Raw genomic sequence first — 82,151 nt, 5'->3', positions numbered from 1 at the left:
TGTGAAAGTAGGTCATCGCCAGGCTCTTATTGTGCAAAACCCCTCGACAGCATTCGCTGCGAGGGGTTTTTGCTTTGACGCGGGCGTCATACCATTACTCCAGACTTCCCATACCGCCCATGTCCGCTGACTGCGTCTGGTATCTCTATCTGCTCGAATGCACCGGTGATTCCATCTACACCGGGATCACCACCGATGTGGCACGCCGTTTTGCCGAACACCAATCCGGAAAAGGCGCGAAATATACGCGCTCGCGCAAGCCGATCCGTGTGCTCGGCCAGATGCGCTTTGCTACCAAATCGGAAGCGTTGAAGGCGGAAATTGAAATCAAGCGAATGAGTTCGACCCAGAAGCGGTCATTTTGCGCGCAGTTGCCAGGCCCGGAATCCGAAGCGTAGGCCAAGGCGATAGAAAAGGCCCGCAGCGCAAGCGCGCTGCGGGCCTTTTTTACGCAGGCTTGACGCCTCAGACCACAGTCAGCGTGACATCGATATTGCCGCGCGTGGCATTGGAGTACGGGCACACCTGATGGGCCTGCTCGACCAGCTTCTCAGCGGCCTCGCGCTCGAAGCCCGGCAGCGAGATTTTCAACTCGACCTGAATGCCAAAACCCTGCGGGATCGGACCAATGCCGACCGCGCCTTCGATGGAGGCATCGGCAGGCACGTTGATCTTCTGCTGGCTGGCGACATAGCGCATTGCACCCAGGAAGCAGGCCGAATAGCCGGCAGCAAACAGCTGTTCCGGGTTGAGCCCATTGCCGGCACCGCCCATTTCCTTGGGCACGGCGAGCTTGGCATCGAGTTGGCCGTCGGCCGTAGTGGCACGGCCATCGCGGCCACCGGTGGCGGTGGCATGGGCGGTATATACGACTTTTTCGAGTTTCATCTAAGACTCCGGTTTGGTTGCCCGCAGGGGCGTCATCAACGCTTGCCGTGAGCCGGCAAGCTGGAATCGGTCCGCGCTTGTTCCAGCGTCGACCGCAGTGCATGCAAGCGCCGCGTCAGCGCCTCGATCTCTTCGACCGGGCATTGCGTGGCACATAACATTTGTTCAGGAATGCCGGTGGCGCGCTGACGCAGTGCACGTCCGCTGTCGGTCAGGCTGACCAGGACCCTGCGTTCGTCAGCCGCGTCCCGGGTCCGGATCACCAGCCCGCTGGCGGCCAGCCGCTTCAGCAGCGGCGTCAGCGTGCCCGAGTCCAACGCCAGCCGGTCGCCGAGTTCCGACACCGACAACGATTCCGTTTCCCATAAGACCAGCATGACGAGATATTGCGGATAAGTAAGTCCAAGCTCACTTAACAGTGGCTTGTACAGCTTGGTCATCGCCAACGAGCTTGAATACAGCGCGAAGCATAGTTGGTGATCAAGCAAAAGCCAGTCGGTGGCGGGTTCGTTCTCGGCGTCCATGTCGATATATTAGACGCAATTAGATTGTGTGCAAGATAAATTTTGCATCGCCGGAAAGGAGCGCGCATACGTCCGCGGGAGGCACCCTGCCTTAAGTCTGTTTTAAGTCTTGCCCACTAGCATGGCGGTGTTGCGTCGCATCGTGCCGACGCCAGAAGCTAAAGGAAAGGAACCTATGATGCGCCAGACCATTGCTCGCACTGCCGTTGGTATCGCGGCCCTGGCCGCGCTCGGCGGCGGCTATGCCTATCTGCAGCGAGAAGTCATCACGCCCGGCTATGCGGCCCCCGCTCCCGTGGTGGCGGCAGCCCAGCCGGCGGCTGCGGTGGCCACGCCGATGGACTTCTCCGGCATCGTCGCCCAGTACGGACCGGCGGTGGTCAATATCAGCGTGACCGCGCGCGCGCAGCGCACCGCGGTGCAGATGCCGCCGGGCATCGATCCGGACGACCCGCTGTTCCAGTTCTTCAAGCGCTTCGGCCCGCAGTTCCAGGGACCGCAAGGAGGCCAGCAGCAGCTCGTGCGCGGGCTGGGCTCCGGCTTTATCGTCAGCCCCGACGGCCTGATCCTGACCAATGCCCACGTTGTCGACGGCGCGCAGGAAGTGACCGTCAAGCTGACCGACCGCCGCGAGTTCAAGGCCAAGGTGCTCGGCACCGATCCGCAGACCGACGTGGCAGTGATCCGCATCGATGCCAAGGATCTGCCGACTGTCCGCCTGGGCGACCCGTCGCAGGTGCGCGTGGGCGAGCCGGTGCTGGCGATCGGCTCGCCTTACGGCTTTGAGAACACCGTGACCGCGGGTATCGTCAGCGCGAAGTCGCGCTCGCTGCCGGACGACACCTATGTGCCGTTCATCCAGACCGACGTGGCCGTCAATCCCGGCAACTCGGGCGGCCCGCTGTTCAACCAGCGCGGCGAGGTGGTCGGCATTAACGCGCAGATCTACAGCCAGACCGGCGGCTACCAGGGCCTCTCGTTCGCGATCCCGATCGACGTGGCTACCAAGGTGCAGCAGCAACTGGTGGCGCACGGCAAGGTCACGCGCGGGCGCCTTGGCATCAGCGTGCAGGAGGTCAACCAGGCGCTGGCGCAGTCGTTCGGCCTGCCCAAGCCGGCGGGGGCGCTGGTCAATTCGGTCGAGCCCGACAGCCCGGCCGCGCGCGCAGGGCTGAAGCCGGGCGACGTCATCGTGCAGCTGGACAACGACGTGATCGATCATTCGGGCGACCTGCCGGAGCACGTGGCCGATATCAAGCCGGGTACGCAGAGCTCGCTGAAGATCATCCGCAAGGGCCAGCCGATGACGTTGGCGGTGACCGTGGGTACCGCCCGCGACCAGGCGGTGGCGCAGAAGGCGGGCGGCAAGGAGGCCAATGGCCGGCTTGGCCTGGCTGTGCGCCCGCTGACGCCGGCGGAAAAGCGCGAAAGCGGCATCGACGGCGGCCTGGTGGTCGAGGACGTGACCGGTCCCGCCGCGCGCGTTGGCATCCAGCCCGGCGACGTGATCCTGTCGCTCAACGGCACGCCGATTGCGTCGGTCGATCAACTGCGCACGCTGGTGGGCAAGTCGGGCAAGCAGGTGGCGTTGCTGGTGCAGCGCGATGATGCACGCATCTTTATTCCACTCGATCTGGGTTGATCCGAGCGGGCACCCCGACGTGCCCGCAAGCCGTTAACCAGCAAGGCTTTGATGCCTCGGCGGGCCGTATACCTGCACGTATACCGACACGTATACGATTGGGTATACGGCCCGCTAAGCCTTACCAGAGGCGGGATTCAGCGCAACGAACTGCTTACAGAAAGCGCGCCAGCAGGTATCATCTCGACTGCGATGCACGAAGCATGCGGCGGCAGCCCCCGCCGGCCCTGGTTCTGCTGAATCGACAAAGAGGAAGTCTATGCAGTTGGATTTCACCCGTGCCCAGATGCCGGGTACCGATCGAGCGCGGCGGCTGACGTCCACGACGTCTGCCACCGGCTCCGCGCCGAAGCCCCGGCGGCGCAAGAAAGAAGTTGCTCCGCACTGGGAGCGCGGCTACCGTTCGCACTTCTACCGCAACGAGCGTGGCGACAAGCTGGGCGAAGTGCGCCTGTCCGAGCGCGGCGAGCTTCCCGTGGTCTACCACTGGGCCGCCGGCAACTACTCCGGCGCGGAAGGCTCGCTGGCCCACGCCCGCGCGCGCGTGGAAGAGACCATCGGTTTCGGCATGCGCCAGCTGTCGCTGTTCTGAGCAGGATCTTCGCCGGTGCCGCGACCGCCGGCACTGCGACCCGTCCGCGCCGCCCCCTTTTGCGCGCGGTGCCTTCGCTTCTCCCTGATTTTCCCAGCAGTACCTGCAGTCCTCGCCAGCCTCGCGTCGCGATGCATTGGGCGCCTACGTCAGCCGCCGCTGCAACAGCATGTACGCCGCCGCGCCGAGGGCCAGGCCGGCAATCAGCCGATAGATATCCTCGCTAGCAATCAGCGTGGCCTGCTGCGTGATCAGCGCACTGAGCTGCGCCAGCGCACCCTGGTGGGCCTGCGCCGCATCGAAGCCGCGCGCGGCCAGCGCCGCCTGCATCCCGGCCATCCAGTGTTCCGCCTCCGCGGGGCGCTGGCCGACCGCGTGCAGCAGGCTGTCGTGCACGGCGAACTGGCGGTTCTGCAGCAGCACCGCACCCAGGGCCGAAGCAAACGAGCTGGCGATCTGGCGCATCAGGTTCTTGCTGCGGTAGCCGTGGGCGAATGCATCCGGGCTTAGCGCGCGGAACGTCAGCCCGGCAATGGGTATGATCACCAGCACGCCGAACAGGCCCTTGCCGATGAGCCCCCACGCCAGCGCCGGCGGCCCGGCGTCGGGCGGCATCTGCGCGAACCACCATGCCGTGGCGGCCATCAGCACCAGGCCGGCCACCATCAGCGGCTTCTTGCGGGTTAGGCGCGGCGCCAGTTGCAGGTAGACGAAGATGCCGGCCAGGCTGACCAGCGCGGCGAAGGTATTGAGCCAGCCCGTGGTGGCCAGCGGGATCTTCAGGGCCTGCTCGGCATAGATCGGGAACAGGTAGCCACTCAAGTTGCTGATCATGTAGTACACGAAGTACATCGCCAGGCCGGTCAGGTACACCGGCTGGCGCAGCGCGCGCAGATGCAGCACCGGCGCGCGGTGATGCCACTGGTGCCACAGGAACACCGCCAGCAGCGCCAGCCCCACGGTGGCCACCAGGGTAAGGCGCAGTGGATGCGAAAACACGTCGAAGCGCGCCTCGGTCAGTGCCGCCTGCAACGTCACGATGGCGGCACCGAACAGCAGCAGCGGCCCGAGCGCGGGGCCGTCGGCGCCGGCGCGCGGCTCGGCATCGGGCAGCAGCAGCCACGCGCCCAGCGCCGCCAGCGCGGCGAACGGCAACACGCCGTAGAACACGTCCTGCCAGACCCCATGGTCGATCAGTTCGGCGGCGAACGCGGGGCCCAGCGCCGAGGCCGCGAAGATGCCGATCATGAAGATGCGCGTGGCGCGCGGCCGCTCGGTTGGGCCGAACAGCACATTGACCAGGATGCGGCAGCTGGTGAACAACGCACCGCCCCCGACGCCCTGGATGAAGCGCGCCACCACCATCTGCGGCAGCGCATGGCTGGTCGCGGCCACCACCGTGCCGGTCATGAACAGCAGCAGCGCGCCAGTCAGGTAATAGCGGTAGCCGAACCGACGCGACAGCCATTGCTGCTTCAGGATCATCAGCATGCTGCCCACCGCGTAGGCCGCCTGCACCAGCGCAAAGCTGCGCGGGTCGGCGTCAAGGCCGCCGACGATATGGCTGGAGGCAAACACGAACATGATGTTCTCGAGGAACTCCACGCCCGTGGCCAGCGCCAGCAGCGCCATCAGCAGCGTCTGCCGCTGCCGGTGGCTCAGCCAGCGCAGCCACCGCATGCCCGCGCGCAATCGCCACAGCGGGCGCCAGGGCGATCCCGGATTCATGGCTGCTGTGCTTCCAAGGTCTGGTGCAGCGAGGTCAGCGTGCGGGTAGCGCTGGCCAGGCCGCTTGCGCCAAGCGGCGCCCACGCTGCGCCATAGGCGGCATGCACGGCCGGGGCGGCGCGCTCGAGCAGCCGGCGGCCGGCCGGGGTCAGGGTCAGCTCCAGGCTGCGCCGGTCACTGGCCGAAGCGCGCCGGCGCAGCAGCCCGCGCGTTTCCAGGCCATCCAGCAGCCGCGTCATCTGCGTGCGCGTGGCATCGAGCGTGGCACCCAGTTCGGACGGCATGCTCGGTGCACCCTCATCGACGGCAAGCATGCTCAGCACGAGATACTGGCTCATATCCAGTTCAAAGGGCGCCAGGGCCTGGTCGATATGCCCGCGCAGCAGGCGCGCGGTGCGCAGCAGCAGCCGCGAGGCCAGGATCAGTTCGCGCGGGGCTTCCGGGTGGCTGGCGCAAAAGCGGTCGATGCGTTGCTCAAAGGACATGGCGGGCGGCGGCTTGATAGCATTTGATATAGTTTCAAATGTAATTATATCAAATGCATCTAATGCGTGCGCATCCGCCTCCTACCGATGCAATGCCGCCGAGATCCGGCGGATGCCGGCCCGCATCGATGCGAGGGCCTGGGCCTGCGTTTCGGCTGGCAGGCTGCCGTAGCGCAGGCTGACATAGGCGGCGCTGACGGCGGCGATCGCCTCGCCGGCGCACGGCAGCTGCGCGCTGGCCCGCGCCGCAAAGTCCTGCGGGCCTTCGGCCGGCGCGCGCGTGCAGCCGTGGCGCGCGAGCACGGTGCAGAAGCGGGCATAGGCCGCACTGACCGGGTCCGCCGGCACGCGCCGCCGCCACAGGGGCACCAGCGCCAGCAGGCACAGCATGCCAAGCACGGCGGCCAGCACAGGGCCGGCGCCGGCGCTGGTGCCAAGCGCCTGCAGCAGCCGCTGCTGCCGCGCATGGTCGTACTGCAGCACCCAACGCTGCCACGTGTAGACCATGCCCTCATACGCCCAGCGCAAATCCTTCAGCCACGCCGGCTGCCGCGACGGGCGCCAGTCATTGGCTTCGCTGCCGACCACTGCATCCAGCCCCTGCTCGATGCGGCTGGGCGCGACCGCGCTGGTCGGGTCCACGCGTAGCCAGCCGCGGCCTTCCAGCCAGACCTCGGCCCATGCATGCGCATCGGACTGGCGCACCACGTAGTGATTGGCCATGGGGTTGTACTCGCCGCCCTGGTAGCCCGTGACCACGCGCGCTGGCACGCCGGCGGCACGCATCAGGAAGACGAAACTGCTGGCATAGTGCTCGCAGAAACCGCGCCGGGTATCGAACACGAAGCTGTCGATCTGTTCCGCCCCGAGCGGCGGCGGGGTTAGCGTATAGGCGAAGGGCGCGGCCGCGAACAACCGCAGCGCCGCCTGCACGCGCGCGGCGGGATCGGCATGGCGCTGTGCCCATTGGGCGCCTAGTGCGCGGGCGCGCGGGTTGCCGGGGGGCAGGCTCAGGGCCAGCCGCAGCGTGGCGGGTGGCAGCGATTCCGCCGGTGGCGACAGCGTGGAATGGGCGCGATAGCGGATGCGCTGGTCCACCGGCCGGCGCGACATGAATTCGCCATCGGGCGTGATCGCGGCATCCGCGCCGGCGGACAGCGCTTGGCCGCGGTCGAGCACGAACAGCCAGCGCTGGCGGCTGGGCTCGAGCGTGATGCTGATGTCGATGCCCGCCGTGGCGCCGGCGGCGGCCGCCGGGACCAGTTGCTGCCGCCGCTGCCGCGACGGATGCCAGGTGATGCCGTCGTATTCCCACAGCACCAGCGCGCGCCAGTAGAGCGCGGCCGCAGGCAACGGCTGGCCGGCAATTTCGGCACGCAGGGCGATTTCGGGCGAACGGATCAGTTGCCCAACGCTGCCCGGGCGCATGGTGTCGCTGATGCCGGTGGTGCCGCTCTGCGCCGATTGGGGCAGCTGCCACAGCGGATGCTCCAGGCGCGGGAACAGCACGAACAGCGCCAGCGCCCACGGCAAGCCCAACAGCGCCATGCGGCCCAGCAGCGGCCAGATCGCCAGGCGGCTGCGCGCCTCGGGGTGATGCAGCAAGAGCCAGTTGCGCAGCACCCAGGCGCCGATCGCCAGGCTATACAGCGCCAGCCAGAATGGCTGGTCGGACAGGTACAGCGTCAGCAGCAGGTAGAACGACAGCTGCGTGACCAGGGTCGCGTCCGACAGCGCGCGGCATTCCAGCAGCTTGAGGATGACAAAGGCGCCCAGCAACGCCACCGCCAGCTCGCGCCCGATGCCACCCCCCTCCTGCCATACCAGCGCACATGCCACCAGCAGCACCAGCACCGCGGTGGTGCCGAGCATCCAGCGCGACGGCAGCGGCGCCCGCCGCCGCCACAGCAGCCAGCGCCACGCCAGCAACAGCACCAGCAGCAGGCTCACCGCCACCGGCAGCGTGCGCGCCTGCGGCGCCAGCACCAGCGCCAGTTGGCCCAGCAGCAGTCCGTGGTCTTCATGCCGCAGCGGCCGGGGCGCAGTTTTCATGGGTGTGCCGCGGCGCGGTTGGTGCCAGGACGTTGCGGCCACAAGGCCAGTGCCTCGAGGCAGGCGCGCCGGTGGCTGGCGCCGCGCGCCGGCGGTAGTTCCATGCCGGGCAGGCGCAGGCCGATCTCGACCTCGTCGCCGGCGGCGAGCAGCCACGCGCACAGGCGCGACAGCCGGGCCTCGGCTTCCATGCCTGCGGGCAGCGCGTGCCAGTCCAGCCAGCGCGCCGGCTGCCGCGGCGGATCGCCGGCGCGGCTCAGCCAGCGGCCGGTGCGCGCGCTGTGCTTCCAGGCGATGCGGTGCAGCGGGTCACCGCTGCGGTAGCGGCGCAGCTGGTCGATGCCGTCTTCGCTGCTCGCCGCGCTGGCGGCGGCTTGCGCGCCGTCGCCAGCGTCGGCGCGCTGCTCGGGCGGCGGCGGGGCACCGGGTTCCGGCGCGGGGTAGACCAGCGTCGACGACTCCAGGTCCGCATGGCTCCAGACATGGAACAGACCGAACGGAAAGCGACTCGCCATCGTCACGCGCGGCAGCGCCAGACGGCCCCGGCGTGGCGCCGGCACGTGCAGCGCCAGCATGCCGCTGGCATTGGCATCGAGCGTCAGCGTCGCGGCAGCGACTTCCGGCCAGGCGCGCAAACGGGCCTCGATGCCGATGCGCGCGTCGCCGCCGCGGCTGTCGACGCGCAGGTGGAACACGGCGTCCTGTCCGGCATGGACCGCCGCCACCGGCCCCGCGGCCACGGCGAGGTCAAGCAGGTTGCGGTAGGCCAGCCACAGGCACGACATGCCGATGCCGGCCAGCATGAAGGTCAGCGCAAATCCCAGGCTGATGTTGTAGTTCAGCGAGGTCATCAGCATCGCGGCCAGCACCACCGCGAAGCCGACCCCGCCGCGCGTGGGCAGGATATAGAGATGGCGCCGGTCCAGCAGCACCGTGCCGCCGGCGCCAGCCGGGCGCCGGGCCGCCGCGCGGGGCCATGCGAGTCGTGGCGCGCCGCCGAGCACGCCCTTGCGCGCCGCCATGGCCCTTAGGGGATCGCCACGCCGGCCAGCAGCGCGGCCAGTTGGCCGTCGACGGCGGCGTGGCCACCGGCGCCGGCCGGCAACAAGCGGTGCGCGGCCACGGCCATGAAGACCGCCTGCACGTCTTCGGGAAGCACCAGTTCCCGCTGTGCCAGCAGGGCCCAGGCCCGCGCACACGCCAGCAGCGCGAGCCCGGCGCGCGGCGACAGCCCCGCGGCAAAGCCGCCGTGGCTGCGCGTGGCCTGCACCAGCGCCAGCGCGTAGTCGACCAGCGCCGGGCTGGCGTAGACCTGCGCGGCCGCTTCCTGCAACGCCAGCACCTGGCTGCCATCCATTACCGGCGGCAGTTCCGCCGCGCTGGCGCCGCCCAGGTACAGCACCCGCTCGAAGGCGGGGTCGGGGTAGCCCAGCGACAGCCGCATGGTGAAGCGGTCCAGCTGGGATTCGGGCAGTGCATGGGTGCCGATCTGCTCGAGCGGGTTCTGCGTGGCAATGACGAAAAACGGCGACGGCAGCGGGTACGTGGCGCCGTCATGGGTCACCTGCCGCTCGGCCATCGCCTCGAGCAGCGCGCTCTGGGTCTTGGGCGGTGCCCGGTTGATCTCGTCGGCCAGCACCACCTGCGCGAATACGGGGCCACGGTGAAAACGGAACTCGCCGGCGTCGCGGACAAAGACCGAGACCCCGATCAGGTCGGCCGGCAACAGGTCGCTGGTGAACTGCACGCGCTGGTAGTGCAGCCCCAGCGTGCGCGCCAGCGCATGGGCCAGCGTGGTCTTCCCCACGCCCGGCACGTCTTCCAGCAGCAGGTGGCCGCGGGCCAGCATGCAGGCCAGCGCCAGCCGCACCTGCTGTGGCTTGCCAAGGACAATGCGGCCCAGCTGGGCCTGGGCCTCGGCCAGCGAAGCGACGATGCGGGGGCGTGCAGTCACGTGGGACCTCGGCGCAAGAAGGTGGGGAAAAAGTCGGCGGATGCAGGGATTATCGGGCGGAGACGAGCGCATTGTAGCGGCGCGGCCCGCTTGCGGCACCGTCTGTTTCCGTACGCAGGCGCCAACGGCCCCGCCGCACGGCGCAGGATGACGATGCGGCGCCTGCGCCAGATCGCGCCGGTTCTGGCATCATGAGCCTGTCGGGCCACCGCGGCCCTGTTCCTCTTTCCGCCTCTTTCCGCGGCCTTGCCCGCGCCTGCTGCAATGACCTCGCTGGATCCCTGCGCCGACCTGCCTGCTTCCACCCTGTCCGCCGATGCCGGCGCGCTGCCGCGCCTGGTGCAGGCCTTCCATGCCAACGGTTTCGTGGTCCTGCGCGGCTTTGCCGACGAGCCGGCGTGCGCGGCGCTGGAGGCGGTGACGCGCCAGCACCTCGCCGCGGCGGTGCCGCCGGTGGAATTCGAGGCCGACCTCGGCTATCCGGGTGCCCCGGCCACGCGCGATGCCGCCGGCGGCGGCACGGTCAGGCGCCTGCGCCAGGCCTACGGGCGCGATGCGGTGTTCCGCCGCTGGGCCAGCGACCCCAAGCTGGTGGCCGTGGTGCAGGCCTTGCTGGGCGAGCCTGCGCGCATCACGCTGGCGCATCACAACTGCGTGATGACCAAGCATCCGCACTACGGCAGCCAGACCGGCTGGCACCGCGATACGCGCTACTGGTCGTTCGCGCGGCCGGAACTGGTGACGGTGTGGCTGGCGCTGGGCGACGAGGACGAGCGCAATGGCGTACTGCGCGTTATCCCGGGTTCGCACCAGGCGAAGCTGGAGCCGGGCCAGCTGGACCCGGCCGAATTCCTGATCGAAGCGCACCCGGCCAGCCAGCCGCTGCTGGACGCCGCGCAGCCGCTGGCGCTGCACCGCGGCGACGTGCTGTGCTTCGACAGCCGGCTGTTCCATGCCGCCGGCCGCAATGCGTCCAACGCGGTCAAGCTGTCGGTGGCGTTTGCGTATTTCGGCGCCAGCAACCGGCCGCTGGACGGCACCCGCTCGGCCGAGTTCGGCAGCGTGGAGTTGCCCGCCGCGGTCTGATCCGGCGCGGCTGCGCTCAGGTGCGCAGCCCGACCAGCCCGGAAATCTTTTCGGAAGCCTCCAGCAGCGGCGGCAGGAAGCGCTCCAGCATCTCCTGCGCGCTGGTGCGGTTGGCCTGGCCACTGATGTTGATCGCGGCGATGGTGTGGCCGGCGCGGTTGCGGATCGGCGCGGCCAGCGACACCAGCCCTTCCTCCAGCTCCTGGTCGTTCAGGGCCCAGCCGCGCTGGCGGATATCGGCGACGATGCCCTTGAGTGCCGCCACGTCGGTCACGGTGCGCCCGGTGCGCGCGCGCAGCTCGGTGGCCCGCAGCACGCGGTCGAGCTCGGGCTCGCTCAGGCCGGCCAGCAGCACCCGTCCCATCGAAGAACAATACGCCGGCAGGCGGCTGCCGATCGACAGGTTGATGGTCATGATCTTGCGCGCCGGCACGCGCAGCACGTAGACGATCTCGGTACCGTCCAGCACCGAGATCGAGCAGCTTTCATGCACCTGCTGCGAGAGCGTCTCCATGATCGGCTCGGCCAGGTTCCAGAACGGCATCGAGGTCAGGTAGGCGAAGCCCAGGTCCAGGATCTTGGGCGTAAGCCGGAACAGGCGCCCGTCGGCCTGCACATAGCCCAGCCCCACCAGCGTCAGCAGGATGCGGCGCGCGCCGGCGCGGGTCAGGCCGCTGGCCTGGGCGATCTCGGTCAGGGTCTGGGCCGGATGCTGCGCGTTGAAGGCCCGGATCACCGACAGCCCGCGTGCAAAAGACTGCACATAGCTGTCGCTCGGCTTTTCGGGCGTGGCGGCGCTGTCGGCGGTCTGCGATGCTGGCGGCGGAGTCTGGCGGGAATCGGTGGAACTGGCCATCTGCGTAGCCGGCGCGGTTCGCCGGATTGGCACGGAAAGGCCGAAAGGGTAGAGGAAATGCCGGGATTGCGCCAGTGCCGGGCCGGGACCGGGCCAGGACGCGACCCATGGCCCCTGGCCTCAGCGGAAGCTGCGCTGCGCCAGCACGAACACCGCCGCCACCACGCACAGCAGGGCAAAGCCATGCAGCATGTCCATGCCGGCCAGCAGCGTGGCCTGGCGGTCGACTTCCTGCGAGATCCTGGCCAGCCCGCCCGCGGAGAGTACGTCGGGCATCTGCAGCGCGGGGTTGAAGCGGGTGACGTGCTCCACCAGGTGGGTGCGGTGCTGCGCCAGGCCGTCCTGCATGAACACGCTGGCGAGCCCGGTGCCCATCGCCGAGGCAATCTGCTTGCACACGTTCTTGAACTGGTAAGCGTGCGAGAAATCCTCGACCGGCACTTCCAGGTAGGTCATCGACGCCACCTGCACCATCAGCAGCACCGGCGTCAGCCCTTCGAGCAGCACCACCGGCACCAGTGCGTAATCCGGTGCGCCCGGCATCAGCTGGTGCGACAGCAGCATCGCCGCGCAGGCATAGACGACAAAGCCGATCGCGATCACGCGCCGCTTGCGGAACACCAGCGCCATGCCCAGCGTGATCACGATGGCGCCAATGGCCGACACCGTGCCGCTGGTCGACAGCAGCATGCAGGTGGTGCGGAAGGTCAGCCCCAGCCCGGTCTGCGTCAGCGTCGGCAGCAGGAACGACCACGCCGACGACAGCAGGTAGTACAGCGTGTAGAAGCCAAGGCCGTACAAGTACTGGCGGCCCGCCAGGCGCGAGAAGTCGATCCATGGGTCCGGATGGCGATACAGCCGCCAGCCGCTGAAGGCAAACAGCGCCACGCCGCACAGCGCGGCCAGCGGCATCTCCAGCGAGCTGAAGAAGCGCGTGTAGCGCATCTCCTGCAGCGTATGCAGGAACACCAGCGCGCCCAGCGCGGCGGCGATGGCGGCGGGCCAGTCGAGCGTCGATACCGGCGGATGCGGATCGCGCGGCGCGCGCGTGGGGTAGGTCAGCGCGACCGACAGCAGCACCGGCAGCGCAATGCCGGCCTGGAACAGGAACACCGCGCGCCAGCCGATATCGTCCAGGAAGATGCTGGTCAGCCAGGGCGTGATCGCCAGCATCGAGAACGCCCCGCCGCCAAAGCGCAGCATCAGCGGGCCGCGCTCGGCCGGCGTCGACACCAACTGGACCAGGATGCGCGAGGCCGCGAACAGGCCGCCCGCGCCCAAGCCCTGCACCGCCTTGCCGGTGATCAGCCCGGCTGGGCTGGCAAACTCGGCGCAGATCAGCGAGCCCGCGATGAACACCAGCAGCGACACCATGGTGAAGCGCTTGTACGTGATGCGGCGCGCGAGCTGGTCCAGCACCATGTTCATCAGCACCGCGGTGGCGGCGTAGGCCGAGATCGCGTACAGGTAGTCTTCCGGCGCGGCACCGACGCCGCCCTGGATATGCTGGCTGGCCACGCCCATCATCAGCGTGGAAGAAAAGTCGATGCCGGTCACCAGCCCCAGCGTCAAACCGAACAATGAAAGACGCCAGTGACCCATCTCGGGGTGACTGGCGATCTGCATGCGCGGGCGCGGGGGCGTGGCGGTAATGGGGGCGGGGGTTGCCGGCACTGCGGGGGCGAGGCCGTCCGCTCCGGCTGGGACAGGCGTTTGTTGCATCGCTCAAGCATAATGTAGGCCCACCGTGGAGAACTACAGGCTGTCAGGGAAACATTGTCCGGTGAACGAAACAATCCAATGGAATGACTGGGAGGCGTTCTGCTGCGTGGTCGAGCAAGGCACCTTCACGGCCGCCGCGGAGCAGCTCGACTGTCCCAAGTCGCGCGTCTCGGCCGCCGTGGCGCGGCTGGAAACCGCGATCGGCGCCAAGCTGCTGGAGCGCACCACGCGCCGCATGCGCCTTACCGATGCGGGCAAGGCGGTGTATCGCGATGTGGCGCCGCTGTTCGCGCGGCTGCGCGAGATCCGCCAGGAAACACTGGCGCGCGAAGAGCGCGTGCAGGGCGTGCTGCGTATCGCCACGCCCTATGAATTCGGCGCGCAGCAGCTGGGCGGCGTGATCTGCCGCACGCTGGCGGCACACCCCGCGCTGGATGTGGCGGTGGAAATCACGCAGGGCCTGGTCGATCCGATCCGCGATGGCTTTGACGTGGCCTTCGTCATCGTCGACGCCGACCTGCCTGATTCGGGCACGGTGGCGCGCCGCATCTACCACGTCGAACGCGGGCTGTTCGCTGCGCCTGCGCTGGCGGCCAGCCTGCCGGCGCAACTGCGCCCGGAAGACCTGGCCAACATGCCGACGCTGACCACGCCCGGCGACACGGTGTGGGAATTCACCCGCGACGGCCAGACCGTATCGGTGCCGATCCGCCCGCGCATGCAGACCCACAACGCCGAGTTGCGCCTGCAGGGCGCGCTGGCGGGGCTGGGCATCGCCCGGCTATCGGTGATCTATTGCGAGGCCGAGATCGCGCAAGGGCGGCTGGTGCGCGTGCTGCCCGACTATCCGCTGCCGCCGCTGCGCGTGTTCGCGCTGCTGCCGGACCGGCGCTTGCAGCCGCGCAAGGTGCGCGCCTTCATGGAAGCGATCGAATCGATGATGGTGTCGGAGTTGACGGAGGGCGAGGCGGAGACGGCGCGGGATGCCGGGCTGGATGCCACCGCAAGCGGGCTGGCGCCCGGAGAGGCCCACCCGGCGGGTTGAGGTCGCCGGCGGGCCGCCACGGCCGCGGCCGTGGCAGGGGAAATAGCCGGTCAGGCGCCGTCGGCGAACGCGTTGCGGCGGTCGGTGACGTTGGCACCGTCGGTGAACGCATCCGGCTTGCCCACGCGGGCGCCGTCGGTGTAGGGGTCCGGGCGGCCAAGGCGGGCGCCGTCCAGGTACGGATCGGCCTTGCCCGCATGGGCGCTGCTGCCGTCCAGGCGCGCGAGATCGGAAACCGGTTCAGAGGCGTGGGCCGCGGCGGCAAACGACAGGCCGGCGGCGCACAGCAGGGAAAGCGCCAGGGTGCGGCGCTGGATCATGGTCTTCATGGTGTGGAGTCCTTCTTGGCAGGGGCGTGGCGTCAGCGCCGCGTTGCCCTGTAATGTAGGACTTCGCACTGCCCGGAAAAAGCGCGGCTCCGCGAAACACTGTCCAAGGCGGCGAACAATGTGGCGATGGATCGTGCCCGCATTTCAATGCAGGCCGAACACCCCCGCACCGACCCGCGCGATGACCATCAGCAGAATCTGCGCAATCACGAACAGCACCAGCGGCGAGATATCGAAGCCGCCCAGGCGCGGCACCACGCGCTGGATCGGGCGCAGCACCGGCGCGGTCAGGTGGTCGATCGCCGGGGTGATGGGTGAATGCGGATTGACCCAGGACAGGATCGCCATCAGCAGCGTGACCCACATCACCAGGCTGATGGACCACTTCAGCACGTAGAGCACGGCGGTCAGCAGCATCACGGGCAGGAAGCCGGGCAGGTCGATGCCGCTGATCAGCGCGACCAGCGCGAGGAACACTACCGCGGTCAGCCATGCGGCCAGGATCGTGGCCCAGTCGATGCCGCCCACACCCGGGATGATGCGGCGCAGCGGCCGCACCAGCCAGTCTGTGATCTGGAACACGCCCTGCGAGACCGGGTTGCGCGTGGGCAGCCGAGTAAGCTGCATCCATACGCGCAACAGCAGCGCCATGCCGAACAGGGTAAAGACGGTATCCAGCAAGAAGAGAGCGATTTCCGAGAACATCGGTGCGTTTTCCGGTGACGGGTGAAGGTGTCTGCAACCGCACAGATTCTGCCATAGCCGGGCGCGCGCACGGCGCAAACCGGGATCTGCTGGCGGCGCCCGCGCGGCCGCGACTGGCGGTGTGCCGTGCGGCCCCTATAATTGCGAGCGCCCCGACGGGGGCGCGTGCGGAGTTTCCGCGCCTCTTCCTCCCTTCGCATTTTTTGCCGCCCATGCCCAGCAAGTCCGCCTCGTCGTCGCATCCCGCCCCGCTCAGCAAGGCCGACTTCGAGGCACTATCCGACTTCCGCTACCAGCTGCGCCGCTTCCTGCGGTTCTCCGAAGACGCGGCGCGCGAGGAGGGGCTGACAGTGCAGCAATACTTGCTGCTGCTGCATATCCGCGGCTGTGCCGACAAGGACTGGGCCTCGATCGGGGAACTGGCCGAGCGCCTGCAGGCGAAGCAACACGGCGTGGTGGCGCTGGTCAATCGCTGCGAGGCCGCCGGGCTGGTCAAGCGACGGCTCAATCCCGAGGACCGCCGCGTGGTGCAGGTCCACCTGCTGGCCAAGGGCGAACGCTACCTGAACCGGCTCGCCATGCTGCACCGGACCGAGCTCGAATCGCTGCGCGGCGCGTTCCGCGTGGCCCGCATCACGCAGTTCAACGACGACGGCGCCGAGCGCGGCTGAGCCCTGGCAGGCTGGCGCCGCAAGCCGTTACAGGCGGTTACCAATCACAAGCTCCGGTGACACCCGCTGGACCGCGGCGGCCCTAGACTCGCGCGCATTCCCCAACACGCGCAGCGCGCAGGAGTCCTGACATGTCCATCCCCTTTCGTTCGGTTGTGCTTGCGGTGCTTGGCGCCGGCGCGCTGGCCGGGTGTGCCACGCCGTATGGCTACGATAACGGCTATGGCGCGGGGTATGGCGGGGGCTACGGTGGCGCGTATGGCAACAACGGCTATGGCAACAACGGCTATGGCAGCAGCGGCACCACCATCAGCGGCTATCCCGCGCAGCAGGGATATCCGCAGTACCCGCAGCAGGGCTATCCGCAACAGAATTACCCGCAGCCAGGGTATCCCCAGCCGGACTATCCACAGTCTTCCTATCCGCAGCAGCCGTATCCGCAGCAGGCCTATCCGGACGGCAGCTATGGCAACAACAACGGCAACCCAGGCTACGGCGTGCGCTATGGCTGGGTCGAGGCGATTGAAGTGGTGCCCGGCCAGCCGCCATCGACCAGCGGTGCCGGTGCCGTGGTCGGCGGTATCGTCGGCGGGCTGCTGGGCCATCAGGTCGGCGGCGGGCGAGGCAATACCGTGGCCACCATCGGTGGCGCCGTGGCCGGCGCGGTGGCCGGCAATGAGGTCGAGAAGCGCACCGGATCGTCGGCCGCGGCCTATCGCGTGCGCGTGCGCACCAGCGACAACGCCTACCTGACGCTGACCCAGTCCAACGCCTACCAGATGCGCATCGGCGACCGCGTCCGGATCGAGAACGGCGTGGCCGTGCCGTACTGAGCGCGTCAGTCCGCGCCGAACAGCTGCGCGTAATCTTCGCGCAGCTGCCGCTTGAGCAGTTTGCCCGCCGTATTGCGCGGCAGGTCCGCGACGAACACGATGCGCTTGGGCACCTTGAACGGCGCCAGCGCCTGGCGCGCATGCGCGATCAGTTCGTCCTCGGTGGCGGTCTCGTGGCCGCGCTTGCGCACCACGCAGGCCGTCACCGCCTCGACCCACTTCGGGTGCGGCAGCGCAAAGACCGCCGCTTCGGCCACCGCGGCATGGGTGTACAGGCACTCTTCCACTTCGCGGCTCGATACCAGCACGCCGCCCGAGTTGATCACGTCCTTGATCCGGTCCACCACGTACAGGTAGCCCTCGGCATCCAGATAGCCGAGGTCGCCGGAATGGAACCAGCCGCCGGCAAAGGCTTCGGCGGTCTGCTCGGGCTTGTCCCAGTAATGCGTCAGCAGCTGCGGCGAGCGGTGCACGATCTCGCCCAGTTCGCCCGGCGGCATGTCCTGCAGGGTTTCATCGACGATGCGGGTCTCGACGTTCAATACCGGCCGTCCCGCCGATGCCGGCCGCGCGGCGTGCTCGTCGGGCCCCAGCACCGTGGCCAGCGGCCCGATCTCGCTTTGCCCGTAGCAGTTGTAGAAGCGCAGCGCCGGCAGTTTTTGCTGCAGTTCCAGCAGCACCGGCACCGGCATGATCGAGGCGCCGTAGTAAGCCTTGGTTAGCGACCCCAGCCGGCCCGGGTCGAACTCCGCATGGCGCAGCAGCGCGATCCATACCGTCGGCGGCGCAAAGAAGCTGGTGATGCGCTCGGCATGGATGGTGCGCAGGCAATAGCCGGCTTCCGGGCTGTCGGCGATCAGCGTGGTGCCGCCGCACAGCAGCAGCGGCATCAGGAACACATGCATCTGCGCGGAGTGGTACAGCGGCAATGCGGCCAGCGAATAGTCCGACGCGCGAATATCGCAGGCGGCAATGGTGCTGACGTATTCGGCCAGCAGCGCGCGATGCGTCAGCACGGCACCCTTGGGCGCGGAGGTGGTGCCGGAGGTGTACAGGATCTGCGCGGGCGTGGTCTCGGCGAGCGCATCGGACACCGGTGCCGGCGGACCGTCCGCGGCCGCGGCCAGAATGTCCCGTGGATTGGCGTGCGCAGCGCCGCCATGCAGCGTGCCGCGGACCTTGCAGGGCAGGCCATCGACGCGCTCGGCCAGCGCCGGGTCGGTAAAGATCGCGCTGGCGCCCGACTGCGTGACGATGTACTCGGCCTCGGCCCGCGTCATCGAGAAATTGACAGGCACATGGATCAGGCTGCTGCGCAGGCAGGCCAGCCACAACAGCACGTAGGCATCGGAATTCTTGCCGAAGGCGGCGACCCGGTCGCCCGGGCGCAGCCCCCACTGCGCCAGCGCGCCGGCCACGCGCGCCGTGGCGTCATCGAGCTGGCGGAAGGTCCAGGACCGTTCGCCGAAACGGATCGCGGTCTTGCCCGGGCTGCGCCGCACGGCGCGGGCCATGGCGTCGGGGATGGTGTTGCGCAGGGCGCGCTGCTGCTCTGACTGCATGGTGGTCTCCATTGTTATGGTTGGGGTCCAGCAAGTCTTGAAGCCAAGCGCCGAGGATAAGGGCTGCCGCCTGGCCATGGCAAGCCGGCAGCCCTCGGGGTGCGGACTACAGCGATGCCGACAGGAACATCAGCGCGCGCCCGTGCGCCAGGGCGGCGCTGCGCTGGTGATAGGAGCCGCGCGCCCAGCAGTTGAAGCCGTGGTCGGCCTGCGGGTAGACGAAGATCTCGCTGCCGGGTTTGCCGGCCATCGCGTCGCGTACGGACTGCACGGCCTCGGGCGGGATATGCGTGTCGAGCGCGCCGTAGTGGAACTGCACCGGTACGCGGATGTTGGCCGCTTCCTGCAGCTGGTTCTGGATGCCGCCGCCGTAGTAGGGCACGGCCGCATCCACCAGTCCGCGCGACGCGCTCAGGTACGACAGCAGCCCGCCGAAGCAGTAGCCCACCGCGGCCACCTTGCCGGCGCCGGTATGCTGGCGCAGCACCTGCACCGTGGCGGCGATATCGTCGAGCGCGGCCGCCACGTCCACCGCCTTGCGCAAGGCCATGGCACGCGCCATGTCGTCGCCCTCATAGCCGAGTTGCACGCGCGGGGCCTGGCGCCAGAATACGTCCGGCGCGAGCACGGCGTAGCCGTCGGCGGCGTACTGGTCGGCCACGGCGCGGATATGCTCGTTCACGCCGAAGATTTCCTGCAGCAGCACGATGCCCGGCGCGCCGGGCTGCACGCCCGCCGGCGGCAGGCTCAGGTAGGCATCGAAGCTGCCCGCGGCGGTGTCGACGCGGATCCACTGGCTGTCGGGAATGGCTGTCATGGGAAAGGGCTCTCCGGAAAAGGCTTTGCACGGGCCGCCGCGGCATCATGCGGCGACGTCAGCCCGCCAGTGTGCCACCGCGCGCGGGTTCGTGCAGGGGCCGCGTGCCGAGCCCTCAGTACGCGCGTGACTGCCGGTAGCGCTTGTTCCAGTTGTCGGTATAGGCCTTGACCACCGCCGCGTCGCCGCGGATCAGCATGCCGTTTTCGGCGTTGCGCTCCTGCGCTGACTTGGTGAAGTTGAACGATCCGGTGAAGACGGCCTGGTCGTCGAACACCATCACCTTGTTATGCGCGATCGCGGGCTTGCTGTCGATCACTACCGGCACGCCGGCGTGCTTGAGGAAGGTGGCGCTGGTATAGCGCTCGCTCTGCTGGCTCTTGTCCAGGATCACGCGCACGTCGACGCCGCGCCGGTGCGCCTGCGCCACGGCTTCGGCAATCGGCGCGCTGGTAAACGAATAAGCCTGGATCAGCAGGCGCTGGCGCGTGCTGCGGATGGCGTTGACCAGCAGTGCCTGGCAACTCGCGCCATCGGGAACGAAGCACAGCGTGTAGCCGCTGCCATCGGCGAAGGGTTTGGCGGGCACCGGCCTGGCGTCGGGCGGCTGGGCCGGTTGGGCGGGCTTGCCGGTGCGGGTGGGGAAGTGATTGGCGACGGCCTCGTTGAAGGTCTCGCTGATGCTGTTGGCAATGGTTTCGGACACCTGGTCGAAGCTCGATGCCGAACGGGCGTGCGCCAGCAGCGCGAAGGGACTGAACGAGGTGAAGGCCGACACGGCGGTGGCCAGGCTCAGGCCCAGCACGGCCCGGCGAATGAATCGATAAGTCACGGCGGATCTTTGCGTCGGTGAACGACAGCGTGCGCGCGCCGCGCGCCGCACCTGTCTGGCGGGAACGCAGCGTAGCAGCCGCATACGCCACTGGCAAAGGGCGATTGTGTAACAGGATCTGCGCCCGGCAAGCTTGGGGCTATCCGCGGCCGGCGCCTATGATGGAGGCAACCCCCTGCGGCTACGGCCGCCAAGGAGAGGCAATGACCAACCACACCTACAAGCTGGTCGAGATCGTCGGATCTTCGCCCGACGGCTGCGACCAGGCCATCCAGAGCGCCATCACCAAGGCTGGCGAAACCATCAAGAACATCGACTGGTTCGAAGTGGTGGAAACGCGCGGCCATATCCAGAATGGCAAGATCGCGCACTACCAGGTCACGTTGAAGGTCGGCTTCCGCGTGAGCTGAGCCCACACTGCTTTCAGGCGGCGGTAGCCGCCGGCGCGGGTTGCGCTGCCCGCGCCGCCCGTGCGGCCTGATCGGCATGCGCGTACAGACGCTGCAACGCATGCTGCGGGGCGTCGCGCAGGAACGCCAGCATCTTGTCGATGAAGGGCCCGGTGGCGGTTTGCGGCACCAGCCGGATCCATTGCTGCGCCTCGGCCTCGCGCCCCGCCAGCGCCAGCATCCGCGCATGGTTGAACTGTCCGCGGAAGTCGCCGCCTTCGGCTGCCTGGCGGTAATACGCGGCCGCGCGCGCCGGATCCTGCGCTACCTCCCACCCGTCTTCATGGAAGCTGCCGACGATGTTGAGCGACTTGGCATGGCCAAGCGCAGCGGCGCGTTCGTACCAGCCGAGCGCGGCGCGCCGGTCCGGGGCCAGGCCGCGTCCCAGCACCAGCGCCGTCGCCAGGTTGTACATGCCCCAGTCCGAGCCGCGCTCGGCCGCCAGCGTGTACCAGTGCGCGGCGGCGCGATCATCGTGCGCGGTGCCCCAGCCGTTTTCATAGCAGCGGCCCGCGAGGTTGGCCGCGCCCGCGTGGCCGGCGTGCGCCGCGTGCTTGAACCAGGCGAAAGCCTGCGCTTCGTCGCGCGTGACGCCATGGCCGGCCAGGAACCATTGGCCCAACACCATCTGCGCGTCGAGATGGCCGGCCACCGCGGCGCCGCCCAGCCACGGCAACGCCAGGTGCGGCGGGCCGGCGAGCTTGTCTCGCAGCGCGGCGGGACCGAGCTGGTCGAGTTCGACCGGCGTGGCGACGCGAAAGGGCAGGGTATCCATACAATGGGCTTCGCTTGCAAGGCAAAGCGGCACGCAGCCGGTGCCGGCCGCGTGCCGCGTGGTGCATGGTGCGCAGTGCGGCCTGGCGGCCTCGGCGCCGCCGCGCTCAGTAGCGCAGGTTCAGGTTCAGCACCGCGGTGCGTCCCGGTGCCACCGTCGCGTAGTGCGAGGTGTAGGCCTGGCTGTAGTAGGTCTTGTCGGTGAGGTTCTGCACGTTCAGCTGCAGCGCCACGTTCTTGTTGATGCGGTATGCGGCCATGGCATCGAAGCGCCAGTACGGCGGCACCCACTTGTTGGTGCCCTGGTTGCCCCAGATCTTCGACACGTAGTACGCGCCGCCGCCAAGGGTCAGGTTGGGCAGCAGCTGGTACGTCGTCCACAGGCTGAAGCTGTCGTCCGGCGTATTCGGGAACGACTGGCCGTTGCCCTGGCCGAAGGCCGCGCCGGCGCCGCCGTTGTTGCGCAGTTCACTCTTCAGGTGGGTGTAGCCGCCGAACAAGGCCCACTTGTCGGTCAGGTTGCCGGAGAAGCCCAGCTCGAAGCCGTCCACGCGCTTGTTGCCGGCCATCGCCGCGGTGCCGTCCTGCTGCACGATGCGGGCGTTGGTGGTCTCGATGCGGAAGATTGCCGCGGTCAGTGCCAGGCGGTTCTTCAGCACGTCCCACTTGGTGCCCAGTTCGAACGAGCGGTTCTTTTCCGGCGCAAGCTGGTCGCCACGGTTGCCGCTGCGGTCAGGGGCCAGGCCGTTGGGATCCGAGCCCTGCGCCAGGAACGCGCCCGCCGGCGTCGACGAGGTGCCGTACGACACGTAGAAGCTGGCGTTTTCGACCGGCTTGTACACCACGCCAAGCTGGTAGTTGAACAGGTTGTCGTCGCGCGAGTATTCGGCACGCGAGCCGTTGGCCGCGCGCGCCGCGGTAAAGCTGGAGCGGTAGCTGTCCAGGCGCACGCCGCCGTTGACGATCCACTGCTTGCTCAGCTCGACCGAGTCGAACAGGTACACCGACGCCGTATTGGTCTTGGCGTTGGTCGGGTTATTGGTGCGAGCGATGCTGCCGGCCCACGGGTCGTTGGGGTTGGGGTTGAGCAGCGTGGTGCAGTTGTAGCCGCTGGCCGCGCCGGCGCCGTTCGGGCAACTGCTGTTGCCGGTGGCGACGGTGTAGCTGTCGTTCTCGCTCTTCTCCTGCGAGAACTCGACGCCGAACACGTACTTGTGCTTGACCGCGCCGGTCAGGAACTCGCCCGACAGGTCGGTCTGGTTGGCCACCGTGCGCGCGGTGGAATAACGCGTGTTGACGCGGCGCCAGAGCAGGTCGTAGTAGATGTTGCCCTTGCTGTCGTCAGGCTGCGTGTAGATGTAGTCCTGGTTGGTGCGTGAGAAGCGGGTCTGGTTGCGGAACTTCAGCGCCGGCGAAAAATCGTGCTCGAAGCGGATCGTGCCCATGTCGGCCTGGTCCTTGCGGAAGTCGCGGTCCAGCAGGCCGTAGTAGGTGCTGCGCGGCACGTTGACCGGCGAGCCGTCGCCGGTCTGGCGCGTGCGCGGCAGGCCGTCGCGGCGCGCGGTGAAGGCGGGGTTGTTGTACGGGATGCCGACGTCGGGGATGTCGTCGGTCTGCATGTGGTAGTACGACAGCGTCAGGCGCGTGTCGGTCCCCAGGCCGAACGCCACCGACGGTGCCACGCCCCAGCGCTTCTGGTGCACGGCATCGCGGCCGGCGACGTCCTGGTCGTGGAACATCGCATTGAGGCGGAATGCGGCGTGGTCGGCGAACTGCCAGTTGCCGTCGGCCGTGCCGCGCACATACTGCGCATTGCCGACGCCGATATTGCCCTCGGCAAAATTGGCCAGCTTCGGCGCCTTGCTGGTGATATTGATGCTGCCGCCGGCCGAGCCGCGTCCGTCATAGGCGCCGGCCGGGCCCTTGGTCACCTCGACGCTCTCGACGTTGAACAGCTCGCGCGACTGCGCGCCGATATCGCGGAAACCATCGAGAAAGGTGCTGGCCTGCGCGTCATAGCCGCGGATAAAGGGGCGGTCGCCAACCGGGTTGCCGCCCTCGCCCGCGCCGAACGCAATGCCCGGCACCGTGCGCAGCACGTCGGTCAGCGTGGTCGAGCCGGTGCTCTGGATGACTTCCTGGGGAATGACCGTGATCGAGCGCGGCGTATCGCGCAGCGGTTCGGGATTCTTGAGCGACGACGAGCTTTCCGCCTTGAAACCGCTGTCGCCGGTGACCGTGACCTGAGGCAGGTCGACCGGCTTGGGCGCCGCTTGCACGGCGACCGGCGCCGCCGCTACGGCTGCACCAACGATGCTGGTCAAACGTGGAATCGCACCCGATTTCCCGTGGCTCTTTTTTGCTGTGACTGCCGAATACTGCACTTTTGCGCCTCTCTGTATTAGCGAAACGATAATGAGAAGTATTATTATTTAATTGCGGTTGACAGGTCAAGGTGAACAATTGGGTACATGGGCAGGGCGGGGTGAAGTGTTGCAAGCCGGCGGCGCCAGCAGCGCCGGCCGTCAGTCCGGGCAAAAAAAATCGGCCGGCGCTGAACTGCCGCCGGCCGTGCAGGGAACCTTGCCGTCGACGGTGTTCAGTCGAACTGGTACGAATAAACCATGTTGATGCGCGGCGACCGATGACTGGCATTGGTCGGCTTGTCGCCGACCGGCTGGGCCAAGGACAGGTCCAGCGTGTAATAGCGCCGGTCCGAGAAGCGCGCGCCGAGGGCCACCGATGACAGGCTGCGGTGCGACAGCGACACACTGTTGGAGAACACGCGCGCCACGTCGGCCGACACGTAGGGCTGGATCGTGCGCAGGTAGGTCAGGTCGGGCAGGAACAGGCGGCTGATTTCGGCCGAGGCGCCCCAGCCCTTGTCGCCGGCGACTTCGCCGGCGGGATAGCCCAGGCCAAAGAAGCGGCCGCCAAAGCTGATCTGCTCGCCGGAGGCCAGCCGGTCGCCGCTGTACTGGCCGGCCGCGGCCACGGTCAGGCCAAAGCCCGCGGGCAGGTCTTTGGACTGCGACAGCAGCAGCCGCGTGCGGAAGAAGCTCAGGTCGTTGCTGTTGTTCTGGCGGCTCGCGCCCATTGCATCGAAGCCCTTGTACAGGCCCAGCGTGGCATTGCGGCTGACGCCTTCACCGCGTTGCACGTAGCTCACCTCGGCGGTGGCCACGCGCACGTTGGTGCCGAGCGTGACGCGCGTGCCGGTGGCGGTATGGGTATAGCGCTCGAACTGGTCGGCGCCGTAGACGCCGCCGGTCAGCGTCAGCGTATGCGCGTTGGACAGCAGCAGCGGATAGCTCAGCGTGCCGCCGATGCGCTTGGTGTCGTTGACATAGCGCGGGTCGAAGCCGATCGGCGCTAGCGTCGCGTTCTGCGGCACGCCGCGGTAGTGCGAGGCATTGAGCCGCGCCACCATGCCCTCGGTGCCGATCGGCTGCGCGTAGCTGGCCGCGTAGTACTCCTCGCTGTCGCGGCCCTTGGGAAACAGCGCCGACACCGAGATCTGCTCGCCCAGCGGGGTCAGGCTGTTGGTGGTCGCCGTGGCGATGGCGCGCAGCCCCGGCGACATGTATTCGATGCCGGTGCCGAAGGTGAACGGCTTGCGCTTGACGTCGAGCACCATCTCGCAGGCGCCGTCGGTGGTGGTCGGCGGCTGCACCGTGGCCGCCACCTGCAGCCCGGGCTGTAGCGCCAGCGCGTTGACGTAGTGCTCGAAGCGGTCCTGGCGCAGCGGGCGGTCCTGCTGCAGCTTCTCGGCGATGGCGCGCAGGCGGCGCTCGGCCGGGCCGGCCTTGCCGGTCACGGTCACCTTGGCCACGTAGCCTTCGACCACGGTGACCAGCACGTCGCCGTTGGCGAAGTCCTGCGCCGGCACGAAGGCGAACGACAGCGGGTAGCCGCGCTCCTTGTACATCTGCGTCACCGCATTGGCGGCCTCCAGCAGCTGCGCCACCGTGATCTCGCGGTTGGCCAGCGGCTTGAACTGCGCGGCCACTTCTTCGAACGGCAGCGTCTTGGCGCCTTCGATGCGAAAGCGCCGCGGCGTCAGGCGCGCGTTGAGCAGATCTTGCATGGCGGGCTGCGGCCGCTCGACCTGCACGGTCACGCGGCTGTCGGGCCGGGCCGGCGCTATCTTGGGAAGCGTCTGGGTTGGATCGCCCTGGACCGGGCTGCGCGGATCGGCCTGGACCAGGCCGTGATGGAACGCGCCGACGCCGACCAGCAGCGCGGCAACGCGATGACGTGCACGCATGGCAAAACCCCTGTAAGAAACACTGCGGCTATTGACGTCGCGTGCCACGGGCGTGGGGATTGCCGCTACCCCCGGGCGCCTGCTGTCCGATACTGCCGGTCCAGCGCGTGGCCGCTACGTTGAATCGGTGGTGCGCCGCTGCCCGCGATCCAGCGATCGCCCGGGCAGCGGCCAGGACGGGATTACTTCTGGCCGAGCGCGCCGGTCAGGCCGCCGAGCAGGCCGCCGACCAGGCCACCGATCGGGCCGGTGGTGGTCGAACCCTTGGTGGTGCTGCCAGCGGTCGAAGTGGCGCCGCCGGTGACGGCGGAGACGACGTTGGTGACGGGCGCCAGCGGGCTGGTGCTGCCCGTGCCCGCCGCGGCGCCGCCAACGCTGCCCACCACGCCACCCACCACGCCCCCCACCGCACCGCTGACCGCGGTAGTGACCGGCGCCAGCGGCGTGTTGGCCGTGGCGGAGGTGAGGCCGCCGGTGACGCTGCCGACCAGGCCGGTAACAGGCGCCAGCGGCGAACCCGTGCCGCCAGCGCCCACACCTCCCGTCAGCCCCCCGGCCAGCGAAGTTACCGGTGCCAGTACCGGGCTCAGCGCGCCCAGGCCGCCGCCGCTGGCGGGCCCGTTCACCGCGCCACCTAGCGCGGCCACGGTAGTGCCGGTGGCGTTCACCACGCCGCCGACGCCCGCAACCACCGGCGTGTTGGTTTGTTGGAGCCTGGTGCCAGCGGTTGCCAGCGCGCCGCCCACGGTCGCCAGCAGGCTGCTGGTCGGGGCGCCCAGGCCCGTGGCGGCGCCCAGTGTCTGCGTGGCAGTGGTCAGCTGCGAGGTGATCGGCACGATCAGCTTGCTGGTGGTGATCGTCACCTGCTCGATCGCACCGCTCGACAACACCGAGGTCAGCGTCTCGCCGGTGTTGCTGACGGTGTTGCCCAGCGTGCCGACCACCGTGCCCAGCGGCGCGGTCAGCGGCGCCAGCGGCGCCAGCTGGCCGGTCCCGAGCCCGCTCACCGCCGTGCCCGCGCTCGATACCGCCTGGCCCAGCTCCGTCACCGCGTTGCCGGTGCTGGCAACAGTGGTGCCGACCGGGTTGGTGGAATTGGGCATGCTGCCGAGTCCGGATTGCAGGCCCGTGGCCAGCGCGCCCACGGCATCGCCGGTAGCGGCCACCACGCCGCCCAGGCCGCTTTGCGTCTGCGTCGGCACCAGTGGCAGGTTGGCGCTGCCAAGCTGGCTGCCGAGATCGCTGATGGTGCTGCCGGTATTGCCCAGCACCGTGCCGGCGTTGTTGATCACCGTGGCGGTCGGGGTCAGCGCGGTCGGCGTCTCGCCGCCGCCGGTGTTGCCGCCATTGCCGCCGGTGCCGCCAGTACCGCCACCCGTGCCGCCGGTTCCGCCAGTACCGCCGCTCGTGCCGCCGCCAGTGCCGCCATTGGTGCCCGCCGTGTCGCTGGTGCCCATGGACGTCGAGCCGCTACCGCTGGCGCAGCCGCCCAGGGCCAGCAGGGTTGCGAGGAGTGCCATTACGGCGAGTTGTTGTTTGCGCATGATCTGTTCCTTCATTCCCGTCGTTTCAATCGCTCGGCCGCGCAACGCGTTCGTCATCGGCATGCTGCGGTGATGGGAATGGCGCAATCGGTATGCCAGCCTGTTGGCGCGCTACCGCACAGACCCCGCCGAAGTCGGGTATGGCGCCGGCGAAGCCTTGCGGCATGCGGGCTGCGCGCGGATCGGGATAAGCGCCGCATGGCCTGCGCGCGGCTTTGCCTGAGGGGGATGGCGCGTTACGCGTTACGTAACGTGTGTCGTGCGCGGGGAACAAACACAGCGCGGGCGATGGGGTGCGCCGCCCGCCGGCGCGCATGGCCGGCGCCACCGCCGCGTGTTCCCGCCTGCCCGGAACACGTTACGTAGCACGTAACGTGTCTGACCCCGGCGCGGCGCTGCCCGCGTGCCTTGCGTCGCTACCTCGATTCGCCCCGCAAGCCGCGCCCCGCAAGGCATGCAGGTGGCCTGCCGGTCGGTGCGCCGGCGCACCTTGCGGCGCTGGCACGGGCCTTGCCATTCCGTCTCCCGACGCGCCGGCGATTTCGCGTTCCACCGTGTGCCATGGCTGATGGGGATGGCAAGCCGGTCGAACAAAGCGGGACAACGGGGGCGCCCGTCGGCATTCCATGCGGCTCACAAGAAAAGACGGCCCGGCAGCGCCGTGGCCAACCAGACAGGAGAAGGACTATGAAGACCAAGCATTCCGCACCGCTTTCCGTGACCTCGCTGGCCGCGGCCGGCGTCGCCGCCCTTGCCTTGCTGATGGCGGGCTGCTCGTCCAGCGGCGGCGGCAGCGGCGCCAATCCGCAGCCCAGCAGTGGCGGCCCCGATACGCCGGTCACGCCGCCGCCGCCGGCCGCCGCGCAGTCCACGCCGACCGCCAAGGTCACCGAAGGCGCGGGCAACACCGTGGTGTCAGCGGGCAATGCCGTCAGCGAGATCGGCAAGTCGATCCAGGACGCGCCGCTGCCGCTGCTGCCCACCGATGCGCGTAAGGGCGCCGGCGGCGTGGTGGTCAATGCGGGCGAAGCGGTTGGCGCGCTCGGCGCCGGCGTGCGCGACGGGCTCGGGCAGATGGGCTCGGTCGACAACCCGCTCGGCGTGACCGTTTCCAGCACCGGCAACGTCGTGCGCGAAGTGGGCGATACCGTGGTCAGCGGTGGTGCGCTGGTGCAGGGCCTGGGCACCGAGAAGCTGGCGCCGCTGGCACCGTTGACCACGCCGGTGGGCGGCCTGGTCAAGCAGGTGGGCACGGCGGTGCAGGGTGGCGGCGACAAGCTGCAAGCGGTGCTGTCCGATGGCGCCGTCGCGCAGGTCACCAACTCGCTCAGCAAGGTCATCGTGCCGCTGACCAGCAAGGTCACCGACGGCACCCAGACGCTGGGGGCCGCCACGCGCCTAGGCGAACCTGTCAATGGCCTGCTGTACAAGGTCGGCAACACGGTCGCCACCGGCGGCAGCATGCTCAGCAATACCCAGGCCCCGGTGGTGGCACCGCTTGGCGGCGTGGTGACCGAGGCCGGCAAGACCGTTGCCGCGGTCGGCGTGCTGGTCCATGGCAACGGCCAGGCCGGCGGCAACCCGCTGGGCGGCCTGTTGAACAACCTGCCGCTGGCCGGCGCCGGCAACGGCCAGGGCGGCGATGGCGCTGCGGGCGGCGGCGGTGCGTTGGGCCCGGTCGGTGCCCTGCTGGCTCCGGTCACCGGCCTGGTGGGCGGCGTCAAGAGCGGTGTCGGCACCAGCGCCGGCGGCGGCGACAGCAAGCCGCAACTGCCGATCCTCGGTGGCCTGCTCCACTGAAATGTCTCGACCCGAATAGGTGTTTTCACGGTGCGCTGTCGCTCATCACCCCGTCGCAGCGCATCTTTTTATTCCCGCTGGCCGCGCGGCTGAAATGCCCGCTTGGCCAGGCTGCGGGCCGGTTTGCGCCGGCCCGCCTGCTCTTTAACAACCTTTGCGTCCAACGCGCGCCCGGGCGTTTGAAACGGATGCTTTAACCCCTTCGGGTCATTACTATCACCCGAGGGAGGGGTATGGTTGAGACATACCATGTCTTATAAAAAAGGCGCAGCAAGCGTGAATAGTCGATAAAAGAGCGGGCCACCAGAGCACCGTGATAATCGAACGGGGGAAGCGTGATCGCGGCATCAGATCACTTCGGGAGTGTCAACAAATCATGAAACGACTCATTGCACGCTTTATTAAAGATGAGCGCGGGGCAACCGCTATTGAATATGGGCTGATTGCGGGGCTCATCGCGCTAGCCATTGTCGGTACTGTCAGTTCGCTGGGCGGCAATCTAAACGATGCCTTCAAGAAGATTTCTGACGAAGTGCTGAAATTCAGCAAGACAGCGTCGACGCCTTAATCCTCGCTGAGCACGACGTGATTGCCGCGCTGCTCTGCGCGGCGACCCTCTACACAGACTTTGCTTACCGGCGGGTTCCAAATCTCCTGCTGGCGATCGCCGTGCTGGCCCTCGGGCTGGCACTGATCGCCGGACAGGCCGCGGAACCCTCGCTGGCCGCGCGCCTGGTCGGCGCGGGGCTGGGTCTTGCCGTCACCTTGCCGGTCTACGCCCTCGGGCGCATGGCCGCGGGCGACGTCAAGTTCCTGACGGTGGCGGGGTTGTTCACCGGCCCGCAAGGGCTGGTGGTGGCATGGGTCGTCGGCAGCCTGCTCGGACTGGTGCACGCGCTGCTGGCGCTGGCACTGGCACGCCGCACGCCGGCCGCGGATCACGCTTTGCCTTCCCAGGACCAACCACTTCCCACGGCGCGGTTTTCGCTAGCGCGCGGCATCCCGTATGCAGCGTACCTGGCCGTGGGGGTGCTGGCCTGGCTGGCTGCGGGCCGATAGCCGAAAAGGCTTGAGGCCGGCAGGCCGCGCCGCCGGTCGGCGCGGCAGCACACCAAGGGACCGGGGTTTCAGATGTTGCTGCACGCAAGGGTCAACAGGAATATCAGCCGACGCCGCCACGGCGCCGGCAGTGCCGCGATCGAATTCGCCATCGTGGCGCCGGTGCTGGTCACCATCGTGATCGGCATCGTGTACTACGGCGTGATGCTGGCGCTGCAACAGGTGCTGACGCTGGCTGCTGAAGAAGGCGCGCGCGCGGCGCTGCGCTATCCCGCCGGCGTTGCCGGCACCAGCCTGGCAGCCACCCAGCAGGCCCGTGTCAATGCCGCGGCCGCGATGGCGCGCAACACCCTTCCCGCATCCATCAGTGCCTTGATTCCCGCTGCCGGCATTGCCGCGGCCGTGCCATGCGCGGCGGGCTCGGCCGACATCTGCGTGCAGGTCACGCTGACCCTGCCCACCACCCACATCATGCCCGCGGTACCGATGGTGCCGCTCCCGGCCGCGCTGTCGGGCTCGGCCATGGTCCAGCTCTCTCCTGATATCTGATGCGCATGACGAACCGCCCCATGCCCGAACCAAGGACTTCCGCATGACCAGCAAGCAGATCCGATTACTGGCCATCGTGCTGCTTGGCCTGGCCTTGCTGCTGGCCCTGCTGGCGTGGCAGGTGGGACGCCAGCCGACCCAGCCCGCGGCATCGGCGAGCGCCAGGCCGCTGCATCCGGTGGTGGTCACTACGCGCCCGGCCGAAGCCGGCACGCCGCTCGATGCCGAGGCGCTCAAGGTCGAGCTGCTGCCGATCGATCCCGCCGGTGCCTATCGCGACGTGGCGCGCGTGACCGGGCAGGTGCCGCTGGTGGCGCTGGGCGCCAACGTGCCGGTGCTGGAAAGTCAGTTGCTGTCCGGCCTGGCCGCGCAGGTGCCGGAAGGCGAGCGCGCGGTGGCGGTATCGGTCGATGAAGTCATCGGCGTCGGCAACCAGGTGCAGCCGGGCGACTATGTCGATGTGTTCCTGGTGCTGCGGCGCGACCAGCAGGAAATCCCCGACAGCCAGGCGCGCATGCTGCTGTCGCGCCTGCGCGTGCTGGCCTACGGCGTGGCCTCGGTCAACCGACCGCAGGCGGTCAAGCCGGAACAGATGATGGCGCGCCAGGAAGGCGCCAAGACCGCGGTGCTGTCGGTGCCGCTGGAATACGTCAGCCGGCTGGCGATGGCGCAGCATTCCGGGCGCCTGATGCTGGCGCTGCGCAATCCGCAGGATGAAGCCATGCCCAGCGACGGCATGTTTGCCGAGCTGCCGCCCGCGCTGGCGGCGCGCGCCGGCATGGGCGCCGAGGCACCGCGCGCCGCCACCGACAAGGCCACGGCCGGCGTGCTGCTGTCCGGGCTGGCCGCCACCGCCGGCGCGCCGGCGCCGCGCGCACCGGTGGCAGCGCCGGCACCGCGGCCGCTGCAGGTTGCGGCGCCGCCGGCGTCGGCGCAGTTCAGGGAACGCGCCGGCGTGGAAGTGATCCGCGCCGGCAAGCGCGATATCGAATAAGAACGTGGGCGCCTATCGCATGCCAATCCAGAAGACCCCCGCCCATGCCGTGACGCTGCGCCGCCGGCTGTTGCAGCTGACGCTTGCCGCCATGATCGCCACCACCGCGTGGTGCGCGCTGGCGCCCCGTGCGCAGGCGCAGGACGCCGCCACGGCGCGACAATTGCGCCTGATGGCCGGCGCGCAGAAGGAACTGCGCAGTGCGCAGCCGGTGGAGCGCGTCGCCGTGGGCAACCCCGCGGTGGCCGATGCGCTGGTGCTGCGCACCCGCGGCGCGCCAAGCGTGCTGCTGGTGGCCAAACAACCCGGCGTGACCGACGTGATGGTGTGGACGCGCGGCGGCGCCGAGCCGCAGACCTACAGCGTGCAGGTCGATGCCATCGCGCCCGACGCCGATGGCGCGAAGCTGGGCTATTCGGCCGCCGGCGCCACCATCACCGGCCAGTCGCCCGACGCCTACGCCGCCGCGCGCGCGCAGGCAGCCGCGCGCGCGGCCACCGCAAGCAAGAGCGACGGCAAGCCGGGCCTGGTGGTGGACCGCTCCACCGTGCCGCTCTCAGGCACCGTGCAGGTCGACGTCAAGGTGGTGGAGATCAGCAAGACCGTGCTCAAGGAAGTCGGCATCAACTTCTTCCGCAACAACTCGGGCTTTGCCTTCGGCACGTTCTCGCCGACGACGCTGAACAAGTTCACCTTCACGCCGGGCAGCGGCGGTGCGCCCGGCAGCTTCAGCGCCGACATCGCATCGCCGATGAGCAATGCCTTCAACCTGGTGGCCGCGTCGCTCACGCACGGTATCTTCGCCAACATCAGCCTGCTCGAGGCCAACGGCCTGGCGCGCGTGCTGGCCGAGCCCAGCCTGGTGGCGCTGTCGGGGCAGAGCGCCAGTTTCCTGGCCGGCGGCGAGATCCCGATCCCCGTGCCGCAGGCGCTGGGCACGACCACGATCCAGTTCAAGCCGTTCGGCATCGGGCTGACGGTGTCGCCCACGGTGCTGTCGGCCGACCGCATTGCGCTGAAGGTGGCGCCCGAGGCCAGCGACCTCGACCCGTCGCGCGGCATCTCGATCAACGGCGCGGTGGTGCCGGCCATCGTCACGCGGCGCGCCGACACCACGGTGGAACTGGGCGACGGCGAGAGCTTCGTGATCGGCGGGCTGGTCAGCCGCAACACCGTCAGCAACGTCAACAAGGTGCCGGTGCTGGGCGACCTGCCCGTGATCGGCGTGTTCTTCAAGAACCTGAACTTCCACCAGGAAGACCGTGAGCTGATGATCGTCGTCACGCCGCGGCTGGTGAAGCCGATGGCGAGGAATTCGCCGGCGGCGCAGGCCGTCGGCGCCGACGGCCGGACCAACGCCAGTCCTAATGTGTGGGGCTGGTATGTGCTGGGTGAATACGCGGACCCGACTTTGCCGGGTTTCTCGAAATAGCCGCCGGCCATGCCGGCTGGCATGGCCAACAGCTTTGAGGCGGAGAGATGGATTATTTTCTGTTGCACGCAACGCAGGGCGAAGTCAGGGACTGGCTGGGCCGGGTCATCGGCGCGCTGGGCACGCTGGTGGCCGACGGCGGGGCCCAGGAAGGCTTTATCGAGCGCGTCTCCGAGCTGCGCCCCGGACTGGTGTTCCTGCATTTCTCGGCGGAACTGGCGGGCCCGTCGGCACGCCTGGCCGAGCAATTGCAGCGGCTGTTCCCGGGACTGCCGCTGGTGGCCGTGGGTCATGCCGGCGAGCCCGGCGTGATGCTGGCCGCGCTGCGCGCGGGCGTGAAGGACTTCATCGACCTGCGCGATGCGCCGGCCGAGGCCGAGGCGGTGGTCAAGCGCCTGGCCGTGCCGAGCGAACAGGTGCGCCCGGCCGAGGCGGCGCGCCAGGGCAAGATCGTGGCATTGCTCGGTGCGCGCGCGGGGGTGGGCGTGACCAGCCTGGCGGTCAACCTGGCCGCGGCGGCGCGCCGCCACCTGCCGCGCCACGCCAAGACCGATGCGCGCGCCGAAGTGCTGCTGACCGACCTGGGCTTGCCGGCGCGCGACGGCGCGCTCTACCTGAACCTGAGCCCGGGCTTCCATTTTGTCGAGGCGGTGCGCAACCTGCGCCGCTTCGACCAGGTCTTCGTGCAGACCGCGCTGACGCGCCATGGCAACGGCGTGTGCGTGCTGCCGCTGCCTGCCGCGCTGAGCGAGTTGCGCGACATCTCGTACGCCGATGCGATCGGCCTGCTCGAGCGCCTGCGCGCGTTCTTCGACCTGCAGATCGTCGACCTGGGCGGCTTCGGCAATGCCGAGTTCACCGCGCAGATCGTCAAGGCCGCCGACAGCGTGGTCCTGGTGGCGGACCAGAGCGTGGGCGCGATCGTCTCCGCCGCGGAAATGGTGCATGAACTGCGCGCGCGCGAAGTGGAGCGCGACGACCTGCACCTGCTGGTGTCGCGCTTCGATGCCCGGCTGGGCGTCGATGCCGCGCAGATCGCGCGGCGCGTGGGCGTGGAGTCGGTGGCGACGCTGCCGGACAGCCGCGAGGCGCTGGTGCTGGCGATGAACCGCGGCGCGGTGCTCGCCGACGACGACCCGCACTGCCCCTATGTGCGCGCGCTGGCCGAGCTGCTGGCGCGGCTGGGCTACCGCACGGCCGCGGCCAGGGACACCACGCTGCTGGCGCGGATCAAGGACAAACTGCCCGCGGCGCTGCGCGCCGCGCTGGTGGCGCGCGGCGCGCGCGCGGCACGCACTGGAAGCTGACATGACCCAAGCGATCGAATTCTCGGACAACACCCCCGCACCGTTCCCGGTGTCGCAGGAGTTCCACAACATCAAGGAAGCGGCGCACGAGCATCTGCTGACCCGCATCGAAGAGCTTGGCGCCGAGTTCGGCCGCTGGTCGCGCACCGCGATCCAGCGCTTTGTCGACCTGGAGCTCGAGAGCTTTACCCGGTTGCGGCGCATCCCCATCAACGAGGCCGAGCTGCGCCAGATCGCCGAGGCGCTGACCAAGGAGCTGGCGGGCTTCGGCCCGATCGAGGACCTGCTCAACGATCCCGCGGTCGAAGACATCCTGGTCAACGGCCACCTGGACGTGTACGTGTCGCGCCACGGCGTGCTCGAGCGCATCCCGGTGCGCTTTGCCGACAGCGGCCACCTGCTGCGCATCGTGCGCCGCATCCTGGCGCCGATCGGCCGGCGCCTGGATGAGTCCAACCCGATGGTCGACGCGCGCCTGCCCGACGGCGGCCGCATCAACGTGGTGATCCCGCCGCTGGCGCTGGAAGGGCCGGTGGTGTCGATCCGCAAGTTCCGCAAGGACCCGATGACGCCCGCCGACCTGCAGGCGCTGGGCACCATGAGCCCGGAAATCGGCGACCTGTTGCAGGCCGCGGTGCAGGCGCGCTGCAATATCCTGGTGAGCGGCGGCACCAGTTCCGGCAAGACCTCGCTGCTCAATGCGCTGGCCACCTTCGTGCCGCCCACCGAGCGCGTCATCACCATCGAGGATACCGCCGAGCTGGCGCTGAACCACCCGCACGTGGTGCGGCTGGAAAGCCGGCCCGGCGGCTTCGAGGGCACCGGCGTGGTGTCGATCCGCGACCTGCTGCGCAACAGCCTGCGCATGCGCCCGGACCGCATCATCGTCGGCGAAGTGCGCGGCGGCGAGGTGCTGGAGATGCTGCAGGCGATGAGCACCGGCCACGACGGCTCGATGGGCACCATCCACGCCAGCAGCCCGCGCGAATGCCTGTACCGGCTGGAGATGCTGGCCGGCTTCGCCGGCTTCCAGGGCAGCGAGATGAGCCTGCGGCGCCAGATCGCCAATGCGATCGACTTCATCGTGCAGATCGCGCGGCTGTCCAACGGCAAGCGCCGCATCGTCTCGATCACCGAGGTCACCGGCCTGGGCGACAACATCATCTCCACGCAAGAGCTTTACCGGCACGAGCCGTTCCTGAACCCCGACGGCACCGAGACCGACCGCTGGCTGTCGCTGGGCCTGCTGCCGCACTCACCCAAGCTGGCGCGCATGCGCGGGCCGGGCTTCATGCTGGACGACCGCTTCGATGTCTAGCGCCACGCTGATGCTCGCCGCGGTGGCCCTGGTCATCACCGGGCTGGGGCTGCTGCTGCTCGCCAGCGCGCAGGCACGCGCACGCCGCGAACAGCAGCAGGCCTTCCTGCAGGCGCAGACCGAGCAGGTGCGGATGCGCTACACGCAGGCGTCCGACCCCGGGCTGCAGATGCCGGCGCGCGACCTGCGCCGCCGCTGGGATGACTTCCTGCGCCGGGCCGACCTGGCGCCGACGCGCCGTACCGCGGTGGTCTGGCTGGCGCCGCTGGTGCTGTGCACGCTGGCCGGCGCGGTCGCGGGGCAATGGCTGGGCGCGGTGTCGGCGCTGGTGGCCGCGCTGGCGGTGACGGCGTGCGCGGCCTGGCATCGCGTGCGCCGGCTGCACAAGAAGCTGCTGTCGCAGCTGCCTGGCTTCCTTGACGGCGTGGTGCGTTTGATGACCATCGGCAGCAGCGTGCCGGCGGCGTTCCAGAATTCCATCGCCAATACCGAGGCGCCGCTGCGCCAGTGCCTGGTGCAGGCCGTGCACCTGCAACGCGCCGGCAAGGAGCTGGACCAGGCAGTGCTGCAGGTCGGGCGCGCCTACAAGGTCGAGGAACTGTTGCTGGTCGCTTCCGTGCTGCGCCTGTCGGTGCGCTACGGCGGCCGCGCCGACGTGGTGATGGAGCGAACCGCCACCTTTATGCGCGACCGCGAGCAGGCGCAGCGCGAGCTGATGGCGCTGTCGGCGGAGACACGGCTGTCGGCGTGGGTGCTGGGCCTGCTGCCGCTGGTGGTGGCCGGCGGCCTGTTCACGCTGAACGCCGGCTACATCCTGATGATGTGGAAAGACCCCACCGGCAAGACCATGCTGCTGTCGGCCGCCGCGCTGGAAATTGCCGGCGCGCTGATGCTGTACCGGCTGGCCAGGTCGATCTGAACGGCAACGATGACATCGCCATCATGGACCGCCTGACGCTGATCTCGCTGAGCCTGCTTGCCGCCGCCTGCGGCGTGGGCGTCATGGCCTTGCCGCTGCTGCGCGACTGGCGCCAGCGCCGGCTGTCGGCCCGCACCATCGACGCCGCGCTGGCGCGCCAGCGCGCGCTGGAGGCGGCGCAGGCGGCCCAGGCCACGCCCGCCGCGCCGCGCGCGCCAGGTGCGCACCCCGGCGCCAGGGCAACGGGCGCCGCGGCAACGGCCGGGGTAGCCAACGCGCTCGGCGCTCAACTTGGCGCGCGCGTCGGCGAGCGCTTCGACGCCCACTGGCTGGAATCGCGGCTGGGCCGCGCGGTGGTGACGCCCGAAGACCAGCAACTGCTGGAGCAATGCGGCTGGGTTGGCCTGCAGGCGCGCGTGGTGTTCGGCGTGCTGCGGCTGGCCCTGCCGCTGGCCTTGTCGGTACTGGCGATGCTGTGGCATGTCGGCGCGGGCGCGTTCGCCGTGATGGCATGGGGCTTCGGCACCTTCGCCGTGGCCTACCTGGCGCCCAAGTGGTACCTGCGCCGCCGCGCCGCCGCGCGCCTGCGCATGGTCGACGACGAGCTGCCGGTGCTGATCGACATGTTGCGGCTGCTGCAGGGCGTGGGCTTGTCGATCGACCAGAGCCTGCAGGTGATCGTGGCCGAGTTCGGCAGCATGCTGCGCGTGCTGGGCCCGGAGCTGGCGCGCGCCAACCAGCAGTTCGCGTCGGGCCGCTCGCGCGAGCAGACGCTGCTGCGCATCGGCCGTCTGTTCGACAGCGAAGACCTGAAGAGCCTGATCACGCTGCTGACACAGGTCGACAAGCACGGCGGTGCGGTGCAGGAGCCGCTGCGCCAGTTCGGGCTGCGCATGCAAGAGGCGCGCAAGTCGCGCATGAAGGATGAGATTGGCCGCCTCACGGTCAAGATGACCGCGGTGATGGTGGTCAGCCTGCTGCCGGTGCTGCTGATCCTGACCGCGGGCCCTGGTTTTCTCGGGGTAATTCGCATGCTGGCAAACATGGGAGGAACGCGATGATGCGATTCATGGCGCGCTCGGCGCGCCTGGCGACGAGCCGGATGCGGACTTCGGCCGCGTGCCTGCTGCTGGCCGCGCTGTGCGGCTGCGCCGCCGGCAACAACGGCGCCTCGGCCATGCACGAGCAGGCCGAGGCCCAGGTGGAACTGGCCAAATTGCGCGACAAGACCGCGCGCGCCGAGTACAGCGAACAGGCAGTCTACCTGGGCCTGATCCGCAAGATGCAGCAGGACGGGCTGTACTTTGCCTCGCTCGCGCATATCGAGGTCTATGTGCAGCGCTTCGGCGCCGGCCCCGAGATCCAGGTAATGCGCGCCGATGCGCTGCGCGAAACCGGGCAGGACCAGGCCGCCACCGAGGCGTACCAGCAGCTGGCCGCCACCGCCAAGGGCGCCGAGGCCGCACATGCGCACCACGGGCTGGGGCTGCTGGCCGGACGCCAGGATGACTTTGCGCGCGCGGTCACGGAGTTGCGCGCGGCCGCCGCGCTCGACCCGGTCAACGCGCGCATCGCCAGCGACCTGGGCTATGCGCTGATGCGCGCCGGCGCGCTGCAAGACGCACGCGTGCCGGTGATGCAGGCGCTCGAGCTGGACGCGCGCAATCCGCGTGTGATCAGCAATGCCGTGGTCTGGTTGATGGCCGACGGCAAGCGCGCCCAGGCCAACGCCATGATGCAGAAGGCCGCGCTGCCTGAAGCCACGCGCGGTGCCATCCGCAAGGAAGCCGACCGCATTGCCCGCGCTACCGCCACGCGCGACCGGGCCGCGGCACGCCAGGGGCAGCCGAAACCGATGACCGCACCCGCCGCTGCCGTGGCGGTGGTCGCCAAGCCAATCGCCATCGCCGCGCAAGCCGGCGCTACACCATGACAGCCAATCTTGTTGTTGCCCTCCGCAAGCACGCCCTGTGTCTCGCGCTCTGCCTGCCGGCGCTGGTCCCGCTTGCACACGCGCAGGGCGATGCCGCGTTGACCGAAGCGGCCGCGGCCACCTCCGCCGGCATGCCGCCCGGGCGGCCCGCGCTACGCGAAATCGGCGCCGATACGCGCGCGATCCTGGCGATCCAGCGCGAGGGTACGCAGGCCGGGCCGATGCTGCCGATGCACGGCGAGCAGGCCGCGCTGGGCTACGAGCGCTACCTGAACAGCTTCCGCTTTGCGCTGCCCGAGTTCTACACCGGCCAGGCCAACGCCAGCACCACCCGCTCCGGCTCGGCCGGGCAGATGCTGGGCGGAAAATGAGCCTGCGCCAGCCGCCGGTGCGCCGCACCCGTCGATGCGCGCGCGGCGCCGTCAGCGTGATGGCGGCGCTGCTGATCGCCACCGTGGCGATCGCCGCGCTGGTGTCGATCGACGTCGGCCATGTGTTCATGCGCCAGCGGCAGCTGCAGAACATGGCGGACCTGGCGGCGATGTCGGCGGCGCAGCAGCTCAAGCGCGCGGACAGCGCGGCCAATCTCAACGCTGCGGTGCTGGGCACGGTCAGCAATATCGGCGCGAAGAACGGCTATCCGTCCGGCATTGCCATGGGCTGTGCGGAGGCCGCCGGCGGCGGCGCGGATGCGATGACCGCCTGCGTCGGCGTGTGGGATCCGGCGACGGCCGGCCCGCGGCATTTCAACGCCGCGTACAACCCCGCTACGGTCTCGCCCAATGCCGTGCGCGTACAGGCCACGCAGACCGTGCCGATCCTGTTTGTGTTCAACGGCGGCAGCGGCAGGCGGTTGTTTGCGGAATCGATTGCCAGCGGCAGTCCGCCGGTGGCGGCGTTTTCGCTGGGGACGGGCTTGCTCGATGTCTCGACCGCCAACGGCATGCTGAGCGTGCTGCTGGGCAGCTCGGTGCAATTGTCGGCGGCGGATTGGCAGGGACTGGTAAATGCCAACGTGACGCTGGATCAGCTACGCCTACGGGCAAACGTAGGCACGGTGAATCAGTTGCTCAATACGGCCCTTAGTCTCAGGGATTTCTATGCGCTTGTACTCGGCGCCGCCGGCCGTGATGCACTATTAAATACGATGCTGGGCAGCCCACCGACCACGTTGGGCGCCGGTGGCGCTGGCGTTGCAGTTTCACTCGCCCAGTTGCTGCAACTTGGTGTGCTGGCGCCGGCGGCCTCGTCGGCCGCGGAAGCGGGACTCAGCGTAGCCCAGTTGCTGCTGGCGGGAGCGCAGGTAGCGCGGGGCGACACGGCAGTGGCGTTGCCCGTGACGGGGCAATTGCCGGCGGGACTGGGGGGCCTGAGTGCCAGCGTTCAGGTGATCCAGCCGCCGGTGATGGCGGTCGGGCCAGCGCGCAAGCTGACCGAAAATCCGACGACATGGCAAACCTCGGCGCACTCCGCGCAGGTAGAGGTGGCGTTGGCCGCCACCGTATCGAGTGGTCCGATCAGTGGTTTGCTTGGGCTGCAACTCAATGTGCCCCTGCATATTGCTGCTGCCGAAGCCAGGGCTGACCTGACCGGCCTGCAGTGCGCAGCGGCGCCCGCCGACCGTCGTGCCACGGTTCACGTGACCCCCAGCCTCATCAGCGCGTGTCTGACCAACCAATGCGCGGGTGGCAAGGTCACGATCGGGACAGCGTCGACCCTCTTCTATCCGCTGATCAAGCTGGTGGTGGTCGATAACCCGAAGCAGCGCAGTGCCGCTGGCACCGATGTCACGCTGGCGCCCGGTGGCCATGCACAGGTGGGCACAGCCAACCCGATCGGAGGGATATTCTCGCAAGTGCTGGCGTTGCAGGTGACGCCGGAGGTTCTGGGCGTCCCCATCCCGCTTCCCCTGGATCTGAGCGCCGTGTTGGTACCGCTGGGCACGGCACTGGACGCAATCCTGCCATCCGTTCTGGCGCAGGCCGGCATCCAGCTCGGCAACGCCGACCTCTGGGTCCACAGCATCGACTGCAACAATGCCGAACTGGTGTACTGAGCCATGATCGCGCCAAACCGCCTGATGGCAGAAACAGAATGAAGACAGACCGCTGGGCCTACGAAAACCTTGAAGTCTACGTGTGGGAAGGCAAGTACGAGATCGCCGACCGCGTTACCCGTTTCCTGGCGCCGCTGGGCGTGGATGTGATTCGCGCCGGCGCGCTCGAGGCCTTGCCCGCCGAGCCGCGCCTGAAGCCGTGCATCGCTGTGATCAGCGTGTCGGTGATTGGTGCTGCGCGCTTCTCGCTGGACTGGGAGGCCGCGCACGGCATGCCGGTGATCTGGGTGGCCGGGCCGGGGCGCGAGACCGATCCCGGCCGCTTCCCGCCAGAGTACGCGCATATCCTGGCCGACGACTTTACCGGCGCCGACCTGCGCAGCCAGATCGGCAAGCTGCTGCCGCAGTTGCTCGCCACCGAGGCGCCCGCCGAGCGCGAGGCCGACCTGGTGGCCGGCTCCGCGGCGATGCGCCAGCTGCTGCAGCATGTGGAAACCTTCGCCGACTTCGGCAGCAACGTGATGCTTTACGGCGAAACTGGCGCCGGCAAGGAACGCATCGCGCGCCTGTTCCATGAGCGCAACAGCACCTACGGCAAGGGACCCTTCGTCGCGGTCAACTGCGGCGCGATTCCCGACGGGCTGTTCGAGTCGCAATTCTTTGGCCATGCCAAGGGCGCGTTCACGGGCGCATCGTTCGCGCATCGCGGGTATTTCGAGCAGGCCAACGGCGGCACGCTGTTTCTCGATGAAATCGGCGACCTGCCGCTGTTCCAGCAGGTCAAGCTGCTGCGCGTGCTGGAAGAGAACGTGATCACCCGGCTGGGCTCGACGCTGGCGGTCAAGCTGGATTTCCGGCTGGTGGCCGCGACCAACAAGGACCTGCGCGACGCGGTGCGGCAGGGACGCTTCCGCGCCGACCTGTTCTTCCGCCTGGCGGTGATCGAGATGCGCATCCCGAGCCTGGAAGAGCGTGGCCCCGCCGACAAGCTGGCGCTGCTGCAGTCGTTCCTGCGCCATATGCTGGGCGCGTCCGGCTTTGACGCATTGCCGCCGATGCCGGACTGGCTCAAGGGCGCGGTCGGCACCGCCTACTTCACCGGCAACGTGCGCGAGCTGCGCAACCTGGCCGAGCGTGTCGGCATTACCGTGCAGCAGACCGGTCACTGGGACGAGGAACGGATCCGGCCGCTGTTCCGCGCGCTGCATCCGGGCGCGTTCGATGGCGGCGAGCGCGCCGACCTGCGCGGCGACATGGAAGAACGCCGCCGCATCCTGGCCGCGCTCGACGCCAATGGCTGGCGGCGGCAGGACACGGCGGCAAGCCTGGGCATCAGCCGCAAGGTGCTGTGGGAAAAAATGCGCAAGTACCAGATCGCCGACAGCGAGGCCGAGCCGGTCTGAGCGCCAGCCGCACCAGGGCAGGCGGATTTCGTTCAGGTCGCGCGCCCGCTGGCCCGGTGCTGAACGGGCGGCGGGCTGCGACGCATTATGATGCGGGTTTCGCCGATTCTCCAACGGACCCCCGGATTGCGTTTCCTTCACACCGCCGACTGGCATCTCGGCCGTCTCTTCCATGCGCGCAGCCTGCTGGAAGACCAGGCCCATCTCCTCGACCAGTTTGTCGAACTGGTCCGCACCGAGCGGCCGGATGCCGTGCTGATTGCCGGCGACGTCTACGACCGCGCCGTGCCGCCGCCCGAGGCGGTGGCGCTGCTCGACGATGTGCTGGGCCGCATCGTGGTCGATGCGGGCGTGCCGGTGGTGATGATCGCGGGCAATCACGACAGCGCGCAGCGGCTGGAATTCGGCGCGCGCCTGATGCGCGCGCAGGGGCTGCATGTGGCCGGGCGCACGCTGGCGGCGGCCAGTTGCGTGACCTTGCACGACGCGCACGGCGAAGTTCGCATCTACGCGCTGCCATACGCCGAGCCCGCCGTGGTGCGCGATGCGATCGGCACCGAAGTGCCGTCACATGAAGCCGCCTTGCACGCACAGCTCGATGCCATCCGCGCGGTGCATCCGCCCGGCGTGCGCGCCGTGGTGGTGGGCCATGCCTTCGTGGTGGGCGGCGCGGCCAGCGAATCGGAACGGCCGCTGTCCGTGGGCGGCAGCGGCGCCGTGGCCGCGGACCTGTTCGCCGGCTTCGACCTGGTCGCGCTGGGCCACCTGCACCGGCCACAGACGCTGGGCGGCGGGCGCCTCCACTATGCGGGCTCGCTGCTGAAATACTCGCTGTCGGAATGCGCGCACGAGAAGTCGGTGTCGCGCATTGAACTGGATGCGGACGGGGCCGTTGCCATTACGCCGGTAGCGCTGCAGCCGCTGCGCGACGTGCGCGTGGTCGAGGGCGAGCTGGCGCAATTGCTGGCTGCGGGCGCCGACGACCCGCAACGCGACGACTACATCCACGCGTGCCTCACGGATACCGGCGCGCTGCTGGACCCGATGGCCCGGCTGCGCCAGGTCTATCCCAACGCGCTGGCGATCGAGCGCACGGTGCTGGCGCGCAGCGGCGTGGCCTCCGACGCGGGGCGCAAGCTGCGGCAGCTTGGCACGGGCGAGCTGTTCGCCAGCTTCTTCCGCGAAGTGGCCGATGCCGAGCTGGACCCGGCCCAGCGCGCCGCGCTCGACCAGGTGCTGGCCGGTATCGCCGCGGCCGAGCGGGAGTCGGCATGAGACCGCTGCATCTGACGCTGCAGGCGTTCGGCCCCTTTGCCGCGACCGAACAGGTCGATTTCACGCGGCTGGGCGAGCAGGCCTTCGTGCTGATCCATGGCCCCACCGGCGCGGGCAAGACCACGCTGCTCGATGCCATCTGCTTTGCGCTGTACGGCGACACCTCTGGCGGCGAGCGCAGCGCGCAGGCCATGCGCAGCGCCAATGCGGCAGCGGGCTTGCGCACCGAGGTGACGCTGACGTTCAGCCTGGGCGCGCAGCGCTGGCGCGTGGTGCGCTCGCCCGCGCAGGAGCGGCCCAGGCAGCGTGGCGAGGGCTGGGTGACAGAACCGGCAAAGGCGCAGCTGGATCTGCACGACGGCAACGGCTGGACCAGCAAGGCCAGCCAGCCGGGCAAGGTCACCGATGCCGTGCGGGATCTGCTGGGCTTTGACAGCGCGCAGTTCCGCCAGGTGATCGTGCTGCCGCAGGGACGCTTTCGCGAGCTGCTGACCGCCAGTTCGCAGGCGCGGCAGGCCATCCTCGAGCGGCTGTTCCGCACCGAGCTGTACCGCCGCGTGGAAGAGCTGCTGAAGGCCGAGGCCGCCGGCATCCGGCGCGACGCCGAGCGCATCACCATCCAGCGCGAGGAAGCCTTGCGGCAGGCCGGGATGGAGTCGGCTGCGGCGTTGGCGGACAGCATCACCACCATGCAGGCGGAGCTGCAGGCGCTGCATGGCCAGGAGCAAGGCGCGCGCGTCGCGCAAGCCGCCGCCCAGGCGGCGCTGGCGGCTGGCGAGCAGGTCGCGGCGCGCCTGCAGGAGCGCCAGCAGGCGCAGGCCGCCCATGCCGGGCTGCTGGCGCGGCAGGCCGCCATGGAAGAACAACGCGCCCGCTTGCACGCGGCCCAGCGCGCCGCGCGCGTCATGCCGGCGTTGCTGTCCGCACAGGCCGCGCAGCGCGATCACAGCGCCGGCGCCAGTGCATTGGCGCAGGCCAGCGAACACGCCGGGCGCGCCGCGCAACGGGCCGCACAGGCCGCCGCGGCCTTGCAAGTCCAGTCGCAGCAGGCTGACGTACGCCAGGCCGCGCAGCGCCGCGTTTCGCAACTCGAGGCGATGCTGCCGCGCGCGCAGCGGCTGGGAACCCTGCAGCGCGCCTTGCAGGAGGCCGAGGCCAGGCAGGCCGCGGCCGCCACGGCGCGCGGGCACGCCGTGGCGCAACTGGAGACATGCCGTGCCGCCGCCGCGGCCGCCGAATCGGCATTAGCGCAGGCGCAGCTTGCCGCGGCGCAGGCACAGGCGAGCGCCTTGCAACTGGCCGCGCTGCAGGACCGCGCGCGGCAATTCGAGCGGTATCGGCAGGCGGCGCAATCGCTGGCCGCCGCCAACGGGCAAGCCGCCGGCCACGCGCGGGCCGAACAGCAGGCGCTGGATCAGCGCGACCGCTGCCGCGCCGCGCTGGCAGAGGCCGAATCCGCGTGGCGCGCCGGCCAGGCCGCACGCCTGGCGCAAGGTCTGGCGGCGGGCGATGCCTGCCCGGTCTGCGGCAGCACCGCGCATCCCGAGCCGGCACAACATGTGGCGCAGCCGCTGTCGGACCTGGCGCTGGAGGCCGCGCGCCAGGCCCTGCTGGAAGCGCAGGCCGAAGCGGTGCGCTGCACCGGCCAAAACGAGGCTGCGCAGCTGGCGATCCGGCACGCACGCGAGCGGCGGGAAGAACTGGCCGCGGAACTCGGCGATGCCAGCGACGAAGCCGCCGCCAGTCTCGACGCCGAGATCCGGTCGCGGCAAGCGGCGCTGGCGCGGGAGCAGCAGGCTTCGGCCAGCCTGGCGCAACGCCAGGCCACGATCGCGGCCGCGCATGCCGCGCGGGAAAGCGCTGAAGCCGTGCACCGCGACGCCGTTGCCGCCGCCGATGCCGCGTTGCAGGCGCTGGCCCATTGCCGCGCTGAATGGCAGGCCGAGAGCACCCAGGTGCCCGAGGATTCGCGCGATCCGGTGGCGCTGGGCGAGGCGCTGCGCCAGGCGCAGGCCACGCTGGCGGGGCTGGAGCAAGCGCTGGCGACGGCGCAGGCGGCCGAGCGGCAGGCCGCGGCGGAGCATGCCGGTGCGCAGGCCGCGCTGGCGTCGGCACGCCAGGCCCAGGCGCAGATCACTGAACGCCTCGCCAACGCCGACACGGCACTGGCGCAGGGGCTCGCGCAGCACGGCTTTGCCGATGCGCAGGCGCACGCCGACGCCTGCCTGGATGATGACGCGATGCAAGCGCTGGACGCCACGTTGCGCACCTTCGACAGCCAACTGGCCGCCGCCGCCGACCGGCACGCACGTGCGCAAGCTGCCGCGCAAGCGCTGGATGCGCCGGACCTCGACGGGCTGCGCGCAGCGCTCGGGGCTAGTGCGGCGACGGTGGAGTCCCTGGTGCGGCAACAGGCCGAACGCGGCCGTTCTCGCGACGCGCTGCTGCAATGCCAGCAGCGGCTGCAGCAGCTGGACCACCAGGGCCGCGACATCGAAGCGCGCTTTGCCGTGCTGGGCCGGCTTGCTGAAGTCGCCAACGGCAACAACCCGCGCCGCATGACGTTCCAGCGCTTTGTGCTGGCCACGCTGCTCGACGAGGTGCTGGAAGCCGCCTCCACGCGCCTGCTGGCGATGAGCCGCGGCCGCTATGCGCTGCAGCGCATGCGCGAGCAGGCCGACCAGCGCAGCGCCGGCGGACTCGACATCGAAGTGTTCGACCACGATACCGGCGCGGCGCGCCCGGCCAATACGCTGTCAGGCGGCGAAGGCTTCCTGGCCTCGTTGTCGCTGGCGCTGGGATTGGCCGACGTGGTGCAGTCGCGCGCGGGCGGCATCCAGCTCGACACGCTGTTCGTTGACGAGGGCTTCGGCACGCTGGATCCGGAAAGCCTGGACTTTGCCCTGCGCACGCTGCTTGACCTGCAGCAGGCCGGGCGGCTGGTGGGCATCATCTCGCACGTGACGGAACTGCGCGAACGCATCGACGTGCGGCTGGAAGTGCGGCCCGGGATCGACGGCAGCCGCGTGCTGCTGAGCGGCGTACCGGCGGCGGCCTAGCAGGGCGAGAGCGGCCGGATCAGGCGACGACCACGCTGCGGCAGCGAATCGCCATCACCTGCGCCTCGAACGCGCGGGCGGCCGCGCGGGTCAGGCGGGCGCGGCGCGACAGCGCCGGCGTGGCAGGCTGCAATGCGGCGCCGGTGGCGTCAGGCGCCGGGGCCGCTTGGGTCGGACGGATGTCTAGTGACCAGGCCTTGCGGGTGACATGCAGGATGCGGGCGAGCGCTGCCGCATGGGGTGTAGAAGAAAAAGGGACGGTGGCGGTGGCCATGATGACGGGTTCCTCGTTCTTTTGTGTTGCCAGGCGGCCTGCTCAGCCGGGTGGTCCGGTGGCTGCTGTGCGGCGCTGCCCTGTTCTGATTCAACGATAGGCCCGACCGGCCTGGCGCCCTATCCCGTGCGAGCCGATAGTGATGTCGGCTCTGTCCTACACACGGGGCCTGCGCATCACGCATGCGCGCTGATCGCACAAACCGGTTAGCCGACCGCGCGGTCGGCTTGACCATCAGGAACGCGCAGGTGTAATCTGTTCATTCTGCGAATTCAAGTTCGTATATCGAACAAATCGGTCGAGCAGATCGGCTTGGCCGAGGTTCGATCGACGAGTGCCTGCTCCATCCCGATCAAAGCAGACCACGCGCAGACTGCTGGACCGTTCATGAGGCAGCCCACGCTGCCCGCCGCAACGAACATCCTTCCGGCAGGATTACCGGAAACCGTCTTTCATGTGCCGCGGCTTGCGGCCCGCTCCGGTAGCCTGGCGGATCTTCCGACCTGGAACGCAAGTGATCAACAAGCTATATGACACGGTGGAAGCGGCGGTTGCCGGCATCCACGACGGCGCCACCATCCTGACCGGCGGCTTCGGCCTGGCAGGCATGCCCGCGGAACTGATCGACGCGCTGATCGAGCAAGGCGCGCGCGATCTCACCATCGTCAACAACAACGCCGGCAATGGCGACACCGGGCTGGCCGCGCTGCTGAAGACCAAGCGCGTGCGCAAGATCATCTGCTCGTTCCCGCGCCAGGCGGATTCCTACGTGTTCGATTCGCTCTACCACGCCGGCGAGATCGAGCTGGAGCTGGTGCCGCAAGGCAACCTGGCCGAGCGCATCCGCGCCGCCGGCGCCGGCATCGGCGGCTTCTTCACCCGCACCGCCTACGGCACGCCGCTGGCCGAGGGCAAGGAAACGCGCATCATCGACGGCCAGGGCTATGTGTTCGAAACCCCGATCCACGCCGACTTTGCGCTGATCAAGGCCGACACCGCCGACCGCTGGGGCAACCTCACCTACCGCAAGACCGCGCGCAACTTTGGCCCGATCATGGCGATGGCCGCCAAATGCGCCATCGTGCAGGTCAGCCGCGTGGTCGAGCTGGGCGAGATGGATCCCGAACACATCGTGACGCCGGGCCTCTTCGTCAAGCGCGTCGTCAAGGTCGCCTGAGCGCGAATACAGGAGAAACAGCATGCAACGCCTGACCCGCGATCAGATGGCCGCCCGCGTGGCCAAAGACATTCCCGACGGTGCCGTGGTCAACCTCGGCATCGGCCTGCCCACCCTGGTCGGCAACCACCTGCCGGCCGACAAGGAAATCCTGCTGCACAGCGAGAACGGCCTGCTTGGCATGGGCCCCGCGCCCGCGCCCGGCGAGGAAGACGGCGACCTGATCAACGCCGGCAAGCAGCCGGTGACGATCAAGCCGGGCGGCTCGTATTTTCATCACGCCGATTCCTTCGCGATGATGCGCGGCGGCCATCTCGACTTCTGCGTGCTGGGCGCGTTCCAGGTATCGCAGACGGGCGACCTGGCCAACTGGCACACCGGCGCACCGGGCGCCATCCCCGCCGTGGGCGGCGCGATGGACCTGGCGATCGGCGCCAAGCAGGTGTTCGTGATGATGGAGCACCTGACCAAGCAGGGCGAAAGCAAGATCGTGCCGCAATGCACCTATCCGCTGACCGGCATCGGCTGCGTAACGCGCATCTACACTGATCTTGCCACGCTCGACGTGACCGCCGACGGCCTGGTCGCGCGCGACCTGGTCGAGGGCTTGAGCTTCGACGAACTGCAGCGCCTGACCGGCGTGCCGCTGAAGCAGGCGTAAGCGCCGCCATCGATACCCATCACAAAGAGAGAGACACACCATGACCGAAGCCTTTATCTGCGACGCCATCCGCACCCCCATCGGCCGCTACGGCGGCAGCCTGTCCGCGGTGCGCGCGGACGACCTCGGCGCGGTGCCGCTGAAGGCGCTGATGGCGCGCAACCCGGACCTGGACTGGAAGGCCATTGATGACGTGATCTATGGCAACGCCAACCAGGCCGGCGAGGACAACCGCAACGTGGCGCGCATGTCGTCGCTGCTGGCGGGCCTGCCGCAGGACGTGCCGGGCGCCACCATCAACCGCCTGTGCGGCTCGGGCATGGATGCCACCGGCACCGCGGCGCGCGCGATCAAGGCCGGCGAAGCCCACCTGATGATTGCCGGCGGCGTGGAAAGCATGAGCCGGGCCCCGTTCGTGATGGGCAAGGCCACCAGCGCGTTCTCGCGCGATGCGCAGATCTTCGACACCACCATCGGCTGGCGCTTCATCAACCCGGCGATGCGCGCGGCCTACGGCGTCGACTCGATGCCCGAGACCGCCGAGAACGTTGCCACCGACTACAAGATCAGCCGCGAAGACCAGGACCTGATGGCGCTGCGCAGCCAGGAGAAGGCCTCGCGCGCGCAGGCCGACGGCACGCTGGCGCAGGAAATCACCCCGGTCACCATCGCCCAGAAGAAGGGCGACCCGATCGTGGTCGAGCGCGACGAGCACCCGCGCGCCACCAGCATGGAAGCGCTGGCCAAGCTGCGCGGCGTGGTCCGTGCTGACGGCACCGTGACCGCCGGCAATGCCTCGGGCGTGAACGACGGCGCCTGCGCGATCCTGCTGGCCAGCGAAGCCGGCATCAAGCAGCATGGCCTGACCCCGCGCGCGCGCATTGTCGGCATGGCCACCGCCGGCGTGGCGCCGCGCGTGATGGGCATCGGCCCGGCGCCGGCCACGCAGAAGCTGCTCAAGCAACTGGGCATGACGCTGGACCAGATCGACGTGATCGAGCTGAACGAAGCGTTCGCCGCGCAAGGCCTGGCCGTGCTGCGCCAGCTGGGCGTGGCCGACGACGACCAGCGCGTCAACCCGAACGGCGGCGCGATCGCGCTGGGCCACCCGCTCGGCATGAGCGGCGCGCGCCTGGTCACCACCGCGATGTACCAGCTGCACCGCACCGGCGGCCGCTTCGCGCTGTGCACGATGTGCATTGGCGTAGGGCAGGGTATTGCGATGGTGATCGAGCGCGTGTGAGCGCAATCAGATAGCTCTACCGCTTGTTTGCTCCCCTTTCCCGCGCGCGGGAGAGGGGCCGGGGAGAGGGCAGGCGTGCGTCAAGCATGACAGGCCGGCACTCCGTGGCGGCTCCCGCCCTCTCCAACCCTCTCCCGCAAGCGGGAGAGGGAGCAGGACAGCGGTAGTTTTTATTGAGTGAGTCAAAGATGTCCCTCCCCGTAGCCACCCTCGTCACTGGCGGCAGTTCCGGTATCGGCCGCGCCATCTGTGAAATGCTGCTGGCCGATGGCGTGAGCCAGGTGGTCAATGTCGACTACGCCGAACCGGCGTGGTCGCATCCCAACATGACGTTCTTCCAGGCCGACCTGACCGATGCCGAGGCCACCCGCGCCGTGGCCGCGCAGGTCACGGCGCGCTTCGCGGTCACGCGCCTGGTGAACAACGCCGGCGCCACGCGCCCCGGCACCGCCGACAGTGCCACCGTCGCCGACCTGGACTACGTGACCGGCCTGCACCTGCAAGCCCCGCTGCTGCTGCTGCAAGCCTGCCTGCCGGCGATGCGCGCCGCGGGCTTCGGCCGCATCGTCAACATGGCCTCGCGCGCCGCGCTGGGCAAGCCTGAGCGCGTGGTGTACTCGGCCACCAAGGCCGGCCTGATCGGCATGACGCGCACGCTGGCGATGGAACTGGGCGGCGACGGCATTACCGTCAACGCCGTGGCCCCGGGCCCGATCGCCACCGAGCTGTTCCGCAAGAGCAATCCGGAAGGCGCGGAGCAGACCAAGCGCATCCTTGCCAGCATCACCGTCAAGCGCATGGGTACCCCGGAAGACGTCGCGCGCGCCGCGATGTTCTTCCTGTCGCCGGACAACGGCTTCGTCACCGGACAGGTGATGTACGTGTGCGGCGGCACCACGCTGGGCGTTGCGCCGGTGTAAAGCCCGGCCGGCCCGCGACTCAAGCATTCAACAAGAAGAGACGTTAACCAAGCGTCACGCATGGCGGCCCATGAGCGGGCCGCCCACCGGAAGCGCGCATGTGCGCGCCCTTCGTTCGGGAACGGCAATCACGCCATCCAGCACAACCTCCCGCGGTACCCAATCACCGCCGGATCGATATAGCACCGGAGCATTACCGATGAGACAAGATTCCCAGACCTCCACCACGCGCCGCCGCCTGCTTGCCGCCGGCGTGGCGCTGGCCACCACCCTCGCCGGCTTTGCCGGCGCGGCCCATGCACAGGGCGGCTATCCGACCAAGCCAATCACGCTGATCGTGCCGTTCTCGGCCGGCGGCACCACCGACATCCTGGCGCGCATCGTCGGCCTGCAACTGGGCAAGGCGCTGGGCCAGCCGGTGGTGATCGACAACCGTCCGGGCGCGGGCGGCAACATTGGCGCCTCGATCGCCGCCAAGGCCCCGGGCGACGGCTACACGCTGTTCATGGGCACCATCGGCACGCACGCGATCAACCAGTCGCTGTACTCGAAGCTGCCGTACGACCCGGTCAAGGATTTCGCGCCGATCAGCCGCGTGGCGATGGTGCCGAACCTGGTGGTGGCCAACCCCAAGGTGCCGGTCAACAACATCAAGGAACTGATCGCCTACGTCAAGGCCAACCCGGACAAGCTGTCGTACGGCTCGTCGGGCAGCGGCTCGTCGATGCACCTGTCGGGCGAACTGTTCAACTCGATGACCGGCCTGCATATCCAGCACATCCCGTACAAGGGCAGCGCCCCGGCCGTGAACGACCTGCTGGGCAACCAGATCGGCCTGATGTTCGACAACATGCCGTCGTCGTACCCGCACGTGAAGGCGGGCAAGCTGCGCGCGCTGGCCGTGACCTCGGCCAAGCGCTCGCCGGCGCTGCCCAACGTGCCGACCGTGGCCGAATCGGGTGTGCCGGGCTATGAAGCCACCTCGTGGTTCGCGCTGTACGCTACCGGCGGCACGCCGCAGCCCATCGTCGACCGCCTCAATGCCGAGCTGGTCAAGATCCTGGCCATGCCCGAAGTGAAGAAGCAGATGGCCGACCAGGGCGCCGAACCCAACCCGGAAAAGCCGGCCCAGCTGGCCGCCTTCATGAAGTCGGAGACGGCCAAGTGGGCGAAGGTGGTGAAGGCGTCGGGCGCGACGGTGGACTGAGCCTGCGCCAGCGCCTTGCTGTCCAGAGAAGAACCGGCCCATTGGGCCGGTTTTTTTTTATGGCTCGCCGCATTTTCGCCGCGCATGGCTAAGGATTTGCCAGCGCCTGCCGTAAGACAGATTGCGACCCATGCCACCCGCCGCGCCAGCCTGTTGATCCAGATCGATCTTCCCTCGCAGGACACGGTGTAGCATGGCGCGCGCCGCATCGCGGTGCGGTGCCATGCCGCCAGCGCGCGTCCCGGCCGTGGCACCCGTTCAATGACAACAGGGAGAGATCCAGTGAAACACATCAAATCGTGCTGCCTGCTCGGGGCGGCCGCCGCGCTGCTGCTGGCAGGCTGCGCTACCGAGACTTCGACGGCCGTGCCGGTGCAGAAGGTGGAAAGCGCCGCCAGGCCGTACCACGGCGTGCGCACGCCGATCGCCGTCGGCAAGTTCGACAACCGCTCGAACTACATGCGCGGGGTGTTCTCGGACGGCATCGACCGCCTCAGCGGCCAGGCCAAGACCAGCCTGGTGACCCATCTGCAGCAGACCAACCGCTTCAATGTGCTGGAGCGCGAAAACCTTGCGGAAATTCAGCGCGAGGCGGCGATCAAGAACCAGGCGCAGCGCCTCAAGGGCGCCGACTATGTCGTCACCGGCGACATCACCGAATTCGGCCGCAAGGAAGTCGGCGACGTGCAGCTGTTCGGCATTCTTGGCCGCGGCCGCGAGCAGGTGGCCTATGCCAAGGTCAACCTCAACGTCGTCAACATCAATACCTCGGAAGTCGTGTATGCCACGCAGGGCGCGGGCGAATACAAGCTGTCCAACCGCGAGGTGATCGGGTTCGGCGGCACCGCCAGCTACGACTCGACGCTCAATGGCAAGGTGATGGACCTGGCCATGCGCGAGGCAGTGAACAACCTGGTCAGCGCCATCGAGACGGGCGCCTGGAAGCCGGGCCCGCAATAAGCGGCAAGGTCCAACGCAACGAGAACAACAATGAAGAATACGGTCATGCTGCGCCGCGCAGCATTCATGTCAGCCGCCGGCAGCCTGCTGCTCGCTGGCTGCGCGGCACCCAAGCCCATGTATCAGTGGGAGGGCTATCAGGCCCAGGTCTACGAGTATTTCAAGGGCGAATCCAAGGAGGCGCAGATCACCGCCCTGGAAAGCGGCCTGCAGAAGATCAAGGCGCAGAGCGGGTCGGTGCCGCCCGGCTATCACGCCCAGCTTGGCATGCTGTACCTGAACATCGGCAAGGGCGACCAGATGATCAAGGAGTTCCAGACCGAGAAGACCCTGTTCCCGGAGTCCGCGCCCTATATGGATTTCCTGCTCAGGAACGTCAACAGCGACGCCCGCACCGAAATCAAGACCGGCGCCACCGCCGCGGGCAAGGACGCCGGCACCGCAGGGAGGGCCCAATGATGCGCCGACTACTGAGCTATCTCGCAGGCGCGGCCATCGTCCTGCTGTTTGCCGGTTGTGCCGTGCCGAACAAGCAGGTCGATTACGCCGCCTTCAAGTCCAGCCGGCCGCGCTCCATCGTGGTCTTGCCGCCGCAGAATACCTCGCCGGACATCAAGGCCACGTATGCCATGCTGTCGCAGGCCACGTTCCCGCTGGCGGAATCCGGTTACTACGTGTTGCCGGTCGCGCTGGTCGACGAGACCTTCCGGCAGAACGGCCTGACGGTGCCGGACGAGATCCATGCCGTGCCGGTGGCCAAGCTGCGCGAGATCTTCGGCGCCGACGCCGCGCTGTACGTGACCGTGACCGAGTATGGATCGAGGTACCAGATCCTCAGCAGCGTGACCCGGGTGGCGGCGAACGCCAAGCTGGTCGACCTGAAGAATGGAGACGTACTGTGGTCCGGCACGGCGGTGTCGGCCACCGACAGCTCCAGCAGCGGCGGCGGGCTGATCGGCATGCTGATCAGCGCGGCCATCACGCAGGCAATGAACCATACCCTGGACGCCAGCTACACCGTTGCCGGCAGCACCAGCTATCGGCTGCTGGCGGCGGGCCAGCCGGGCGGGCTGCTGTATGGGCCGCGTTCGCCGAAGTACCAGTCGGACTAAGCGGTCACGAGGCGGTGCGCGTCAGCGGATGCAGGCATCGATGTCCCGCCGCAGACGCGCAAACCACCGCCGCAACAGGCGGTCCGACAGCACCGCCGGCAGCGAACCGGCCAGGATCAGGTAAACCTCGCTGCGCGGCAGCCTGGATGCCTTTGCCGGATCGAGCCAGTCGTCGTTGCGGACCAGGCGCAGCAAGGTCTCCATGCCGATCAGCACCGGCCACAGGCACGCCAGCCGCAGCCGGACGAAGCGCGCGCGGATGGCAAGCGTGTACGCCAGCGCCTCATCGAAGTGTTCCAGCGTCTTGCGCACCAGCTCGAACATCAGGGGCCGCGCGCGCGCCGACGCGTCCGGCGCCAGCAGGTCCGGCGCGCGCAAGCCGTGCCGCGCCAGCATCGTCTCCGGCAGGTAGCAGCGGCCAATGCGCAGGTCCTTGCCGCAGTCGCGCAGCACGTTGGTCATCTGCAGCGCCTTGCCGAAGCGAACGCCGCGGCGCAGCATGGTCCCGCTGTCGCCGATCGCCGCCGGTTCGTGGGCGGCGGTCATGTACGTCCAGAATTCGCCCACGCAACCGGCAACCATATAGGTATAGCGATCCAGCGCGTCGCAGTCGCGCAGCGCGGCCACGCGGCCGGAAGCTTCGTCGGGAAACGTGTGCAGGTCGAATTCCATGCCCTCGGTCAGCGTCGACACGATCTGACGTACCGCTTGCCGGTCGGCCGACTGCAGCTGCGTCAGCACGGCAAGCGCGGGCCCCAGCGATTCGAGCAGCAGGCGCTCGTCCGACTGCTCCTGCCGGCCGGCCACTTCCGCGGCGATATCGATGGCAGGAGCCGCGCCCCCGGCGGTGCCGTTGACCTGCTCACGCAGTGACAGCAGCAGCGTCAGCCGCCGCGCCGGCGGGATCAGCGCGGTATCGGCAATGGTGTCGGCCGCACGCGCCAGCAGGTAAGCCAGCCCCACCGGGTCGCGCATGCCGGCGGGCAGCACGCGCAGCGTGAGATAGAACGAACGCGAGACGCCCTTGAGCAGCGGACCGAGAAGGAAAGCCCGGCTGGTGTTGCCCATGGCTGGTGTCCTGTTCCTGAAAGCGGTTTGCGGAATGACGGGCCTGGCTGGCCGTGGTGCCGGGCACGGGGGGCATTGTACAGTTGATGCACAGGGCCTCAGCGATACCTCCAGCTTGACCAGCCTGCGCGAAGCGATAAGAATTTGTGATCGCAGTGCGCCCCTCATTGCCCACGCCTTTTCCCCCCGCCCATGATCCCACCCGTCAGCACCCTCCACGGCCGCCTCAAGATGCAGCACCTGCGGCTGCTGCTGGCGGTGGAAGAACGCGGCTCGCTGCGCCAGGCGGCAGAGGCGCTGACGCTGACGCAGCCCGCGGTCAGCAAGATGCTGCAGGATATGGAAGACCTGCTCGGGGTGCCGCTGTTCGAGCGCCATGCGCGCGGGCTGCGGGCGACCCGCTTCGGGTTGGCGGCAACGCGCTACGCGCGGCTGGTGTTTGCCGATATGGGCGGCCTGCGCGACGAACTGGTGGCGCTGGAATCCGGCAAGATCGGCCGCGTGCGCGTCGGCGCGGTGATGGCGCCGACGCCGGGGTTGCTTGCCGATGTGATTCGCCAGCTCAACCGCGATCATCCGCGGCTGGAGGTGGCGGTGCATGTGGAGACCAGCGACGTGCTGATGCCGCAGCTGGAGCGTGACCAGCTCGATATCGTGCTGGGGCGCGTGCCGGATGGCTGGGACAGCAGCGGCCTCGCATTCGAGCAGCTGGGCGACGAGGGCCTGGCCATCGTGGTCGGGCCGCAGCATCCGCTGGCGCGCCGGCGCAAGCTGTCGTTCGCGGAGCTGACGCGCTACCCGTGGATCATGCAGCCGCGCCCGAGCCCGATGCGGGCGCTGATCGACCGCTCGTTCGAGGATGCCGGCGTGCCCGCGCCGCCATCGACCATCGAGACCGCGGCGGTGCTGATGACCACCTCGTTGCTGGCGGACAGCGAACTGATCGCGGTGTTGCCGGAGTCGGTCGCGGCCTACTATGGCCGGCTGGGCGCGCTGGCGCTGCTGCCCCTGCCCCTGCCGCGCAAGCTCGGGCCGTATGGCATCGTCACGCGGCGCGGCCGCCCGCCGACCGCATCGATGAGCCTGCTGATCGATGCGTTGCGGGCGTTGTCGCGGTAGGGCTCAGTCGGGCGAGCCCGGCAGCTTGCCGTCGACGCGCCACGCGTGGCGCCGCGGGCTGTCCGGGCGCAGCGACGCGGGCAGCAGGGCGGCCGGCATGTCCTGGTAGCTGACCGGGCGCAGGAAGCGCGCGATGGCCAGGCTGCCGACCGAGGTGCTGCGGCCATCCGAGGTGGCCGGCCACGGCCCGCCATGCACCATCGCATGCCCGACTTCCACCCCCGTGCCGAAGCCGTTGACCAGGATGCGTCCCGCCAGCCGTTCGAGCGCGGGCAGGAACGCGCGGGCGGCGTCGTGGTCGGCCTCGTCGAGATGCAGCGCAGCGGTCAGCTGGCCTTCCAGGGCGTCGATGACACGCTGCATTCCAGCAAGGTCGCGGCAGCGCACGACCAACGCGGCGGCGCCGAAGACTTCGTGCCGCAGCGCGGGGTCGGCCAGGAAAGCTCCGGCGTCGGTGGCGAACAGCGCGGCCTGTCCCTGCGTGGCCGCGCCGGCTGCGCCGCGGGCCACGGTATGCACCTGCGCATGGCTGGCAAGCGACGCGACGCCGGCGCAATAGGCGCGATGGATGCCGGGCGTCAGCATCGTCGCCGCCGGCAGCGTGGCCAGCCGTGCCGACGCGGCCTGCAGGAAGCGCTCCAGATCGTCGCCCGCCACCGCCAGCACCAGGCCGGGATTGGTGCAGAACTGCCCCGCTCCCAATGTCAGCGAATCGGCGAAGGCGGTGCCGATGGCCTCGGCGCGGCTGGCCAGCGCATGCGGGAACAGCAGCACCGGGTTGACGCTGCTCATCTCGGCATAGACCGGGATCGGTTCGGCGCGCGCGGCCGCGATCGCCATCAGCGCCATGCCGCCGGCGCGCGAGCCGGTGAAGCCGACGGCCTTGATGCGCGGGTCCGCCACCAGTCCTTGCCCGACCTCCAGGCCGGCATCGAACAGCAGCGAGAAGGTGCCTTCGGGCAGGTCCAGGTCGTCAACGGCCTGGCGGATCGCGCGGCCCACCAGTTCCGACGTGCCGGGATGCGCCGGATGCGCCTTGACGATGACCGGGCAACCGGCGGCCAGCGCCGATGCGGTATCACCGCCCGCCACCGAGAACGCCAGCGGGAAATTGCTCGCGCCGAACACCGCGACCGGGCCCAGCGGGATATGGCGCAGGCGCAGGTCCGAGCGCGGCAGCGGCTTGCGATCGGGTTGGGCCGGATCAACGCGCAGCTCAAGGAAATCGCCCTGTCGCAGCAGGTTGGCGAACAGGCGCAACTGGCCCACGGTGCGGCCGCGCTCGCCTTCGATGCGGGCGCGCGGCAGGCCGGACTCGGCGACGCAGCGATCGATGAGGGCATCGCCGAGCGCCACGATGTTGGCGGCGATGGCCTCGAGGAAATCGGCGCGGCGTTCGGGCGCGGTCTCGCGGTAGGCGTCAAACGCCTGCCAGGCGAGGGCGCAGGCGTGGTCGAGCTGCTGGGGCGTAGCGCCGCCGAAGGTGGGTTCCAGCGTGGCGCCGGTGGCAGCGTCGATGGCGTGCAGGGTGCCATGGGTGCCGCGTGGCGCTTGGCGGCCGATCAGGAGGTTGCCGGTGAGGGTCATGGTTGGATTTGGGAAGGCGTTGTCATGTGTGCTTTCAGAAGGAGGGGGCATGCAAAGCGCCGTCACTTCGTGGAGGGCTCCGGCCCTCACCCAACCCTCTCCCGCAAGCGGGAGAGGGGAGAGGGCCAGCGTCCCTCGATGCGAGGCGCCGGAATGAGCGAAACCCTCACCGCCCCCACCGCAACACCATCGGATCCAGCCGGCGCGCAATCCGCATCAGTCCTTCACGCGTGGCCGGGTGCATCGGCTGCAGCGGATGCCGCACCGCGTCCGACGCGATCACGCCGCCTTCCTGCATCAGCACCTTGCTGGTGGCCAGCCAGCCCTGGCGGTTTTCGTAGTTGATCAGCGGCAGCCATTGCTGGTAGCGCTGCGCCGCCAGCTCGGCATCGCCCGCCTGCCAGGCATCGAGGATCTGGCGGATGCCGTCGGGAAAGCCCGCGCCGGTCATGGCGCCGGTGGCGCCCGCTTCCAGGTCGGCCATCAGCGTGATGGCCTCTTCGCCGTCCCACGGGCCGACGATGGCGTCGCCGCCCAGCTCGATCAGCTCGCGCAGCTTGGCCGCGGCCTGCGGCACCTCGATCTTGAAGTAGGACACATTGCCGATCTCGCGCGCCATGCGCGCCAGGAACGGCGCGCTCAGCGTGGTGCCGCTGACCGGCGCGTCCTGGATCATGATGGGAATGTCGATGGCGTCCGAGACGGTGGCGAAGAACTCGTAGATGCCGCGCTCGGGCATGCGGATGGTGGCGCCGTGGTAGGGCGGCATCACCATCACCATGGCCGCGCCCGCGTCCTGCGCCGCGCGGCTGCGCTCGGCGCACAGGCGCGAGCTGAAATGCGTGGTGGTGACGATCACCGGCACGCGGCCGTCCACATGTTCGAGCACGGTCCGCATCAGCACGTTGCGCTCGTCGTCGCTCAGCACGAACTGCTCGGAGAAGTTGGCGAGGATGCACAGCCCGTGCGAACCGGCATCGATCATGAAGTCGATGCAGCGGCGCTGGCCGTCCAGGTCAAGCCCGCCTTGTGCGTCGAAGATGGTGGGCGCCACCGGGAATACGCCGCGGTAGACGGTGGGGGCGGGGCTGCGGGTCATGGTCTCTCTCCGGCTGTCGATCAATGGGTCGGGCCAATATACGAGCCGTCCGGCGGCCTGTATATTGAAACCTTTCCATCTGGTGATCGCTTTTGCGACTCACTGACAGGCCATGAAATCCACGCTCGAAACCCTGACGGGCCGCCTGCGGGTAAAGCAGCTGCAGTTGCTGATCGCGCTGGACGAACATGCCTCGCTGCACCAGGCGGCCGCCGCCATGGCAATGACCCAGTCAGCGGCCAGCAAGTCGCTGCAGGAGCTGGAAAGCATGCTCGAGGCGCCGTTGTTCGAGCGCTCCCGCCGTGGCATGCGGCCCAACGCCTTCGGCCATTGCGTGATCCGGCACGCACGCCAGCTGGTGGCTGACCTGGGCGCGATGTGCGACGAGGTGGCCGGCATCCGCGCCGGCAGCGGCGGGCGCGTCGCCGTCGGCGCCATCATGGGCGCGGTGCCCGACGTGCTGGTGCCGGCGCTGGCGCAGTTGCGCCAGGCGCACCCGGAGCTGGCGCTGGAAGTCATCGAAGACACCAGTCGCCGCCTGCTGGAACTGCTCGATGACGGGCACCTGGACTTGGTCATCGGCCGCTCGCTGGTCAGCGACGAGCCGGCCCGATACCACTACCACCCGCTCGGCGACGAGCAGGTGGCGGTGGTGGTGGGCCGCGCGCATCCCGCGCCGCGCGTGGCCGCGATGGGGTTTGCCGACCTCGCCGGCTATCGCTGGATTACGTATGCCGGCCACATGCCGATGCATGCCCTGCTGCAGCGCGAACTGGATCTTGCCGGCATCAGCTTTCCGGCCAATGCGGTGTCCACCTCGTCGGCGTTCGTCACGGTGGCGATGCTGCAGGACGACCCCGGCCTGGTGTCGCTGCTGCCAGCCGGCGTGGCCACCCTGTTCGTGCGCCAGAAGATGCTGCGCATCCTGCCGGTGCGGCTGCAGTCGCGCCAGCAGACTTTCGGCATCGTCACGCGGCGCGGCGGCGGCCTGTCTGCCGCGGCGCGGCAGTTGGTCGCTATCCTGAAAGCGGGCCCGCGCGGGCCGGGTGCGGCGGATGCCAAGGTATAACGTCAGGTGATCGCCAGTTCAAAAAACATCAGTAGTAGCGAATCGCTGATGCTCCTATAGTCTGGCCATCCGCGCCGCAGAGCCCGGACAGCAAACGACGGAGACAGCAATGAAGACATGGATCGCCGGCGCACTCGCCGGCCTGGCCACGGTGGCGGCCGCAACGGGCTCGGCCATGGCCCAGGACACGCGGCCGGTGCGGATGATGGTGGGCGCCGCGCCGGGCGGCGGCACCGACGTGATGGCGCGCATCGTCTCCGACAAGCTCGCCGCGCAGCTGAAGCAGCCGGTGGTGGTGGACAACCGCCCGGGCGCGTCCAACACCATTGCCGCGGACATTACCGCCAAGGCGCCGGCGGACGGCAACACGCTGCTGATGGGCGTGGTCACCTCGCAGGCGATCGCGCCGCACCTGCTCAAGCTGCAGTTCGACCCGCTCAAGGACTTGGTCCCGGTGGCGCTGGTATCGACCGTGCCCAATGTGCTGGTGGTCAACAACCAGGTGCCGGCGCGCGACGTCAAGGCGCTGGTGGCGCAGATCCAGGCCAGTCCGGACAAGTTCCGCTACAGCTCGTCCGGGGTCGGCAGTACCCAGCACCTGGCCGGCGCGGCCTTTGCGCGCCAGATCCAGGGCAAGCTGCTCCATGTGCCGTACAAGAGCAGCAGCAGCGCGCTGGTGGACCTGATGGGCGGGCAAGTGGACATGAGCTTCGAGACCATGCCGTCGGTCATCAGCCATATCAAGGCCGGCAAGCTGCGCGCGCTGGCGGTGACCGCCGACAAGCGTTCCGCGCTGCTGCCCAACGTGCCGACGCTGGCGGAAGCGGGCGTGCCCGGCATCCAGATGAGCGCGTGGTACGGCGTCTATGCGCCGGCCGGCACGCCGCCCGCGGCGCTGCAGAAGCTGGGCAGCGCGCTCGCCACGGTGATCAAGGATCCCGACACGGTGCGCCGGCTGGCCGACGTGGGCGCGGTACCCGGCACGCTGACCGCGGCGCAGTTCGACGCGTTCTCGCGGGCCGAATATGCGCGCTATGGCAAGCTCATCGCCGAACTGGGCGTCAAGCTCGACCAGTAATCCTACGGAAGCCTCATGCATTCCCGACCAAGAATCGCCATGGTGCTGGGCGACCCCGCCGGCATCGGTCCTGAACTGATCGCGCGGCTGCTGGCCGACGCCGGCACGGCCGCGCAGGCCGACATCCTGCTGATCGCCGACCGCGACGAATGGCGCCACGGCATGCGGATCGCAGGCGTCGAGCTGGCGCTGGCCGAGACCGACGTGCCCGCCTTTGCCGACGACGGCAAGCCGCGCCTGTACCACTGGCAGCTGCCGGGGCGTCCGGCTTTTCCGCGCGGCGCGGCCAGTGCCGACGGCGGGCGCTACAGCCTCGGCACGCTGGCGCTGGCACTGCAGCTGGCGCAGGCGGGCCAGGCCGATGCGATCCTGTTCGGACCGCTCAACAAGAGCTCGCTGCATGCCGCCGGCATGGCCCACAGCGACGAGCTGCACTGGTTCGCCGAGCAGCTTGGCTACCACGGCAATTTCTGCGAGTTCAATGTGCTCGACGGGCTGTGGACCTCGCGCGTGACCTCGCATGTCGCGCTCAAGGACGTGCCGGCGATGATCACGCCCGACCGCGTGGGCGGCGCCATCGACCTGATCGACCAGGCGCTGCGCCGCGCCGGCATGGCCAGCCCGCGCATCGCCGTGTGCGGCCTGAACCCGCACAACGGCGACAACGGCGCCTTCGGCCGCGAAGAGATCGACGTGATCGCGCCCGCCGTGGCCGCGGCGCGCGAACGCGGCGTCCATGCGGACGGCCCGTTCCCGGCCGACACCATCTTCCTGAAGGTGCAGGGCGGGCCGTCGCAGCGGCAGTTCGATGCCATCGTCACCATGTACCACGACCAGGGCCAGATCGGCATCAAGCTGATGGGGTTCTCGCGCGGCGTGACGGTGCAGGGCGGGTTGCCGGTGCCGATCACCACGCCCGCGCACGGCACCGCCTTCGACATCACGCAGCAGGGCCGCGCGGATCCGGGCGCCACGCTGCAGGCCTTCCACATTGCCTGCAGCATGGGTGCGCAGCGGCGCGCCACCGCCCAAGCCTAGCCAACCTAACCTGCAATCCATACCGCAACAGGCAAGACCGCCTCCGGCGCGGCCGGGGCGCGCTCGCGCCAACGCATTGCCATCAGGAGTTGAACATGAAGATCACCAACGTCCGCGCCCGCGTCTTCGAATGGAAGGGCAAGACTGTGCCGCCGCAAGCGCATTTCTGCACCAACGCCACCGATATCCTCTACGAGCGCGGCGACGCCATGGGCTCGTTCCGCTTCCATGGCTGGATGGTGGTCGAGATCGAGACCGATACCGGCCTGGTCGGCATCGGCAATTGCGCGCTGGCGCCGCGCGTGGCCAAGCAGATCGTCGACCAGTACCTGGCGCCGGTGGTGATCGGCCAGGACCCGTTCGACAACGAATACCTGTGGCAGAAGATGTACCGACGCACCCATGCCTGGGGCAGAAAGGGCATCGGCATGGCGGCGATCTCTGCGGTGGACATCGCGCTGTGGGACCTGATGGGCAAGGCCGTCGGCAAGCCGGTGTTCAAGCTGCTGGGCGGGCGCACCAAGGAGAAGATCTGGTGCTATGCCTCCAAGCTCTACAACAACGATGACCGCGACGCCTTTCTCGCCGAAGCGCAAGGCTACCTCGACCAGGGCTTCACCGCGATGAAGATGCGCTTCGGCTACGGTCCCAAGGACGGCCCGGCCGGCATGCAGAAGAACATCGAGCAGGTGCGCCTGCTGCGCGAGCTGGTGGGCGACGGCGTCGACATCATGCTCGAGTGCTACATGGGCTGGACCCTGGAATACGCGCGCCGCATGCTGCCGCGTTTGGCCGAGTTCAACCCGCGCTGGCTCGAAGAGCCGGTGATCGCCGACGATATCGAAGGCTATGTCGAGCTGAAGAAGGCGAGTCCGTTCCCGATTTCGGGCGGCGAACACGAGTTCACCTCGTACGGCTTCAAGGACCTGCTGGAGCGCCGCGCGGTCGACGTGATCCAGTACGACACCAACCGTGTCGGCGGCATCACCGCGGCGCAGAAGATCAACGCCATGGCCGAGGCCTGGTCGGTGCCGGTGATCCCGCATGCCGGACAGATGCACAACTACCACCTGACCATGGCGTCGACCGCGTCGCCGATGGCCGAGTACTTCCCGGTGCACGACGTCGAGGTCGGCAACGAGCTGTTCTACTACATCTTCAAGGGCGACCCCGCGCCGGACAACGGCTACCTGCAGCTGGACGACAACCTGCCGGGGCTGGGGCTGGAGCTGAATCCGGCGTACTTCGACCAGTTCGACATTCTCGGCTGAAGGCTGTCGCCCGCACGTGCCGGCTCACGCCGGCGCGTGCCCGCCATAGATGGCCTGCGCGGCTTCGCGCAGCGCCTCGGCGACCAGCAGCGCGCCGGGCGACATCAGGCGGTCGGTCGGCGTGATCAGGCCGAAGTCGTCCATATGGCAGGGCATCGCCATCGGCAAGATTTCCACCATGCCGAACGCGGCGTAGTACTGCGCCACGTCGGCGGTCAGCACCGCGATCATGTCCGACTGCGTCACCATGCGTGTCAGGAACAGCAGCGCGGCGGTCTCGACCACATTGTCCGGCGGCGCCAGGCTGGCGCGCTGGAACATCAGCTCGAAGCGGTGGCGCAGCACGGTGCCGGCCGGCGGGATCAGCCAGGCAGCGTCCGTGGCATCGGCCAGCGACAGGCCGGCGACGGCCAGCATCGGATGGCCGGGCCGCACCACCGCGCACACCGGCTCTTGCGCCATCGGCTCGTAGCGCAGCCGCCCCTTGTCGTGTTCCGGGAACAGGCGTGCCACCACCATGTCGAGCTTTTCCTGTCCGAGGCGGTCGAGCAACACGTTGCTGTTGTCGATGTCGACCGACACCCGCAGGCCCGGATAGCGCGCCTTGACCTGCGCGATCGCCGCCGGCAGCAGCCGCACGCCCGGCGAAGTGATGGCGCCGATCGCCACATGGCCGAGCCGCCCGGCCTTCAGCGCCAATACCTCTTCCCGCGCCTGGTTCAGGCTGCCGACCACCGCGCGCGCGTGCCGGATCATCGCGCGGCCGTAGTCGGTCGGTGCCATGCCGCGCGGCAGGCGCTCGAACAGCGGCACCGCCAGCAGTTCCTCCAGCTCGCGCAGCAGCCTGGACGCCGCCGGCTGCGTCATCGCCAGCCGCTCGGCCGCGCGGTGGATGCTGCCCTCGTCGGCCACGGCGAGCAGCAGCAATAGCTGGCGGGTCTTGAGGCGGGTGTGGTTGTGCCAGCTCGGCACGGCTTCGGGGGCCGGGGATGTCGCGAGGGAAGGAAGGGGGGCAGGCATGGCTAGGGTTAGTACTGATGCCGAAATCGATATGGCAACGGGCGAACTCTTCATTAGTAGCATATCGGCAAGCTGCATACACTGCGTCCCACAAAACACAACGACCGGAGACAGCGTGGTGCCGCGCCGCCGCAGCGCCATGCCGCTGGATCCGTCGTCCCTGCCATTCCCGCCGCCGCCCTGGCGGCCCTGCACCAGGAACAACATGTCGGATTCCAACGACAAGCAACGCAAGCCGCTGCGCTCGACCGCGTGGTTCGGCACCGCCGACAAGAACGGCTTCATGTACCGCAGCTGGATGAAGAACCAGGGCATCCCCGACCATGCCTTCGACGGGCGTCCCGTGATCGGCATCTGCAATACGTGGTCGGAACTGACCCCCTGCAACGCGCACTTCCGCAAGCTGGCCGAGCACGTCAAGCGCGGCGTGTATGAGGCGGGCGGTTTCCCGGTCGAATTCCCGGTGTTCTCCAACGGCGAATCCAACCTGCGCCCGACCGCGATGCTGACCCGCAACCTGGCCGCGATGGATGTCGAGGAAGCGATCCGCGGCAACCCCATCGACGCCGTGGTGCTGCTGACCGGCTGCGACAAGACTACGCCCGCGCTGCTGATGGGCACGGCCAGCTGCGACGTGCCGGCCATCGTCGTCACCGGCGGGCCGATGCTCAACGGCAAGCTCGACGGCAAGGACATCGGCTCGGGCACCGCGGTATGGCAGCTGCATGAATCGCTCAAGGCGGGCGAGATCAACCTGCACCAGTTCCTGTCGGCAGAGGCCGGCATGTCGCGCTCGGCCGGCACCTGCAACACCATGGGCACGGCCTCGACCATGGCCTGCATGGCCGAGGCGCTTGGCACCTCGCTGCCGCACAACGCGGCGATTCCCGCAGTGGACGCGCGCCGCTACGTGCTGGCGCACATGTCCGGTATCCGCATCGTCGAGATGGCGCGCGAGGACCTGACGCTGTCGAAGATCCTGACGCGCCAGGCGTTCGAGAACGCGATCCGCGTCAATGCCGCGATCGGCGGCTCGACCAATGCGGTGATCCACCTGAAGGCGATCGCGGGACGCATCGGCGTGCCGCTGGAACTGGAAGACTGGAGCACGGTGGGGCGCGACACGCCGACCATTGTCGACCTGATGCCGTCGGGCCGCTTCCTGATGGAAGAGTTCTACTATGCCGGCGGCCTGCCCGCGGTGTTGCGCCGCCTGGGCGAGGCGGGCTTGCTGCCGCACCCGGGCGCGCTGACCGCCAACGGCAAGGCGATCTGGGACAACGTCAGGGATGCGCCGATCACCAATGATGAAGTCATCCGCCCGCTCGATCAGCCGCTGATCCGCGACGGCAGCATCCGCATCCTGCGCGGCAACCTGTCCCCGCGCGGCGCCGTGCTCAAGCCTTCGGCCGCCACGCCGAAGCTGCTGCGCCACCGCGGCCGCGCGGTGGTGTTCGAGAACCTGGAGCATTACAAGGAACGCATCGTCGACGAGTCGCTCGAGGTCGACGAGAACTCGGTGCTGGTGCTCAAGCGCTGCGGGCCGCGCGGCTACCCGGGCATGGCCGAGGTCGGCAACATGGGCCTGCCGCCCAAGCTGCTGCGCCAGGGCGTCAAGGACATGGTGCGCATCTCCGACGCGCGCATGAGCGGCACCGCCTACGGCACGGTGGTGCTGCACGTGGCGCCGGAAGCGGCCGCGGGCGGTCCGCTCGCGATCGTGCGCGACGGCGACTGGATCGAGCTCGATTGCGAGGCCGGGCGCCTGCATCTCGATATCGACGATGCCGAGTTCGCGCGCCGCATGGCCGAGGTGCAGCCACTGGAGGCACCCGCGGACGGCGGCTATCGCAAGCTGTACGTCAACCACGTGCTGCAGGCCGACGAAGGGTGCGACCTCGACTTCCTGGTGGGTTGCCGCGGCCGCGAGGTGCCGCGCCATTCGCACTGAGCCATTGCACCAACCCCCCCGGCTGCCTGCAGCCGGCTATGACAAAGACAAGGAGACTACGCCATGCAAGGCACCCAGACCGCGCCGATGGAGCGCGCCGCCCCGACACGGGGTGAAACCTCACAAGCCGCGGAAGAGCACCGCATCGTCGGCATGCTGGTGCGGCGGCTGATCCCGTTCCTGGCGCTGATCTACGTGGTGGCGTATATCGACCGCTCGGTGGTCGGTTTCGCCAAGCTGCACATGAATGCGGCGATCGGCATCAGCGATGCCGCGTACGGCCTGGGCGCGGGCCTGTTCTTCCTCGGCTATTTCCTGTGCGAAGTGCCGAGCAACCTGGCGCTGGAACGTTTCGGCGCGCGCCGCTGGTTTGCGCGCATCCTGTTCACCTGGGGCGTGATCACCATGGCGATGGCGTTGACACGGGGCGCGCACAGCTTCTACGTGCTGCGCTTCCTGCTGGGCGCGGCCGAGGCGGGCCTGTATCCGGGCATCCTGTACTTCCTGACCAAGTGGTTCCCGATGCGGCACCGCGCCCGCATCATCGGCCTGCTGGTGCTGGCGCAGCCGATCGCGCTGATCATCACCGGGCCAATTGCCGGCCTGGTGCTGTCGACCCACGGCGTGTTCGGCATGAGCAACTGGCAGACACTGTTCGTGCTCAGCGGCCTGCCCGCGGTGCTGCTGTGCCTGCCGACGCTGAAGCTGCTGCCGGAGTCGCCGGCCAGCGCAGCGTGGCTGGCGTCGGCCGACCGCGCCTGGATCGAGCGCGAACTGGCTGAAGACCAGGCCGCCTATGCGCTGAAATCGCATGGCAATCCGCTGCGGGCGCTCAAGGACAAGCGCGTGCTGCTGCTGTCGCTGCTGTTCCTGCCGTTCCCGCTCAGCATCTACGGGCTGTCGCTGTGGCTGCCGACCATCATCAAGCAGTTCGGCGTCACCGATGCGATGACCGGCGTGCTGTCGGCCGTGCCCTACCTGTTTGCCGTGGTCGGGCTCTGGCTGGTGCCGCGCCATTCGGACCGCAAGCGCGAGCGCTATGGCCATATCGTGGTGGTGTCGGGCATGGCGGCGATCACCATGGCGCTGAGCGCGTGGGTGCAATCGCCGGTGCTGCAGTTCCTGTTTATCTGCCTGACCGCGTTCTCGATCTATTCGATCCAGGCGGTGGTGTGGGCGCTGCCCGGCGAGTTCCTGACCGGCGCCAGCGCCGCGGTGGGGATCGCCACCATCAACTCGCTGGCCAATCTCGGCGGCTATTTCGGGCCGTATGGGATCGGGGTGATCAAGGACGCCACCGGCAGCCTGGCCGCGGGTCTGTACTTCCTGGCGGTGATGCTGCTGTTCGCGGTGGTCATGGCCTTCGTCGTGCGCGCGGCGCTGCGGCCGGCGGGTGGGCGGACCTGAGCGGGCCGCAGCGCATTCGATCAGGGCCGCCGCTTCTTCCACGCGTAGTCGGGCGGCGGATCGGCCGCGCCGGCGCGGCCCACCGAATCCGGATTTTCCGAGCACAGTGTGACAAAGCTGACGGGCTCGCCCGCGTGCTGGCGCTGGCGCAGCGCTTCGGTAAAGCGCAGCGCTTCACGCATCGCGTCGCTGGGGAAAGACTGCGCATGCGGACTCAGCCCGGCGCCGTCCGCTTGCGACCAATAGACCATGTACATAGGGCTCCTCCTCCTCATCGCGTGGGGTCAACTGCGCGGTTGATGCAACCTTCGTTCCCGCGCCGGCATGGGGTCGGGCCGGCGCGCATTGCCAAGTCTGCCATCACCGCCGGCAAGGATGCCCGTGCTGACGCGCTCGGCCGCGGCCTATGGCATGAGCGTATACACGCCACAGCGTGGTGTTGTACTGAAGGCTTCCGCGCCTCGCGGGCGCGCTGTCAGGCGTCTACCGGCGACTTCGGCGGCCGACGCCGGTGGCGGGCTGCCAGCCGGTGTGTCAGCGCCACCAGTGCGGTCAGCGCGGGATCACCACCCCGCGCAGCGTCTTCGCGGTAGCCCAGTGTCAGCGGCGCGCGCAGGCGGTCGGCTTCCTGCATGGGGCAATAGGCCACGCCATGGCGGTTCAGGCCGGCCATCGATGCCGGCACCACGCTGACGCCGGCACCGGCGGCAACCAGGTTCAGGTTGGTCAGCATGCGCTCGACTTCTGCGCCGACGCGCGGCGTGAACCCCAGTGCCTCGCATGCGCGCAGCAGGTCGTGGTACATGCCGGGGGCGCCGGGCCGGCGCACCAGGATGAAGGCATCGTCGACCAGCTCGCGCAGCGATACCGGCGCGGCCGGCGCCACCCCGGCGGCCTGGCGCTTGCGCAGCAGCGGATGGTCCAGCGGCAGCGCGATGACCATGTCTTCTTCCAGCAGCAGGTCGAAGCGTACGCCTGCCGGATGCTGCACGGGGGCGCGCAGCAGCGCCGCGCTGAGCGTGCCCTGGGCCAGGCGCTCGCTCGCTTCGGCGGCATTGCATTCGGTCAGCGACAGCGCTACCCGCGGAAAACGGCGCCGGCATTCGCGCAGTACCTCGGGCGTGAGGCGGTGCGCGGCGGCGGAACTGGTAAAGCCGATCGCCAGCGCGCCCTCGTCGCCACGGGCCAGGCGCTGCATGCGCCCGCGCATCTGCTCCAGGCGCGCGAACAGGTCGGCGGCATCTTCGCGCAGCGCGATGCCGGCGGGCGTCAATGCGACGCCGCGCGGCTGGCGCTCGAACAGCGCGACACCCAGTTCGGTCTCGAGCGCGCGCAGCTGCTGCGACAGTGGTGGCTGCTGGATGCCCAGATGCGCGGCGGCACGGGTGACCGAGCCGTGTTCGGCCAGTGCCAGGAAATAGCGCAAGTGCCGCAGTTCGATGTTCATATATGCGATAGATATACGTCGATGCTGAAGTATATATTTTTCAAACGATCGCAACTAGCCTAACATCAGTCCGAATACCAATCAGGAGACAACATTCCATGCCGCATGCCCTATCCCGCGCTGGCCGCCGTCATCGATTCCAGCCCATGGCCGCCGCCGCCGTCGCCATGGCGGTGCTGGCAGGCTGCGCCGGGGCGCCGCAGACGCCAGCCGCTGCCGCAACGCGCGCGCAGGCGCCGGCCGCGGCAAAGCCGCAGTGGCAGCGTGTACACCTGGGCACCGGTGCGGGCTACGACTTCCCGGTGTATGCCAACCACCGGCTCGATGGCGACCTGTCGCGCATCCGCGAGGTGGTGTTCGTGCAGCACGGCCTGCAGCGCAACGGCGACGACTACTACGCCGCCGGTGCCGCGCTGCTGCGGGCAAGCGGCCGCAACCCGGAGGAAGTGCTGCTGGTCGCGCCCAACTTCCCCGGCACGCCCGACCAGGGCAAGGGCTTCGACGGCATGCCGCAGTGGTCGGTGCAAGGCTGGATGAGCGGCGAGAATGCCGTCAATGCGCCGTTCGCGGTCAGTTCGCTGCAGGTGCTCGACGACCTGCTCGCGCTGGTCACCGACAAGTCGCGCCTGCCGGGCGTGACCCGGGTCACCGTGGCCGGCCACTCGGGCGGCGCGCAGATCGTGCACCGCTATGCCGTGCTCAACCATGTCGACGAGCGCATCCGCGCGCGCGGCATCGACCTGCGCTACGTGGTGGCGAACCCGTCGTCCTTTCTCTATTTCACGCCCGTGCGCCCGGCCGGCCCGGACGGCAAGTCGTTTGCGCCGTATGACAAGGCAGTCTGCGCTGACTACGACAAGTACCGCTACGGCATGCAGGACATCGTGCCGTATGCCCGGGGCGCCGATGGCCTGGCGCTGTACCGGCGCTACGCCGGGCGCCAGGTGACCTACCTGGCCGGTACCGAGGACAACGACCCCAACCACCGCGTGCTCGACAAGGCTTGCGGCGCGGAGGCCGAAGGCCCGACGCGCTTGCAACGCGCGCGGGGCTACCTGCGCTATGAGCGCTACCTGGCCAGCCCGGGCATGGTGCTGCGCCACCAGGCTTATGAGGTGGTGGGCGTGGGCCATGACCAGGCGCGCATGTTCGGCTCGCAGTGCGGTGCCCGCGCGGTGTTCGGCATGGCGGAGTCGGCCAACTCCGACGGCGCCGCTTGCCGCGCCCCCCAACTCTGACGCGGCGCGCGCCCGCGGGGGTTTGCCGGGACGGCGTGCGGCCTGGCGCGGTGCTACGATCTGGCGGACGCCTGCCCGGCATGCCGGGCAGGTTCCCCTGGAATGGCGCCCGCGCCGCTGGTTTCTGCCTAGCCTTCTGTCCACGCCTCGACCCGATTCTCTTTGCCGCGCCGGCGCTGCTGGCGGCTCGCCCCTGGCGGCGCGCCGCCAGTGCCTGCGCGTGGCCGCCGCCGGCGTGCTGTCAGCGGCGGGAGGCATCACGCCACGCCGCGCGTCCGCGGCCGAACTGATGCACCTGGTGGTCGGCTACGGTGCCGGCGGCGGCGCCGACCATGTCGCGCGGTTAGTGGCCGACAGCCTGTCCGCGCCAGGCAGCACGCTGCTGGTCGAAAACCGGCCGGGCGCGGCCGGGCTGGTGGCGCTGCAGGCGGTGCTGCATGCGCCGGCGGAGCGGCCCGCGTTGCTGCTGGGCACGGTCGGCTCGGTCAGCATCGCGCCGCTGCTGTCGCCCCAGGCCGCGGATGCCGGGCGCCTGCATGCGGTGGCGGTCATCGGCAGCACGCCCCATGTGCTGCTGGCCGGTGCCGCGGCGCCGGCCGCGCCACCGCCCGCCGCGGCACTGCATGGCTGGCTGGAGCAGGCGCGCCGCCGGCCCGGCCAGATCGGCTTCGCCTCGCCCGGCATGTATTCCAGTGCCCATCTCGTCGGCGAGCTGATGTGCCGGCAGGCCGGCGTGCGCATGGCGCATATCCCGTACCCCGGCAGCGCACGCGCGCTGGCCGACCTGCAAGGCGGCCATATTGCGCTGCTGGTCAGCACGCTGCAGGCGGCGCTGCCGCTGCTGCGGCAGAACCGCGTACGCGCGCTGGCGGTGACCGGCGCCCGGCGCAGCCCGCTGGCCCCGGATACGCCAACCTTTGCCGAAGCGGGCCTCGCCGCCATGCACCATGCCGCGTGGTACGGGGTGCTGGCCGCGCCCACCGTTGCCGCACCGGCGCGCGATGCGCTGGCGCTGCGGCTGCATGCGGCGCTGCAGCGGACCGCCCTGCGCCAGCGCTTGACGCAGGACGGCGCCGAACCGCTCGGGTGGGTCGGCCCGGCCGCGGCCGACTATCTCGCCGCGCAACGCGAGTCCTGGCGCGATGCCGTGGCGCTGGTCGGCACGAGGCTGGGCTGAGCGGCTGAACGGCCGATCAGCGGTGCGATGGGGCAAATGGGTGGGCCCGCAGCCAAGAAAAAACCCGCGAAGTTCGCGGGTTCAAGTCCCTGCCCGCAGGATCGGGCTCGGAGGAGACAACCACAGGAAAAGCGATGGCGTGCGGGTTCAGGTCAGGTTGTATTTGACGACCTGCTCCTCGACGCCGACAAAACGTACCAGCTGGCGCAGGCCGCTGGGGTATTCCTTGATATGGTGCCCGTCGGGCGTATCGGGCAGCCGGTAATAAACTGGCGCCTTGTCGTGCACTGGCGCCAGCAGGCCGAGCGGGCGCGCGTCGGCCTCCCAGGGCACGTCGCGGTCTTCGGCAAGCAGGATTCTTCCGGTCATGGACACACTCCAAAGTTGCTGCATGGTGCGGCCGGGGGCGGATCGTATTTGCTCGCACAGCTTCAATGTATGGAATGTATGGCACGCCGGCCAGAAATGCCATTCAGCATTTTTTAATTCTGTCTGGTAAGAAATTTCTTAACTGACAAAATCGGCAAATATATTGTTTTGTCGGCATCTGGCTTGCGCATGCCCCACGCCAGCCGCACGGCGGCACCGTACCGGCATTGCGCTACCATAGCGGCTATTTTTGAAAGTGCGGTGACCGGGGCGCGTGCCGGCACGTGCGTGCTTTCCGATCCATTCCATTCACCTCCGCCGCTCAGCCCAGACGCATGTCGACCCAGCACGCCTTGTTGATCTCCCTGATCGAAAAGCCCTCATCGGGCTACGACCTTGCCCGGCGCTTTGACCGCTCCATCGGTTATTTCTGGCATGCCACGCACCAGCAGATCTATCGCGAACTGGGCCGCATGGCGGACAGCGGCTGGATTGCCGCCGATGAAAACGACGCGGCGGAAGGCGAGGGCGCAGCCGACCGCCGCAATCGCAAGAAGGTCTACCGAGTGTTGCCCGCCGGCCATGACGAGCTGGCGCGCTGGGTGCTGGCGCCTGGCGCGGGCCTGGACCAGCGCGAGGAAATCCTGGTCAAGCTGCGGGCCGATGCGGTGATCGGCCCGCTCGGCCTGGGCGACGAGATGCGGCGGCTGATCGCGTTGCACCGCGCCCGCCTGGAAACCTACCTGGCCATCGAGCGGCGCGATTTCTCGGCGCCGGACATGGATCGCGCGCAGCAACTGCGGTATGCGCTGCTGCAGCGCGGAATCCGCTTCGAAACCGATTGGGTGGCCTGGGGCGACGCCCTGCTGCCGCTGCTGTAGCGCGCCGGCGCGCAAGGCAAGGGGCCGGGGGCCGCTGTGCGGCCCGCGCGGTCAGGCCAGGTCGACCGCCCGCGTGCCGGCGGGGCTGGCTTCGCCCAGCCCCAGGCGGCGGCGCGCCAGCGCGTATTCCTCGGCAAAACGGCGTACCAGTTCCGCGGCCGGCACCACACGCTTGATCGCCCCGACGCCCTGGCCGGCGCCCCAGATGTCCTTCCAGGCCTTCACGCTGGTGGAGCCGAAATTCATCTTCGACGGATCCGATTCCGGCAGCGCGTTCGGGTCCAGCCCGGCGCGCTCGATGCTGCCGCGCAGGTAGTTGCCGTGCACGCCCGTAAACAGGTTGGAATAAACGATGTCGTTGGCATTGCTGTCGACGATCATCTGCTTGTAGCCGTCCTGCGCGTTGGCTTCCTGCGTAGCGATGAAGGCTGAGCCGATATAGGCCAGGTCGGCGCCGGCGGCCTGCGCGGCCAGGATGGCGTCGCCGCTGGAGATCGCGCCGGACAGCAGCAGCGGACCGTCGAACCATTCGCGGATCTCGTGCAGCAGCGCGAACGGCGACAGCGTGCCGGCGTGGCCGCCGGCGCCGGCGGCCACTGCCACCAGGCCGTCCGCGCCTTTTTCGATCGCCTTGCGCGCGAAGGTGTTGTTGATGACGTCATGCAGCACGATGCCGCCATACGAGTGGACCGCGTCGTTGACTTCCTTGCGCGCGCCCAGCGACGTGATCACGACGGGCACCTTGTAGCGTACGCACAGTTCCAGGTCATGCTCGAGCCGGTCGTTGGACTTGTGCACGATCTGGTTGACCGCGAACGGGGCCGACGGGCGCTCAGGGTGCTTCGCGTCGTGTTCCGCCAGTTCGGTGGTGATGCGGTCCAGCCATTCCTCCAGCTTGGGCGCGGGGCGCGCATTCAGCGCCGGGAACGAGCCCACCACGCCGGCCTTGCACTGGGCGATGACCAGGTCGGGATTGGAAATGATAAACAGCGGCGAGCACACCACCGGCAGCGAAAGCCGGTTCTGAAGCTGGACGGGAAGGGCCATGGGGTCAGTCTCCTGGGTAATTCCGGGTAATGCGGTGAGGCGAAACGGTGGACGGCGAAGCGCCGCGGCCGGGGGCGCGTCAGGCAGCGCCGGTCAGCACGTGTTTCTGGCTGGCCAGGCGCGCGGCCATGGCGGCGGCCAGCGCCTCCAGGCCTGAGCGCGGGCGGACCATGACCTCGAACTCGGCAATGCGGCCGGCGTCGTCGAAACGGATCATGTCGATGCCCTTGAGCGCCTTGCCGTCCACGGTGGCGCTGAATTCCAGCACGACGCTGTGGCCGTCGTCGCTGACAAAGCTGCGGTGGTAGCGGAAGTCCTGGAACACCTGGTTGACCGTGGTCAGCACCAGGGCGATGGCGGCGCGCCCAGGGTACGCCGTGTGGGCGACCGGGGAGCGGAACACCACATCGTCGGCAACGATGGCATCGAGCCCCGCCATGGAATGGGTGGCGATCATCTTGTGCCAGGCATCGAGCGAGGCCTGGGCGGCGGGGAGCAAGGCGGTGGTCACTGGGGTCTCCTGGCGGGGCGCGGTAGGTTACTGCGATCGTTTTCCGGTTTTATGCAACCAGTTGCATAGTGAATCGAAAGGTAGCACGCGCCGCGGCCCGCTGCAAGTCCGGCATGGCGCGCTGCAGCCCGCAGTGACGCGTTGTCTACAATAGTCGGGATCATCCGCCGGCCGCCGGCCAATGCAGGAGACCAGGAGAGTCCGTGACCACCAAGCCCAGCGCCGCCCATCTCGAGCAGGCGGCTTTGTTCGATGCCGACCTGGCCGCCTGGCGCGACCACCCCGAGCGCGCGTTCGACGGCTGGCTGGCGCAGCACGGTTTTCGCCATGGCACCAGCGTGGTGTACCGCGCGATGTGGGGCAAGCTGCTGCGCTGGTCGGCCGAACGCGGCCTGCCGCCGCTGAGCTGGTCCGCCGAGCAGATCGGCGAGTTCCTGGACGCCCAGCAGCTGCATAAGTCGCACCGCTACCGCTATGCGCGGCTGATCGAACGGGTGTTCCATCACCTGGCGCGGCTGCGCGAGGGCCTGCACAACCCGGGCAGCCAGGCCGTGCGCGCGCATCTGGCCGAGGGCGAGAACGACCCCACCGCATTCCTGCTGCCAGGCGAGCGCGACTTGTTGGTGGCGCGCATCCTGGGTCCGGCCGGCGCGCCGGCTGGCGACATCGGCGCCGCCGCGTCGCCCACGCAATGGAAGCGCGCGCGCGACGCGGCGCTGATGGCCGTGCTGCTCGGTGGCGGACTGAAGGTGGCGGAGGCGCGCGCACTGCGCACCGACGTGATCGCCGACGGCGCGCCCGGGCGGATGGCGTTGCGCATGGTGCGCGCGGACAACGGCCGGGCCTATACCGTGCCGCTGTTCCCGCTGGCCCATGCGCCGCTGCGGGCCTGGCTGGCGCTGCGCGAGGCTTCCGGCACGCTCGGCAGCCTGGTGTTCCCGGCCATGCCGACGGGGCGGGCGATGCATGCGGCGTCGGTGTACCGGCGCGTGGAAATCCTGCTGGATGAAGCCGGCGTGCTCGCCGGGCGCAGCGAACGCGCCTCGCCGCAGACCTTGCGCAATACCTGCGCGGCGATGCATTTCGAGGCCGGCACGGCGCCCGCCGAGGTCGCGCAGTGCCTGGGCATGCGCGACCTGGAATCGGGCTGGCGGCTGCGCGCGGCCTATGAGGCCTGGCAGGCCCGGGCCGGGCTGGCGGCGCCCGCCGCGGCTGCCTCTGCCTGATACCGTGCGGGCCGGGCTGGCCGGAGCGCGGCGGCACTTCGTGGATAATAGGCAGCTTCACGCACGGGGCGCCGCGCTTCAGGTTATTTGCCGCGCACATGGCCTGCCGGCCCCCGGTCCGCTATTACTGAATCGAATCCATCAGGCCATTTGCCATGCCCGAAACCTTGCTTCTGACCGGTGCCACCGGCTATATCGCCTCGCATACCTGGGTCGCGCTGCTCAATGCCGGCTACCATGTGATCGGGCTGGATAATCTGTGCAACAGCAGCCCGGCCGTGATCGACCGGCTCGCCACCATTACCGGCCAGGCCCCGCATTTTGTGCAGGGCGACGTGCGCGACCGTGCCTTGCTGGACCGGCTCTTTGCCGAACACCGCATCAGCGCGGTGATCCATTTTGCCGCGCTCAAGGCGGTGGGCGAATCGGTCAGCCAGCCACTGGCCTATTACAGCAACAATCTCGATGGCCTGCTGACGGTGTGCGCGGCAATGGGCGCGGCCGGGGTGAAACAACTGGTGTTCAGTTCGTCGGCGACGGTTTATGGCAATCCTCATGCCGTGCCGATCCTGGAAGATTTCCCGCTGTCGGCGACCAATCCCTATGGCCAGACCAAGCTGATGGGCGAGCAAATCCTGCGCGACCTGGAAAAATCCGATCCGGCATGGCGCATTGCCTACCTGCGCTATTTCAATCCGGTCGGCGCGCATGAGAGCGGGCTGATCGGCGAAGATCCGCGCGGCATTCCCAACAACCTGATGCCTTATGTGGCGCAGGTGGCAGGCGGGCGCCGTGACAAGCTGATGGTTTTCGGCGGCGATTATCCCACCGTGGACGGCACCGGCGTGCGTGACTATATCCATGTCTGCGACCTCGCCGACGGCCACCTGGCGGCGCTCAACTACCTGCGCGGGCAGGGCCGCGGAATGACCGTGAACCTGGGCACCGGGCGTGGCTACAGCGTGCTGGAGGTGGTGCAGGCCTACCAGCGCGCCAGCGGCAAGCCGGTGCCGTATGAGATCGTGGCACGGCGCCCCGGCGATATCGCCGCCTGCTACGCCGACCCCGCGCTGGCCCACCAACTGCTGGGGTGGCGCGCGCAGCACGATATCGACCGCATGTGCCAGGATTCCTGGCGCTGGCAGTCGCAGAACCCGCACGGGTTCGACGCCTGACGGCCCCTGCAGCGCTTCCCGCGCGTCAGAAACAAAAACGCCACGGATAATTCCGTGGCGTTTTGCCATCTGCCGGTCGGGCGTTTTCAGCGGATCAGGAAGTCCTCGACCGATTTGCCCTGGGCCAGGGCCTGGGTCAGCCAGCCCGGACGCTTGCCGCGGCCGGTCCAGGTATTGCCGGCGCTGTCGCGATAACGCACCGGCACCTTGCGGTTGGCGGCCTTCTTGCCGGCCGGGGCCTTCGTGCCAAAACCGAGGTCTTCCGCGGTCAGGCCATATTGCTCGATTTTCTCGCGAATATCCGCGATCACCGTGGATTGTTCGCGCGCCTTGATTTCCTCGGCTTGCTTCTGCAGTTCGCTGATTTTCTGAACGATTTCCTGATACGTCGCCATTGCGTCCTCGGTTTCCGGTGAATGAATTGCGCTGGGTGCGCTGGGGGGCGGGGGAAAATGCTGAAAACAATTATAACGGGCCGGCTGCGTGCTGCAAATCCTGCTCGCGTAATCCAGGGCGCTTTTTGCGAAAATTCTTGTTCTGTTAATTGTGTGAACTTTCAGTGTCAGCTGGGGTCGCGCCCGATTTTTGCGGCGCTCGGTGGCACTGTGATGGCGGCACGCAACGCTTGAAATAGCGGCGGTATTCGGTCAACCAGACCGGTCTGTTGCGAGCGCGCACGGAAACCTGCCCGGTATTATCGCGCCGGCTTTATGGACAGGCGGTCGCGACGTATGCCGCCACTGCCCGCTCTCCCGGTCCGCTACGTGGCTTATATCCGACATCGCGGCATCCCGAATTCACCATAAACGCCGGCGCCTGGTGGCCGCTCAAGGATGAGGGGGGCGCGCCGTTATCCCAGCAGAGCGGATCGACGCGGTACCGATCCTGCCGGACCGGGGCAAGGGGTGTGTCCCGCGGATTGCCTAAGTCATTTTCATCATGTCCTTCCACAACAATATTCAGATCAAGACCCTGCTACGGGGCGCCATGGGAATCCTGTCGTTGCTGCTGTTGCTGGTCGGCGGTGCCGGCCTGTACGGCATCTCGCAGAGCAATGACGCGCTCAAGGAGACCTATGCCAACCAGCTTGGCTCCGCCGTTGCCCTCAGCGATGCGATGCTGGCCACCACGCGCATGCGCCTGGCGCTGGACCGCAACGTGATGATTGGCGAGCCGGACGACCCCAAGGTCAACGTCGACCGCTCGCGCGTGTTCGTGGAGGCGTCGGAGGCGGCATGGAAGCGCTATCTGAGCCTGCCGCAGAACGCGGAAGAACAGGCCCTGGCGGCGGAACTGGCCAAGCAGCGCCAGGCCTTCATGGAGCAGGGCGTGCTGCCGCTGCAGGCGGCCTCGCTGGCGGGCAACCAGGAAGAGGCCGTGCGGCTGGCGAAGAAGGTGTTGCCTGACCTGCAGCGCAGCATGTCGAGCGCGCACGAAAAGCTGCAGAAGTTCCAGATGGCGGCGGGCGAGTCCAATTTCAGTGCGGCGCAGGCCGACTTTGCGCGCATCCGCATGCTGTCGGTGGCCATGATCGTGCTGGGCCTGGCCGTCGCCGTGCTGTGCACGATCACGCTGAACCGTGCCATCGTCGCGCCGGTGCAAGAGGCGCTGGCGGTGTTCGAGCGCATCGCCCGCGGCGACCTGACCGCGCGCATCACCAGCATCTCGAAGAACGAGATCGGGCGCATGATGCAGGCGCTGGCCGCGATGCAGGCGAGCCTGTCGGGCATCGTTGCCGAAGTGCGCACCGGCGCGGACTCGATGGCGTCGGCCACGCAGCAGATCTCCACCGGCAACCTGGACCTGTCGCAGCGCACCGAGGAACAGGCCTCTTCGCTGGAGCAGACCGCCGCGAGCATGGAGGAGCTGACCACCGTGGTGCGCCAGAATGCCGACAACGCGCGCCAGGCCGGCGTGCTGGCGAGCGAGGCCTCGCAGATCGCGCTCAAGGGCGGCGACGTGGTGGGCCGCGTGGTCGATACCATGAACGAGATCAACGGCGCCTCGCGCAAGGTGGTGGAAATCATCAGCGTGATCGAGGGCATCGCCTTCCAGACCAACATCCTGGCGCTCAATGCCGCGGTGGAAGCCGCGCGTGCCGGCGAGCAGGGGCGCGGCTTTGCCGTAGTGGCGGGCGAGGTGCGCAGCCTGGCGCAGCGCTCGGCCTCGGCGGCCAAGGAGATCGAGGCGCTGATCAGCGAGTCGGGCCAGCGCGTGGAGAGCGGCACCCGGCTGGTGGCCGAAGCCGGCCAGACCATGGGCGAGATCGTGCAGGCCGTGCGCCGGGTCACGGACATCATGAACGAGATCGGCGCCGCCTCGCAGGAGCAGACCAGCGGCATCGAGCAGGTCAGCCAGGCCGTGACCCAGATGGACCAGGTGACGCAGCAGAACGCCGCGCTGGTCGAAGAGGCCGCTGCCGCTGCCGGTGCGCTGGAAGAGCAGGCGCAGAAGCTCAAGAACGTGGTCTCGGTGTTCACCGTTGGGACCGGTGCGCAAGCCGTCCCCGCGGTGGCTGCTGCGGCAGCAACGCCAGCCAAAACACCCGCAAAAGCGCTGAAAAACACTGCGCCGGCCAAGCTTGCGGCCAGCGTGGCGGCGCGCGGGGCGGCGGTGCGGCAAGTCGCGGGCGCGCCGGCAAGCCAGTCGGCAGCCAGGCCAGCGGCGCGGCCCGCACTGGTCGCGGCTGGCGGCGATGACGACTGGAGCGCGTTCTAACCCCGCGTTCGAGTCATTGCCTTGTTCACACGGCGACTGCAAGATGCCATGATGCGGGGTTTGCCCCGCGTCCTGACCGTCTTCGCGCATTTTCTTCATCATCGCGCAGCCCAATGATTGCCCTGAGTTCCGTCCTGTTGCTGCTGGCTGCCCTGCTGGGCATGGCCGCCGCCATCGGTGTTCGCGCCGGGCGGGCGGACCAGCCGGCCGGCAGCCGGTCGCTGCGCGCACTGACGTGGTCGGCGGCGCTGCTGTCGCAATTGAGCATCGGCATGCCTGTGCTGGTGGTGGGGCTGTCGGGCAGCGTGCCGGCGGTCAACGACACGGCGCAGCTGGCGGCCAGCTTCGCCGCCGCGGCGGCGGCCACCACGGCGGCCAAGCTGCTGGCGCAGTGGCTGCGCCAGGGCGCGCGCCTGTGGCGCGGCGCGGCGCTGATGGCGGTGGTGGCCGGGGCCGGGCTGGTGGCGGCTGCCGGCACGCACCTGGGCCGCTCGTGCGGCGTCGGCACCGTCACCGCGCGCGATTGCCTCGACGCCGCCGGCCTGCCGCACCCGGCATGGCTGGCTGGCGGGCTGACCGCGCTGTGCGCGCTGCTGTTCGCCGTCCACCGGGCCCAGTCGCGCGGCTGGATGCCCGCGCCGGTGCGCGCCGAATCCGCGCTGGCCGACGAACTTGCCGATGACCTGCCGGGCCTGCACCGCAGCGCCGAGCCGCGGCTGGCGCGGCGCGGCGCGCGCATCCCCGGGCGACCGGGCCGCCTGACGGTGCGTGCCGGCGCGCGCGGGCAGGACACCATTGGCGAATACAGCGTGGCAACGGTGATGCCGGACCGCGTGGCGTTCGGCCGCTGGCTGGACCAGGCCATCGGCCAGGCCCGCCTGGCCGAAACCGGTTGTGCCGTGCTGCTGATCCATATCGCCGATTACCGCGAAGTCGACGAGGTCTTCGAGGTCCGCGCCGACGACATCCTGGCGCAGGACGCCGGCGCGCTGGCGCAGGCCGTGCTGGAGCCGCATGACTTCCTGGCGCGGCTGGCGCGCGACGAGTTTGCCGTGGGCGTGCCCGAACTGGTCCACCATGGCCGCGCGCAGGAATTGGGCTCGCGCATGCTGGGCTCGCTGGCGGAGTTCATCGCTGCGCGCGGGCTGCAGATGCAGATCGGCGTGAACATCGGCATCGCCATCTACCCGCGCGACGCGCATACCTCCGAAACGCTGATGCAGGCCGCCCGCGTCAGCCTGGCCGAGGCACGCGAGAGCGGCTCGAACCAGGTACGCCTGTTCAACAGCGCCGCCGGCGAACGCGCGCGCCGCACCCGCGTGATCCGGCGCGATCTGTGGGTGGCGATCCAGGACGATACGCTGTCGCTGCAGTTCCAGCCCAAGTACGACGCGCGCCGCCGCACCGTGGTCGGCGCCGAGGCGCTCTGCCGCTGGCGCCATCCCGCGCTGGGCCAGGTCAGCCCCGCCGAGTTCATCGCCGTGGCCGAGCAGTCGGGCCAGATCGACAAGCTCGACGACTGGGTCCTGACCAGCGTGTGCCGCCAGGTGCGCCAGTGGCGCGACGCCGGCATGCCGACCGTGCCGGTGGCGATCAATGTCTCGGGGCTGCGCTTTGCCAGCCGCAACTTCCCGCAATACCTGCTGGAGCAGATCCACCAGCACGACATTCCGCCCTCGGCAATCACGCTGGAGATCACCGAGACCGCGGCGATGAAGGACATCGGCAAGTCGCTGGAAACGCTGGCCGAGCTGCAGTCGCTCGGCATCCAGGTGGCGCTGGACGATTTTGGCAGCGGCTATTCAAGCCTGGGCTATCTCAAGCGGCTGCGTGTGGGCACGCTCAAGATCGACCGCACGCTGATCGGCGGGCTCGATACCGACGCGCAGGGGCGCGCCATTGTCGGTTCGATGGTGGCGCTCGCGCACGAGCTGCGCATGAAGGTGGTGGCCGAAGGCGTGGAGTCGGCTTCGCAGCTGGAGATTCTCAACGAAATGGGCTGCGACGAGGTGCAGGGATACCTGCTGTCGCTGCCGCTGGATGCTGGCGGGTTTGCTGAGGTGTTGCTGGAGCAGGGTGGGGGGTGATGCGTTTTTTGGGGCATGGGCACCGCGAGGCGGGATCGTGCTTGACTGGCGTGGCTGTTTCGCCGGCGTAGCCGGCGACCTACTTTCTGTCCGAGCGACAGAAAGTAGGCAAAGAGCGCGTCGCCTGGGCGGCTGGCCAAGGCGGCGTTGGTGGTTCGAATGGTGGTGACTTGCGGTTTCGTGTCCGGCGGTTCGACCCTGCTGACGCTACCGGGAGGTGCCTGGCGTTCGAGGTCGGATGGACGAACCCGACTTTAGGTCGGTGGCAGCCTGCTAACGACGTTTTCGGTGGGACGCCTACGGCTGCGCTGCGCGCACGCCCTATCTCAGGTCTTGGGCTCAGGCACGGAGTGCGTCGCTGCGCTCGCACGGCGCTATCGCAGGCGAGCCCAAGACTTGTTCTCTCCGGCTTGTTTTCTCCCCTCTCCCGCCTGCGGGAGAGGGGCGGGGGTGAGGGCCGGCGCCTCCACGCAGTCGGGACCTGTCAGAAATTTTGTGTTTAGGGCATAACATGTCGCCAAGGAGCATGTATGCCACGCAAAACCAAGACGAG

General features: G+C 68.8%; 75 protein-coding genes. 46 read left to right on the top strand and 29 right to left on the bottom strand.

All coding sequences use genetic code 11. The annotated features are described in order from the left end of the window. Nucleotides 1–119: 119 nt before the first annotated feature. Entirely contained in the window at nt 120–398 is a 279-nt protein-coding gene (locus tag E5S69_RS29990; RefSeq protein WP_171518060.1) for a GIY-YIG nuclease family protein, read from the top strand. Between the two features lie 67 nt (nt 399–465). On the opposite strand, the gene E5S69_RS29985 is transcribed toward E5S69_RS29990, so the two are convergent. Both E5S69_RS29985 and E5S69_RS29980 read right to left on the bottom strand, forming a co-directional pair. Next, a complete protein-coding gene (locus E5S69_RS29985; RefSeq protein ID WP_171518059.1) occupies nt 466–888 on the bottom strand; it encodes an organic hydroperoxide resistance protein in 423 nt (140 codons plus the stop codon). 35 nt (nt 889–923) lie between these two features. Further along, nucleotides 924–1,412 carry a MarR family winged helix-turn-helix transcriptional regulator gene (locus tag E5S69_RS29980; protein ID WP_171518058.1) on the bottom strand — a complete coding sequence of 163 codons (489 nt, stop codon included), beginning with the start codon at nt 1,410–1,412 and terminating at the stop codon, nt 924–926. 175 nt (nt 1,413–1,587) lie between these two features. On the opposite strand from E5S69_RS29980, the gene E5S69_RS29975 reads away from it, so the two are divergent. Beyond that, entirely contained in the window at nt 1,588–3,054 is a 1,467-nt protein-coding gene (locus E5S69_RS29975) for a DegQ family serine endoprotease (RefSeq protein WP_171518057.1), read from the top strand. A gap of 259 nt (nt 3,055–3,313) precedes the next feature. Next, entirely contained in the window at nt 3,314–3,646 is a 333-nt protein-coding gene (locus tag E5S69_RS29970) for a hypothetical protein (RefSeq protein WP_171518056.1), read from the top strand. Nucleotides 3,647–3,790: 144 nt separating this feature from the next. On the opposite strand, the gene E5S69_RS29965 is transcribed toward E5S69_RS29970, so the two are convergent. The 5 genes from E5S69_RS29965 to E5S69_RS29945 form a co-directional block, all read right to left on the bottom strand. Beyond that, nucleotides 3,791–5,374 carry an MFS transporter gene (locus tag E5S69_RS29965; protein WP_171518055.1) on the bottom strand — a complete coding sequence of 528 codons (1,584 nt, stop codon included), beginning with the start codon at nt 5,372–5,374 and terminating at the stop codon, nt 3,791–3,793. Continuing rightward, nucleotides 5,371–5,859, bottom strand: coding sequence for a MarR family winged helix-turn-helix transcriptional regulator (locus tag E5S69_RS29960; RefSeq protein WP_171518054.1), 489 nt, complete (start codon nt 5,857–5,859; stop codon nt 5,371–5,373). Before E5S69_RS29960 ends, E5S69_RS29965 begins: the two co-directional genes overlap by 4 nt. A gap of 81 nt (nt 5,860–5,940) precedes the next feature. Then, nucleotides 5,941–7,911, bottom strand: coding sequence for a transglutaminase TgpA family protein (locus E5S69_RS29955; protein ID WP_171518053.1), 1,971 nt, complete (start codon nt 7,909–7,911; stop codon nt 5,941–5,943). Continuing rightward, nucleotides 7,908–8,933, bottom strand: a complete 1,026-nt coding sequence (locus E5S69_RS29950) for a DUF58 domain-containing protein (RefSeq protein WP_171518052.1) — start codon at nt 8,931–8,933, stop codon at nt 7,908–7,910. The genes E5S69_RS29955 and E5S69_RS29950 overlap by 4 nt, the downstream gene beginning before the upstream one ends. A 5-nt stretch (nt 8,934–8,938) precedes the next feature. Further along, nucleotides 8,939–9,865, bottom strand: a complete 927-nt coding sequence (locus tag E5S69_RS29945) for an AAA family ATPase (RefSeq protein WP_171518051.1) — start codon at nt 9,863–9,865, stop codon at nt 8,939–8,941. 264 nt (nt 9,866–10,129) lie between these two features. Between E5S69_RS29945 and E5S69_RS29940 the strand changes: the two genes are divergently transcribed. After that, nucleotides 10,130–10,951, top strand: a complete 822-nt coding sequence (locus E5S69_RS29940) for a phytanoyl-CoA dioxygenase family protein (RefSeq protein WP_171518050.1) — start codon at nt 10,130–10,132, stop codon at nt 10,949–10,951. Between the two features lie 16 nt (nt 10,952–10,967). On the opposite strand, the gene E5S69_RS29935 is transcribed toward E5S69_RS29940, so the two are convergent. Together E5S69_RS29935 and E5S69_RS29930 are read right to left on the bottom strand one after the other, a co-directional pair. Beyond that, a complete protein-coding gene (locus tag E5S69_RS29935) occupies nt 10,968–11,807 on the bottom strand; it encodes an IclR family transcriptional regulator (RefSeq protein WP_171518049.1) in 840 nt (279 codons plus the stop codon). 120 nt (nt 11,808–11,927) lie between these two features. Next, nucleotides 11,928–13,529 (bottom strand): MFS transporter, encoded by a 1,602-nt coding sequence (locus E5S69_RS29930; protein WP_171518048.1) that lies wholly within the window; start codon nt 13,527–13,529, stop codon nt 11,928–11,930. Nucleotides 13,530–13,590: 61 nt separating this feature from the next. On the opposite strand from E5S69_RS29930, the gene E5S69_RS29925 reads away from it, so the two are divergent. Next, nucleotides 13,591–14,574 carry a LysR substrate-binding domain-containing protein gene (locus E5S69_RS29925; protein WP_171518047.1) on the top strand — a complete coding sequence of 328 codons (984 nt, stop codon included), beginning with the start codon at nt 13,591–13,593 and terminating at the stop codon, nt 14,572–14,574. Between the two features lie 50 nt (nt 14,575–14,624). On the opposite strand, the gene E5S69_RS29920 is transcribed toward E5S69_RS29925, so the two are convergent. Together E5S69_RS29920 and E5S69_RS29915 are read right to left on the bottom strand one after the other, a co-directional pair. After that, nucleotides 14,625–14,903, bottom strand: a complete 279-nt coding sequence (locus E5S69_RS29920; protein ID WP_171518046.1) for a hypothetical protein — start codon at nt 14,901–14,903, stop codon at nt 14,625–14,627. A gap of 144 nt (nt 14,904–15,047) precedes the next feature. Beyond that, the gene (locus E5S69_RS29915; protein ID WP_171518045.1) at nt 15,048–15,608 is read right to left on the bottom strand and encodes a YggT family protein; all 561 of its coding nucleotides are present in this window, start codon (nt 15,606–15,608) and stop codon (nt 15,048–15,050) included. Between the two features lie 212 nt (nt 15,609–15,820). On the opposite strand from E5S69_RS29915, the gene E5S69_RS29910 reads away from it, so the two are divergent. After that, nucleotides 15,821–16,279 (top strand): MarR family winged helix-turn-helix transcriptional regulator, encoded by a 459-nt coding sequence (locus E5S69_RS29910; protein WP_171518044.1) that lies wholly within the window; start codon nt 15,821–15,823, stop codon nt 16,277–16,279. Between the two features lie 131 nt (nt 16,280–16,410). Then, on the top strand, nt 16,411–17,112 hold the full coding sequence (locus E5S69_RS29905; protein ID WP_171518043.1) for a glycine zipper 2TM domain-containing protein: 702 nt from the start codon (nt 16,411–16,413) through the stop codon (nt 17,110–17,112). Nucleotides 17,113–17,117: 5 nt separating this feature from the next. Here the strand turns inward: E5S69_RS29905 and E5S69_RS29900 are convergent, their stop codons facing one another. The 3 genes from E5S69_RS29900 to E5S69_RS29890 all read right to left on the bottom strand — a co-directional run bounded on the left by E5S69_RS29900 (nt 17,118) and on the right by E5S69_RS29890 (nt 20,323). Further along, on the bottom strand, nt 17,118–18,674 hold the full coding sequence (locus E5S69_RS29900; RefSeq protein ID WP_171518042.1) for an acyl-CoA synthetase: 1,557 nt from the start codon (nt 18,672–18,674) through the stop codon (nt 17,118–17,120). Between the two features lie 106 nt (nt 18,675–18,780). Then, nucleotides 18,781–19,491, bottom strand: a complete 711-nt coding sequence (locus E5S69_RS29895; RefSeq protein WP_171518041.1) for a dienelactone hydrolase family protein — start codon at nt 19,489–19,491, stop codon at nt 18,781–18,783. 115 nt (nt 19,492–19,606) lie between these two features. Next, complete coding sequence (locus E5S69_RS29890; protein WP_423766673.1) at nt 19,607–20,323, bottom strand: phospholipase D family protein; 717 nt, start codon at nt 20,321–20,323, stop codon at nt 19,607–19,609. A gap of 203 nt (nt 20,324–20,526) precedes the next feature. Between E5S69_RS29890 and E5S69_RS29885 the strand changes: the two genes are divergently transcribed. After that, on the top strand, nt 20,527–20,733 hold the full coding sequence (locus E5S69_RS29885) for a dodecin (protein WP_171518040.1): 207 nt from the start codon (nt 20,527–20,529) through the stop codon (nt 20,731–20,733). 13 nt (nt 20,734–20,746) lie between these two features. Here E5S69_RS29885 and E5S69_RS29880 read toward each other — a convergent pair whose 3' ends face one another. From E5S69_RS29880 to E5S69_RS29865, 4 genes are all read right to left on the bottom strand, one after another. Further along, complete coding sequence (locus tag E5S69_RS29880; protein WP_236901481.1) at nt 20,747–21,547, bottom strand: tetratricopeptide repeat protein; 801 nt, start codon at nt 21,545–21,547, stop codon at nt 20,747–20,749. 106 nt (nt 21,548–21,653) lie between these two features. After that, on the bottom strand, nt 21,654–23,930 hold the full coding sequence (locus E5S69_RS29875; RefSeq protein ID WP_423766672.1) for a TonB-dependent receptor: 2,277 nt from the start codon (nt 23,928–23,930) through the stop codon (nt 21,654–21,656). A 215-nt stretch (nt 23,931–24,145) separates the two neighbouring features. Further along, nucleotides 24,146–25,813, bottom strand: coding sequence for a ShlB/FhaC/HecB family hemolysin secretion/activation protein (locus E5S69_RS29870; protein WP_171518039.1), 1,668 nt, complete (start codon nt 25,811–25,813; stop codon nt 24,146–24,148). 182 nt (nt 25,814–25,995) lie between these two features. Beyond that, nucleotides 25,996–27,357, bottom strand: coding sequence for a collagen-like triple helix repeat-containing protein (locus E5S69_RS29865; RefSeq protein WP_171518038.1), 1,362 nt, complete (start codon nt 27,355–27,357; stop codon nt 25,996–25,998). 687 nt (nt 27,358–28,044) lie between these two features. Between E5S69_RS29865 and E5S69_RS29860 the strand changes: the two genes are divergently transcribed. The 16 genes from E5S69_RS29860 (at nt 28,045) to E5S69_RS29785 (ending at nt 46,461) form a co-directional block, all read left to right on the top strand. Then, nucleotides 28,045–29,157: a collagen-like triple helix repeat-containing protein gene (locus tag E5S69_RS29860; protein WP_171518037.1), complete on the top strand. Its 1,113-nt coding sequence runs from the start codon at nt 28,045–28,047 to the stop codon at nt 29,155–29,157. Nucleotides 29,158–29,533: 376 nt separating this feature from the next. Then, the gene (locus E5S69_RS29855; protein WP_171518036.1) at nt 29,534–29,725 is read left to right on the top strand and encodes a Flp family type IVb pilin; all 192 of its coding nucleotides are present in this window, start codon (nt 29,534–29,536) and stop codon (nt 29,723–29,725) included. A gap of 17 nt (nt 29,726–29,742) precedes the next feature. After that, nucleotides 29,743–30,216 carry a prepilin peptidase gene (locus tag E5S69_RS29850; RefSeq protein WP_171518035.1) on the top strand — a complete coding sequence of 158 codons (474 nt, stop codon included), beginning with the start codon at nt 29,743–29,745 and terminating at the stop codon, nt 30,214–30,216. Between the two features lie 72 nt (nt 30,217–30,288). Continuing rightward, complete coding sequence (locus tag E5S69_RS29845) at nt 30,289–30,765, top strand: TadE/TadG family type IV pilus assembly protein (RefSeq protein WP_171518034.1); 477 nt, start codon at nt 30,289–30,291, stop codon at nt 30,763–30,765. A 43-nt stretch (nt 30,766–30,808) separates the two neighbouring features. Next, a complete protein-coding gene (gene cpaB / locus E5S69_RS29840; RefSeq protein WP_171518033.1) occupies nt 30,809–31,759 on the top strand; it encodes a Flp pilus assembly protein CpaB in 951 nt (316 codons plus the stop codon). A 19-nt stretch (nt 31,760–31,778) separates the two neighbouring features. After that, on the top strand, nt 31,779–33,191 hold the full coding sequence (locus E5S69_RS29835; protein WP_171518032.1) for a type II and III secretion system protein family protein: 1,413 nt from the start codon (nt 31,779–31,781) through the stop codon (nt 33,189–33,191). Nucleotides 33,192–33,238: 47 nt separating this feature from the next. Then, on the top strand, nt 33,239–34,498 hold the full coding sequence (locus E5S69_RS29830) for an AAA family ATPase (protein ID WP_171518031.1): 1,260 nt from the start codon (nt 33,239–33,241) through the stop codon (nt 34,496–34,498). Nucleotide 34,499: 1 nt separating this feature from the next. Then, nucleotides 34,500–35,816, top strand: a complete 1,317-nt coding sequence (locus E5S69_RS29825; protein WP_171518030.1) for a CpaF family protein — start codon at nt 34,500–34,502, stop codon at nt 35,814–35,816. Continuing rightward, entirely contained in the window at nt 35,809–36,735 is a 927-nt protein-coding gene (locus E5S69_RS29820; RefSeq protein ID WP_171518029.1) for a type II secretion system F family protein, read from the top strand. The genes E5S69_RS29825 and E5S69_RS29820 overlap by 8 nt, the downstream gene beginning before the upstream one ends. Nucleotides 36,736–36,758: 23 nt before the next feature. Then, nucleotides 36,759–37,796 carry a type II secretion system F family protein gene (locus E5S69_RS29815; protein ID WP_171518028.1) on the top strand — a complete coding sequence of 346 codons (1,038 nt, stop codon included), beginning with the start codon at nt 36,759–36,761 and terminating at the stop codon, nt 37,794–37,796. An 8-nt stretch (nt 37,797–37,804) separates the two neighbouring features. Next, nucleotides 37,805–38,668 carry a pilus assembly protein TadD gene (locus E5S69_RS29810; RefSeq protein ID WP_171518063.1) on the top strand — a complete coding sequence of 288 codons (864 nt, stop codon included), beginning with the start codon at nt 37,805–37,807 and terminating at the stop codon, nt 38,666–38,668. Then, nucleotides 38,665–39,039 (top strand): DUF3613 domain-containing protein, encoded by a 375-nt coding sequence (locus E5S69_RS29805; RefSeq protein ID WP_171518027.1) that lies wholly within the window; start codon nt 38,665–38,667, stop codon nt 39,037–39,039. The genes E5S69_RS29810 and E5S69_RS29805 overlap by 4 nt, the downstream gene beginning before the upstream one ends. Continuing rightward, the gene (locus E5S69_RS29800) at nt 39,036–40,724 is read left to right on the top strand and encodes a TadG family pilus assembly protein (RefSeq protein WP_171518026.1); all 1,689 of its coding nucleotides are present in this window, start codon (nt 39,036–39,038) and stop codon (nt 40,722–40,724) included. The genes E5S69_RS29805 and E5S69_RS29800 overlap by 4 nt, the downstream gene beginning before the upstream one ends. Nucleotides 40,725–40,762: 38 nt before the next feature. Next, nucleotides 40,763–42,127, top strand: a complete 1,365-nt coding sequence (locus E5S69_RS29795) for a sigma 54-interacting transcriptional regulator (RefSeq protein ID WP_171518025.1) — start codon at nt 40,763–40,765, stop codon at nt 42,125–42,127. Between the two features lie 126 nt (nt 42,128–42,253). Then, on the top strand, nt 42,254–43,402 hold the full coding sequence (locus E5S69_RS29790) for an exonuclease SbcCD subunit D (RefSeq protein ID WP_171518024.1): 1,149 nt from the start codon (nt 42,254–42,256) through the stop codon (nt 43,400–43,402). Continuing rightward, a complete protein-coding gene (locus tag E5S69_RS29785; RefSeq protein WP_171518023.1) occupies nt 43,399–46,461 on the top strand; it encodes an AAA family ATPase in 3,063 nt (1,020 codons plus the stop codon). The genes E5S69_RS29790 and E5S69_RS29785 overlap by 4 nt, the downstream gene beginning before the upstream one ends. A 19-nt stretch (nt 46,462–46,480) precedes the next feature. Here the strand turns inward: E5S69_RS29785 and E5S69_RS29780 are convergent, their stop codons facing one another. Then, on the bottom strand, nt 46,481–46,735 hold the full coding sequence (locus E5S69_RS29780; protein ID WP_171518022.1) for a hypothetical protein: 255 nt from the start codon (nt 46,733–46,735) through the stop codon (nt 46,481–46,483). Nucleotides 46,736–47,249: 514 nt separating this feature from the next. Here E5S69_RS29780 and E5S69_RS29775 point away from each other — a divergent pair. The 8 genes from E5S69_RS29775 (at nt 47,250) to E5S69_RS29740 (ending at nt 54,015) form a co-directional block, all read left to right on the top strand. Then, the gene (locus tag E5S69_RS29775) at nt 47,250–47,912 is read left to right on the top strand and encodes a 3-oxoacid CoA-transferase subunit A (RefSeq protein ID WP_171518021.1); all 663 of its coding nucleotides are present in this window, start codon (nt 47,250–47,252) and stop codon (nt 47,910–47,912) included. 22 nt (nt 47,913–47,934) lie between these two features. Continuing rightward, on the top strand, nt 47,935–48,573 hold the full coding sequence (locus E5S69_RS29770; RefSeq protein ID WP_171518020.1) for a CoA transferase subunit B: 639 nt from the start codon (nt 47,935–47,937) through the stop codon (nt 48,571–48,573). A gap of 40 nt (nt 48,574–48,613) precedes the next feature. Then, nucleotides 48,614–49,816, top strand: coding sequence for a 3-oxoadipyl-CoA thiolase (gene pcaF / locus E5S69_RS29765; RefSeq protein ID WP_171518019.1), 1,203 nt, complete (start codon nt 48,614–48,616; stop codon nt 49,814–49,816). A 188-nt stretch (nt 49,817–50,004) separates the two neighbouring features. Continuing rightward, nucleotides 50,005–50,736, top strand: coding sequence for an SDR family NAD(P)-dependent oxidoreductase (locus tag E5S69_RS29760; RefSeq protein ID WP_171518018.1), 732 nt, complete (start codon nt 50,005–50,007; stop codon nt 50,734–50,736). Between the two features lie 199 nt (nt 50,737–50,935). Beyond that, a complete protein-coding gene (locus tag E5S69_RS29755; RefSeq protein WP_171518017.1) occupies nt 50,936–51,943 on the top strand; it encodes a Bug family tripartite tricarboxylate transporter substrate binding protein in 1,008 nt (335 codons plus the stop codon). Nucleotides 51,944–52,234: 291 nt separating this feature from the next. Next, nucleotides 52,235–52,903 (top strand): CsgG/HfaB family protein, encoded by a 669-nt coding sequence (locus E5S69_RS29750; RefSeq protein WP_336510623.1) that lies wholly within the window; start codon nt 52,235–52,237, stop codon nt 52,901–52,903. Between the two features lie 30 nt (nt 52,904–52,933). After that, a complete protein-coding gene (locus tag E5S69_RS29745) occupies nt 52,934–53,362 on the top strand; it encodes a DUF4810 domain-containing protein (protein WP_171518015.1) in 429 nt (142 codons plus the stop codon). After that, nucleotides 53,359–54,015: a DUF799 domain-containing protein gene (locus E5S69_RS29740; protein ID WP_171518014.1), complete on the top strand. Its 657-nt coding sequence runs from the start codon at nt 53,359–53,361 to the stop codon at nt 54,013–54,015. The genes E5S69_RS29745 and E5S69_RS29740 overlap by 4 nt, the downstream gene beginning before the upstream one ends. 21 nt (nt 54,016–54,036) lie before the next feature. On the opposite strand, the gene E5S69_RS29735 is transcribed toward E5S69_RS29740, so the two are convergent. Next, a complete protein-coding gene (locus E5S69_RS29735) occupies nt 54,037–55,083 on the bottom strand; it encodes a phytoene/squalene synthase family protein (RefSeq protein ID WP_171518013.1) in 1,047 nt (348 codons plus the stop codon). 192 nt (nt 55,084–55,275) lie between these two features. Between E5S69_RS29735 and E5S69_RS29730 the strand changes: the two genes are divergently transcribed. Then, the gene (locus E5S69_RS29730) at nt 55,276–56,202 is read left to right on the top strand and encodes a LysR family transcriptional regulator (RefSeq protein WP_171518012.1); all 927 of its coding nucleotides are present in this window, start codon (nt 55,276–55,278) and stop codon (nt 56,200–56,202) included. Nucleotides 56,203–56,205: 3 nt separating this feature from the next. Here E5S69_RS29730 and E5S69_RS29725 read toward each other — a convergent pair whose 3' ends face one another. Together E5S69_RS29725 and E5S69_RS29720 are read right to left on the bottom strand one after the other, a co-directional pair. Beyond that, complete coding sequence (locus E5S69_RS29725) at nt 56,206–57,789, bottom strand: aldehyde dehydrogenase (NADP(+)) (RefSeq protein ID WP_171518011.1); 1,584 nt, start codon at nt 57,787–57,789, stop codon at nt 56,206–56,208. 166 nt (nt 57,790–57,955) lie between these two features. Further along, a complete protein-coding gene (locus tag E5S69_RS29720) occupies nt 57,956–58,888 on the bottom strand; it encodes a dihydrodipicolinate synthase family protein (protein ID WP_171518010.1) in 933 nt (310 codons plus the stop codon). Nucleotides 58,889–59,000: 112 nt separating this feature from the next. Here E5S69_RS29720 and E5S69_RS29715 point away from each other — a divergent pair, with 112 nt between their 5' ends. The 4 genes from E5S69_RS29715 to E5S69_RS29700 all read left to right on the top strand — a co-directional run bounded on the left by E5S69_RS29715 (nt 59,001) and on the right by E5S69_RS29700 (nt 63,344). After that, on the top strand, nt 59,001–59,957 hold the full coding sequence (locus E5S69_RS29715) for a LysR substrate-binding domain-containing protein (protein ID WP_171518009.1): 957 nt from the start codon (nt 59,001–59,003) through the stop codon (nt 59,955–59,957). A 109-nt stretch (nt 59,958–60,066) separates the two neighbouring features. Beyond that, the gene (locus E5S69_RS29710) at nt 60,067–61,035 is read left to right on the top strand and encodes a Bug family tripartite tricarboxylate transporter substrate binding protein (RefSeq protein WP_171518008.1); all 969 of its coding nucleotides are present in this window, start codon (nt 60,067–60,069) and stop codon (nt 61,033–61,035) included. A gap of 15 nt (nt 61,036–61,050) precedes the next feature. Beyond that, nucleotides 61,051–62,073, top strand: coding sequence for a 4-hydroxythreonine-4-phosphate dehydrogenase PdxA (locus E5S69_RS29705; RefSeq protein ID WP_171518007.1), 1,023 nt, complete (start codon nt 61,051–61,053; stop codon nt 62,071–62,073). A gap of 95 nt (nt 62,074–62,168) precedes the next feature. Next, nucleotides 62,169–63,344 carry an L-rhamnonate dehydratase gene (locus E5S69_RS29700; protein WP_171518006.1) on the top strand — a complete coding sequence of 392 codons (1,176 nt, stop codon included), beginning with the start codon at nt 62,169–62,171 and terminating at the stop codon, nt 63,342–63,344. A gap of 24 nt (nt 63,345–63,368) precedes the next feature. On the opposite strand, the gene E5S69_RS29695 is transcribed toward E5S69_RS29700, so the two are convergent. Then, entirely contained in the window at nt 63,369–64,364 is a 996-nt protein-coding gene (locus tag E5S69_RS29695) for a LysR family transcriptional regulator (RefSeq protein WP_171518005.1), read from the bottom strand. Nucleotides 64,365–64,569: 205 nt separating this feature from the next. Here E5S69_RS29695 and E5S69_RS29690 point away from each other — a divergent pair, with 205 nt between their 5' ends. Both E5S69_RS29690 and E5S69_RS29685 read left to right on the top strand, forming a co-directional pair. After that, nucleotides 64,570–66,315, top strand: a complete 1,746-nt coding sequence (locus tag E5S69_RS29690) for an IlvD/Edd family dehydratase (protein WP_171518004.1) — start codon at nt 64,570–64,572, stop codon at nt 66,313–66,315. Between the two features lie 63 nt (nt 66,316–66,378). Further along, nucleotides 66,379–67,722, top strand: coding sequence for an MFS transporter (locus E5S69_RS29685; RefSeq protein ID WP_423766671.1), 1,344 nt, complete (start codon nt 66,379–66,381; stop codon nt 67,720–67,722). A gap of 20 nt (nt 67,723–67,742) precedes the next feature. Here the strand turns inward: E5S69_RS29685 and E5S69_RS29680 are convergent, their stop codons facing one another. Next, on the bottom strand, nt 67,743–67,979 hold the full coding sequence (locus E5S69_RS29680; RefSeq protein WP_171518003.1) for a hypothetical protein: 237 nt from the start codon (nt 67,977–67,979) through the stop codon (nt 67,743–67,745). Between the two features lie 218 nt (nt 67,980–68,197). Further along, on the bottom strand, nt 68,198–69,163 hold the full coding sequence (locus tag E5S69_RS29675) for a LysR substrate-binding domain-containing protein (RefSeq protein ID WP_171518061.1): 966 nt from the start codon (nt 69,161–69,163) through the stop codon (nt 68,198–68,200). A gap of 152 nt (nt 69,164–69,315) precedes the next feature. Between E5S69_RS29675 and E5S69_RS29670 the strand changes: the two genes are divergently transcribed. Further along, nucleotides 69,316–70,407 carry a hypothetical protein gene (locus E5S69_RS29670; RefSeq protein ID WP_236901480.1) on the top strand — a complete coding sequence of 364 codons (1,092 nt, stop codon included), beginning with the start codon at nt 69,316–69,318 and terminating at the stop codon, nt 70,405–70,407. Between the two features lie 220 nt (nt 70,408–70,627). After that, entirely contained in the window at nt 70,628–71,584 is a 957-nt protein-coding gene (locus E5S69_RS29665) for a tripartite tricarboxylate transporter substrate-binding protein (RefSeq protein WP_171518001.1), read from the top strand. A gap of 147 nt (nt 71,585–71,731) precedes the next feature. Here E5S69_RS29665 and E5S69_RS29660 read toward each other — a convergent pair whose 3' ends face one another. Further along, nucleotides 71,732–71,953: a hypothetical protein gene (locus E5S69_RS29660; protein WP_171518000.1), complete on the bottom strand. Its 222-nt coding sequence runs from the start codon at nt 71,951–71,953 to the stop codon at nt 71,732–71,734. Between the two features lie 335 nt (nt 71,954–72,288). On the opposite strand from E5S69_RS29660, the gene E5S69_RS29655 reads away from it, so the two are divergent. Then, nucleotides 72,289–72,834 (top strand): PadR family transcriptional regulator, encoded by a 546-nt coding sequence (locus E5S69_RS29655; protein ID WP_171517999.1) that lies wholly within the window; start codon nt 72,289–72,291, stop codon nt 72,832–72,834. A 51-nt stretch (nt 72,835–72,885) separates the two neighbouring features. On the opposite strand, the gene E5S69_RS29650 is transcribed toward E5S69_RS29655, so the two are convergent. Both E5S69_RS29650 and E5S69_RS29645 read right to left on the bottom strand, forming a co-directional pair. Next, on the bottom strand, nt 72,886–73,881 hold the full coding sequence (locus E5S69_RS29650) for an NAD(P)H-dependent flavin oxidoreductase (protein WP_171517998.1): 996 nt from the start codon (nt 73,879–73,881) through the stop codon (nt 72,886–72,888). 79 nt (nt 73,882–73,960) lie between these two features. Beyond that, on the bottom strand, nt 73,961–74,392 hold the full coding sequence (locus tag E5S69_RS29645; protein ID WP_171517997.1) for a nuclear transport factor 2 family protein: 432 nt from the start codon (nt 74,390–74,392) through the stop codon (nt 73,961–73,963). A 203-nt stretch (nt 74,393–74,595) separates the two neighbouring features. On the opposite strand from E5S69_RS29645, the gene E5S69_RS29640 reads away from it, so the two are divergent. After that, nucleotides 74,596–75,618: a tyrosine-type recombinase/integrase gene (locus E5S69_RS29640; RefSeq protein WP_171517996.1), complete on the top strand. Its 1,023-nt coding sequence runs from the start codon at nt 74,596–74,598 to the stop codon at nt 75,616–75,618. A 155-nt stretch (nt 75,619–75,773) separates the two neighbouring features. Continuing rightward, nucleotides 75,774–76,793, top strand: a complete 1,020-nt coding sequence (gene galE / locus E5S69_RS29635; protein ID WP_171517995.1) for a UDP-glucose 4-epimerase GalE — start codon at nt 75,774–75,776, stop codon at nt 76,791–76,793. Between the two features lie 86 nt (nt 76,794–76,879). Here galE and E5S69_RS29630 read toward each other — a convergent pair whose 3' ends face one another. Further along, the gene (locus E5S69_RS29630; protein ID WP_171517994.1) at nt 76,880–77,188 is read right to left on the bottom strand and encodes an H-NS family nucleoid-associated regulatory protein; all 309 of its coding nucleotides are present in this window, start codon (nt 77,186–77,188) and stop codon (nt 76,880–76,882) included. 544 nt (nt 77,189–77,732) lie between these two features. Between E5S69_RS29630 and E5S69_RS29625 the strand changes: the two genes are divergently transcribed. Both E5S69_RS29625 and E5S69_RS29620 read left to right on the top strand, forming a co-directional pair. Continuing rightward, nucleotides 77,733–79,511: a methyl-accepting chemotaxis protein gene (locus E5S69_RS29625; protein WP_171517993.1), complete on the top strand. Its 1,779-nt coding sequence runs from the start codon at nt 77,733–77,735 to the stop codon at nt 79,509–79,511. Between the two features lie 113 nt (nt 79,512–79,624). Beyond that, nucleotides 79,625–81,598, top strand: coding sequence for a putative bifunctional diguanylate cyclase/phosphodiesterase (locus E5S69_RS29620; RefSeq protein ID WP_171517992.1), 1,974 nt, complete (start codon nt 79,625–79,627; stop codon nt 81,596–81,598). Nucleotides 81,599–82,151: the final 553 nt, after the last annotated feature.

Source organism: Cupriavidus necator (assembly GCF_013141915.1).
GTDB lineage: Bacteria > Pseudomonadota > Gammaproteobacteria > Burkholderiales > Burkholderiaceae > Cupriavidus > Cupriavidus necator_B.
The sequence above is the reverse complement of the archived record's forward strand: the minus strand, read 5'-3'. Positions and strand labels throughout refer to the sequence as shown.

Coding starts and splice junctions, on each gene's coding strand:
- E5S69_RS29990 (WP_171518060.1), top strand. CDS start 120: ATGTCCGCTGACTGCGTCTGGTATCTCTATCTGCTCGAATGCACCGGT.
- E5S69_RS29985 (WP_171518059.1), bottom strand. CDS start 888: ATGAAACTCGAAAAAGTCGTATATACCGCCCATGCCACCGCCACCGGT.
- E5S69_RS29980 (WP_171518058.1), bottom strand. CDS start 1,412: ATGGACGCCGAGAACGAACCCGCCACCGACTGGCTTTTGCTTGATCAC.
- E5S69_RS29975 (WP_171518057.1), top strand. CDS start 1,588: ATGATGCGCCAGACCATTGCTCGCACTGCCGTTGGTATCGCGGCCCTG.
- E5S69_RS29970 (WP_171518056.1), top strand. CDS start 3,314: ATGCAGTTGGATTTCACCCGTGCCCAGATGCCGGGTACCGATCGAGCG.
- E5S69_RS29965 (WP_171518055.1), bottom strand. CDS start 5,374: ATGAATCCGGGATCGCCCTGGCGCCCGCTGTGGCGATTGCGCGCGGGC.
- E5S69_RS29960 (WP_171518054.1), bottom strand. CDS start 5,859: ATGTCCTTTGAGCAACGCATCGACCGCTTTTGCGCCAGCCACCCGGAA.
- E5S69_RS29955 (WP_171518053.1), bottom strand. CDS start 7,911: ATGAAAACTGCGCCCCGGCCGCTGCGGCATGAAGACCACGGACTGCTG.
- E5S69_RS29950 (WP_171518052.1), bottom strand. CDS start 8,933: ATGGCGGCGCGCAAGGGCGTGCTCGGCGGCGCGCCACGACTCGCATGG.
- E5S69_RS29940 (WP_171518050.1), top strand. CDS start 10,130: ATGACCTCGCTGGATCCCTGCGCCGACCTGCCTGCTTCCACCCTGTCC.
- E5S69_RS29935 (WP_171518049.1), bottom strand. CDS start 11,807: ATGGCCAGTTCCACCGATTCCCGCCAGACTCCGCCGCCAGCATCGCAG.
- E5S69_RS29930 (WP_171518048.1), bottom strand. CDS start 13,529: ATGCAACAAACGCCTGTCCCAGCCGGAGCGGACGGCCTCGCCCCCGCA.
- E5S69_RS29920 (WP_171518046.1), bottom strand. CDS start 14,903: ATGAAGACCATGATCCAGCGCCGCACCCTGGCGCTTTCCCTGCTGTGC.
- E5S69_RS29915 (WP_171518045.1), bottom strand. CDS start 15,608: ATGTTCTCGGAAATCGCTCTCTTCTTGCTGGATACCGTCTTTACCCTG.
- E5S69_RS29910 (WP_171518044.1), top strand. CDS start 15,821: ATGCCCAGCAAGTCCGCCTCGTCGTCGCATCCCGCCCCGCTCAGCAAG.
- E5S69_RS29905 (WP_171518043.1), top strand. CDS start 16,411: ATGTCCATCCCCTTTCGTTCGGTTGTGCTTGCGGTGCTTGGCGCCGGC.
- E5S69_RS29900 (WP_171518042.1), bottom strand. CDS start 18,674: ATGCAGTCAGAGCAGCAGCGCGCCCTGCGCAACACCATCCCCGACGCC.
- E5S69_RS29895 (WP_171518041.1), bottom strand. CDS start 19,491: ATGACAGCCATTCCCGACAGCCAGTGGATCCGCGTCGACACCGCCGCG.
- E5S69_RS29885 (WP_171518040.1), top strand. CDS start 20,527: ATGACCAACCACACCTACAAGCTGGTCGAGATCGTCGGATCTTCGCCC.
- E5S69_RS29880 (WP_236901481.1), bottom strand. CDS start 21,547: ATGGATACCCTGCCCTTTCGCGTCGCCACGCCGGTCGAACTCGACCAG.
- E5S69_RS29870 (WP_171518039.1), bottom strand. CDS start 25,813: ATGCGTGCACGTCATCGCGTTGCCGCGCTGCTGGTCGGCGTCGGCGCG.
- E5S69_RS29865 (WP_171518038.1), bottom strand. CDS start 27,357: ATGCGCAAACAACAACTCGCCGTAATGGCACTCCTCGCAACCCTGCTG.
- E5S69_RS29860 (WP_171518037.1), top strand. CDS start 28,045: ATGAAGACCAAGCATTCCGCACCGCTTTCCGTGACCTCGCTGGCCGCG.
- E5S69_RS29855 (WP_171518036.1), top strand. CDS start 29,534: ATGAAACGACTCATTGCACGCTTTATTAAAGATGAGCGCGGGGCAACC.
- E5S69_RS29845 (WP_171518034.1), top strand. CDS start 30,289: ATGTTGCTGCACGCAAGGGTCAACAGGAATATCAGCCGACGCCGCCAC.
- cpaB (WP_171518033.1), top strand. CDS start 30,809: ATGACCAGCAAGCAGATCCGATTACTGGCCATCGTGCTGCTTGGCCTG.
- E5S69_RS29835 (WP_171518032.1), top strand. CDS start 31,779: ATGCCAATCCAGAAGACCCCCGCCCATGCCGTGACGCTGCGCCGCCGG.
- E5S69_RS29830 (WP_171518031.1), top strand. CDS start 33,239: ATGGATTATTTTCTGTTGCACGCAACGCAGGGCGAAGTCAGGGACTGG.
- E5S69_RS29825 (WP_171518030.1), top strand. CDS start 34,500: ATGACCCAAGCGATCGAATTCTCGGACAACACCCCCGCACCGTTCCCG.
- E5S69_RS29820 (WP_171518029.1), top strand. CDS start 35,809: ATGTCTAGCGCCACGCTGATGCTCGCCGCGGTGGCCCTGGTCATCACC.
- E5S69_RS29815 (WP_171518028.1), top strand. CDS start 36,759: ATGGACCGCCTGACGCTGATCTCGCTGAGCCTGCTTGCCGCCGCCTGC.
- E5S69_RS29810 (WP_171518063.1), top strand. CDS start 37,805: ATGGCGCGCTCGGCGCGCCTGGCGACGAGCCGGATGCGGACTTCGGCC.
- E5S69_RS29805 (WP_171518027.1), top strand. CDS start 38,665: ATGACAGCCAATCTTGTTGTTGCCCTCCGCAAGCACGCCCTGTGTCTC.
- E5S69_RS29800 (WP_171518026.1), top strand. CDS start 39,036: ATGAGCCTGCGCCAGCCGCCGGTGCGCCGCACCCGTCGATGCGCGCGC.
- E5S69_RS29795 (WP_171518025.1), top strand. CDS start 40,763: ATGAAGACAGACCGCTGGGCCTACGAAAACCTTGAAGTCTACGTGTGG.
- E5S69_RS29785 (WP_171518023.1), top strand. CDS start 43,399: ATGAGACCGCTGCATCTGACGCTGCAGGCGTTCGGCCCCTTTGCCGCG.
- E5S69_RS29780 (WP_171518022.1), bottom strand. CDS start 46,735: ATGGCCACCGCCACCGTCCCTTTTTCTTCTACACCCCATGCGGCAGCG.
- E5S69_RS29770 (WP_171518020.1), top strand. CDS start 47,935: ATGCAACGCCTGACCCGCGATCAGATGGCCGCCCGCGTGGCCAAAGAC.
- pcaF (WP_171518019.1), top strand. CDS start 48,614: ATGACCGAAGCCTTTATCTGCGACGCCATCCGCACCCCCATCGGCCGC.
- E5S69_RS29760 (WP_171518018.1), top strand. CDS start 50,005: ATGTCCCTCCCCGTAGCCACCCTCGTCACTGGCGGCAGTTCCGGTATC.
- E5S69_RS29755 (WP_171518017.1), top strand. CDS start 50,936: ATGAGACAAGATTCCCAGACCTCCACCACGCGCCGCCGCCTGCTTGCC.
- E5S69_RS29745 (WP_171518015.1), top strand. CDS start 52,934: ATGAAGAATACGGTCATGCTGCGCCGCGCAGCATTCATGTCAGCCGCC.
- E5S69_RS29740 (WP_171518014.1), top strand. CDS start 53,359: ATGATGCGCCGACTACTGAGCTATCTCGCAGGCGCGGCCATCGTCCTG.
- E5S69_RS29735 (WP_171518013.1), bottom strand. CDS start 55,083: ATGGGCAACACCAGCCGGGCTTTCCTTCTCGGTCCGCTGCTCAAGGGC.
- E5S69_RS29730 (WP_171518012.1), top strand. CDS start 55,276: ATGATCCCACCCGTCAGCACCCTCCACGGCCGCCTCAAGATGCAGCAC.
- E5S69_RS29725 (WP_171518011.1), bottom strand. CDS start 57,789: ATGACCCTCACCGGCAACCTCCTGATCGGCCGCCAAGCGCCACGCGGC.
- E5S69_RS29720 (WP_171518010.1), bottom strand. CDS start 58,888: ATGACCCGCAGCCCCGCCCCCACCGTCTACCGCGGCGTATTCCCGGTG.
- E5S69_RS29715 (WP_171518009.1), top strand. CDS start 59,001: ATGAAATCCACGCTCGAAACCCTGACGGGCCGCCTGCGGGTAAAGCAG.
- E5S69_RS29710 (WP_171518008.1), top strand. CDS start 60,067: ATGAAGACATGGATCGCCGGCGCACTCGCCGGCCTGGCCACGGTGGCG.
- E5S69_RS29705 (WP_171518007.1), top strand. CDS start 61,051: ATGCATTCCCGACCAAGAATCGCCATGGTGCTGGGCGACCCCGCCGGC.
- E5S69_RS29700 (WP_171518006.1), top strand. CDS start 62,169: ATGAAGATCACCAACGTCCGCGCCCGCGTCTTCGAATGGAAGGGCAAG.
- E5S69_RS29695 (WP_171518005.1), bottom strand. CDS start 64,364: ATGCCTGCCCCCCTTCCTTCCCTCGCGACATCCCCGGCCCCCGAAGCC.
- E5S69_RS29690 (WP_171518004.1), top strand. CDS start 64,570: ATGTCGGATTCCAACGACAAGCAACGCAAGCCGCTGCGCTCGACCGCG.
- E5S69_RS29685 (WP_423766671.1), top strand. CDS start 66,379: ATGCAAGGCACCCAGACCGCGCCGATGGAGCGCGCCGCCCCGACACGG.
- E5S69_RS29680 (WP_171518003.1), bottom strand. CDS start 67,979: ATGTACATGGTCTATTGGTCGCAAGCGGACGGCGCCGGGCTGAGTCCG.
- E5S69_RS29670 (WP_236901480.1), top strand. CDS start 69,316: ATGGCCGCCGCCGCCGTCGCCATGGCGGTGCTGGCAGGCTGCGCCGGG.
- E5S69_RS29660 (WP_171518000.1), bottom strand. CDS start 71,953: ATGACCGGAAGAATCCTGCTTGCCGAAGACCGCGACGTGCCCTGGGAG.
- E5S69_RS29655 (WP_171517999.1), top strand. CDS start 72,289: ATGTCGACCCAGCACGCCTTGTTGATCTCCCTGATCGAAAAGCCCTCA.
- E5S69_RS29650 (WP_171517998.1), bottom strand. CDS start 73,881: ATGGCCCTTCCCGTCCAGCTTCAGAACCGGCTTTCGCTGCCGGTGGTG.
- galE (WP_171517995.1), top strand. CDS start 75,774: ATGCCCGAAACCTTGCTTCTGACCGGTGCCACCGGCTATATCGCCTCG.
- E5S69_RS29630 (WP_171517994.1), bottom strand. CDS start 77,188: ATGGCGACGTATCAGGAAATCGTTCAGAAAATCAGCGAACTGCAGAAG.
- E5S69_RS29625 (WP_171517993.1), top strand. CDS start 77,733: ATGTCCTTCCACAACAATATTCAGATCAAGACCCTGCTACGGGGCGCC.
- E5S69_RS29620 (WP_171517992.1), top strand. CDS start 79,625: ATGATTGCCCTGAGTTCCGTCCTGTTGCTGCTGGCTGCCCTGCTGGGC.